Here is a 115,343-nt window from a genome sequence, read left to right as displayed (position 1 = left end):
AGAGTTCTTTTTGCAAAAAAAAATCTTAATATATCTCTTTAATTTATGTATCACTTTTATATAATTTTCCAATTACAATCCACAAAAACACATCCATAATCATTTCCGCTATAGAGATTAAAATCTGAACCCGTTTCAACAATTTCGAAAGAAAGACAATCTTGTTTATAATCTATAACCTCTAAATTAGGAATATGTAGACCAAAAGTAAGATTAAATTGATTTGGCACTAAAAATTGTTCTGGTATTTTAACTTCAAATTCATATAAACCCGCTGATTTTATCCTTTCTCCTAGTTTTATTTCTGATGTAAAAATAACTCTTCCTTTTATATCGACCAATCTGAATCCTAAATGTGCTTTTAAATGCGACTCATCTATTTTCACTTCTATTTTAATAAAAATACTTTCATCAAAACCAAATTCAGTACGTAAATCTTTTTTATCATCTACTAATGAGAGTTTTCTAAAACCAGATCCTTTAGATGTATCATTAATGTATTGATTAACATATCCTCCATATTGATTTGACTTCAAATAATAATCTATACCTTCATTTGTATTACCCTCAAAAACCATAATTCCATTTTCCATCATTATAGTTTTGGTACACAATTGTTTAATTGCTGCCATATTATGACTTACAAACAAAACAGTTCTTCCTTCTCCTTTAGAAATATCCTGCATTTTGCCTATGGCTTTCTTTTGAAACTCAGCATCACCTACTGCCAAAACTTCATCAATTACCAAGATTTCGGGCTCTAAAAAAGCAGCTACGGCAAAAGCCAAACGTACAGTCATACCACTACTGTATCGTTTTACAGGAGTATCAACATAGCGTTGGCATCCAGAGAACTCAATAATTTCATCGAGCTTTGAGGCGATTTCTTTTTTTGTCATTCCTAAAATGGCTCCGTTTAAGAAAATATTTTCACGCCCGGTCATTTCTCCATTAAAACCGGTACCAACTTCTAAAAGTGAAGCAATACGGCCACGCGATTTGATACTTCCTGTAGTTGGAGCTGTTACCTTAGATAAAATTTTTAAAAGCGTGGATTTTCCTGCTCCGTTTTTACCAATAATGCCGAGAACTTCTCCGCGTTCAACTTCAAAATTAATATCCTGCAGAGCCCAGACATAATCAGAAGTTCCTTTAGTAGAACGATCATTTGTATCACCAATTTTTAAATATGGATCGTCTTTACCACGTATCTGGTGCCACCAACGGTTTACATCATGGCTTAAAGTTCCTGTACCTACTTGTCCTAAACGGTATTGCTTAGAAATGTTTTCGGCTTTTAATATTATATCCTTTTTCAATTATAAATTGTAAATTATGAATTGTAAATTATTTGAAACACTAATTATCAATAATGATTTCTTAAACAGTGTCAATAAAACTTTTCTCTGTTTTATTAAAAATTAAAAGCCCCACAAAAAAGACGGCGATGGTAACTAATAAAGTATAGCCTAATCCTAAAATTGAAATTTCTCCGGTATTTAACAACATATAACGAGAGGTCTCGATAATATATGCTAATGGGTTATATTTTACCAACCAGCCAAATTTAGGTAATTTATCTTTTATCAGCTCCATAGGATACATTACTGCAGATAAATACATTAATAACTGAACACCGAAAGTAACCAAATTACTTAAATCACGATACTTGGTAACCATAGAGGAGATTAGCATTCCTAATCCTAATCCTAAAATACCCATAACAGCTATTAAAATCGGAAAAAATAAAATAGTCGTATTCAATATCAAATTATACCCCTGAAAGTAATAAAAAATATAAAATACTATAAAGATCAGAAATTGAATTCCGAATTTAATTAAATTAGAAATTACGACCGAGAGTGGTGTAATGATTCTGGGGAAATAAACTTTTCCAAAAATATTGGCATTTGCTTTAAAAGTATCAGATGTACCTGTAAGGCAGGCAGTAAAATAATTCCAAACCGTAATTCCTGCTAAATTAAATAAAAATGAAGGTATTTCACCTGTTTTAATTCCGGCAACATTATTAAAAATTATAGTAAACGTGACTGATGTAAATAAAGGCTGAATCAAATACCAAAGTGGCCCTAAAACTGTTTGTTTGTAAACCGTTATAACATCTCGTTTCACAAACAGAAATAATAAATCCCTGTATTGCCATATTTCTTTAAAATTTAAAGAAAAGAAATTGTTTTTCGGTGTTATTTCAAACAGCCAGTCTTTATTATTTTGAGTATTATTATTCATTTTGTTAATTAACAGGATTTTTACCTAATCAGAAAAAGATTAAAAAGCAAAAAAGGCGTTTTATAAAACACCTTTTATGTATACAATAAGATTATTATAATCAAACATTTATTTATCTAAAACTTCAAAAGCAGAATTCATACTTTTAAATTCAGGAACAATTTTTTTCATTTTACCCACTATGTCATCATTACTATAAAAATTCGCAATCGCTATGAGTTCTTCAATTTCAGTATGCAAATTTTCATATTCATCCTGTATTTCCTGAGCAATCATAATTTTATTGTGATACGTAGGCAAGGTTTTAGAAGTGTCGTTCAATAACTCTTCATATAATTTTTCACCTGGCCTAAGCCCCACAATTTTTATTTTTATTTCTTTATCAGGAATAAAGCCGGCTAACTTAATCATCTTTTTGGCTAAGTCAATAATCCTGACCGGTTTTCCCATGTCAAAGATATATATTTCTCCTCCATTTCCCATTGCTCCAGCTTCTAAAACCAACTGACAAGCCTCCGGAATAGTCATAAAGTAACGAATGATGTCCTGATGGGTTATAGTGACAGGACCTCCCTCTGCTATTTGCTTTGTAAATAATGGTACTACAGAACCATTAGAACCTAAAACATTTCCAAAACGGGTTGTAATAAATTTTGTAACACCTTCCTCTTTTTCTTTTTTGTTTTTCAAAAACAAAGACTGAACATATTTCTCGGCAATACGTTTGCTGGCTCCCATAACATTGCTTGGATTTACCGCTTTATCAGTAGAAACCATTACAAATTTCTTAACGTTATACTTACAAGATAAATCGGCTAAATTTTTTGTACCCTTAACATTTGTAAGGATTGCCTGCGAAGGATTGTCTTCCATTAAAGGAACGTGTTTATAAGCCGCTGCATGAAAAACTACCTGTGGCCTAAAATCAGAAAATATTTTTTCTAACGCTTTTTTACTTTTGACATCGGCAATAACAGCTTTTATAATAGTTTGAGAACCCAATGCCAGAGTTTCTAAACATAAATTATGTAATGGTGTTTCTGCGTGATCTAAAATCACAATAGTTTTTGGATTAAATCCTAAGACCTGTCTTACAATCTCACTTCCAATTGAACCTGCAGCACCTGTGATAAGTATAACCTTATCCTTTAATTGTTTGGATATTAATTTACTGTCTAATACTATTGGCTTTCTCTCTAGTAAATCCTCAATCTGAATATTCTTTACCTTTTGAGAAATTTCTTTTTGATTTTCCCAATCTGAAATTAAAGGAACAGCATATACTTTATAATTAAACTCTAAACATTGGTCAACAATAATTAATTGCTCTTCCTTAGACAAACTTTTATCTGCAATAATAACAGCTTCAGCCGCTACCGACCTCATTAAAGCCGGTAATTTTTTCTTTTGAATCAGTATAGGTAAATCCAGCATTCGTTTAGAAGCATTTTGATTGTTTTTATCCACAAAACCAACGATCTTAAACCTTGAAGGAGTTTCAAATTTTAATGCGTTTGCAACTGAAATTGCATTGGCATCCGTACCATAAATAACTGTCCGTATTAATTTAGAATCTGTTTTTTCTGAAAAATAGATTTCAAAAGTCTGTTTTACAACTACTCTGTATAAGAATAATCCACAAAAAGAAAGTACTAAGTTTATAAAAAGTCCTGTATTTAAAAATGCCTTATAGCCTGAATATAACTCAAAAACTAAATTGAAAATCAAAAAGAAAATCAAAACTGACATTTGAGAAAACAACAGCTTTATTGCATCAATGTAGGAAGAGTGCCTGATGATTCCTGAATATGTCCTAAACAACCAGAAAAAAAATACATTTACAAAAATAAGACTTGATACAAAATAAAAAAAGTTTGATGTTATAATATAGCCTAATGCTGTTCCCTCAAACAACATATAAGTCAATGTAAAGGAAAACACAAGAACCATTATATCAATAGCAACGATAATCCATCTTGGCAAATAACTAAGATTATTCAGATTTGCTTTAAGATTTCTGGGTGAAAAAATGTTATGCAGCAAAGCAGACATTTTGGTTGGTTTATCTGTATTCAAATTCTTTTTTATTTAGTATTGAAACCTCAGCATAGTTACAAAAGTAATGATTAAAGATTTCAAAAAAATATTTCTTTCTCAAATTAAATTCTCGCTCCCTTTCTTTTTTGTTTTAAAAATTCTATTAGATAAGCCCCGTATCCTGATTTAACTAAAGGTAACGCAAGCTGTTCAAACTGTTGATCTGAAATAAAGCCTTGCCTCCATGCAATTTCTTCAATGCACCCAACTTTTAAGCCCTGCCTTTCTTCCAAAACCTGAACAAATTGTCCTGCCTGCATTAAACTATTAAAAGTCCCGGTATCTAACCAGGCTGTTCCCCTGCTTAAAATTCCAACTTTTAGAGAATCTCTTTCTAAATAAACTTTATTTACATCTGTAATTTCATATTCTCCCCTTCCACTTGGCTGAATATTTTTGGCTATTTCTACAACTGAATTATCATAAAAATATAAGCCCGGAACAGCATAGCTGGATTTTGGCTCTTCTGGTTTTTCTTCAATAGAAATAGCTTTTAGGTTTTCATCAAATTCAACGACCCCATAACGTTCCGGGTCAGAAACGTGATAAGCAAATACTACCCCTCCCTTTGGTTTCGTATTTGATTTTAAAAGTTCCTGCATGTTAGACCCAAAAAATATGTTGTCTCCCAATATCAATGCAACATCATCATTTCCAATAAATTCTTCTCCAATGACAAAGGCCTGAGCCAAACCATTGGGAATAGGTTGTTCTGCATAGCTAAATTTACATCCCAAACTAGATCCATCTCCTAATAATTTTTTAAAATTTGGCAGATCATGTGGCGTAGAAATAATCAATATTTCGTTTATTCCGGACATCATCAAGGTTGACAATGGGTAATAAATCATTGGCTTATCATATACGGGCATCATTTGCTTACTCATAGCAAGAGTCAAAGGATGTAATCGTGTTCCTGAACCGCCTGCTAATATAATTCCTTTCATAATATAAATTTAGATTTAAGATTTCATTATGGATCTCTTAAATTATTATACAAACAATTTCTTTAAGCTTTCTTTATAATCAGGCACAACTAAATTATAAATTGTTTTTATTTTTTTCTTATCTAATAATGAAAATTCAGGGCGTTTGGCAGGAGTTGGATATAATACTGACGGAATTCCTTCCACAGTGCAACTATACCCTCCAAATTCTTTTATGCTTAACGCAAATTCATACCAACTTATTTCCCCTTCATTTGAATAATTATAGATTCCCGGTATCCAATTTGGAGACTCTAAAATATCCAACATGGCTTGAGCTAAATCAGCTGCATAAGTTGGAGAACCAATTTGATCGTTAACTACATTAATTGATTCTTTTTCCTGCATCAGTCGCTGCATGGTTTTTACAAAATTATTGCCAAATTTACTATAAACCCATGATGTCCTTATTATAATTGAATTAGGGTTTTCATTCAGACAAGCTACTTCACCAGCACGTTTGCTGGCTCCGTAAACATTGACCGGATTTGTTTCTGCTTCTTCACTCAAGGCAACTGAAGAAGATCCGTCAAATACATAATCTGTTGAAATATGTATTAATTTTACATCATTATCCTGGGCGTATTTTGCTATCAGTTCTACAGCCGAGTAATTTACAATGTATGCACTTTCTTTTTCTGATTCTGCTTTATCAACCGCTGTATAAGCACCACAATTTAAGATTATATCAGGGGCTATCTGAATTAATTGTCTTTTTAATGTACTCAAATCATTTAAAGTAGCCTGAGTTCTGTCTGCAAAAAACCATTCATACTGTGAATATTTTGACGACAAAACTAAAAGTTCAGATCCTAATTGACCATTTGCCCCTGTTACTAATACCTTCTTCATTAAAATAAGCTATTACAGTTTTCTATAAAAGGCAAAATTTGATCTTTATCCGATACAATTGCATCCTCCGGATTCATTCCCCAATCAATATTTAAGGATGGGTCGTCAAATTTAATTCCACCCTCAAAACCTTTATTATAAAACTGATCACATTTATATATTACTGTAGCAGTTTCACTAATAACCGAAAAACCATGGGCAAACCCCTGAGGAACTAACAATTGTTTTTTATTTTCTGCAGAAAGTAAAATGCTAAATGATTTTCCATAAGTTGGGGAGTCTTTTCTTAAATCTACAGCAACATCAATAATTTCGCCTTCTAAAACACGAATTAATTTCGTTTGTGCAAAAGGTGGATTTTGATAATGCAACCCCCTTAAAGTTCCTTTTCTCGAAAAAGATTGATTATCCTGAACAAAATCAATATCTATTCCTAATTTCTCAAATTTAGTTTTACTATAACATTCAAAAAAATAACCTCTTTCATCTTCAAAAACTGTTGGTTCAATAACAACTAAATCCTGTATAAACGTATTTTCAATTTTCATTTTAAAATGTAACTCTTTTTTATTTTTCGTTATTAAAAAAAGTATAAATTACTTCCTTAATTCTATTTTTATCTTCGATTGTAAGTCCAGATCCTGAAGGCATGCATAATCCTTTTTCAAATAAATCTTCGGCAATATCTTTGCCATAATAAGGGTATTGCTTAAAAACAGGCTGTAAATGCATTGGCTTCCAAATTGGGCGGCATTCAATGTTTTTACTTTCAAAAGCGAGTCTTAAACTTTCCCTACTTATATTTTTTTTTGCATTTTTCTCAACTAAAATGGTACTTAACCAATAATTAGAAAACAAGTCATTGTTAACCGTTTGTAGCAACTTTACCTCTTCAATATCTTTAAAAACCTCCTTATAAAAATGATTCATTCTTCTTCGTGAATCGATATTTTCATCCAGTTTTTTTATTTGTCCAAGTCCAATACCGGCACAGATGTTACTCATTCTGTAATTATATCCTATTTCACTATGCTGATAATGAACAGCTTCATCTTTAGCCTGAGTTGCATAAAAAATAGCTTTCTCTTTTGATTCTTTTGAATTCGAAATTAGTACTCCTCCACTAGAAGTAGTAATAATTTTATTTCCATTAAATGAAAAAACTCCAAAAGTACCAAAGGTACCACATTTTTTTCCCTTGTAAGAACTTCCAAGAGCTTCAGCACTATCTTCAATTACCGGAATTTTATATTTTTCTGCGATAGCATGAATTTCATCTACCTTATATGGATTGCCATAAACATGCACAGCTATAATAGCTTTAGGTTTTGTGCCTTTTTTTATTCTATCCTTAATGGCTATTTCAAGATGTTCAGGACAAATATTCCATGTTTCCGGTTCGCTATCCACAAAAACAGGAATAGCTCCCTGATATAAAATTGGATTAGCTGATGCTGAGAATGTAAGGCTTTGACAAATAACTTCGTCCCCGGTTTTTACCCCTAATAAAATTAATGCCAGATGAATAGCCGATGTTCCGGAATTCAAAGCTGTAACATATGATTCGTCTTTAAGATAATCCTCCAGAATCTTCTCAAAATCATTTACATTGGGACCACCACAGGTAATCCAATGATCATCAAGTGCTTTTTGAATATAATTTTGTTCAAAACCACTTGGTTGTGATACGGATAAATAGATTCTTTTATTATTCATCAATTTTCCAATAATCTGAAGCATACCGAACATCATCATCTTTACTATTTGCTAAAGGCAAAGTTGAAAATGATATTAATTTTGCATTTGTTTCTAAAGATTGAATTGCATTTGCATAACCGGCAGGAATATGTACGATTTTGCTTTCTGAAGCATTCATAGTTATGGTTTCAATATTTAAATCTTTTGACGGGTTTTCCCAATTATCAATTTTTACAAAATGAATTTTAAAAGATCCGCTTATACAATAAAAATTTTTAGCGTCTACTTTATGACCCTGCCAGGCACGAATTGGATTTTCATCAGCATTAGTGATAACATAAAATCTTTCGATATCCTTAAAACTAAAATCGTTTACATAGGAAATGGTTCCGCGAGAATCTGAGAAATTGCCTCCTTCAATTATTTCAGGATTCATGACTTAATTTTAAATTACTTTTTTTCAACAAATAAAATTTCGAACTATAAATCAAGGTTAAAGAACTTATAATAATTAGAAATAGTAATACCTCCGGAATTTTTTGATATAACAGAATCACTACAGAAGACACAATTATCTGAGCCAAAGCATAATAAAGAGCAACTAATCTATGCTGAATTTTAAATTCGTTACTCAAAATTTGATATAAGTGTAAACGATGCGCTTCAAAAATATTTTGTTTCAGATATAAACGATGCAAAATAGTACAAATTCCATCGGCTCCATAAACTGCTAAAAACAAAATCCAAATTACCGAATTGGTTGCCAAAATAAGTTTCATGACCAAATAAATAATCCAAAAAGCAATCGCTATGCTGCCAACATCTCCTGCAAAACACTTTGCTTTTTTTCGATAATTAAAGAAAAGGAAAACCAAGCTTGCAATCATTGCATACTTTATAAAATTACTGTCTGTAAACAATTGAATGTTTTTATTTACATATAACAATGAACTCATAACCACCAATGTGTATAACCCTGTAATACCATTAATGCCATCCATAAAATTATATATATTTATAAAGCCTATAAAAGATATGTAAGCCAGTATAATCAGATAAAAAGAAAAATTGTCAAAAATTCCTAAGTCATAAAAAACTAATGTGATGGCCAAAAAGTGAATAGAAATTCGAATTTTATTAGACAAACTCCGAATATCATCCCAAAAACTTACCAAGCTAACTAATGTGATTCCTGTAAAGAAAAAATAGTTGCTTTGTATATACTGAACGAAATAAATCAAAGCTGAAAACCAAAAAATAATTCCTCCTCCGCGCAATGTAATTTCGGTATGGGAACTTCTTTGGTTGGGCTTATCAATAATATTAAAACGATCTGCTATTTTAAAATATAGCAGCATCAAAATTATTAAAAGAAAGCTTAGTATTGTGTATTGCATTTGTTTGATTTTTAAAAATCATTTAATCAATTAAAATTAGCACCAAAACTTTTTAGAGTTATTTTAATTTTCTAAATGAATCAAAAGTAGTCATCAATCCATTCTCAGAAGAAACTGACAAAGATTTACCTAAAGCAGTTACTATTTTTTTATTACTTACTACATAATTCTCCGTTAACTTTTGTAAACGTTCTGAATTTAATGGTAAATTTGTAAGATCCCCAAATTTAGCAACTAACTTTATGAAGGAAGAATTAATCTTCCAAATTTTAGGCTTTTTTTTAAGACTTATTCCTAATATTTCGATTAATTGATTTGTCGATAATGATTTATCATCTGCTACTTGATAAATACCTGAAGGAACTGAAACATTATTTAATAATTCATCAATAACAAAACATAAATTTTCAATACTTAAAAAAGATCGCTGATTATCAAAAGATCCTAAAGGCCAAGGTAAACCTTTTGAAACCAATTGATACAATAAATTTAAATTACCTTTATTCTGTGGACCATGAATCATACATGGTCTTAAAACATAAACACGCTTCCCAATCGGGATCGTTTTACTTAAAATATATTCTTCAGCCTGATGTTTAGAAATACCATAATCTGTACTAGGTTTTGGAATAACGTCTTCTGTTAGAATTCCAGTTACAGCATCAGCAACTGCTTTTACACTACTCATGAAAATAAAAACTTTAGTCTTAGACTCCAAAAAAGCATCAAATAACTGTTTTGTCAGTTCAAAATTAGCTTCATAATATTCTGTTGAACTAGATACTTTTTTTAAATCATGTGCTTTCCCTGCAAGATGAATTATTGCCTCTGCATTGATTTCAATATACTGATTCGGTAAATATCGAACACTTAGTGTTTCTATTTCATGTGAAATTACCAAGTATTTTTGAAGATTAAATCCTACAAAACCTGAAGCACCTGTAATTATTATTTTCATTTTTTCAAAAATCCAATAATTTTCCACACAAATCGAATTTTAATTTTATATGGACTAAATTGTATATTATTCATATATAAGGCTTTTTGAATTTCCTTAGTTATTAACCTATAAGAATCTGATCCTGAACTACTCACCCCCCCAAAAAGCATGGCTGTGGTAGTAATTCCTGAATATTTCCAAGTAATATTGTTTTTAAGAAAAAAACGGGTAATTAATTCATAATCTCCTCCTATTTTAAAACCAGACTCATAAAATCCAAACTTGTTAAACAATTCTCTTTTAAAAAAAACAGAAGGGTGGGGAGGCATAAATCCAATTTTTAGCTTTTCTGGATTCCAATATTTAGAAGAATATATCCTTACAACTTTACCATTCTCTTTGTATTGAACAATATTACCAACAGAAGCCTCTATATTATTTTTTTTATGAAAATTGACAATATCTTGTATTATGGTATTTGATGCAAATACATCATCAGAATTTAAAATGCCTATTAAATCACCTGTTGCCATTTCAATTCCTTTATTCATCGCGTCATAAAGCCCCTTGTCTGGTTCTGAAATCCACTTTGATATTTTATCCTCATGTTTTTGAATAATTTCTAAAGTATTATCTTTTGAATTTCCATCAATAATAATATACTCTATAGTCTGACATGTCTGGCTAGCTACAGAAAGAATCGTTTTTTCAATTGTAGTTGAACTATTATAGCAGACTGTAATTATTGATATTATCATTTAGAATCCCTTGCTAAAATTAATGCATCATTAAGAATATCACCATATTTATTTTGAATTACTTCAAAAGAAAAATTTTTAACAATATGCTTTCTTCCGTTCTGTCCTAATTGTAAGCGTTCTAGTGCATCCTTTTTAAACATAATTTCAATTTTAAGAGCTAAATCATTTGCATCATATTTTTTCGCCAATAGTCCGGTAACCCCATCTTTGACTATATCTCTTAACCCTGAGCAATCAAAACAAATTACCGGGGTCTCACATGCCAAAGCTTCTGCAGCTACCTGCCCAAACGACTCAACCAAAGAAGGAACAATAACACAATCAACATTCGAATAAAGCGTTACTAACTGTTGAGGTTTATTGATATGTCCTATAGAAAATGTTTCAAATCCGTTTTTAATTGAGGCTTCTTCCTTTTTACCACCAAATGTTAGTATTTTAATTTTTTTTGATTTCTCTTTATCAATTGAATTTCTTAAAATATTCATAGCTTCTTCAAGCAATTTAGAACCTTTATAATAATTGTTTATACCTACAATTGCCCCAAAACAGATTATAAACTCATCTTTTCCAAACTCAAATTGAGTCCTATCTATATCAAAGAATCTTTTCTCATCCTTCATTGGTCTAAAAAGTTTTGTATCAATAGGATTAGGTAGTAAACGAACATCAGCATTTTTTAAAATCAAACTTTTTTTTGCTCGTTCTAACATCCAATTGGACGGAACAGTAAAAATCAGATCTCTTCTTTTTGAAAGCTTATTAAATTTGATTTTCCATATGATATAATTCCAATTAAATCCATTCCATTCCTTTTTAAAAAATTTATAACCATTAATGAAATAAAAAAAATTATCATTAACATCATAACAATGTTCCGCTCCACAGTATAACCACTCGTCATGCAGCGTAATAATGGCACCTTTAGGAATCTTATTAAAATCAAATATACTCAAAGTATCGTTATTAATCCAATGTATATGATGTAGTGCCTCCGTATCTTTAAATGCCTTTAAAACTGAATTACATGAAAATAAATTTAAAGAATGCTTTATTGGATTATTGTCAACTAAAAACTTACTTAAAAAAAAAGAAATCAATCTTTTAAAAAATTGAAAACTTGACGCATTATCCTGACTAATACCTAATACTGGTTCAAATTTTAATTTTTTTGCTAAAATTTTGAACTTATCAGCCGCAAAGCCAGCTCCTCCTCGCTTAAATGTAAAAGAATATAAATACAACTCCATGTGAAAGATTCTAAAAAATTAATAATTTTTATTCAATTAATTCTAAATCTTCATTTTTATAAATAAATAAGGCTACAAGAAATAAAACAAACTCGGCGAAAAATACCCTACACCTCATACAAAAAACTCTACAAAGATTGCATAAATAAAACCAATGAGAACTGGTAAAATCTTGAGAAAGAATAATCCTTGTTAACCTATCTAAGTAATTTTTTAATTTAATATTATTAAACTTTCCATGAAATTTTAGAGCTACATATTCTTCTTCAATTAAAACATTAAACCGTTCTTTTAGGAATCTTATGTTAATTTCATTTGAAATTGCCACACCATGTACGCTTTTTGGTAGCAATTCTCCTGTGAAAAATATTTTTTTCAAAATTTAAAAAATTCTTTATTATTAACAAAGTTGATTGAACAACTCAACCCATCTTTGCATGATGGGCTCTTTTGAGTATTCCTTAACACTTTCCAATGCCTGCTTACCCATTTTTAAGCGGAGGTCTTTATCTTCAATTAAAAAGGAAATTTTTTCTGCCAAATGTATTATATCATTAGGATTGACCAGCAAACCGTTCTGACCATCATTTATTAATTGTCGTGGTCCATATTCACAATCAAATGAAATAATAGGTAAGCCACATGACATTGCTTCAATAAGTACCATGGGTAATCCTTCGTATCTTGAGCTCATTACATAAATTGAACTATTAATATAATGTGGGACAGTATCTGAAGTCAGTCCACACAAATTAATTTTTCCCGTTAAATTAAGTTCTTGTATTCTGTTATTTAGTTTTAGCTCCCACTCCCCAATTCCAAAAATATCCAATACCCAATCCGGATTCTTAACAGCAACAAGTTCCCAGGCGTCAATTAACATGTCATAACCTTTTTGAGCATCTAATCTTCCAACAGATATTACACGTTTGTTCAATAGTTTTGACACTGTTTTATTATCAAAAGGATTTGAATTAGGAATTTGAGTTATATTCTTATGTGTTTTTTGCCATTTTTCTTGATCTGCTTCAGTCAGAACAACTAATTTATCCAACTTTTTTGTTGCTTTTTTTAATTGACAGGTACGTATTTCTCCTAACCAACCCCATAAAAAACCTTTATGGCGAGACATTAAAAATTGTTTACGAACGTTCATACCAAAATGCATTTCAGCTACTTTTTTACATTTAACTGGTAAACCATTCAAAAAATCTATTTCCTTCCCACATAATGAAATGCAAATATTAACTTCCAGATCTCTAATTAATTGAATGAGAGTTTTCTTGTATTTTTTTAACTTTCGTTGATGTAAAAAATATTTCGTGAACAAATTTTCAGAATAATGACCATCGAAATCAATATTTAAATGAATAAGCCTTATTCTCTCATCCAGTGGGAATCGAATGTCTCTCTGTTTTTGGTCAGTTGTGACAATCGTTATTTCGTAATAAGGTAATTGAATTAAATAGTTTACTTTTTCAGAAATTACCCGCTCCATTCCACCAGCATTATACAATGAAGGAATACAATAAAGAAGTTTCATATAGAAAGTGTTTTTAGATATGCTTCAATTTGCATTTTATCCCTTTCATTAAAGTTGAAAGATTTACAATTATCAATGTAATAATCAATATGCTTTTCTATCTCTATAATGGAATTTTTTAAACTTTTCACATCAAAAGGCGAAAAAACAATTCCTGTTTTCGGTTTTAAAACCATTTCTTCCTGACAACCAACAGCATTGCTTATTAACACTGGAAGTCCAAAATATATAGCTTCCTCTATTACTAAACCCCAAGGCTCTGAAATTGAGGGAAGGATAAAAATATCATGTGTGTTATACAATCTGTTTACTTCATTATTGGGGACGAATCCAGTAAATTGGATGTTTGAATTTGCCTTTTCTTTTAAAACCTCTTCTAAAATTCCACACCCGACAATTGTAAGTGGTTTATTAATTTCATTAAAAACTTCAATAAGAAACTCCAAATTTTTTTCTGATATTAAGCGCCCCACATATATATATTTAGGGTCGTGATTGATTATTTTACTAACCTGATCTTTGTTAAATATCCCAACACCTTTGGTTTCAATTATAGTCCCTGTAAATCCTAATTCTTTAAATACAGCAGTTTGTAGTTTCCCCGATGGTAATGCAATAGAAAATCGATTAAAAAACAGCTTTTTAATAATAGCTATAATTCCGGTTACCTTACTTTCTCTAATAGAAGATTCAAATTGTAAACAATTTTTACGTTTTGGTGTCAAAAAAATAAAAATTCTTTCTTCTAAATCGTCGTATCCACCATAAATAATTTTTTTGTAATTGTATTTATCACAAATAGAATATAGCTTTTTTAAAGATTGCCACTTATTCCTTTTTTCTATCTGGATGGGAGAGAGCAATTCATAAGAAAACAAAATTTCTTCCTGAAAAAATTTGTTTATAACTACCTGATTAGTTAAAGCTATAAATACAACATGTATCTGGGCACTTTTTGCTAATTCGTTATATAAATTTATTTTATAAAAGGAAGGCACATTATTAATTATCAAAAAATCTAATGAAGTTTTCATTGAAGAATTAAGTAGTTATTTTACAATCATATTTTTCCATTATTTTTACACATTTGAATCCATGCTTTAAATTCTTCTATTTTTAGTTTATTATTAATCAAAAAAGCTATTGCATGTTTCACCCTATAAATGATTAGTAAATTTTTATAATATTTATCAATATTAGCGTCATATTTTTTAAAATAATAATTACGGGATTCAGAGCCAATCTTTAGTAAATTATAATTTACTTTTCTTCTATGCGCCAAGTGCAAAACATAAAAATCTTTAACCATTACAGTCTCTTTTCCGATAGAGATTAATCGATTCGAGATATCTGCCTCTTCATGGTACATAAAAATATTCTCATCAAATAAACCTGCTTCAAAAAAAGAAGACTTGTCAAATATTAAAAAACTTCCTGAAAAAAACACCTGGTTTATCTTATATAATCCTAATTTAATTAATTGACGCCCAAATACTAATCGAAATAAGTTACTAAACTCTGGTTTAAACACAAGATGATTTGAACCATCAATAAAACGAACTCCTATCATTCCAATATTTTTATTCGAATCTAACTTATTGATAATCTCACTAAATATAGGTTTAATTAAGCGAACATCTGGATTCATTATAATTAACCGCGATGATGTAGCAATTTTTACACCCTGATTATTACCGTGACCATATCCTTTATTTACAGAACTTTTAATTAAACTAACTTTATCTAAATATTGCAATTTAATTTTCGAAAACATTTCATCATAGTTATCACTACAATTATCAACCACTATAACTTCTAATTTATCCCCTATATCATTAAATTTAAAAATAGAATCTAAGCAATTGAAAATCAATTCTTGTGAATTGTATGTAACAATAATAATTGAAAGTTGTTTATTCATATATTATTAAAAAATATTTTATTTGACAAAAAAAGTTGAAAAACGGCTTCAGTAGCCGAACTTCCAAGCAAAAAAGTTGGCAAAATATACATATAAAAAAATGTAACCAAAATTAAAACAATAAACACTAACATTGAAAGCAATCGATTACTTAAAGATTCTTCAAAATTCAACGAATAATAATAAAATAAGAGCCAAAAAATAAGGGATGCTATAATGTAACGATGAGCCAGAACCTGAATAAGCAAACTAACAGGAAAAAAAACTATCGAATACAATGAAATTTTATAAAGAAACTGATATTTAACATCGCATTCAATTTTAAGAGAATTAGATTTTAACAATCTTTTATTTATTTTATAAACAAATAAAAACCAGAATAGCCAAATAAAATTGTTAAATAAACCACCGGAGAAAGAAGACACCAAATCCTTTTGAAAATAGCTGCCAAAATGAAACGAAAAAATAAATCCTACAAAAGAAATAAAATAGAAAGCACTTGCTAAAATTAGGCTGGATAAAATTAATTTAGGGATATATTTCTCATTATTTGTATAATAAAAATATATAAATGGAGACATTAATATTATAGCAGAATGTGAAATGAGAGCTAAAACACCAAAAACAAAAAAAACAAGCTTATTTTTTAAAACTATTAAATTATAAATAGCTATTAAAAAAAAGGAAAAAGCAACATAATATCTAATTTGATTAGAAACAGGAACAATTTGAAATATTAAATAAGTAGTGATAATTCCAAAAACATTCGAAAATGAATTTCTGCTTGCAAAATAAATAAACCCTACACCAATTAAAAAAATATGTAATTTATATACAGAAGAGTAATCATATCCCTTCTCTGAAAATATCTTAGAAATAAAATTGAATAAAAAATCACTAGACTCTGTGTGTCCCATATAGATGGCATCATACATATCCCAGTCACTATTGTAGGTAACATTATACAATAGTAAATAAAATATAATCCCTCCTAAACACAAACTGGCAAGCTTATTAATGAGAAGATATTGAAATATCTCAAACCAATAAATAAAAATTACATACAAAAATGTTATAGCAATAAAAATTATCATTTTTAATATTTCATTTTTTTAAATGATTAATTAAATCCTGAATATTTTTTTCATTTAAAGTATCACTATAACGTGCTATATTATTACTTATCTCATTTGATTCAATTGCGCCAATCTTAAGATTATGCTTCTCTAATATTTTTATAATATTTTCTTCGAACCGCATTTTAATTATTTTGGATGGATTACCTCCTATAATTGTATACGGTCCAAATGATTTTGTGACAACCGATCCTGCAGCAACGACACAACCTTGGCCTAACTTAACCCCAGATAAAATAATTGAACCTACTCCAATCCAAACATCATCCCCAATAGTTATTTTCCCTTTAGTTAAAGCTACATTCTCATTAGCACCACCAAACTTATTTTTAACTGGAAAAGTCATGAAACAATCCGTTTTATGATTTCCTCCTAATATAAATTTAACGTCTCTTGCAATAGAACAATATTTTCCTATTTGTAAGCCTTCATCTTTAGCTCCGTATGTATAAATATCAATAGGACCATATGAATGATCTCCAACGTTAACTAAATTTATTGGAAAATATTTTACAGGGAATGTTTTATTATTAGCATTTTTTAAATACCATTTGGTTTTTAAATTAACAAACTTTATTGTTTTAAAAGCCTTACCCCCTAAAGTCTTTATTAATAATGCAGTAAATAAAAAAAAACGTTTAAAATAATTCATGTTTTTTTATTAAAATGTTACAGTAAACTATTTCGAACAATCCGGCTAACGTCCAAGCAACAGCAATTGATAATATATTTTTATACAAAATCAAGCCTATTATACTAAAAGTAAAAAAATTAATAAAAGCGACAAGTTGATTTTGAGTTACAAGGTAATACTTGTTTTGAGGCACAAAAATAAAACTAATATAAGCACTGACTAACAATAGAGTTAAAACTCCAAAACTCAGAACCACAGCAATTGGATACGCATCTATCATTTTAGGCCCACCTATAACTAAAATAATAAATTTGCCAAACAATATTACTAGCAAAATCACTATTAAACCAGCAAGGGCTTCAAATTTAAATATTTTCTTAATAACTTCTTTACGGGCATCGTTTGCAATTTTAGGAAAAAGAGCTCCATTAATACTTCCAAATAATATATTAGGAATAGAAATAATTTTATAAGCCAAATCATACAAAGCAACATCAGCCATATTAAAATAAGTTCCAATCATAATAGCAATACTTTGTTGCTTTATTGCTGCACCAGCGTTACTCCAAAAAAAAGGCAAGGCATCTTTGTACCATAGTTTTAATTCTCCAAAACTAATCCAATGAATTTTAATTTTTTCATTGTATAGAATTAAATATGAAGCTGCTATCCCACCAGCAAAATTAAAAAAGGTAACAATAAATGAAAACTCTTCTATATCATTAGGACCAAGTACAAATAAAAAAATAAAGGGCAATGATAAAAATTTAAATATTAACTGAATATAAGTAACTATACGCATCTTTTGGATACCTTGAAAAAACCAAGTTGGAAATAAAATATTTACAAAAGTGTTCCCAAAAAGAATGACATATATATACCAATACTGTCGAAGAACTGGTATTAATAATATCAGTAAAGTAAAAATTAATGCAGAAAGAGTTTCTAAATAAATTTTAGCTGTAAAAACGCATGAAATGACATGACTTTTTATTGATTTATTATTTGGATTTTTTGCAATTTCTTTAACAGCAGGAAAATCAAATCCGAAACTCACAAGACTTATAAAATAGTTTATTATACTCATAGCAAATACATATTGCCCGTAACTTTCTTTTCCTAAAGTACGGATAAGATATGGGTATATTAGTAAATAAAATAATGAGTTAAGTACTTGCAGAATCGTCATAAAAAAGTAATTTTCAAAAACAACTTTGTTATTTTTAAAAATAATTTTCAGCTTTAGTATCATTTATATTTAATAATTGAACGATCCCATTTATTTATTTTTATCAATTGCTATTTATAGTTAATATCTAAAATTCGTTTCAGAACCAATCCTAGCAGCATTAACAAACCAGCTAAAAAGCCTCCAATTACAATACCTTTAGCTTTACCAAACCTGTCTTTTTTTAAAGGCAAAATAGGTCTATCAATTATCTGAATCAAAGGTGTTTCTTTACGCAGACTCACTTTGGCCAACTCACTTTGCTTAATTAATTCTGTCAAAATAGCTGTATTTGCCTGAACATCAACCTGACGGCGAGCTGAAGGCACACGCCTTACATTCAAAGCAGGATTTAAGTTAAATGTATTATCATTAGCAAGTGCAACCCCTGTAATAGCACTGTTTAATTCTCTACGTATAGAATCTGTTTGTCGAACTAAAATCCGCATATTTTCTTTAGCTTTTTTACTTTTAGTCTCAACATAAAATTTAGAAACTTCTTTAACTAAAGCTTCACAAAAAAACTTAGAAAACAACTCATTTTCAGAACTTACATTAATATTAATTATTGAGATTTTTTTATCTCTTTGAAGAACACTGAGGCTTTCTTCTGACAAAGCATCATATATACTACCTAAAATACTATCCTGTACCCGGGTAAAAGCAGTTCTCTTAATTTTAGGCAAAAACTGGAGTTTGGCTAAATTTGGTTTGTCTTTCCATTTCTCTCTCCAATCTTGATCCTGAATATATAATTCAGCTAACGAAATTTTTTTATTATTATAAGTTATATCAGTTAGTAGTGTTTTTTCAACCATAGCACGGGATTTTAATAACTCTGCCAAATTTGAACCAGTAAAAATACTACCTCCATTAACACCTAAATCAAAACCAAAAGAACTTGCCAGTCCAAGTGCACTTCCAAATCCACCACCTCCTTTTTCATCTTCCAGTGCAAAAGACAAAGTCGCTGTATAGATAGGTTTTTTAAAAACAGAATAAGTTAATCCTAAAATTGCTCCTGTAAATCCAGCTATTACAATAATTTTCCATTTTGATAAAACATAAAAAAACCATTCCTTACTGTCCTTAATTATTTCTTTCAAAGTCATTACATCTTTTGTAACTCTTTTATTTTCTTCCATAAATGTATTTCTTTTTGCCAATTACTCTTAATAGTTAATAATTAATTCAGAATCCAATAATACATAATATTACCCTATTAGCATTAATTTCCTTTAGAACAACTACTTGAACGCTGTAACAATTAGCAAAGCTAAACTTGTAATGACACTTCCAATACTTACCCATTCACCTGTTGATAATTTCTTTGTTTCCGGCTTCTCAGGTACCACAATTTGAGAATCAGGTGTAACCTTAGGATAGGATCTAAAAAACAAAAATGAACCTGTAACTGCCGCTTTTCCATTAGGATAAATGATATATGCCTTTTTCTTCCATCCTTTACTATCAACTCCTCCGACTGCATTTATGTAATATTTGAATCCTTTCCCGCTTCTATAAGGAATTTCAGAATTGAGTAGTACGTTGCCTGTAACTTTAACTCCTTCATTTAATGTTGAAATTTCTATTTCATCATTTGGAAATAAGGTTACATTAGAATAATATTTTTTATCGTTTACAATTTTTTTCCAATCCAAAGGAATTGTTGCATATTTCAACTCTTCCTTTAATTTTTTAACAAGATCATTTTTTAAAGTATCATTTTTGGATAAATTCAAATCTACTCTTTTTATATCGTCAATTTGTTCTTGTTTGATAGGTCTCTTAATTTTCATCCCCTCTAAATTAGCAACGGATGTTAGTCCTCCAGCACGCATCACTATATTATAAACAGACTCTTTTTTATTGGCTAATACATATTTTCCCGGATACGCTACTGCCCCACTAATTGTGACCATTTGTGGCTTTTCATAAACAGCCATTCTTCTAATATTAACAACGTCAAAAGGTTTTAAAACAAAGTTTTTAACTTGTTCATTATTATCAGCTGTGATTTCTAATTCAACTAATTCAATACGTTTAGGATTAGCATCATCAATTTCATCCGATTTAATCATTCTTGCAATTTCAACTCTTTTGGAAGCTGAACCTGTTAAACCTCCTACCTGAATAACCAAATCATTTAATGTTAAGTTATCAAAAAACGGATATTCACCTGGATTTTTTACTTCACCATCAATAGTAACTTTATACTCTTCTCTAAAATCCAGAATTGAGTATACGGTTACTTCGTCTTCTCTTTTTAACTCGATATCTGCATTTAAATTTCCAGACAAAGCACTTGCTAAATCTACATTTACTATTTCTGTTGTTAAATCAGATTTTAAACGAATAATTCTGGCTCTTTTGGTATAAGCATCTTCTTTAAGTCCTTCTGCCCTTGTTATTAGATCTGAAATTCTCATTCCTTCATCATATGAGTAATAATCTGGTCTAAAAACGGCTCCCTCTATTTTTATACGATTTTCAAATCGGTTTAAAATTTTAGTGATTCTGAAAACATCTCCTGATCTTGGCAAATATGATGAAAATTCACTTTCATTAATATCATGAACCTTAAATTCTTTTCCCGTTTTTTGCAAAACATTCACTGATGCAGTATAAGCAAATTCATTAAATCCTGAAGCAAAATTTAATAAATCGGTGAATTTTTCTCCTTTTTTCATCTCGAAAATCCCTGGTCTCTTTACTTCTCCTTCAACAGTAACTCTTTGCGTATAAACAGGAATTCGAATTACATCGTTTTCTTTTAAACTTACATTGTCAGACTGATCTCCTTTTACTAAAAAGCGATAAATATCTATGTTTTTATAAATTTTATTATTTCTAATCAATTCGATATTTCTGTAACTACCATTTTTCCCAGGACCTCCAGCTAAATGTAAAGCATTATATACTGTAGCTAATGATGAAATAGAATAATTACCTGGCTGTTTCCCTCCAACAATAGTAATTTTTATAGTCCTAATTCGACTCAGACTAACACTTACCTTAGACTGGCCTGATCTTACTGTACTGTAAACTTTTGCAATTGCGGCTTTAATTTTTTGAGTTGCGGCTTCAATTGATATTCCGGAAACTGGAATTTGACCAACATACTGAATCGTAATTTTTCCTTCAACACTTACAGGGATACTGGCATTATATTCCTGTACTCCATAAACACTTACCTGAAGTTCATCTCCGGGACCTAAAACGTAATTCATCGGAGTAGCAAGATTGGAGTCAGGCTCAAAATTTAAAGTTGGATTATCAAATAATTCAGAACCAAATATTAAAGCATTTGCAGAATCTTTAACTTTATTATTTACGATTTTTCCCTGAGTTCGTCCAGAATCCTTTTTATTGACAGGACTCGTTTCGGTATTTTTTTTTGTTGTAGTCGTTATTAATCCTTCATTTACCCTTACTTTTAATTTTGAAAATTCAGCGGCACTCATACCTTTGGATAAAGCCATAGGCTCAGCCTGCTCAATAGTCATATTATTACTTTGCAGTTGACTTCGTATTTTAGCAATATCGCTGTCTGACAAATAATCTACTTTTACAGTACTCAAATCACTTGATTTCATTAAATCCTGAGCATTAATCTGAAAGGTAAAAAAAGTAAAAAACAATAAAAGAAGAACGGTTACATTTTTCATATTGAATGATGTTTTGATTGATAAAAAATTCAAATCAGATTTTTTTAAGAATATTGTTTTTTATAATAATCTTTATACGAACCAGAAGTCACATTTTTCAACCATTCTTCATTGTTCAAATACCAACTAATGGTTTTTTCAAGACCTTCCTCAAAAGTTACAGAGGGTTTCCAGCCTAGTTCTTTATTAATTTTAGAAGCATCAATTGCATAACGTAAATCATGTCCTGGCCTGTCTTTTACATAAGTAATCAATTTTTGGGAAGTACCGGTATCCCTGCCTAATTTTTTATCCATTATTTCGCAGAGAAGCGTTACCAAATTTATATTCTTCCACTCATTAAAACCACCAATATTGTACGTTTCTTGGTTTTTCCCTTCATGAAAAACCAAGTCAATCGCAATGGCATGATCCTCAACAAAAAGCCAGTCCCGGGTATAGTTACCATCTCCATAAACCGGCAGTGGTTTATTATTTATAATATTATTTATAAAAAGCGGAATTAATTTTTCAGGAAAATGATATGACCCATAGTTATTAGAACAATTTGTTAAAACATATGGAAGCCCGTAAGTTTCTCCGTAAGCCCTTACAAAATGATCTGAACTTGCTTTTGATGCTGAATAAGGAGAGTTTGGAGCATATGGGGTCGTTTCTGTAAAAAGTCCTTCGGCTCCTAAAGAGCCATACACTTCGTCAGTGCTGATATGATAAAATCTTTTGCCTTCAAAATTATTTTTCCATTGATTTTTGGCAGCATTAAGTAAATTCATTGTTCCGATAACATTGGTTTTTACAAATGCCAACGGATCTTCAATTGACCTGTCAACATGTGATTCTGCTGCTAGGTGTAATACACCATCAAAATTATGAATGGAAAAAAGTTCGTTAATAAAAACTTCATCAACAATATCTCCTTTTACGAAGTTATAATTGGAATGCTTTTGAATATCCTTAATGTTTTCAAGATTCCCTGCATAAGTTAAGGCATCTAAATTGTAAATTTGATATTCAGGATATTTATTTACAAAACGTCTAACAACATGAGAACCGATAAAACCGGCACCACCAGTTATAAGAATTTTTTTCATATTATTAATTTAATAATTTTGAGTTTTGTTTTTCTAACTCACTATATATGTCTTTGACGTCTTGTGAATTTTCTTTTTGCAAAATTAAATTAGCTGTATCTGTATAAACAAAGATTGTATTTTTTAATCCTAAAAAAACGGTATGTTTATTACAGCCAATTACCATATTGCCATTTTTATCAATTGGATGACCTTTAGAAACTAAATAATCATAAACTGATTCAAACGAACCTAAATCAGACCAGGAAAATGATGCAGGAACAACTTTAATTTTCTTACTTCGCTCCATGACGGCATAATCAATACTTATCGATGGAATCTCTAAAGAGGTTTCTAAATCCAGAAAGCCTTGCTTATTTGATTCCCAAACTGTTTTGGATTTTTCGTAAACCTCAGGCTGAAATTGTTTTAATTCATCCAAAAGCACACTTGCTTTAAAACAAAACATCCCGCTATTCCATAAAAAATTCCCTTTTGCAATAAAATCTTTAGCAGTTGTCTCATTTGGTTTTTCCCTAAATGAAAGCACTTTATCCCCTTTTGATTCAATATAACCATAACCCGTTTCTGGTTTGGTTGGAATGATTCCAAAAGTTACTATAAATCCTTCTTTAGCTTTTAATATTGCCTGGCTTATCGCATTATTATAATCTTCAATTTTATCGATAATATGATCCGATGGCGTAACAATTAATATATCATCAGGATTTGAAGCAAATGCTGCAAATGCAATTGCTGCTGCTGTATTTCTTGGAGTTGCCTCAACAATATTTATATATGCCGTTTGGGATTTATTCATAACATTGCCGCTCAAATGATGATTGTCAACATTCCCTACAACCATTACTTTATCTGCTAAATGACTATTGCGGTCAACAGTCATTTCAAATAAAGATTTCTCTTCAAATATTTCTAAATATTGCTTAGGCTGGCTTTTGCGCGAAAGGGGCCATAATCTGCTACCAACCCCGCCGGTTAAAATAACATGTGTAATTGCATTGTTTGCTTCCATATCTTTTTAAATAAAAAAAGAAGTTTAGAAACTATAATCTGTTATCAGCTATAGCTCCTAATACTCCCTTTACATCATATATTAAACTATTTGTTTTTTGAATTTCCGGAAAATCCAACTTTAAAAATTCAGCATGTGCAACTCCTAAAACTATAGCGTCAAATTTTTCATTTGGAAGAACATCTATAGTTGATAATCCGTATTCTTTTTTAACCTCTTCAATATTTGCTAATGGATCATAAATGGTAACCGAAATGCCATATTCTTTTAAAGCTCTTATAACATCTACAATTTTTGTGTTTCGGACATCCGGACAGTTTTCTTTAAAAGTAATTCCAAGCATTAAAAGTTCTGCATGATTTACCGAAATCCCCTTTTTAATCATTAATTTCACTACCTGAGAGGCTATGTACTCCCCCATGCTATCATTTAAACGGCGACCTGCCAGAATTATTTCAGGATGATACCCAAATTCTTGCGCTCTTTGGGCTAAGTAGTATGGATCTACACCTATGCAATGCCCTCCTACCAATCCTGGTTTAAAAGGAAGAAAATTCCATTTTGTAGCGGCTGCAGCCAGTACCTCTTGTGTGTCAATATCCATCAAATTGAATATTTTTGCGAGTTCATTTACAAAAGCGATATTAATATCCCGCTGTGAATTTTCAATTACTTTAGCAGCTTCTGCAATTTTTATCGTTGGTGCTAAATATGTTCCCGCTGTAATAACCGATTTATAAAGCTCATCAACTTTTAATCCTGTTTCATAAGTTGATCCTGAAGTAATTTTTAAAATTTTCTCTACAGTATGCTCTTTATCGCCTGGATTAATTCTTTCAGGGGAATATCCTGCAAAGAAATCTACGTTGAATTTCAATCCAGATATTTTTTCCAGAACAGGAACACATTGTTCTTCAGTTACACCCGGATATACTGTTGACTCATAAATCACAACATCTCCTGCTTTCAGCATCTTACCGACAGTTTCACTGGCCTTGTAAAGAGGCGTTAAATCCGGGCGATTATTTTTATCTACCGGAGTCGGAACTGTAATAATAAAATAATTACATTCTGCAATATTTTTTATATCTGATGTACAATAAAGTCCCTTTGTTCCATTTAACGTTTCTTTTAAAACATTTTGCAAAACAGCATCTTCAACTTCTAATGTTGTATCAATACCATTTTTTAAACTTGTTATCCTGGATTCATTAATATCAAAGCCTACTACCTCATATTTTGTAGCAAATAAACGAGCCAAAGGCAGACCTACATAACCTAACCCAATAACGGCTATCTTTAGCTCATTTTTCATATTTTTCCTTAATTTCGTTTATCACATGGCACGGCTTCGCCATTCAAAGTCACGTAAATGACATGAATATCGAAGAATTCAATTTCAGCAAATATAGCACAATAAGTCAATTTTTTCAACCCTTAAAAAAGCTTATAATCATTCAAATAAATAAATAATTTAAAAACCTATAAGTCAACAAACAAAAGAAAAAAACTTCAAAAAAAAAGCAAAAAATCACTAAATCTTAGTAATTTTTTGCTTTTTCAACTTTTGCCTCCTTTATTATATAAGAATCATCAGACATCTTTTTTGTATTTCATTTTCAAGATGCATCCTAATGATTCTAAAACCAAAATATAATGAGTATTTGTCACTTCCTGAATAACTGCATTTTGACTACTAAAAATACCTGATTCTAATTTTATTTTATCACCCTTTTTATAAGACACTATTGAAATATCAGAAACACTTTTATCTGAAAGACATTTTTTAATGGTTATAATTTCTTCGTTTCGAACAATTGCTGCTTTTCCTAACCAAAACAAATACCGGATTACTCCCGCAACCTGAAAAACCAAATTTCTATCTGTTTCTGACAATTGAACAAAAACGTAAGAATTAAAAAGAGGAACTTCAACTTTTTTCTTTCTGTCAGACCATTGCTTTATCTGAGTGATTAAAGGGCAGTAGCATACAATTCCTATTTCACTTAACTTTTCAGCTACTTTTTTTTCCCATTTAGGTTTCGTATAAACAACATACCAATTCATGTTATTTATTTTTAATTAGAGCCTATTCCATTATAAATAAAACCAATTTCTTTTAACTCTTTTCCGTTTAATATGTTCCTTCCGTCAAAAACAAAAGCAGGTTTTTGCATTGAATCATATACTTTTTGCCAATCATATTTTACGAATTCATCCCATTCTGTAAGTATAGCAATGGCATGAGAGTCTTTACAAGCTTCGTAAGGATCTTGAAATGTTAAAACCGCATCGTTATTCTGTGAAGAACTTCTGGTTTCTAAATAATCTAAATCATTTAAGATCTTTCCTCTCGACACTTTAGGATCATAGACTGAAATTTTTGCTAATTCATTAATTAAATCATCTGCAACATATATAGCGGCAGATTCTCGGGTGTCGTTTGTATCTTTTTTGAACGCCCATCCTAAGAATGTTATTTTTTTATCAGCTACGGTATTGTATAAAGTCTGAACTATTTTATTCGAAAATCTTCTTTTTTGATAATCATTCATAATAATTACCTGTTCCCAATAATCGGCAACTTCATTTAAACCGTAAGATTTTGCTATGTAAACTAAATTGAGAATATCTTTTTGGAAACAAGAGCCACCAAAACCTACAGATGCCTTTAGAAATTTAGAACCAATACGACTATCCATTCCAATCGCGCGGGCGACTTCGCTTACATCTGCACCAGTTTTCTCACACAATTCAGACATCGCATTAATTGACGAAATACGTTGTGCCAGAAATGCATTTGCTGTAAGTTTAGACAATTCAGAGGACCAAACGTTAGTTGTTAAGATTTTATCTTTAGCAACCCAATTCGCATACACATCTACTAAGGCATTAATTGCCGCTTCACCTTCCGCAGAGGAATCTCCTCCTATAAGAATTCTATCAGGATTTAATAAATCTGCAACAGCAGTTCCTTCAGCTAAAAATTCAGGATTGGAAAGAATCTGAAACTGAACCCCATTTCCTGTATTGTGTAATATACTTTTAATAGCTTCAGCGGTACGAACAGGTAAAGTTGATTTTTCAATAACTATTTTATTGCTTTTAGCAACTTTTGCAATTTGTCTGGCACACAACTCTATATATTTTAAATCAGCTGCCATTCCTTTACCTTTTCCATATGTTTTCGTAGGCGTATTTACTGAAATAAAAATAACTTCAGCATCATCTATTGCTTTTTCTACTTCAGTTGAAAAGAAAAGATTCCTTCCTCTTGCCTCAGCTACAATCTCAGCCAAACCAGGTTCATAGATTGGAATATTGTCTGTATTAGGATCATTCCAGTCTTTAATTCTTTGTTCATTCAAATCGACAACAGTTACCTGAATATGGGGACATTTTTGTGCAATTACTGCCATTGTCGGTCCTCCTACATAACCTGCTCCAATACAACAAATTTTTGTGATTTTTGTGATTTTCATATTTTCTATATTATCTTAATCTTCTATTACTTCAATTTTTTCCAATACCAATCTAACGCTTCTCTTAATCCTTCTTCCAGAGAAAATTTAGGATCATACCCTAATAACTTTTTTGCCTTATCAATACTGGCTAAAGAATGCGGAATGTCTCCAGTCCTTGTTTCGCCGTAAATAATTGATACATCTGCAATTTTTGGGTCAAATTCAGTTAAATATTTTTTTAGATATCTAATCAAATCATTCAAAGTATTTCTATCTCCAAATGCTGTATTATAAACAGTATTAATTGCTTCAGAGTTATTGGATGAAATGGCTAGAGCATTCATCTGAATTACATTATCAATATAAGTAAAATCCCTTGAATAATTCCCATCTCCATTAATGACAGGACTTTCGTAATTCATTAATTGCATTACAAATTTAGGAATCACTGCTGCATAAGCTCCTTTTGGATCTTGTTTTCTTCCGAAAACATTAAAATAGCGCAGACCTATAGTTTCCAATCCATACGTTTTACTAAAAATATCAGCATATAATTCATTTACATATTTAGTTATTGCATATGGTGATAATGGTCTTCCTATTACCTCTTCTGTCTTTGGCAATCCTTCAGAATCGCCATATGTAGAAGAACTTGCTGCATAGATAAATCGTTTTACTTTCGCATCACGGGCGGCAACCAACATGTTCAAAAAACCTGAAACATTAACATCATTAGTTGTGATCGGATCGTTTATTGAGCGCGGTACAGAACCTAAAGCTGCCTGATGCAATACATAATCTACTCCATCAACAGCTAAATAACAATCAGATATATTCCGAATATCGCCTTCAATTAGTTTAAAATTTGGATGAGTTATAAAATCGTTTAAATTATGAAGGTGTCCAGTTGAAAAATTATCCAAACAAATTACCTTTTGACCTGAATTTAAAAAATATTCACACAGGTTAGAGCCAATAAAACCAGCTCCGCCTGTTATTAAAATAGTGTATTGCCCGTTTTCTTTCATCTATTCTAGGTGATTATTTTTTCAATCTTTTAAAAATATTTTTAAAAAATCCTGCCTCCTTTTCCTCTTCATGATACCCGTTTGAATATGCCCCATACCCACCGTAATACCCATAACCATATGCTGATCCGTATTTGGCCTTGTTTTCAAAACCATTCAAAATAATACTAACATTGTTTAACTCGCCTCTTTTTACACGATTATTTAACAATGTAATCATTTCTTTTTTTGAATAATTCTGCCTCACAACATATAGTGTAACATCACTAAACTGCATCAATTCTAATGCATCTGATACGAGCCCGACTGGAGGTGTATCAAGTATTATATAATCGTATGTTTTTTTTAGTTCTTCAATAAACTCACCCATTACTTCACTTATAATTAGTTCTGAAGGATTTGGTGGTATTGGTCCTGAAAGAATAACATCAAGATATGGAATCTGAGTTTTATTTATTATTTCTGTGAGCGTTTTTTGCTTTATTAAATAATTAACAACTCCGTATTGATTGATCAGATTAAATTCATCTGCCAATCTTGGCTTCCTCAAATCCATTCCTATTATCACCGTCTTTTTCTCACTCAACGCAAAAACTGTCGCAATATTAATTGAACAGAATGTCTTTCCCTCTCCACTAATTGAAGAAGTAATCATTAATGTTTTTGCACCATCTAATTGTTTCTTTTTATATAAAAACTGCAGCGATGAACGAATACCCCTAAAGGCTTCGGATAATGCTGATTTTGGTTTCTGAAAAACTGCTAAATCTGTATTATCTTTATTAATACCTACAACTCCTATCAATGGAATTTGTGTTTGTTTATTAATATCTTCGGTATTCTGGATGGTATTATTGATAAAGAAAAGAATGAAAACGATAATTAATGGAAATAAAATTCCTAAAAATAAAGCTAACACGTAATTCACAGATGTTTTGGGGCCAATCAATCCTTCTCCTATATCTTTTGCACTATCTATAAAATGAATATCAGATAAATTAGAAGCCTTTACAATCTCTGCTTCATTTCTCTTTTGAAGAAATGTACTGTAAATATTATCACTTAAATCATACTTTCTTTTAATTTTTAATAATTCCTGTTGCTCTTCCGGCAGTTTCCTAATTGTATTCTCAGCTTGACCTATTTTATTATTTACTAAAGCTAAATCATATTGCAAAGAAGCTTTGGCTGCTGCGATGTTTTCAAGCAAAACATTTTTTACAGCCATCATTTGTTTATCAAAATCTTTAAATATTTTATCACTTTTTACAGCATAAGACATTTCAGATCTCTGAGTTGATAAAGCAATAAGTTTCGAAACGTTTGTGACAATATTTGGATCTTCAATTCCGGCAACTGATGGCGCAGGCAACTTAGAATAATCGATACTATTTTTTAAATATGCTTTTAAAGAATTGTAATATGCAATTTTACGTGTGACTGCATCTTTTTCAACATCAAAATTAAGGATCTTATCAGAAAACTTTTCTCCGCCTTCTTCTATTTCATAAATATTTTTGTCCTTTCTGAAAGATTTAAGCTCATTACCTGTTTCTTTTAACTGGGATTCCATAGCTACAAGTGTACTATCTATGAATGCTATGGTATTTGTAGCAAATTGGTTTTTACCATCTAATTGAATCTTGATTAACATTTTAACAGTCGAATTCAAATATTCTACCATTCGGGCTTTATTTGTACCCTGCATTGACAGTGTAAGAATTGAGCCAGCCTTTTGATCTGCATCAACCCCTATTCCTCGGTAACGGGAAACTGTAGCATCAAAATTATTAAATCTTATAAAATACTCTTTACCTGAATAGAAGCCAGGTTTATCATTTATTTCTAATTTCCAATTTAAAAATGGCAATATAACTTTCTCTCCAACCTTGTATTTTTTTACAAATTCAATGGGCTGAACTGCTGTATTGCTATAGCTATTATCTGAATAAGTAAATAATGAAACTGATTGATTTTGAAAAGGTATTCTGATTTCATATTCGTTTGGACTTAAAAACTTAACACTAATTAAAGTTCCGGCTAATTGAGGCTTTGTTTTATCAATATTCAGGTAAAATGGGACACTACCATAAACATCAATCATATTATATTCTCCTTTTTCAAGGTAATCTATATAATACTGTAATTTATCAACCACCAACTCATTGTGGGATCTAGATTGCAAAATAGTCGAAATACCACTTACCTGATCTGAAATACCACCCCAATTAAAAACTAAACTTGTATTAGATGTAAAAAAAGGATTACTTTCTTCTTTAATCGAAATTAAAGTTTGCATGGCATAAATCTTTTCCTTTCGAATATTAACCTGATAGGCTATAGTAAAAGAGATCAGCAAACTCAGTAGAAACAATTTCCAATAACTTAAAATTTTTAGTAAAAATCCCTTAAAATCAAAACTGGGATGATTTTCAAAAATTGAAAAATCTTTTATATCTAACATCTATGAAATAATTTTTAATTTTTCAACAATAAATAAACCGTTGTTGCCAAAGATAATAAGGTTATAATTGTTCCAATAGATTGTATTCCTGTCTGGCCCGTTCCCCACGTTTTTTGCTTTAGAGGTTTTACATAAACATAATCATTTGGCTGTAAGTAATAATAAGGCGATTTCATCACATTTACATCTGTAAGATCAATATCATTCATCAGTACCCCTGTAGGTGTCTGACGTATTATGGTCACTGCTTTTCTGTTACCAACAATTGTAATATCACCAGCATTTGCGATGGCTTCCATGATGTTTACATGCTCCTGAAATAATGTTTTAGTACCTGTACTTCCTACTTCACCGTTTATCGTGTATCTGAAACCTGATAATTTTACGGTAACAAATATATTTGCCTCTGTTTTGAAGTACTCTTCAAGTAGTTTTTTTTCAATTTTGAGACGTACCTCTTCGAGTGTATATCCAATTACATTTATTTCACCTAGAATTGGCATTCTTATATTTCCATGATCGTCAACGGTAAAGCCATTAAAATACAATTCTGATTCAGATTTACCTCCATTAGCATTTGAATTTTCTGAGGATTTAAAAATAGCAACCAATTTTGGGTCTATTGCTTTAATATCTACACTCAGAACATCATTTACTTGTAGTCTGTATGGTTTTGATTCAACTGCTGAAACCGTCGTTTCATTTCCAGCAGTTCCTTTATCCTGCAAATACACTAAATCTTTTACAGGAATACATGACGTAAAAAATACACTGATTAGTAATAATAAATAAAAACAGTTTTTTGTCATTTTTAAAATTTTATAAGCAAATATAGCTATTCCTGAAGTCTTAAGGAAATCTTAGTTAATTTGTATTAATTTAATTGTTTTTGAATGTTTTTTCAAAAGGCACTCGATTTAAAATACTCCGGCCTAATGTAACTTCATCAGCATATTCTAATTCATCCCCTACTGAAATTCCTCTTGCTATTGTAGAAATTATAATTCCAGAATCAGCAATTTGTTTATAAATATAAAAATTTGTAGTATCTCCTTCCATTGTAGAACTTAATGCAAAAATAATTTCGACAACTTTACCTGATTTTACCTTTTCGACTAAAGTTGTTATGTTTAGCTGACTCGGCCCAACTCCTTCAATTGGAGAAATCTTCCCTCCTAAAACATGATAAATCCCTTTATATTGTCCAGTGTTTTCTATAGCCATCACATCCCTGACATCTTCAACAATACAAATAGTCTGATGATTCCTTGCTAAATTGGCGCAAATTTCGCACACTCTTGTATCCGAAATATTATGACAGCTTTCGCAAAATTTTATATCCTCACGCATATTTAATAATGCCTGTGATAAAAATCTGGTTTGTTCTTTGGGCTGTTTTAATAAATGAAGTACCAGTCTCAAAGCCGTACGTTTGCCAATTCCCGGCAACTGAGACATTTCATTGACTGCTTTTTCTATTAATTTTGATGAAAATTCCATGGGAACAAAAATAATACTTTTATATGGTTTAGCAGGACTTACAATTTAAACATGTTTGCAATATCATAAAGCCATCCCGAATACATCATTCTTAGCCCAAATGGAGAAACTACATGTTTTTGTATCAGATTCACAACAAAGATATAGTATATAGCAGGAATAGCTTCAAAAACTAATATTGATTTGTAGCCAGTAAAACTAATGTACAAGCGACTTCGGCTTTAATATTATTAAGTTCCAGAAGCTGGTAAAATTCAGGATTTTCGGTTCCGGGATTAAAAACTACCCGTTTAGGCTGCGCTTCGATGATATAGTTATAGTAATCGCGCTGGCGAACGGGATTTAAATACAAAGTTACAGTGTCTATATTTTTAACCGGAATGGCTTTAGTTTGAATTTTCACCCCTGCAACTTCACCAGCATTTTGACCAATTGCCAGTACAGTATGCCCTTTTTGAGTCAGCATATTCATTGCTTTATAAGCATAACGTTCCGGTTTTGTTGTTGCACCGAGAACTAAAGTTTTTTTATTTTTCATTATTTCTGAATAAGCCACAAAAGTAATTAAAAAAGACTGAATTAGCTGCGCATTATTAATTTATAGGTTTAAAATGAAAAAACAATATACTAAGATGATATTCGGGTAAAATCTTAAATTTGATTATTTTTACCCAATCAATCTACAACATTATGGATTTATTTATTTATTTATTTGCTGCTCTTTTCTCTGTCCTAAATCCAATTGGTACTGTTCCTATTTTTGTAGGACTTACTCATGATGATTCGAATTCTGAACGCTCCAGAATTTCATTATGGACAGCCATTAATGTTTTTATTATTTTAATGGTTTCTTTTTTTATTGGACAGTATGTCCTTACTTTTTTTGGAATTAGCATTGATGCACTCAGAATAGCTGGTGGTCTTGTAATCTTAAATTCAGGATTTTCCTTGTTATCGGGAAAGATAAGCAAGAAAAGAGGAATTAATAAAAAGGTTGAACATGATGCACAGAAGAGAAATGACATTGCATTAACACCTTTAGCAATTCCCATGCTGGCGGGTCCGGGATCTATTTCATTGTTAATTGCTTTCTATCAGGAGCATCATGAGATAAAAGAAATAATAATTTCAAGTTTAGCTATTTTAACGATAGCAATTACCATTTTTATCATCTTAAAAAGTGCACATTATTTAGCTCGTATCCTGGGAGCTTCAGGTATTGTTGCTATTTCCAGAATAATTGGTTTCATAGTAATTGCTATAGGAATTCAATATATAGTAAGTTCCATAATCAATATCATAAAAGTGAATTTGATGTAATACAAAATAGTCCAATATACTCTTTCTTTATACTATTTTCTATGCGCAAATGGTTATGAAAGGGGATAAAATATAAATTTCATCCCTTTTATTTTAAATTATTTTTTAGTTTTTGGCAAGAAAACTTCAGCCATCATACACCTTGCACTTCCTCCGCCACAAGCTTCAATAGTATCTAAACTAGAACTTAAAATTTCACCATGACTTTCTAATTGGGTAATTTGTTTTGCCGTTAAACTTTGACGGGCCGATGCACTCATAACAATATATTTCTTATCGTTTTCACCTTTTACTTCCAACATATTACCAGCAAAATTATTTACTTGTGCTTCGGTAATTAAAATAATATCTTTTTTATCAGCTTTTAAACTTTCCAGAACCATTTTGCGCTCCTTTTTGTCATCAATACTGTCTGCACAAATAACAGCAAAAGTCTCACCAATACACATCATCACGTTTGTATGATAAATCAATTTGCGCTCACCATCAACAGTTTGAAAGGTTTCAAAAATCACCGGAGCATAATCAAAATCTTCGCAGAATTCGATAAATAATTCTTCATCAGCACGAGGTGATAAAGCGCAATATGCTTTATTGTTTCCCCTGTCTAAAATCAGACTTCCAGTTCCTTCAAGAAAAATGCCATCCTCTTCTGCAGAAGTATAATCCATTATATTGGCAATCTCAAAACCTTTTTCTTCAAGAACATCTAGAATATCTTCACGACGTTCCTGACGACGATTTTCTGCAAACATAGGATACAAGGCCACATCTCCATTTTCATGGAATGATATCCAGTTATTAGGGAAAACACTATCTGGTGTATCTGTTTCTAAAGTATCTTCTATAACGGTAACGTCTATCCCAACTGCTCTCAATTTCTCTACAAATGCATCAAACTCCTGTTGTGCTTTTGTATTCACTGTACTTGGCAAAAGCCCGTCCAAAACTTTTTGATAATAATTATTTACAGCCGTCTGTTCATTCATTCTGAAAGCAACCGGACGAATCATTACAATTGAGCTTGTACTTTGTTTCATATTTTAAAAAATAAAATTAATCTCTAATTAAAGGCAAAGTTGAACATCTCAACAAACCTTCCTGTTTTGCAATTTCAGCATAAGGAATCTCTTCAACTATAAAACCATTAGCACGCAGCCAATTATTTAATCGTGTAAAATTCTTCTCTGAAATCACAATATTTTCATCAATTGAGAATACATTTGAAAACATATTATACATTTCGTTTCTTTCGATATGAAATAGATTTTCCTTTCCAAAAAGATTAACCAGATACATGTAATCAGCTTCTTCACGAAAACCTCTTTTATAAATAATTCCCTTGTTTTTTCCCACGGGCTGAAAACAACAATCTAAGTGAAGGGCATTGTCACGGGCTTCGATTTTGGACTTAACCAAATCAAACTCTTTAACAATTTTATTCGGAAACAAATTTTTAATATAGTTTACTCCTTGTATATTGGTCCTTGCTGTTATGTAATCTTTATAATCACTTCCTTTATAAGTTCCTATAAAAATATGATCATTCCATAACATTACATCTCCACCTTCAATATGAACTTCTTCTGGCGGACGAACTACTTTTAATGGATCAATCTTATTTACCACATATTGAATTGCATCAAGTTCTCGTTCTCTATCTGGCAAAATATTTGATTTTATAAAAACATCATCAATTACAAAACCAATATCCCTGGCAAAAATTTGATTGTAATTTTCTATCATTTCCGGACGATAAACTTTTACATCATATTTTTGAAAAACGGCATTAAAAGCATCCATTTCAGCAACCATATCCTTTTCTACAGGATAAGTTCCTGCTTTAATATGTTCCAATGATTTAGGGTCATAAGCTTCGTCAATTGATGGCGTTGGCCCATTGTGAACGGCAGAACCCAAAACTACAGCACGCAATCTTGAAGTTTCGTTCTTGATATTTAATTGCAACATAAAAGTTAGATTTTGTTGCAAATATAAAAAAAGCTTCACAGTTAAGTGAAGCTTTCATTTTATTTATTTGATTTAAAATCTCTCAATGGATGTCCAGTATAAATTTGTCTTGGTCTTCCAATTGGTTCTTTGTTTTCACGCATTTCTTTCCATTGTGCAATCCAGCCAGGCAATCTACCAATTGCAAACATTACTGTAAACATATCGGTTGGAATCCCTAATGCTCTGTAAATAATCCCCGAATAGAAATCAACATTTGGATATAAGTTTCTTGATTTGAAATATTCATCTTCAAGAGCAGCTGATTCTAATTTTTTTGCAATTTCCAAAATTGGATCTTCAACACCTAAAGTTTCCAAAACTTCTTTAGCTGCCTTTTTAATGATTTTAGCTCTTGGATCAAAGTTTTTATAAACTCTGTGGCCAAATCCCATTAACCTGAATGGGTCATTTTTATCTTTTGCTTTCGCTAAAAATTTATCAGTATCTCCACCATCTTTATTGATATCCTCCAACATCTCAAGTACTGCTTGATTTGCTCCTCCATGAAGTGGCCCCCAAAGAGCAGAAACTCCAGCAGAAATTGAAGCATACAAGCCAGCGTGAGATGAACCCACCATTCTTACCGTAGAAGTTGAGCAGTTTTGCTCATGATCAGCATGCAAAATAAACAATTTATCTAATGCATCTATAACAACAGGGCTTGCTTTGTAAGGACCTGTAGGCAATTGAAACATTAACTGCATAAAGTTTTCAACATAACCTTTTGTATTATCATAGTAATTTAAAGGATACCCCATTGATTTTCTATATGTCCATGTAGCAATTACAAGAAATTTAGACATCATTTTACAAATAGCCTCATACATTTCTTTGTCATTATCCACATTTACAGCTTTTGGATTAAATGCTGTAAGTGCACTTGTCAAAGCAGACAAAACTCCCATTGGATGTGCTGTTTTTGGAAACCCATCGATAATATTTTTCATTTCTTCGTTTACCAAAGAATGTTTTTTAATATCAATTTCAAATTGCTCTAATTCTTTGGCAGTTGGTAACTCCCCAAAAATTAAAAGATAAGAAGTTTCTAAAAAGCTGGCCTTTTCAGCTAACTCTTCAATTGAATACCCCCTATAACGCAGAATTCCTAGTTCTCCATCCAGAAAAGTAATTTCACTTTTACAAGATCCTGAGTTTTTATAACCCGGATCAATCGTAATAATACCAGTTAAATCACGTAATTTGTTAATATCGATAGCTGATTCATTTTCACTTCCAGTTATTACCGGAAGTTCAATTTTTTTACCATCTACTTCTAATGTAGCTATTTTTGACATAATATATCGGAAATAATTCTTTAAAATAATAATTTATCAAATCTAAGGAATTTAAGACTAATTAAAAAAGGAATAATGCCATCAATTTGTTAAAACTCCAAAAAAAAACCATCCGTTAAACGAATGGTTTAATTCTACAATATAACTCTTACAATTATTTAATCTTAAAAGCATTTAGCCCTGGAAAATAAGCAGTACTTCCTAATTCTTCTTCAATTCTTAATAACTGATTGTATTTTGCCATACGATCAGAGCGGGAAGCAGAACCTGTCTTAATCTGACCACAGTTTAAAGCTACAGCTAAATCAGCAATTGTATTATCTTCTGTTTCACCAGAACGATGAGACATTACTGAAGTATACCCCGCATTTTTAGCCATATTTACAGCAGCAATAGTTTCAGTTAAGGTACCAATTTGATTAACCTTCACTAAAATAGAATTTGCTATTCCCTTTTTAATCCCAGTAGATAAACGCTCGACATTTGTAACAAACAAATCATCTCCAACCAACTGAACTTTGTCTCCAATTTTCTCTGTAAGTAACTTCCAACCATCCCAATCATCTTCATACATTCCATCTTCAATAGAAATAATAGGATATTTTGAAGCTAATTCAGCCAAGTAAGAAGCCTGCTCCTCAGAAGTCCTGATTTTTCCAGTTTCTCCTTCAAATTTTGTATAATCGTATTTACCATTTACATAAAATTCAGAAGCAGCACAGTCAAGTGCAATCATAATTTCATCACCAAAAGAATATCCTGCTTTTTCAACGGCCAATTTAATAGTATCCAAAGCATCCTCTGTACCACCTGCCAAATTTGGAGCAAAACCACCTTCATCACCTACTGCAGTACTTAATCCTCTGTCATGTAATACTTTTTTCAAGCTATGAAAAATTTCAGTCCCCATTTGCATAGAATGTGTAAAAGAAGTAGCCTTCACAGGGAAAATCATAAATTCCTGAAAGGCAATCGGCGCATCAGAGTGAGACCCTCCATTGATAATATTCATCATAGGAACAGGCAATGTGTTTGCAGAAACTCCACCGACATATCTGTATAACGGCAATCCAAGTTCATTAGCAGCAGCTTTTGCAGCAGCCAAAGAAACTCCTAAAATAGCATTAGCGCCTAATTTAGATTTATTTGGCGTTCCGTCTAAATCGATCATTAGTTGATCGATAGTATTTTGCTCAAAAACAGAAGTTCCAACTAATTCTTCAGCAATAACAGTATTAACATTATTCACCGCATTCAAAACCCCTTTTCCAAGATAAGCCTTACCTCCATCACGTAATTCAACAGCTTCGTGCTCTCCAGTTGATGCTCCAGACGGAACAGCAGCTCTACCTAATACACCATTTTCAGTTACTACATCAACTTCAATAGTAGGATTCCCTCTGGAATCAAGAATTTGTCTTGCGTGAACTTTAATTATAATACTCATTATTTTTGTTTTTTATTAATAAATTATGTTTTTTTTTCGAAAGTATAAAAATATTCAATACTAAAAACGCATTCTCATTATTAAACACCTTTATTTATTAACTACATCGTTTTAGACCCTGCTAATTTTATATTCTCAACAAATTGATCAAATAAATAAGATGAATCGTGGGGTCCAGGGCTTGCCTCTGGATGGTATTGTACAGAAAAACAATTTTTGTTTTTCATTCTCATACCTGCAACTGAATCATCATTTAAATGCACATGTGTAAGTTCTAGTTCCGGATGCTCATTTAATGCTTCTCTTTTTACAGCAAAACCATGATTTTGAGAAGTAATTTCGCCTTTACCTGTTATTACATTCTTAACTGGATGGTTAATACCTCGGTGTCCACCGAACATTTTGTATGTCTGAACTCCGTTTGCCAGAGCAATAATCTGATGACCTAAACAAATTCCAAACAAAGGCCTGTCATCTGCAATGATTCTTTTTGCAACCTCAATCGCACCGTTTAGCGGATCGGGATCACCTGGACCATTTGACAAAAAATACCCGTCGGGATTAAATGCAACCAAATCTTCATAGGTAGAATCATATGGAAAAACTTTTATGTAGCAATCTCTTTTTGCAAGATTTCGCAAAATATTCTTTTTAATTCCTAAATCTAAGGCCGAAATTTTATATTTAGCACCCTCATTACCAAAAAAATATGGCTCCGTAGTTGAAACTTTTGAAGCCAACTCTAAACCTTCCATATTTGGTACATTAGCCAATTCTTTTTTCAAATCTTGAACCGAAGTACCATCCGTGCAAATAACAGCATTCATAGCACCGTTGTCACGAATATAACTCACAAGTGCTCTGGTGTCAACATCAGATATACAGATTAAATTTTGTTTGACAAAATAATCTTCCAAACTTCCTGACGCATCCTCTCTTGAATAATTAAAACTGAAATTTTTACAAACTAAACCAGCGATTTTTACGCTATCAGATTCAATTTCCAAATCATTAACACCATAGTTCCCAATATGAGCATTGGTCGCCACGATAATTTGACCAAAATAAGAAGGATCAGTAAAGATTTCCTGATATCCGGTCATCCCAGTATTAAAACAAACCTCTCCGAAAGTCTTACCGCTAATACCGATAGACTTACCATGAAAAATAGTTCCATCGCTTAGTAGTAAAATGGCACTTTGTCGTGTTGTGTATTTCATTCTTTAATTGTATTGTTTTTTATCGTCTTCTAAAACAAGCGGTAGCTCGTTTATTTGTATTAGATATCTTTTTGCAAATTTACTTTTTTAAAAGAGTGCTTCCAAGATTTTTTAAAAATTTCATTCATAAAAATAAAACCATAGAACTGAAATAAGTTAAATCTGTCCCACTTTTAAAAATCAAAAAAAAAGGATAAACTAAAAATTAGTTTATCCTTGATTTCTATAGAATCATTACTTTCATAATTATTCAGAAGCATCAGTAGTCGACTCTGATTCAGCTGCCGGAGCTTCAGGAGTTGTCTCCTCTGCTTTTTTAGCTTTACCACCACGACGGCTTTTTGCTTTTTTAACTTCTTTTTTACCACCATTGTAAAGTTCATTGAAATCTACAAGTTCAATCATTGCCATATCAGCATTATCTCCCAAACGATTTCCAACTTTAATGATACGAGTGTATCCACCTGGACGGTCACCAACTTTAGCAGCTACATCTCTGAACAAGTCAGTTACAGCATATTTGCTACGTAAGTAAGCAAAAACAATACGACGGTTATGAGTCGTATCCTCTTTTGATTTTGTAATTAAAGGCTCAACGAATTGTTTAAGCGCTTTAGCTTTAGCAACAGTAGTATTAATACGCTTGTGCTCAATAAGAGAACAAGCCATATTAGCCAACATAGCTTTTCTATGTCCAGTCTGTCTGCTTAAGTGATTGAATTTTTTTCCGTGTCTCATTGCTATTTTAAATTTAACCCCGCAAGCGGAATTGAATTATTCTTTATCTAATTTGTATTTAGCTAAATCCATTCCGAAAGTTAAATTTTTAACTGCAACAAGCTCATCAAGCTCAGTTAAAGATTTTTTACCAAAATTACGGAATTTCATTAGGTCATTTTTATTGAACGATACTAAATCACCAAGTGTATCAACTTCAGCCGCTTTCAAGCAATTTAATGCTCTCACAGATAAATCCATATCAACAAGCTTAGTTTTAAGCAATTGTCTCATATGCAATGACTCTTCATCATACGATTCTGTTTGTGCAATTTCGTCAGCCTCGAGTGTAATTCTTTCGTCAGAAAATAACATGAAGTGGTGAATTAAAACTTTAGCAGCTTCAGTAAGAGCATCTTTTGGATTAATAGAGCCATCAGTTTTAATTTCAAAAACTAATTTTTCATAATCTGTTTTTTGCTCAACACGGAAGTTTTCAATTGCATATTTTACATTTTTTACCGGAGTAAAAATAGAATCCGTAAAAATAGTACCAATTGCCGCATTTTGTTTTTTGTTCTCCTCAGCAGGAACATATCCTCTACCCTTTTCGATTGTTAAGTCGAAATTCAATTTGATTTTCGAATCTAAATTACAGATAACTAAGTCTGGATTAAGGACTTGAAAACCTGATATAAATTTTTGAAAATCACCTGCTGTCAATTGATCTTTACCAGAAACAGAAATTGTAACTGCTTCATTATCTATATCTTCAATTTGACGTTTAAAACGTACCTGTTTTAGATTAAGAATAATTTCGGTAACATCTTCAACAACACCTGAAATAGTAGAAAACTCATGATCTACACCCTCGATACGAACAGATGTAATTGCATAACCTTCTAATGCTGAAAGCAAAACTCTTCTAAGTGCATTACCAACTGTCAATCCATAACCAGGTTCTAAAGGTCTAAATTCGAATTTACCTTCAAAATCGGTTGAATCGATCATGATAACTTTATCGGGCTTTTGAAAATTAAATATTGCCATAAATTTCGACTAAGTCAATTATTATTTGTTGTACAACTCTACGATTAATTGTTCTTTAATGTTTTCTGGAATTTGAAGTCTTGCAGGTACAGAAACGAAAGTTCCTTCTTTAAGTTCATTGTTCCAAGTAATCCATTCATAAACATGACTTGAATTTGATAAAGAACGTTCGATAGCTTCTAAAGATTTAGATTTTTCACGAACCGCAACTTTATCACCAGGCTTAAGGTGGTAAGAAGGGATATTTACAACTTCACCATTTACGGTAATGTGTCTGTGAGAAACCAATTGTCTTGCACCTCTACGAGATGGAGCAATCCCCATTCTAAAAACAACATTATCTAATCTTGCTTCACATAGTTGTAAAAGAACTTCACCAGTAACACCTTTAGTAGCTGATGCTTTTTTGAATAAACCTCTGAATTGTTTTTCTAAAATTCCATAAGAATATTTAGCCTTTTGCTTTTCCATTAACTGAACAGCATACTCAGATTTTTTTCCTCTTTTTTTAGCCATCCCGTGTTGTCCAGGTGGGTAATTTCTTTTTTCGAAAGATTTATCATCTCCGAAGATTGCTTCGCCAAATTTACGAGCAATTCTAGTTTTAGGACCAGTATATCTTGCCATTTCTAAAAAAATTAAATTTAAGGTAGAGATTATGAATTCAGGTCAAATCCTTCGATAATCGTTTATTCTACCTTGTTATACTTAAATATATTATTAAACTCTACGTCTCTTTGGAGGACGACAACCGTTGTGAGGCATTGGAGTAACATCGATAATCTCTGTAACTTCAATTCCACCGTTATGAATAGAACGAATAGCAGACTCACGTCCGTTTCCTGGTCCTTTTACATAAACCTTAACTTTTTTAAGTCCTGCCTCAAGAGCTACTTTACTACAATCTTCTGCGGCCATTTGAGCTGCATACGGAGTATTCTTTTTAGAACCTCTGAAACCCATTTTACCAGCTGAAGACCAAGAAATAACTTCACCTTTCTTATTTGTTAAAGAAATAATGATATTGTTGAAAGTGGCAGAAATATGAGCTTCACCCGTTGATTCAACGATAACTTTACGTTTTTTTGCAGTTGCTTTAGCCATATTACTTATTATTTAGTTGCTTTTTTCTTGTTAGCAACAGTTTTTCTTTTACCTTTTCTTGTTCTAGAGTTGTTTTTAGTTCTTTGTCCTCGTAACGGAAGACCAGATCTATGACGGATACCTCTGTAACATCCAATATCCATTAAACGTTTGATGTTCAAAGAAACTTCAGAACGTAATTCTCCTTCAATTTTGTAAAATCCAACTGCGTCACGAATTGCTCCGATCTCGTCATCATTCCAATCTTGAACTTTTTTATCCTGGCTAACTTGAGCTTTCTCTAAAATCTCAATTGCTCTACTTCTTCCTAATCCGAAGATATACGTAAGTGCTATAACACCTCTTTTGTTTTTTGGGATATCTACCCCTGCTATTCTTGCCATAATTATCCTTGTCTTTGTTTAAATCTAGGATTCTTTTTGTTTATTACGTACAGTCTCCCTTTTCTACGCACGATAATGCACTCGGCACTTCTCTTTTTTACTGATGCTCTAACTTTCATAGTGAATATCCTTTAATATCGATAAGTAATTCTTGCTTTTGACAAATCATAAGGGCTCATTTCCAGTTTCACTTTATCACCAGGTAATAATTTGATGTAATGCATACGCATTTTTCCAGAAATATGAGCAATTACAATATGTCCATTTTCTAATTCTACACGGAACATTGCATTTGACAATGCTTCAATGATTGATCCGTCTTGTTCTATTGCTGATTGTTTTGCCATAAATATATTAAGCTACCGCTTTTCTATTTTTACCAGTCTTCATTAAACCATCATAATGTTTGTTTAACAAGTATGAATTGATCTGTTGAATAGTATCTATTGCAACTCCAACCATAATTATTAATGAGGTACCTCCAAAAAACATTGCCCAAGACTGTTGTACATCCATAACACTTACAACAATAGCTGGGAACACAGCAATTAAAGCAAGGAATAAAGATCCTGGGAAAGTTATTAAAGACATCACTTTATCAAGAAATTCTGAAGTTTCAGTTCCTGGACGAACTCCTGGAATAAAACCACCACTTCTTTTTAAATCATCGGCCATTTTATTAGTAGGTACAGTAATAGCAGTGTAAAAGAAAGTAAATACAATAATTAAAGTTGCAAATACAAAATTATACCAAAAACCGAACATATTACTAAATGCCCCAACGATAGATTGTGATGTATCAGATTTAGATAATCCAGCCACAGCAGCAGGAATAAACATGATTGCCTGAGCAAAAATGATTGGCATAACCCCAGAAGCATTAAGCTTAAGCGGAATCCATTGTCTGTTACCACCTGCTAAATCCTGCTCGTAATCTCCCGTAGTTGTACGACGAGCATACTGAACTGGAATCCTACGTACTGCCATTGTAAGCAATACACAAGAAATAATAACAAGTAACCATACAATAATTTCAATAACCAATAACATTGGACCACCGTTATTATTGGTAACTCTGGTTGTAAATTCTTGTATAAAAGCTTGTGGTAAGCGAGCTAAGATACCAACCATAATTAATAATGAAATTCCATTTCCAATACCTTTATCTGTAATTTTTTCTCCAAGCCACATAGCAAAAATAGTACCGGTAACCAAGATAATAACAGAAGAAAACAAAAACTCCGGAGAGTTAAATCCTAACAAAAAAGCATTACCAGGAAGTGTTCTGTATAAATTATAGATATAAGTTGGACCTTGAACCAATGTAATAGCAATAGTTAACCAACGTGTAATTTGATTAATTTTTTTTCTACCACTCTCCCCATCGTTTTGAAGTTTTTGCAAATATGGAATCGCAATTCCCATTAACTGAACAACAATAGACGCAGAAATATAAGGCATGATACCTAAAGCAAAAACTGAAGCTTTAGAAAAAGCACCTCCGGTGAACATGTCTAAGATGGATCCTAAACCATTTTTTGTTTGTCCCGCTAAACCAGTCAATTGAGTTGCATCAATTCCAGGAAGCGTAACGTGTGCTCCAAAACGATATACTAAAAGCAAACCTAATGTAATCAGGATTCTGTTTTTCAGTTCTTCGATTTTCCAAACATTACTTATTGATTCAATAAATTTCTTCATACAATAGAAAAATTATATTGTTACAGCTTCTCCACCAGCAGCTTCAATAGCAGCTTTTGCAGTAGCAGTAAATTTGTGAGCAGTTACTTTTAATTTTGCTTTCAATTCTCCTCTACCTAAAATCTTAACGATTTCATTTTTTGTAGCCAAACGGTTTGATACGAAATCTGTCATTGAAACAGAGTCAGTAATTACACCATTATCTACTAATAATTGAAGCGTATCTAAATTAACACCTTCGTATTCTTTACGGTTGATGTTTGTGAAACCAAACTTAGGCACACGTCTTTGAAGTGGCATTTGCCCTCCTTCAAAACCAATCTTTTTAGAATAACCAGAACGAGATTTTGCACCTTTGTGACCTCTTGCAGAAGTACCACCTTTTCCAGAACCCTCTCCTCTACCTAATCTTTTATTTTGATTGTGCGTTGACCCTTCAGCTGGCTGTAAGTTACTTAAATTCATAACAGTATTTGTTATTTAGCTTCTTCTACAGAAACTAAGTGTTTAACTTTGTTTATCATCCCAAGGATAGCAGGGTTTGAATCATGCTCTACAACTTGTCCCATTTTACGTAGACCCAAAGCTTCCAAACCTCTCTTTTGAGAAAGAGGACAGTTGATTTTGCTTCTTACTTGTTTTACTAATAATTTAGCCATAATTTCCTTGAATTAACCTTTAAAAACTTTTTCTAAAGAAACACCTCTTTGTTTTGCAACAGTATAAGCGCTTCTCATTTGTAATAAAGCATCAAAAGTTGCTTTCACTACGTTATGAGGATTTGATGATCCCTGAGATTTTGATAATACATCATGAATACCTACTGATTCCAGAACTGAACGTACAGCTCCACCAGCAATAACCCCTGTACCATGAGAAGCAGGAATTAAGAATACACGTGCACCACCAAACTTACCTTTTTGTTCGTGAGGAACAGATTGACCGTTCAAAGGAATTTTTACTAAATTTTTCTTAGCATCTTCTACTGCTTTCGCAATTGCTTCAGAAACGTCTTTAGATTTTCCTAATCCGTGACCAACTACTCCGTTTTCATCACCTACCACTACAATAGCAGAAAAACCGAAAGCTCTACCTCCTTTTGTAACTTTAGTAACACGATTTACACTTACCAGACGATCTTTAAGTTCAAGACCACTTGGTTTTACCAATTCTACATTTTTGTATTTAGACATAATATATTAGAATTTAAGTCCAGCCGCTCTTGCGCCTTCTGCTAATGATTTAATACGACCGTGATATAAATATCCACCTCTGTCAAAAGTGATGGTATCAATCCCGGCTTTTAACGCTTTTTCAGCAACTAGTTTTCCAACTGCAGCAGCTACTTCAACGTTAGTACCTTTTCCTATTTCTTTTTCTCTTGAAGATGCAGCTAAAATAGTAACTCCATTCACATCATCAATAAGTTGAGCGTAAATTTCTTTGTTACTTCTAAATACAGATAATCTTGGGTTAGCAGCAGTACCACTAATCGATTTTCTAATTCTGAATCTAATTCTCTGTCTTCTATCAGATTTTGTTAATGACATAATCTTATTTTTTAAGCTGATTTACCTGCTTTTCTTCTTAATACTTCACCTACAAATTTAACACCTTTTCCTTTGTATGGCTCAGGCTTACGGAAACCTCTGATTTTCGCAGCTACCTGACCTAAAAGTTGTTTGTCAAATGATGTTAATTTTACGATAGGGTTTTTACCTTTTTCAGATATTGTTTCTACCACTACTTCCGGAGCAACTTCTAAAACAATATTGTGAGAATATCCAAGAGCTAAATCTAATTTTTGACCTTGGTTTGAAGCTCTGTAACCAACACCAACTAATTCAAGTTCTTTTGTAAAACCTTCAGATACACCAACAATCATATTACTGATTAAAGATCTGTATAATCCATGTTTTGCTCTTTGGTCTTTATGATCAGACGATCTTTCTACTAAAGCTTGATCGCCTTCAACTGTCACAGTTACGTCCGAAAACTCCTGAGTTAGTTGACCTTTTTTTCCTTTTACTGTAATAATACCGTCTTTAACTTCTACAGTTACACCAGCAGGGATTACAATTGGGCTTTTACCTATTCTTGACATCTTATTTAGTCTTTAAAATTAGTATACGTAACAAATTACTTCACCACCTACATTTAATTGCTTAGCTTGTTTTCCTGTCATCAAACCTTTTGATGTAGAAACAATAGCAATTCCTAATCCATTAAGGATTCTTGGTAATTTGGCAGCACCTGCATATTTACGTAAACCAGGTTTACTAATTCTTTGGATATCTTTAATTACTGGCTCTTTAGTATCTTTATCATACTTCAAAGCAATTTTGATTGAACCCTGAACAGAGTTGTCCTCAAATTTGTAACTTAAGATATAACCTTGATCAAACAAGATCTTAGTTATTTCTTTTTTTAGATTAGATGCGGGAATTTCAACAACTTTGTGATTTGCAGCCACAGCGTTACGAACTCTAGTCAAATAATCTGCAATAGGATCTGTATACATATGTATTTGATTGCGATTATGGTTTTCGGGAGACACCCGCCTCCCGAACCTTTAATCAATTAAAAATTATTTTTTGGTTTGCAAAAGTAATAACTTTTTGCGAGATTACCAAGACGCCTTTTTAACACCAGGAATTAATCCATTATTAGCCATCTCACGGAAAGTTACACGTGAAATACCAAATTGACGGATATAACCTCTTGGTCTACCTGTTAATTTACAACGATTGTGTAAACGAACTGGTGAAGCATTTTTAGGCAATTTCTGTAAGCCTTCATAATCTCCAGCTTCTAATAAAGCTTTTCTTTTCTCAGCGTACTTAGCTACCGTTTTCTCTCTTTTCACCTCACGGGCTTTCATTGATTCTTTAGCCATGTCTTAATTCTTTTTAAAAGGTAATCCTAATTCTGCCAATAATGACTTTGCCTCTTTGTCTGTTTTTGCTGTAGTAACAAAAGTAATATCCATTCCTGAAATTTTGTTTACTTTGTCAATATCAATTTCTGGGAAAATGATTTGCTCCAAAACTCCAAGGTTGTAATTACCTCTACCGTCGAAACCAGTAGCTTTGATACCACTAAAATCTCTAACACGCGGTAAAGCAGAAGTAACAAGTCTGTCTAAAAACTCATACATTTTTTCACCACGTAAAGTAACTTTTGCTCCAATAGGCATCCCTTTTCTCAATTTAAATGACGCAACGTCTTTCTTTGAAATTGTAGATACTGCTTTTTGTCCAGTGATCTTTGTCAACTCATCAACTGCGTAGTCAATAAGTTTTTTATCAGATACAGCTGCACCAACTCCACGGCTCAAAACGATTTTTTCCAGTTTTGGAACTTGCATTACGTTTGTATATCCGAACTCCTCTTTAAGAGCAGAGATCACTCTACTCTTATATTCTTCTTTTAGTCTAGGTGTATATGCCATTTCTATAGTACTTGATTAGATTTTTTTGAAAATCTTACTTTCTTATCTCCCTCTACTCTAATACCAACTCTAGTTGTTTCCTTAGTTTTAGGATCAATTAGTGAAATGTTAGATATTTGTATAGAAGCTTCTTTCTTAACGATACCACCTTGAGGGTTTTTAGCACTTGGTTTTGTATGCTTTGAAACCATGTTTACACCTTCAACTATCGCTTTATTTTTCTCACGGTAAACACGTAAAACTTTACCTTCAGCACCTTTATGGTCTCCAGCAATTACTCTTACGATATCTCCTGATTTTATTTTTAGCTTTATCATCTTAAAACGAATTAAAGCACTTCTGGTGCTAATGATACAATTTTCATGAATTGTTTTTCACGAAGTTCTCTTGCTACCGGACCAAAAACACGAGTTCCTCTCATTTCTCCTGCTGCATTCAAAAGAACACATGCATTGTCATCGAAACGGATATAAGAACCATCGGCTCTTCTCACTTCTTTTTTGGTACGTACAACAACTGCAGTTGATACAGCTCCTTTTTTTACGTTTCCGTTTGGAGTTGCATCCTTAATAGATACTACAATCTTGTCACCAACAGAGGCATACCTTCTTTTGGTACCTCCTAAAACACGGATAGTTAAAACTTCTTTTGCTCCCGTATTATCTGCTACTTTTAGTCTTGATTCCTGTTGTACCATAATTATTTAGCTCTTTCTAAGATTTCAACTAATCTCCAACATTTTGTTTTACTTAAAGGACGCGTTTCGCTAATTCTTACAGTATCTCCAATGTTACAGTCGTTTGTTTCGTCGTGCGCAACATATTTCTTAGTTTTCAACACGAACTTACCGTATAATGGGTGTTTTACCTTTCTAACTTCTGCAATAACAATAGACTTATCCATTTTATTTGAAGTAACAACACCAATTCTTTCTTTTCTTAAATTTCTTTTTTCTTCCATCTTTCAGCAGAATACAATTATTGTAACTCTCTTTTAGTTAGCTCTGTAGCCAATCTTGCAACTGTTCTTCTTACACTTCTAATTTGAAGCGGATTCTCAATTGGAGAAATAGCATGTGCCATTTTTAGGTCAGCATATATCTTCTTAGTTTGACTAAGTTTTTCTTGCAACTCCGCTGCAGAAAGATCTTTTATTTCTGATTGTTTCATAATATAATATAAATTATGCTTCGAAATCTCTAGCAACGACGAACTTTGTTTTTACTGGAAGCTTTTGAGCTGCAAGACGTAATGCCTCTTTTGCAACTGATAAAGGAACTCCTCCAACTTCAAACATAATTCTTCCGGGTTTAACAACGGCAGCCCAATATTCAACGGCACCTTTTCCTTTACCCATACGTACCTCAAGAGGCTTCTTAGTAATTGGTTTGTCTGGAAATATTTTGATCCATAATTGTCCTTCTCTCTTCATGAAACGAGTTGCAGCAATACGAGCAGCTTCGATTTGACGAGACGTTAAGAACATTCCATCTTCATGTACAGATTTAATACCAAACATTCCATTAGAAAGTTCATGCCCTCTTTGAGAGTTACCTTTCATTTTACCTTTTTGCACCTTACGGTACTTTGTTCTTTTAGGCTGTAACATTTTTCTTTAGTTTAAAAATTTACTTTCTTTTACGAGCGTCTGGTTTTCCACCTTTATTAAAAGGTTTTCTATCTCCTCTTGGAGAATCGCCACCTTTACCACCACCAGTTCCAGATTGTTTTTTATCCATTCCTGCAAGTGGAGAAAGATCTCTCTTTCCATAAACTTCACCTTTCATGATCCATACTTTGATACCCATTCTACCATAAGTAGTATGAGCTTCAGCCAAAGCATAATCAATATCAGCTCTGAAAGTTGATAGAGGAATTCTACCTTCTTTGAAACCTTCTGAACGCGCCATCTCAGCACCATTCAAACGACCAGAAATCAAAACTTTGATACCTTCAGCGTTCATACGCATAGAGGCAGCAATAGCCATTTTGATTGCACGTCTGTAAGAGATACGGCTTTCGATTTGACGAGCGATGCTTGTCGCCACAAGATAAGCATCTAATTCAGGTCTTTTAATTTCAAAGATGTTGATTTGAACCTCTTTGTCAGTAACTTTCTTAAGTTCTTCTTTTAACTTGTCTACCTCTTGTCCGCCTTTTCCGATAATGATACCAGGTCTTGCAGTAGTGATAGTAACGGTTACAAGTTTCAAAGTTCTCTCGATGATTACTTTTGATACACTAGCTTTTGATAAACGAGCGTGGATATACTTTCTGATTTTGTGATCTTCGGCAAGTTTATCACCGTAATCATTTCCACCATACCAGTTTGAGTCCCACCCTCTGATGATACCAAGTCTATTTCCAATTGGATTTGTCTTTTGTCCCATGCTGCTTAAGAATTGCTTTGTGTGTTATTGATAGCTCCAAGCACGATTGTAACGTGGTTAGAACGTTTTCTTATTCTGTGTGCACGACCTTGTGGAGCTGGACGAAGTCTTTTCAACATCATTCCACCATCTACTCTGATCTCTTTAACAAATAATCCAGCCTCTTCTAAATTACCTTCACTATTTTTTTGCTCCCAGTTGTTGATTGCAGATAATAATAGTTTTTCTAATTTTCTTGAAGCTTCTTTAGAACTGAATCTTAAGATGTTAAGTGCTCTTTCTACCTTCTGACCTCTTACCAAGTCCGCTACTAAGCGCATTTTTCTAGGTGAAGTAGGGCAGTTATTCAATTTTGCGAAAGCAATAGACTTATTAGCCTCTTTTCTCGCATCTGCTGTTTCTCTTTTACGAACTCCCATTGCTTCTTATTTTTTACCTTTATTTTTTGCTCCAGCATGACCTCTAAAAGATCTAGTTGGTGAAAACTCTCCTAATTTGTGACCTACCATGTTTTCTGTTACGTAAACCGGTACAAATTGACGACCGTTATGAACTGCGATAGTTTGCCCAACAAAGTCTGGAGTAATCATGGAAGCTCTAGACCAAGTCTTTACTACTCCATTTTTTCCGCTTTCAATGTTTTCCTGAACTTTCTTGTCTAATTTATAATGAACGAAAGGTCCTTTTTTTAATGAACGTGCCATATCTTATTATTTCTTTCTACGTTCTACGATATACTTGTTACTCGGGTTTTTCTTAGAACGAGTTCTGTAACCTTTAGCTGGCAATCCGTTTCTTGAACGTGGATGCCCTCCAGAAGAACGTCCTTCACCACCTCCCATAGGGTGATCAACTGGGTTCATCGCTACCGGTCTAGTTCTAGGTCTTCTTCCTAACCATCTTGTTCTACCTGCTTTTCCAGATACTACTAATTGGTGGTCAGAATTAGAAACAGCCCCAATTGTAGCCGAACAAGTTAACAAGATCAATCTTGTTTCACCAGATGGCATTTTAATTGTTGCATATTTCCCGTCTCTTGCCATTAACTGAGCAAAAGTTCCAGCTGAACGAGCAATAACCGCTCCTTGTCCTGGACGCAACTCAATACAAGATATAACAGTTCCAAGAGGAATTCTGCTTAAAGGTAAAGTATTACCAATCTCTGGTTGAGATTCTGGACCAGAAACTAATTTCTGACCAACTTTCAATCCGTTTTGAGCGATAATATAAGTTTTCTCTCCATCAGCATAAGCTAATAAAGCGATAAATGCAGTACGATTTGGATCATATTCAATTGATTTCACAGTAGCCGGAATTCCGTCTTTAGTTCTTTTGAAATCAATAATACGATATCTCTGCTTGTGACCACCACCCGTATAACGCATGGTCATCTTTCCTTGACTATTTCTACCTCCAGAGTTTTTTATCGGCGCTATCAAAGAGCGTTCCGGCTTATCAGTTGTAATGGCGTCATAACCATTCACAACTCTAAATCGCTGACCTGGGGTAATAGGTTTTAATTTTCTTACTGACATTTTTCTATCTTAGATATTGTTGTAAAAATCAATTGTTTCTCCTTCTTGTACTTGAACAATTGCTTTTTTAATTGCATTTGTCTTTCCACTGATTAAACCACTTTTAGTGTATTTTGTAGTTCTGTCCGGTCTTACATTCATCGTATTAACTGAAACAATAGTTACTCCATAAGCAGCTTCAACAGCTTTCTTAATTTGAACTTTATTTGCTTTTTTATCAACTACGAATCCGAAGCGGTTTAAAACTTCACTTTCTTTGGTTACTTTTTCTGTTACTATAGGTCTGATAATAATGCTCATATTCCTATTATTTACTTAAATTTTCTTCAATTAACTCCAAAGAACCTTCTAAAAGCACTAAATTATTAGCGTTTAAGATTGCGTAAGTGCTTAATTCTGAGCTAGTTACGACATTTGAAGCCTTTAAATTGCGTGACGACAAATATACATTTTTATTTGACTCTCCCAACACAAATAAGGATTTTTTATTCTCTAACCCTAAAGCTTTCAAAACGTTAATGAAATTTTTAGTGTTTGGCGTTTCAAAATTAAAGTCCTCAAGAACGATAACATTCGATTCTTTTGCTTTGATTGAGAAAGCTGACTTTCTAGCCAATCTCTTCAAGCCTTTATTCAATTTAAATGAATAACTCCTTGGTCTTGGCCCAAAAATAGTTCCACCACCTTTGAACAATGGATTCTTAATACTTCCCGCTCGAGCCGTACCAGTTCCTTTTTGTTTCTTAATCTTACGCGTACTACCAGTTACTTCAGCTCTTTCTTTAGCTTTATGAGTCCCTTGTCTTTGATTAGCAAGATATTGCTTAACATCAAGATAAACTGCGTGATTGTTTGGTTCAATTGCGAATACTGAATCAGAAAGTTGAACTTTTCTTCCAGTATCTTTTCCGTTGAAATCTAATACTTTTACTTCCATTACTTCTGAATGATTACGTAAGAGTTTTTATGTCCAGGAACACATCCTTTAATAACAAGCAGGTTCTTTTCAGCAACTACTTTTAAAACTCTAAGGTTTTGTACTTTTACATTATCTCCTCCCATTCTTCCAGCCATACGCATTCCTTTGAATACTCTAGATGGATATGAAGAAGCTCCCACAGAACCTGGCGCTCTTAAACGGTTATGTTGCCCATGAGTTGCCTGACCAACACCACCAAAACCGTGACGCTTTACAACACCCTGAAAACCTTTACCTTTAGACACACCCTGTACATCTACAAATTCTCCTTCAACAAAAATAGAAACATCAATAAGATCTCCTAATTTTTGTTCAGTTGCAAAATCTTGGAATTCAACGACTTTTTTCTTAGCAACAGTTCCAGCTTTTTTAAAGTGCCCTAAAGCAGCTTTAGTGGAATGTTTCTCGTTTTTGTCATCGAAACCTAGTTGCAACGCTTCGTACCCGTCAACACCTTTGGTTCTGACTTGGGTAACAACACACGGCCCAGCCTCGATTACTGTACAAGGAATGTTTTTCCCGTTTTCGTCGAAAATGCTAGTCATGCCGATTTTTTTACCAATTAACCCAGACATAAATATTAATTATTAATTACTAAAATTCCCTTCAATTTAAAAATAACAGAAATTTTCAAACAGGGAGTGCAAAAGTAGATATTAAATTTGAATATACCAAACAGTTACAAAAATTAAATTGCTCATTATCAAAATCCAAGCTTCAAACCGACATCAAAAACAACTTTTATCACTCAATATCTTAAAAACTTATTTTAAATTTAAAAACATTTAACCTTAATGATTAATTAATAAAAGCCCAACAAAAACACCCGAATTACCCTAAAACAAAGGATCACATAAAAACTTAAAAACAAAAGCCCAACAAAAACACAGCAAACAAAACACAAAAACAGCATTTTAAAAACAAAAAAGCGAGCCATTCATGACTCGCTTTTTATATGAAAAAAAAATATAAAAAATTATACTTTTATCTCCACTTCAACTCCACTTGGCAATTCAAGTTTCATCAATGCATCAATAGTTTTAGATGAAGACGAATAAATATCAATCAATCTCTTGTATGACATTACTTCAAATTGCTCTCTCGCTTTTTTGTTAACGTGAGGAGAACGCAACACAGTGAAAAGTTTTTTGTGAGTTGGCAACGGAATTGGACCTGTTACAACTGCACCAGTAGTTTTTACCGTTTTTACGATCTTTTCAGCAGATTTATCCACCAACATGTGATCGTAAGATTTTAGTTTTATTCTAATTTTTTGACTCATTTTCTTAAGAATTAAGCGTTACCTTTTGCTTTTTTAATTACCGCTTCTGAAATATTAGAAGGCGTTTCTGCATAGTGAGAAAACTCCATTGTTGAAGTAGCTCTACCTGAAGACAATGTTCTTAATGTTGTAACATAACCAAACATTTCAGATAACGGCACATCAGCTTTGATAGTTTTAGCTCCGTTTCTGTCACCCATATCATTAACCTGACCTCTACGACGGTTCAAGTCACCTACAATATCCCCCATGTTTTCTTCTGGAGTAATTACTTCGATTTTCATGATTGGCTCCAGAATAACAGCTCCAGCAGCACGACCAGATTCTTTATAACCCATTCTTGCAGCTAACTCAAAAGACAATGCATCAGAATCCACAGGATGGAAAGATCCATCAGTTAAAGTCACTTTCAAACTATCTACAGCATATCCTGCCAATGGACCAGTTTTCATAGCTTCTCTAAATCCTTTTTCTACAGCAGGGATATATTCTTTAGGAACGTTACCACCTTTTACAGCATTAATAAACTGTAATCCAACTGGAACTTTACCATCAACTTCATCTGCAGGCTCAATTGTAAACACGATATCACCAAATTTACCACGACCTCCAGATTGTTTTTTATAAGTTTCTCTGTGTGTTGCAGATCTTGTAAATGCTTCTTTGTACTCAACCTGAGGCTCACCTTGGTTTACCTCAACTTTGAATTCACGCTTCATTCTATCAACCAAGATATCCAAGTGAAGCTCACCCATACCTGAAATAATAGTTTGACCTGAAGCTTCATCTGTTCTAACCGTAAAAGTTGGATCCTCTTCAGCCAATTTAGCCAAAGCCATACCCATTTTATCTACGTCAGCTTTAGTTTTAGGCTCAATAGCGATACCAATTACAGGATCCGGGAATTTCATAGACTCCAAGATAATTGGATTTTTTTCATCACATAATGTATCCCCTGTTTTGATATCTTTAAATCCTACAGCCGCTCCAATATCTCCAGCCTCAATAAATTCGATTGGATTTTGTTTATTAGCATGCATTTGATAGATACGAGAAATTCTCTCTTTGTTACCAGAACGAGTATTTAAAACATAAGAACCCGCATCTAAACGTCCAGAATAAGCACGAAAGAAAGCTAAACGACCTACGAATGGATCAGTAGCAATTTTAAATGCCAAAGCAGCAAACGGCTCTTTTACATCTGGTTTACGCAAGATTTTAGTTTGATCTTCTTCCAACAAATCAGCATCATCAGGATGAATACCCTCGATACCTTCTTTATCTAAAGGAGATGGTAAATATTTACAAACTGCATCTAACATAAATTGAACTCCTTTGTTTTTAAAAGAAGAACCTGCAAGCATAGGAATGATTGCCATGTCAATTGTAGCAGCTCTCAATGCATTGTTAATCTCCTCTTCAGTAATAGAGTTCTCATCCTCCATATACTTATCTAAAAGATTTTCATCGTAAGTAGCAATTTCTTCAATAAGAATAGAACGATATTGTCTAACCTCATCAACCATATCAGCAGGAATATCAACGATATCAAAAGTAGCACCCTGTGTTTCATCATGCCATACAATAGCCTGATTTTTAACTAAGTCAACAATACCTTTAAAATCAGCTTCATCACCAATAGGCAAAGTAATTGCAACCGCATTCGACTTCAACATATCTTTAACCTGTCCGCATACTCCTAAAAAGTTTGCACCCTGACGATCCATTTTATTTACGAATCCCATACGTGGAACCCTATATTGATCTGCTAATCTCCAGTTAGTTTCTGATTGCGGCTCAACACCATCAACAGCACTAAATAAAAAAACCAACCCATCAAGTACACGTAAAGAACGATTTACCTCTACAGTAAAGTCAACGTGTCCAGGAGTATCAATAATATTAAAATGGTATGGCAATGATTCTGGTAAAACCTTACCTTGTTCAGTTGGAAAGTTCCAAGTACAAGTTGTAGCTGCAGAAGTAATTGTGATACCTCTTTCCTGCTCTTGCGCCATCCAGTCCATTGTTGCAGCACCATCATGAACCTCACCAATTTTGTGTGACTTTCCAGTGTAAAAAAGAATACGCTCAGTTGTTGTTGTTTTACCAGCATCAATATGAGCAGCAATTCCGATATTTCTTGTATATTTTAAATCTCTAGCCATTTCTTACGAATTAAAATCTAAAGTGAGAGAATGCTTTGTTAGCTTCTGCCATTTTGTGAGTATCCATTCTTTTCTTAACCGCAGCACCTTCTTCTTTAGCCGCAGCTAAACATTCTGACGCCAAACGTTGTGCCATAGATTTTTCATTTCTTCTTCTGGAATAAAGTATCAACCACTTCATTGCCATAGAAATTTTTCTATCCGGACGAATCTGCATTGGAATTTGGAATGTAGCACCACCTACTCTACGACTACGCACTTCTACGTGAGGCATAACGTTTGTTAAAGCATCTTTCCAGATTTCTAATGAAGTTTTCTCATCATTTTGCTTTTTAGATTCGATGATGTCAATTGCATCATAAAATACTTTGAAAGCTGTAGATTTCTTACCGTCCCACATTAAGTTGTTTACAAAACGCGTTACCAGTTGGTCATTAAACCTTGGATCTGGTAAAAGTGGTCTTTTCTTTGCCGCTCTTTTTCTCATGTCTTTTTCTTAAAAGTTTAAATTACTTTTTTGCTTCTTTTGGGCGTTTAGCACCGTACTTAGATCTTCTTTGCGTTCTTCCTGCAACTCCTGACGTGTCAAGCGCTCCACGAACGATATGATATCTAACACCTGGTAAATCTTTTACCCTTCCACCTCGCACTAATACTATCGAGTGCTCTTGTAGATTATGTCCTTCTCCAGGGATGTAAGCATTCACCTCATTACCATTTGTCAAACGTACACGCGCAACTTTACGCATTGCAGAGTTTGGTTTTTTTGGTGTAGTAGTGTAAACACGCGTACAAACCCCTCTTCTTTGAGGACAAGAATCTAAAGCAACCGATTTACTCTTCTTAGTGATCTGAGTTCTTCCTGTTCTTACTAATTGTTGAATTGTTGGCATAATTAATACTAAAAATTATTATGTTTATTAAATCCCCGCTTTTTACGGGGTTGCAAATGTATAAAATAATTTCCACTATACAAACGTTAAACCATTAATTTTCAATAACATTATTTAACCTTAAACTTTTACAAACAAATAATAGATATTTGCAATACTTTTAATAAATCAAACAATTGCTCTTGAAACAGTTATTACAAATAATCACTTTCCTCCTAATAAGCATTTTTGGCTATGGCCAAAATTTTAATTTAAAAATTAGCGGTACAAATAAAATAGAAAACGCAATCATAGACTCATTAAATTATACTAAAAAACACTTAAACACTAAATCTGTTATTGATGAATCTATTTCAAGCATAGAAAAGCTATACAAAAAAGGGTACTTAGATGTAAAAACCGTTGAAAATCAAAATGAAAACGACTCAACTTATACATACAAACTTTCACTTGGAAGTAAAATAAAATACACCTATATATATATAGGTAGAAATAATTCATTTTTCGACTCATACAAAACAAAAAACGACACTGTAATTATCCCATATAAAGAAACTGAAAACTTCATGAATCAAATAATTATTGATGCCGAAAGACAAGGATTTGCACTAAGTAAACTAAAACTAGAAAATATCCAAACAAAGAATTCCATAATATATGCCGACTTAAATTTTAATTCCGAAAAAAAAAGAAATGTTAATTCCATTATCATAAATTACACAAATAACAATCGCAAGGATTATTTTCCGAAAGGGCACTTAAAACAACTCCATAAAACATACATCAGTAAAACATTTAACCAAAAAATAATCAAAGAACTTTATAAGGATATAAATAATTTCGGTTTTATAAATCAGACAAAATACCCAGAAATATTATTCACAAATGATTCAACAAAAATTTATGTTTATATTGAAAAAAGGAAAGCAAATACCTTTGACGGATACATAGGATTTTCTAATGATGAAAACAAAAAATTAAACCTGAATGGTTATATAGATGTGACATTGCAAAACACACTTAAAGCGGGCGAACAATTTTCCTTGTATTGGAAAAGCGATGGAAACCAGCAAAAAACCTTTAATACAAAATTAGAAATTCCATATATTTTCAAGTCACCACTTGGAATTAAAGCTCAATTAAACATATTCAAACAGGACAGCACCTTTCAAAATACAAAAACAGCAATCGACTTAGGTTATTACATCAAATATAATTCAAAATTATATTTAGGATATCAGTCAACAGAATCAAGTGATATCCAAAACACAAACAACACAACTATAAGCGATTTCAAAAACACCTTTATAACTTCAACCTTTGATTACACAAAAACAGACGCTGTTAATTATTTGTTCCCCAAAAAAGCTAATACTAGCTTAGTATTTGGTTTTGGAAAAAGAAACACAAACAACCAACCCGAAACTGCCACTTCCAGTAATCAATTTTACACAAATTTAAACTTCTCCTATAATTTTGAACTAAATGAGAAAAATTTCATTAACATAAATTTACAGAATTTTTATCTTAAGAGCGATAATTACATCGTTAATGAATTATTTCGTTTTGGCGGAATAAATTCAATAAGAGGATTTTTAGAAAATAGTTTGCAAGGAAATTTTTTTTCATCCATTCTTACAGAATACAGATATATTGTTTCTAAAAATTTATATATAAATTCAATTCTTGATTATGGAATATATCAAGACCTGACAAGAAGTATAAATAAAAACAAAATAGACAAATTAACAGGAATTGGCGCTGGAACAACGATACAAACAACAAACGGACCATTAAGGATTAACCTTACAAATAGTGTTTTAAGTGGTCAGAATTTAAAATTATATAACACTATCATAAACATATGTTATAATGTTAAATTTTGATGTTTACCGAAAAAACATTTTTATTTATTAGGATAGTTAACAAATTATTAAGAGTTTTGCGATACTAATTCAAAATATTTAAAAATGAAACTAAAGTTCAATGGATTCTTAGTACTTCTATTAGTACTAGTGGCGCAACTAACTTTTGCGCAAGAAAGAGCTGTTTCTGGCTCAGTTTCTGACAATTCAGGCATGCCATTACCAGGTGTCAGTGTATTGATTAAAGGGACTAAAGTAGGGACACAAACTGACTTTGATGGTAAATTCTCTATCAAAGCATCACCAAATCAAGTCTTGGTTTTTAGCTACATTGGGATGAAAACGCAGGAAATAACTGCAACTTCAGCTAACATCAATGTGAAATTAGCCGGAGACGCACAAGAACTTGAAGGTGTTGTTGTAACAACAGCTTTAGGTATTAAAAGAGAGAAAAAATCTCTTGGTTATGCTACTCAGGAAGTAAAAGGAGCTGATTTAACTGCTGGGCCCTCTAGTGGTAACTTCATCAATGAGCTATCTGGACAAGCTGCCGGTGTTCAAATCAAAAGAAACAACAATTTTGGAGGTTCAACAAGCATTGTTTCAAGAGGTGTTAAAAACTTAACAGGTAGTAACCAAATGTTAATAGTTATTGATGGTGTGCCTATCAACAACGTAACAACAAACTCAAATCAAGGAAGTCAATCAACTGGTAGAGGTACAACTTATGACTACGGAAACTCTGCAATGGACATCAATCCTGATGATATAGAAAACGTAAACATCTTAAAAGGTGCAGCAGCTTCTGCGCTATACGGATATCAAGCTGGTAATGGAGTTGTTATGATTACAACAAAAAAAGGTAAAGCAAAAAAAGGAATCGGTATTACTGTTTCTAGTGAATTTGTAACAGGTAAAATTGATAAATCAACTTTCCCTAAATACCAAAACAAATACGGAGCTGGTTATGGGCCTGGCTACGAAGATCCATCAGGATATTTCTTATACAGAGATATTGATGGGGACGGAACAGAAGACTTAGTAGTACCTACTTCTGAAGACGCATCATGGGGAGCTGCGTTCGATTCTAATAAAATGGTTTATAACTGGAATGCTTTTACACCATATTCGGACAGTTATGGGAAAGCGACTCCTTGGACAGCTGCGAAAAATGACCCAACAACTTTCTTCGAAACCCCAACAACTTTCAATAACTCAATCTCATTTGAAGATGGGAATGAAAAATCGAATATTGTAGTTAATTTCAACAACTATATTCAAAATGGTATTATGCCTAACAGTGAATTAAAGAAAAACAGTTTAAGTGTTAAATTAAACCATAAATTCACAGATAGATTAACTTTTTCTAGCTATGCAAACTATATCGCTAATAAAACAGTAGGTAGAAACTCAACTGGTTATAACGATAACATTATGTCTAGTTTCCGTCAATGGTGGCAAACAAACGTAGATGTAAAAGAATTAAAACAAGTTTTTGAAAGATCAGGTGGTCAAAACGTAACCTGGAACTGGTCTGATCCAGATAATTTAAAACCAATATACTGGGACAACCCTTACTTCACAAGATATAAAAACTATCAAAACGATGAAAGAAATCGTTTCAATGGTTATGCTAAACTCGATTATGTTATAACTGACTGGTTAACTGCTACTGGAAGAATATCTACAGACTCATATTCAGATTTACGTGAAGAAAGAAGAGCAGATGGATCAGTTGCTTCTGAATTTGGTATCAACAGAAACGAAGTTAGCTCTGGATATCAAAGATACAACAGGAATTATTCTGAACAAAACTATGATTTCTTCTTGACTTTCAAAAAGAACTTTAGTGAGAAATTTACATTTAATGGTATTGCTGGAGGAACTGTAAACAGAATTAGAAACACTTCTATATTAGCTTCTACTGAAGGAGGCCTAATTATCCCTGGTATTTATGCATTAACTAACTCTGTAAACTCTGTGCCTTTCCCTATTGAAAACGAAACTAATAGTGGCGTAAACAGTTATTATGCTTCTGTTTCTTTTGGCTATGATGATTTCATTTTCTTAGATGGAACATACAGAAGAGATGCTTTCTCAACATTACCTGCAAATGATAATGTTTTAGGAACAAAATCTATATCTGCAAGTTATGTATTTACAAAACACGTAAATGCTGACTGGTTAACTTTTGGAAAATTAAGAGGTAGTTACGCTGAAAGCCCACTTGGTTCTCCAACACAGGCAATTATCGATACTTATACTAAAAACGATCCATTTGATGGAAATCAAATGTATTCTGTAGCAAGTACTAAAAACAACCCGTACTTACAACCTGTTTTCTCAAAAACAGAAGAGGTTGGTTTAGAAATGCAATTTTTGAAACGTAGAATTGGTTTCGATGTAGCACTTTATAAAACAATAAGTGATAAACAAATTTTCCCTGTAGATTATGCTACATCAACTGGACACAATGCACAATATGTTAATGCTGGTAGGATCGAAAACAAAGGTATTGAGGTTCAGTTTAACTTAACTCCTGTAAAATTGAAAGATTTTACATGGGACATCTTTGTAAACTGGTCTAAAAACGAAAATAAAGTTCTTAGTTTAGCTGACGGATTAGATGTATTACAATTGGGAAGCTACCAAGGAGGTGTAACAATTAACGGAGTAGTTGGAGAGTCTTACGGTGTTATCAAAGGAACTGATTACACTTACTTGGACGGTAAAAGAGTAGTTAATGCTTCAGGTCGTTATGTTATGAATACAAGTGTAAATAACAATATTGGTAATATAACTCCAGACTGGGTTGGAGGTATCAGAAATAAATTTTCATACAAAAATCTTTCTCTTGGAATCTTAATAGATATGCAAAAAGGGGGAGATATTTTCTCTCTTGATCAATACTACGGACAAGCGACTGGTTTATATGAAGCTTCTGCCGGTCTTAACGATCTTGGATATCCCGTTAGAAATACTATCGCTAATGGTGGTGGTGTAATTTTAGACGGTGTACAGGCTGACGGAACACCAAATACTATTAGAACTGCTAGTCCACAGGCATTTGGTAGCATGGGAGGATATGCAAGAAATCCAGCTAAAGCGTTTGTTTATGATGCTTCTTTCATCAAATTAAGAGAAGTAAACATCACATATAACTTACCAACTGATTTAGTTTCAAAAATGAAACTTACTGGTATGAGTGTTAGCATAGTAGGCTCTAACCTATGGATAATAGACAAAAACCTTCCGGATGCGGATCCAGAAAGTGGATTGAGTGCTGGAAACTTATCAAATGCTTACTCAGTAGGATCATTACCAACGACTAGAAATATTGGTTGTAACCTAACATTTAAATTCTAAAACATGAAAAAGATAGCATTATTTTTAACATTTATGGCTGTGACTATATCATCATGTACAGATGATATTACAGGACTAAATGAAGATACAAAGAACCCCACTACGACCAAATCTGAATACCTTTTTACAAATGCACAAAAAGCTATGTCAGATCAAATGGTTAATACATCAGTTAACTTAAACGTGTTCAGATTATTTACTCAACAATGGACAGAAACAACCTATTTAGATGAAACTCAGTATAACATTACTACTAGAAATATCCCAAATTCACATTGGGGAATTATTTATAGAGATGTTCTAAGAGACTTTTTAGAGTGTAAAAAATTACTTGATCAAGAAACTCCCGCAACAACGAAGGAGATTGCTATCTTAAACAATAAAAAGGCAATTTTAGAAATAATGTCTGTATATAGTTATAGCGTTTTAGTTGATACTTTTGGAAACATCCCTTATAGTGAAGCTTTAGACATTATTGGTCATCCACAACCTAAATATGATGATGCACAAACAATCTATAGAGATTTAATTTCTAGGTTAACTGCCGCTTCAGCTGCAATTACAGCTTCTGAAGAAAGTTTTGGTACAGCTGATTTATATTATGAAGGAGATGCTGCTAGTTGGAAAAAATTTGCAAACTCTTTAAAATTAAGACTTGCAATCAATATGGATGACACAGATCACACCTATGCTTCAACTCAAGTTTCAGAAGCTGTAGCACAAGGAATCTTAACAAGTAATGCAGATAATGCATTAATTCATTATGTAGCTGCTGAAGCTAACAATGTAAATCCAATCTACAATGATTTAGTAGCTAGTGGTCGAAATGATTATGTTATTGGTAAAACTTTTGTTGATGCAATGAATTCTTTGAATGACCCTAGAAGACCAAAATATATGACTACGGTAGGCGGCTCATATATTGGAGGAACTATTGGAGCTACAAATAGTTATGCAAGCTATTCTCATGTGAATGCTGAAATTACAAAGAAAGATTTTCCGGGAACCCTTTTAAGTTATAGTGAAGTTGAATTTTTATTAGCAGAAGCAGCAGCAAGAGGAATTAGTGTAGGCGGTACTGCTGTTGATCACTACAATGCAGCAATTACAGCTTCTATGAAAGAATGGGGTGTTGCATCTGGTGATATTAATTCATACTTAGAACAGTCATCTGTTGAATATAATCCTGCTAACTGGAAAAAAAGCATTGGTGAACAAGCGTGGATCGCTTTATATAACAGAGGTTTTGAATCATGGACTTCTTACAGAAGATTAGATTATCCTAATTTATTACCATCACTTAACCCATATAACGATTTAACAGCTGTTCCAACAAGATATTCATACCCTGCTAGAGAACAGACCCTTAATGCAACAAATGTTGAGGCTGCAATAACAGCTATTGGAGGAGATGGTCTTACAGTTAAAATCTTCTGGGATAAATATTAATATAAAACAATACCAATGAAAAAATATATAAAACAAATATTATGCATTGCTCTATTAGCAGGTAGTTTCGCTTCTTGTGATTCTCTTGATGATGACGGAGGAGTTGACACTATCAACTTAGGTGGTGGAAACGCTGTACTAACAACAACATCAATTAGTAATTTAGACAAAAACGTCGATTTAGCAATAAAAGTTATTACTAAAGCTGGAGTTAAAGCTAATAAAATTGAGGTGTATTACAATAATAATACAGTTGCAAATGCTCCTGTGATTATTGGAGACAAAATTGCTGATGCTACTATTAATTCTGAAAGTACAGCTGCTTCATTCAATGCATCTTCATTAAAAAGCTTAGCGCCAGGTGCTGTACCATTGGTTTTTGTAAGCACATATTCTGATGGTGCCATTACAAAAGTACCTTACACACTAACAATAGTAAAAGGTATTGTTTGGAAAGTTTTAAATTCAGATGGTGATCTTGTTACTAGCACAACTAGTGGAGTATCAACTGTAACGATCGATGACTTAACTCCTGTAGAAATTAACTATGCAGTCGTTAACAAAGCAGCAACAACTGTAAATAACGTTGTTGGTGAATGGTCTAAAGATGGAGAAACTTTCTTAGCACTTCCTGGGACATTTTCAACAGTAAAACAAACAGTAGACATTGCGGCAATTCCTTACTCAACTTATGGAGGAATTGCTGATGGAGATGAAATCACTTATAGATTTACTGTAACTGCTGGAAATCAAACAGATGTAATTTCTACAACTGTTACTTTTGAAGCAGAAGATTAAGAATAAAGATTAAAAAAATTCTTTTTTGAATAAACTAAAACCACCAGCATTTCTGGTGGTTTTTTTTTATAAAAACATTATGCCTATATTTACACCATGGAAAAAGAACATCAAATATTTGGAATCAGAGCTATTATAGAAGCCATTCAGGCAGGAAAAGAAGTCGACAAAGTATTTATCCAAAAAGAAATTTCGGGTGAGTTAATGAAGGATTTAATGAAGGTAATGAAACGTGCCAACATTAATTTCTCCTACGTTCCTGTTGAAAAACTGAACCGTTTAACACCAAATAACCATCAGGGAGCTGTTGCGACGATATCTCCGATTGGATTTATCGATTTAGAACATCTGGTTGAATCAACAATTGAGTCTGGTGCAAAACCTTTGTTTTTAATTTTAGACCAAATATCTGATGCCAGAAATTTTGGTGCCATTATCAGAACGGCTGAATGCACTGGCGTAAACGGAATTATTGTTCAAAAAGCCGGATCAGCACCTGTAAATGGAGATACCGTAAAAACTTCTGCCGGAGCTGTTTTTAATGTACCTATTTGCAAAGTGGAGCATATCAAAGATGCTATTTTCTACCTTCAGGGTTCAGGAATCAAAACTATTGCTGCTACTGAAAAAACAGAACAAAATATTTATGATTTGGAATTAAATGAACCTTTAGCAATCATCATGGGATCTGAAGACAGAGGTATCAATCCTTCTGTTCTTAAAATCGTCGATGAAAAAGCAAAACTTCCCATGTTTGGTACAATCGGATCATTAAATGTTTCGGTAGCCTGCGGAGCATTCTTATATGAAACTGTTCGCCAAAGAAAATAAATAATAATCTTTTCTGAAGAATTTCAACACCTCAATTGAGGTGTTTTTTGTTAAGGTTTTGTTCTATATAAGACTAAAATAACTAGTCATCGATAAATTTTCACAAATCTTCCTCTTCTGATTTTGGCTTAGTTATAATATAATGAACTGAAACATCAGAATTGAAATAGGAAGATACCATTTGAGAATCTTCTTCAGGGATTTCAGTATTAACAAAATTACCATTGTCGTCAAAGTGCTTCATAAAAGGGTCATCACTGGGATCAAAATCAGGTTTTTGCCAATCATACACAATTGGTTTTGTATATTCGGGTGTTTTATAGAACAAAGATATTACGAAGCCTGTTATAAAACCTGCCAAGTGTCCTTCCCATGAAATATTTTGATCTACATCTGGAAAAACATACCAAATCATTCCACCATAGAGCAGAACTACAGCAAATGAAAGTGCTACTAAACGATAATATCTGGTTTGAATACCTTTAAAAAATATAAAACTCACCAAAACATAAATCAATCCACTTGCTCCAATATGATAATTTTCCCTGCCGATAAACCATGTTATAAGACCTGAAAATAAAATCCCATAACCTATTACAGCAAAAGATTGGTTTGGATAAAAAAATTGCATGGCCGCCAATAATACTAAAAGTGGAATTGAGTTATTGTATAGATGATTTAAATTTTCATGAATGAAGGGACTAAACAAAACGCCCTGCAAACCTGAGAAATCTCGTGGATAAATTCCGTTTTGATAAAAATCAAAATCAAACCGAATCTGTATCCAATAAACAATCCACAAAAAAAGGACAAAAAATACCGGAAGTCCAATAACTGCGATTGAAAATTTAAAATGGTTATCGTTCATATTTTTAACAATCAAATTAATAATTTACCATCAAAAAACTATCCAAATACCATTTACTGATAATTTGTCAGCAGAATATAAATTTCTCAAGATACAATTCATAGCCCTGATGGAAGCGACATCCTTTTTTGGCTTTTTCTGCCAAAAAAGATATAGCGGACAGCAGGAATTAGCTCCTTAAAAAATTAAAATTAAATTGAAACTCGTAATTTTGTAAAATGGAAGCACCTTTAGCAGAACGCATTCGCCCACAGCAATTAGAAGACTATATTAGTCAAAGTCATTTGGTAGGACCAAACGGATCTTTAACGCAACAAATCTCAAAAGGAATTATTCCGTCACTTATTTTCTGGGGACCACCCGGAACAGGAAAAACAACTCTTGCACAGATTATTGCCCAGGAATCTAAGCGACCATTTTATATTTTAAGTGCAATAAATTCCGGTGTAAAAGACATTCGTGATGTAATTGAAAAAGCAAAACAAAGCGGTGGATTATTCACTGCTAAAAATCCAATTCTATTTATTGATGAGATTCATCGTTTTAGCAAATCACAACAGGATTCGCTTTTAGCTGCTGTTGAAAAAGGATGGATTACATTAATTGGTGCCACTACAGAAAATCCAAGTTTTGAAGTGATTCCTGCTTTATTATCACGCTGTCAGGTTTACATACTAAATGCTTTTACAAAAACCGATTTAGAAGCGTTGTTGCATCGTGCCATGAAAACGGATGCAGAATTAGTTACAAAAAATATTACTCTAAAAGAGACCGAAGCACTCCTAAGATTATCTGGCGGAGATGGCCGAAAACTATTAAACATTTTTGAGTTGGTAGTTAACGCTTCTGATAGCAATGAAATCATTATTACAAACGATAGGGTTTTTGAACTTGTTCAGCAAAACACTGTTTTGTATGACAAAACCGGAGAACAGCATTATGACATTGTTTCTGCCTTTATAAAATCAATTCGTGGAAGCGACCCTAATGGTGCTGTTTATTGGCTCGCCCGAATGATCGAAGGCGGTGAAGATGTTAAATTTATTGCCCGAAGAATGTTGATTTTATCCAGTGAAGATATTGGAAATGCCAATCCTACAGCTTTTATCATGGCAAATAATACTTTTCAGGCTGTTTCTACTATTGGTTATCCTGAAAGTCGCATTATACTGAGTCAATGCGCTATTTATCTGGCTACTTCGCCTAAAAGTAATGCATCCTATATGGCGATTGGAAGTGCGCAGCAATTGGTAAAACAAACCGGTGATCTGCCTGTTCCGATTCATTTGCGCAATGCTCCAACAAAGCTAATGAAAGAATTAGGTTATGGTGAAGACTATAAATATTCGCATGATTATGCCAATAACTTTGCAGAACAAGAATTTTTGCCAGATGCTATAAAAGAAACGGTTCTTTATAATCCAGGTCAGAATTCAAGAGAGAATAGCAACCGTGAATTTTTAAAGAACCGTTGGAAAGATAAATATGGTTATTAAACCAAATTATATTTAAAATTTAACTGAAACTTTCTCAGAAACTAATTTATCATTTTGATAATATTCAAAAAACCACTGATTGTCTTTTGCATTCAAAGTTCCCTGAACACCATCTTTTATTGCTATGTATGAATCCGGACGGGAGGTTTTAAGCAATTTCATAACCACTTTTGGTGTTTTATCAATTAATTGATATCCATTTTCAGTTGGTTGTGCATACAATAAATTTGGATCAGAAACATCTGCAATTGGTGTAGCCACTTGCGTAGAAACTGAATTTGCAGTAACTGCCTGGACATTCACAGCAACATTTGAAGCAACACCAGAAGTTATTATTGCAGTTTTTCCACTATACTTGTAATTCAAACCATATATCGATATAAATGCCATATCTAATGATTCACGATAGGCTGCTTCATATTCTTTCTCTTTGCTTTTGCCGGTTTCAGAAGTATGAACTACTTTTCCGTAACAGTCTTTAAATTCTACAAAAAGTTTTGTTACTAAAAAAGCATTGTCTCTTTTTACATCAACATACAATAAATCACAGCGATTTGAAAATTCTGCCGGTAGCTGTTCATTTTCATAAAAAGCCTGAAAACCTGCTTTTATTAAATTTGCCTTTGTCATAGTTGACAGCCTGTATGGGTTGATCCCTTTTGCAAAATCAAAATTAATAGGCACAATAACAGCTTTATAATCATTAATTGATTGAGAAAAACCTAAAGCAGAAATAAAAAGTGTTATTAAAAAAAGTTTAATTTTCATATATGTAAAATTTATTTGTTAGCGGTAACATATCCTATTGCCAATTATTTAATAAGATTTACAACAAACTTGTTATAATGGCGATTTTAATAATTATAAATATTTTTTGAGTTCTAATAAATGATTAACTTGTTTAATATTTTCCGGAGCCTGGATTTTTTTATCATTAAAAAAAATAGCATCTAATCCTGCATTCAGGGCACCGTTAACATCAGCATCCAGACAATCACCTATCATAATACAATTTTCTTTTGAAGCATTTGCCGAATTAATTGCATAATCAAAGATAATACTATTTGGCTTTTTTACACCTGCCAGTTCTGAATTTGTAATTGTAGTAAAATAATCACGCAAAGCTGCATTGTTTATTTTCTTTTCCTGAACAGTAGCAAATCCATTTGTTATGATGTGTAATTTATACTTTGATTTTAAATAGTCTAAAATCTCAATCGTCCCATCAAAAAGATGATTATTTTCTATCAGAAATTCAATATAATCATTCGCAATCTGATCAATATCTGCATCAGAAATAACAATATTTAAGGCATCGAAAGAAAACTTTAATCTGTTGTAACGCAATTCTAAATGTGTAATTGCATCATTTTGATATAACTTCCAACAGGCCTGATTTATCGGAATATATTTTTGGATAAAATCCTGACATTTGATTTCAGGAAATTTGCTTTTAAAAATTCGGTCAAAAGCCATTTCTGAATTTCGATCAAAATCCCAAAGTGTATGGTCTAAGTCAAAAAAAATATCGGTAATATTTGTATGCATAATTTATAAAATTCCTTCATCTACAAAACTATAATATTTTGTTTCAGTAATAATCACATGATCCAAAACTTTAACATCTAAACTATCTCCTGCCATTTTTAATTTTTTGGTAATGTGTTTATCTGCATCACTTGGAATCAAAGTACCGGAAGGATGATTATGACATAAAATTAACCCTGTAGCACCAGATTCAAGTGCTAATTTAAAAACCAGACGAACATCAACAATAGTTCCGGAAATACCTCCTTTACTTAATTGAGATTTTAAAATAACTTTATTTGAATTATTCAGAAAAAGCACCCAAAATTCCTCATGAGGAAGTTCACCAATGACAGGCTGCATGATTTCAAAAACCAACTTACTGGATGTGATTTTTGTTAATTCAACTGAATCCTCTGCCCTACGTCTTCTGCCCAATTCTAATGCTGCAATAATAGTAATAGCTTTAGCCTCACCTATTCCTTTAAAATCTATCAATTGGGAAACAGACATCTTGCCTAACGAATTCAGGGTATCTACACTAGCTAAAATTCTTTTGCTTAAATCAACCGCCGATTCATTCCTACTACCGGAGCCAATCAAAATGGCAATTAATTCGGCATCACTCAAAGCATTTTTGCCTTTCAGCATTAGTTTTTCACGTGGACGGTCGTCTTCTGACCAGTTTGTAATAGGAAAATGTGCTACTTCCATTCAGGGCTATATATTAAATAATGTTCTTGCTCATACAAATACTATTTGTAAGGCCTACATAAGGTTCATAATTTTCAATTATTTCGAAACCCATTTTTTGATACAGATTAATTGCTTCCAGTTGTTTATACAAAGTTTCTAAAATCAACATCTTAAAACCTTGTTCAATTGCTTTACTTTCAACCTCCTTAATAATGTGCTGAGCTATTCCTAACCCTCTTCCTTCTGGTAAAACAAACATTCTTTTCAATTCGGCAGCAGTTTCATGATACTTTTTAAAACAGCCACAACCCACCGCTTTATCATCTAAATAAACGATAACCACATTTGGATTGAATTCAATTACGTTATTACCCCAATAATCCGTTTTTAATTCAGGATAGCGTTCCCACAAAAAAGTATCAAAGGTGTTGTATAAAAATATGAAATCAGGATTTTCGCTTGTTGTATGAACAACTTTAATTTTTTCAGGCATATAGTTTTATCAATATTTTCAAAAATAAGAAAAATCATTCATTAAAATACATTTACTATTCTGATAATCCTTAATTTTAAAACAAAAAAAATGAAATTCAACTATATCTTTTTAATCATGATTTGCCTTTTTTCTTGTAATCAAAAAGAAAACAGCAATTTAGCTATTAAAAACAACAACCCTGTCGTAAAAACTTTCGAAGAAAAACTTTCAGAAGCGGCAATATCTATAATTGACCCCTCGATAGATTATGATCCAACTTATTTTGCAATAGAATACCCAAATGGAGACATCCCGGTAAACAAAGGTGTTTGCACGGATGTTGTTATTCGCAGCTATCGAAAATTAGATATTGATTTACAAAAAGAAGTACATGAAGACATGATCGAAAATTTCTCTAAATATCCAAACTTAAAAAAGTGGGAAATGACCAAGACCGATACCAACATAGATCATCGCAGAGTTCCTAATTTAGAAGTTTTCTTTGAAAGAAAAGGAACAAAATTACCTGTTTCTGAAGATGCAAGAGATTATAAAACAGGAGAAATTGTAACCTGGATGATTAATGGAAAGTTACCTCATATTGGAATTATCACAAATAAAAAATCAGAAGACGGCAAACGAAATCTTATTGTTCATAATGTTGGTGGCGGTCAGGTTTTGGAAGACTGTTTGTTTGAGTATAAGATTGTGGGACACTTTAAATACGAAGGGGCTTCAAATTAGAGAATGTGTCAATTAGATAATTTTAAAAAAAATGCCAACTGCATAGCAATTGGCACATTATCAAATTATCTGATTAACGAATTAATTTACTCAATCAAGGTCTTAACTTCATCGAAATTCAAACCTCCATAATTACCTGAACTCATCAAAAGCAAGGCTGAATTGTCCAGATTTAAATTGAATAGATATTCTTTGAATTCAGCTGGATTGGTATAAATAATCAAATCTTCTCTATTGAAAGAATTAGCGATTTGTTCGTAAGTCACTTCTTCTAATTGTTTAATTTTTACAGCATCAGGTGAATAAAACACAACAGCAACATCAGCATACTCTAGTGCGCCCTCATACTCTTTTAAAAATTCGGCATTTAAACTGCTGTAAGTATGAAGTTCTAAACAAGCTACTAAAGTTCTGTTTGGATATTGCTCTTTTACTGCCTTTGTTGTAGCAGCTACTTTACTTGGTGAATGCGCAAAATCTTTATAGGCGACTTTTCCTTTTCCTTCTGCAATTTTTTCCAATCGTTTAGAAGCACCTTTAAAACTTGCAATCGCTTCGTAGAAATCGGCTTCATCAACACCCATATTTTGGCAGATCCATTTGGCTCCGGCAAGATTATTTAAGTTATGTGCTCCAAAAACTTCGATTGGCATATCTCCTTCTGGCGTTTTTAATAAGGTTACACCATCGCTTACCGAATATTCCGGTGTATGATAAGGTAGTTTACGAATTGGATTGGTTGCAGCCTCTGAAACACGTTTTACTTCAGAATCATTTTCATTGTAAACCAAAATACCGCCGTTTGTAATTTTAGAAATAAAAATTTCAAACTGTTCAACATAATTTTCATAAGTTGGAAACACATTAATGTGATCCCAGGCGATTCCTGAAATTAAAGCAATATTAGGCTGATACAAATGAAATTTAGGGCGACGGTCAATTGGAGAAGACAAATATTCATCTCCTTCTAAAACCATAAAATCATTTTCTTCTGTTAAATGCACCATGGTATCAAAACCTTCTAACTGTGCTCCCACCATATAATCAACCTCAATATTATGATAATGCATTACGTGCAAAATCATCGAAGTAATTGTCGTTTTTCCGTGAGAACCACCAATTACAACTCGGGTTTTATTTTTAGATTGTTCGTATAAAAATTCCGGATACGAATAAATCTTCAAGCCTAATTCCTGTGCTTTTAATAACTCAGGATTGTCTGCCTTGGCATGCATTCCTAAAATTACTGCTTCAATATCGGCAGTAATTTTTTCAGGAAACCATCCCATTTCTGCAGGAAGAATTCCTTTTTTTTCTAATCTTGATTTTGAAGGTTCAAAAATTGCATCATCGCTTCCTGTTACCTGATATCCTTTGTTATGCAACGCTAATGCTAAATTGTGCATCGCACTTCCGCCTATGGCGATGAAATGTGTTTTCATTTAAAATTTCAATTTTTAAGTTCTAAATTCTAATTGTTTTCAGAATTCAGTATTTGAGATTTGATTATTTCGAGTCGAATTTTCGTTTTAATTCATGAGCTTTTTTAGACTCTTTTAATTTGTTCAAATATAAATTATATAATTTTTGAAATGTAACTTTTGAATTGCCAATTTCATGTGCTTTTAGATAATTTTTTTCTGCCAAATCATATCTTTTGAAGTACTCCTCAATTCTTCCTTTAGACAAATAACCATCAACGGGTGATAATTTTGCCAGCTCATTAGAGTATTTCAATGCTTTCGATTCACTCCCTCCCAATATTCCGGGTAGCTGCAGATATAATTCGATTAACGCCCAACGTGCTGGCAGATGTTTAGGATTTAAATCAATCGCTTTCTCAAATGATGATTTCATGTCATCCACCATTCCAAATGCCTTTAATTTATTCACCTCCAAAGCACGCATACCCAAACATCCTCCGTATTTATAAAAATAATCCGCTTCAGTAGGTTTTAGCTGTTTTAGCTTTTTGTAGTATGAGGCTGTTTTTTCCCATTGTTTTTCTTTTGCAGATATATCTGCCAAACGCTCCAGAGTTTTAATATCATTGGGATGATGCTTTAGATTTTCTTCGAAAACAACTTCGGCTTCTTTGTTTTTTTTGGCATGAAACAACTGCTCCCCTTTTTCAAAATTGGATTGTGACCACAAAAAAAATGGTGTCAAAACGAAAAAAATCATTAGTTGTCTCATCAATCAAAAATAACAAAATATAAAATGTATTCTTTGCTTTTAGAGATAAATTAGTAATTTGTACGAAAATTATTTAATGCCTTTAAACTCACTTTATGAAAAATATACTTTTTGTTTTCCTGCTTTTTTCCGCAACACTATTTGCACAACAAAATGATAAAAAATGGGCAAAAGCGATCACTTACGAAAATGAAGGCAAAATCAAGTCTGCAAATGAAGTAGTTGCGAAAATTTATAAAAAAGCAGTTGTTAAAAAAGATGAAGTACAAATGATAAAATGCTTTTTTTATCAGTCTAAGTATATTCAGATACTTGAGGAGAATGCAAAAAATAAAATTATAACTAATCTTAAAACAGATATTAATCGTGTTTCCATTCCATCAAAAGCGATTTTGAATCTGATTTATGCAAAATACCTGAAAGATTACCTCAATTACGGCGAGCCATATGCAGTTGACAGTACCGCTGTTACAGTTGATTATGCTGCTGCAGTCGTGGATAGTGCTGCAGCACTAATTGATGAGGCTGCCGCTACAATTGATACTGCCGCTGTAGTTATTGATACTACCTATGTTTCCATAGACTCTGTAGCTGTCCCACAATCAGATTATTTACCTGCAGAAATTATATCTGAAAATGATGTGATAGCAGCTTTTGAAAAAACATTAGAAAACGAAGCAACTTTAAAAACGACTCCATTGATTAATTACAAAGCTGTTTTTGATTTTCCTGTTTTAGAAAAGTTCAAAAAAGAAAATTTATACAATTACTTACTTCAGGAAAATATTGATTTTTACACTGAACAAATACAGAGTTGGACAATTCAGGACGTTGATTTTATCAACCAAAGAAATGAACTCTTGGGTAATTCTGAATCATTTTTAAAACTTAATCTGGATTTTGTAAAAGAAGAGAATGCTAAAAAAGTTTTATCATTGTATCAAAAAAAAGAAGCAAATAATCCATCCATTGAGAATCAATTTGAACGTGCTAAATTTTGCCATAATTATTTGCTCAAATCCGATGAAAATTTCAATACCTTTTTAGATAAGCTTGAAAAAGAAACTCAGGATAAAAACCTTATTCAAAATATAAAACTGCAAAAAGCAGAAATCCTGATTGAAAAAGCTTCTAAAGAATTATATCCAAATAATAATATTGAAGCCCTTTCAATAATTGACGAAATTATAAAAATAGACGGTAATACAAATACTTCAAAACTTGCATCTTTAAAAAAACGAGAAATTCTTTCAAAAATTCTGTCTGTACAACTTCAAAAGAACAGTTATCAAAATGAAAATACCAGAGCATATATTAATTATAAAAATGTAAATCAATTTATAATTTCTTTTTACAAAATTGACTTATCTAAGAGGGACAAATTTTACCAATTGTCAGAATCCGGAAAAGACAGTCTGGTTAATTTAATCATTCAAAAACAAAGCAAAATAAGCTCGGAAAGCTATAATTTAATTGATAAAAAAGATTATTTCAATCATTCAACCGAAGTATTATTGCCAAAACTAGACACCGGGAATTATTTAGTCTATTTCGAGAGCAATTCGGATATAAAAGATCAAAAAGCGTATGGTTATGAAATGATTACAATTTCGAATATTTCAGTACTTGCTTCTAAAAAAGATCAGACTGAAACGTATCAGGTTTTAGATCGAAAAAGCGGAAAACCGCTCGAAAATATTACTGTAGAATTTTCTGGTAAGATTTCCAAAACAGATGCTAACGGACAAACATACTTTCAGGTTTCTAATAGTGATTACAATTACAAACCAATTAAATTTTCGCATGCGAATGATACTATTATTATTCATAAAAATTATATTCCGTATACGTCGAATTACAAAATCACCGGGAATGAAAAAACAAATACAAAAGTTGAATTTTATTTAGACCGTGCCATTTACAGACCTGGTCAAACTGTGTATTTTAAAGGAATTGCTTTCCAGAAAAATAAAACCAAAACAAGTATCAAGGCGAACACTTTATATAAAATTATAGTAACAGATGCCAACTATCAAAACATAAAAGAATTTGAATTAAAATCAAATGAATTTGGTTCTTTCTCAGGAGAGTTTATATTGCCAAAAACAGGAAGAACGGGTAATTATCATATTAAAGCGCAAAAACCGGATGACATACAAGAAAATGATATAGCTTCTTGGAATAATACAGTTTTTGAAAACTCTACTCATTATTTTACCGTTGAAGAATACAAACGTCCAAAATTCGAGGTAAATTTCGAGCCCAAAAAAGAAAGCTTTCAGCTTAATCAGTCAGTTAAGATAAAAGGAAATGCAACAGCTTTTGCCGGAAGCAATGTCTCTGATGCTATTGTGAAGTATACCGTAAAGAGATTTACGAGTTATTTTAGAAATTATTTTGGCAATGAAGAAAATGAAACCTTAGCTGCAGGAGAAACAAAAACTGATGCTTCAGGAAAATTTATTATTGATTTTACAGCCTTGCCTTCGAAAAACAATATAAAAGAAAAATTACCCATTTTTAATTACGTAATTGAAGCCACGATTACAGATATAAACGGCGAAACCCATTCGGCACAAACTACAGTAAAAATTGGTTATCATGATTTAATTTTAAATACCCAAATTCCTGATGAAATTGAGACCAGAAACAAAAATGAAATTACGCTAAGCAGTACGAACTTAAATGGAGAATTTTTGGCTGCCAAAGGTGAAATCAAATTATATTTTCTAAGTCCTGTTTTAAACAAATTCAAACCCAGAATTTTTGACAAGCCTGAAATTGAAATGATCTCAAAACAGGATTTTGAAAAATTATTCCCGTATGAAATTTCAAATGAGACCGCTGCAAAAGCTTCAGAAACTTTATTGTTTTCAAAAAAAATCGATACTCAAAAAGACAAAAAATTAGTTCTGGATTTTATTTCCAATTATAAATCCGGTAATTATAAAATTGTATTTTCTGCTAATGACAGTTTTAATAACCCTATTGAAACTACATCAAACTTCAGCATTAAACAAAGTAAAGACAAATTCAATCCAGGTAAATTATTTACTGCTGAACAGCTCAACACTGATGCTAAAAAAGATGGATACATCCTTGTAAAATTATCATCTGTAATTCCTGAGTTATTTATTATGGCTAATGGAAACTATGAAAGTAAAGTTTATTTTGAGGATGTAATTCATTTAAAAAACCATGAAACAACGGTCAAAATTCCATTAAAAAATGAATTTGAAAAACAATTAAAATTAGGATTCCAATCTGTTTTTGAAAATGAAACTTTCACAAATCAGATTGACATTATCCTTAAAAACAAAGAACCTAAACTGGAATGGATTGTTGAAAGTTTCAGAAGCAAAATACAACCTGGAACTGCAGAAAACTGGTCTTTCAAATTAAACGGTCTTCAAACCAAAAACGAAGCTGAAGTTTTAGCGTCTATGTATGACAGCTCTTTAGATCAATTTTCTGTAAAAAACTGGAATCTTTTAAATCTTAATCAGTACAATTCTAATTATGCTAATTTCAAAACCAAATTAGGGTTTGATAGTACTTTCACAACTGTGGAAAATCTCAATGAAATGTATCCACAAATTAATTTTAGTAATGAAGAAACAAGATTAAAATGGTTTGGCTTTGACTTTTACAACAGCAGATACACAGACCTTGGCATCACTATTACCGAATTAAAGGATAAAAAAATAGGAAGTGAAACAATTGAAGGAGATGCTGATGCCGCATTTGCACCCGAAGAATCTGTTGGAGCTGGAGCTATAAATGAAATAAGGCTTGATGCTGCAGCGTTTAAAACAAAAGTAGATCAGGTAAAATTTGTAAAACCTGTTTTTGTCAATTCAAAAGACAGCCTGAATCCGGAATATTATTTTAGATCAAGTAAAATAAAATTTATACCAGGAAAAAAAATTATCAGCGGTCTTACTAATCTGGTTATTGATGAATCCATATTATATATCATCGATGGAAAAATAGCAACTGTTGAAGAATTTAAAAAACTAAATCCAACAGATATTTTAGACATGGCGGTTGTAAAAGATGAAGAAGCAAAAGCCAGTTACGGAGTTAAAGGCGAACACGGAGTCGTTATTATCACAACAAAAAAAGCTTTAGAAGAATTAACACAAGTAAAAGCCAGAAAAAATTTATCTGAAACCGCTTTCTTTTTACCTCATTTAAAAACCGATGCTAAAGGAAATGTAAGTTTCAACTTTACTTCTCCTGAAGCTCTCACCGCCTGGAAATTGCGTTTATTGGCACATAATAAAGATGCGGTTTCCGGTTATTTAGAGAAAAGCGTCATTACACAAAAAGAATTGATGGTTTTGCCGAATTTCCCTCGTTTCCTTAGAGAAAAAGATACGATTGTAATCAGTGCCAAAATTTCAAATGTTACCGCCGAAGCAAAAACCGGAATAGCCAGTTTACAATTCTTTGACGCTGTAACCATGCAACAAATTGATGCCAAAATGCTGAATACGAATAACATTAAAAACTTTACCATTTCAGCTTATGGTAACACAACAGCAAACTGGACCATTACAATTCCTGAAGGTTTACAAGGCGTTCAATATCGAATTGTAGCCAAATCAGGTAATTTCTCTGATGGAGAAGAAAACATCCTTCCAGTCCTAACTAACAATATGCTTGTTACCGAAAGTATTCCGGTTTGGGTACGTGAAAACTCAGTAAAAGAATACACTTTTGAAAATTTAAAAAATAATACTTCAAGCACTTTAAGAAATCACCAATTCACACTGGAATATACGTCAAACCCAACCTGGATTGCCATTCAGTCATTACCTTATTTGATGGAATATGAACACGAATGTGCCGAACAGACTTTTGCCCGTTTTTATGCAAATGCACTCGCTTCTGAAATCATTTCGAGCAATCCTAAAATCGCAACTGTTTTTGAAGACTGGAGAAAAAATGGAAAACTGAATTCCAAGTTAGAAGAAAACGAAGAATTAAAATCGATTATTCTGGCAGAAACACCATGGCTGAATGATGCTGCACAAAGCGAAGAGGAAAAGAAAAAGAATCTGGCTCTTTTGTTTGATTTAGAAAAAATGAAAACATCGCAGGAAGCTACTTTTGAAAAACTAAAAAAGAAACAAAACAGCTCCGGAGGTTTTCCATGGTTTGAAGGTGGCGATGAAAGCGAATATATTACCAGACATATTTTGGCAGGTTTAGGACATTTATCAAAACTGAGTAAAGATGAAAGCAATGTTTCTAAAATGGATGAGATTGCTAAAACCGGAATTCCGTATTTAGATCAAAAGTTTTTAGAATATCATAAAACGAGAACCGTTAACTTAAGAAAAGGAGAAAAACTATTGTGGCTTAATCCGTATTCTGACTTGCATTACCTTTATACCAGAAGTTTTTATTTAGAGAAATATCCACTTTCAGATACTTTAAAAAAAGCAACTAAACTCTATTTCGAAAGAGCAAAAGTAGAATGGCTTACTTATTCAATTTATGAAAAAGGTTTGGCTACATTGACCTTAAGTCGTTTTGGAGAAAAAGAAACCGCCAGAAAAATCATCGAAAGTCTGAAAGAAACAGCTTCCAATAACGAAGATTGGGGAATGTACTGGATTGCCAATAAAGCAGGCTGGTACTGGTATCAGGCTCCAATTGAAACTCAGGCATTATTGATTGAGGCCTTCGCCGAAGTTACTCAGGACACCAAATCTGTGGATGCAATGAAAGTCTGGTTACTAAAAAATAAACAAACCAAAAACTGGCCGACAACAAAATCAACCACAGAAGCAGTTTATGCATTACTGCTGCAGGGAACCGACTGGCTTTCTGTAAAAGATAATACCGTAATAAAATTGGGAGATGAAAAAATCATGACCAAAAAATTAGCCGAAAACGAAAAAGAAGCTGCCACCGGTTATATTAAAATGAACTGGAAAGCAGATGAAGTGAAAAAAGAAATGGCTTCGGTAAAAATTGAAAACAAATCTAAAGTTCCAGGATTTGGAGGTCTTTACTGGCAGTATTTTGAAGATTTGGATAAAATAAAAAATAACTCCGGCGCGGTTTTATCTGTTGCCAAAGAATTATATCTGAAGAAAAATACTTTGAAAGGTGATGAATTAGAAAGAATCACAACTAAAAATCCTTTAAAAACAGGTGATTTGGTAACTGTCCGATTAGTTATTACTACTAAAGAAGATGTAGAATATATTCATTTGAAAGACATGCGTGCTTCTTGTTTTGAACCTGTAAATGTACTCTCACAATATCAGTACAAAGATAGATTGGGTTATTATATGAGTACCAAAGATGCTGCAACACATTTCTTTTTTAATCAAATAAACAAAGGAACTTATATTTTAGAATATGACATCAGAGTAAATAACAGCGGAGAATTCTCTAATGGAATTACAACTATTCAAAGTATGTATGCTCCTGAATTTGCAAGTCATACGAAGGGAATTAGACTAAAGGTTAATTAATAAGACTTTGTGAATCCCTAAATTAAAACTCTAAAATTAGCTACATTTGTATTAAATAGAATTATTATGGTAACAGATATTAATCAATTAGATTTTAACAAAACGTATTCTTATGCCGATTATCTTACCTGGAGATTTCAGGAAAGACTTGAAATCTTTAAAGGAAAGATTTCAAAAATGAGTCCTGCTCCAAGCACTTCTCATCAAAAAATAGCGGGAAATCTGCATGGAATTTTATGGAATAGTTTTAAAAATCGTCCTTGTAATTTATTTAATGCTCCATTTGATGTTCGACTGCTAAATAAAAAAAAATCAACAAATGACAATGAAATTTTCACTGTAGTGCAACCTGATATATGTATAATTTGTGATGAAAATAAATTAGACAAAAGAGGTGCATTCGGTGCACCAGATTTAGTAATAGAAATACTCTCACCGGGTAACTCGAAGAAGGAACTAAAATATAAATTTGATTTGTATGAAGAAGCAGGAGTTTTAGAATACTGGATTGTAAATCCCGAAGACAAAACTTTTTTAATTTATGTTCTTAGAGATAATGAATTTATCGGTTTACATCCGTTAATTGAAGAAGATAAAATAAAAAGTCCGTTATTTCCTCAATTAGACTTTATACTTGAAGAAGTATTTGCTTAAACTAAACCACTCTGCACTGAAAGTGCAGAGGTTTGTTTGACGAGGGACTGAAAGTCCCTCTTTCTATTTCATTCAAGAATGAAATTTGAATTATCATCCCCTTCTTTTCTTCTATGATGCTCTAAATATTCATTTACCATTTCATCAGTAATATTTCCTGTACTCCAAACTCCGTAACCACTTGCCCAAAAATGCTGACCCCAGTAACGGGCTTGAAGATCTGGAAATTCCATTTGCAATTTTCTTCAGGTACGTCCTTTTAAACTTTTTAGAATCGAACTAACATTCTGCTTTGGTGCATACTCGATATGCATGTGAACATGAGCTGAACTCACAACTCCTTTTAAAATTTCAATTCCTTCAGCCTCGCATATCTGTATTAAAAGTTCACGGCAACGCTTTTGAATATCTCCCTTCAAAACTTTAAACCTATACTTGGTTACCCAAACAACATGACATGTTAATCGGCTTACTGTATGCGAACTTTTTCTTACATCTGCACTCATAATCTAAAGATAAAGATTTTTTCGCATTACTAAAGTACTGCAATAAATTGCAGGGTTTTAAACCCCAATCTGAGACCAATAAAAAACCCGACAGATTTGAAATCTGTCGGGTTTAATTTTTAAAACTAAATTGAGACTATTTTGCAATCGTCAATTCGTCAATAATGTTTTTCGCTCCTGCGTATTTGTCGATAATCCAAAGTACGTAACGAATATCTACGTTGATTGTTCTTTGCAATTTAGAGTCAAAAATTACGTCTCCAGCCATCGCTTCGATGTTTCCGTCAAAAGCGATTCCGATTAATTCTCCTTTTCCATTAAGCACAGGTGAACCAGAGTTTCCTCCTGTGATATCGTTATCCGTAAGGAAATTGATTGGCATGTAACCAGCTTTATCAGCATATTGTCCGTAATCTTTTGCTTTGTTCAACTCTAACAAACGAGCCGGTAAGTCAAATTCCTGATCTCCTGCTTTATACTTTTTCACCATACTCTCCATGGTAGTATAATTGTTGATCTTAGCATCATTACGAGGATCTGCAGGCAAAGCACGAACTTTTCCGTAAGTTAATCTCAAAGTAGAGTTTGCATCCGGATATTTTACTGCATTTAATTTTGATTCTCTTAAACCTTCAACTAATACACGGTAAGCAGTAGCAAATCCGTCATCAGCTTTTGCCTGATCATCTGTTTTAGTACGATATTTTGTCAGTAAATCAGTAGAGATAATATACAAAGGATCAAGTGGAAGAGCCGCCGGTTTTGGACTTGCTAAGTATTCTAAAATTTTTTCTTTAGAAGTAAAAAAACTTGTTTCAGTTGCTTTTGCTATATCAGCAGTAAAGTCACCGTTATTAGCCGCTTTCATTTTAGCAATTTGTGGTGCCAAACCATATTCAGCTCCTTTTGCAGCATATAAATTTAATTGTGCCGTTAATACATCTTTTTCTAACGGAGCATAAAATTCACCGTAGATATCTTCAACCATCGCGTTGATTTTCGGCAGCATTTCTGCTTTTTTAGCGTCATTTTCTTTAGAGTATGCTATTAATGCATTTCCTAAATTGGCAGGTCCGGTTGCATACGCTGAAGTACGCAAAAGCTGAATCAGGTAATTATCGTGAGTCGCTTTTAAATTTGTTTCTCTGTAATAATCATTAATTGTTGGAATAACATTTTCGTACTTTTCTTTATTAGCTGGTTTACTTGCCCATTCGTAGAATTTATCTTCCTGAGCTGCTTTTATGTCTACTGTTCCTGCTTTTGTCAAGGCGTCAATCATACCCTGACGGTTTTTCCAGTAATTGGCAGTCGAAGCATACTTCGAAGCATATTGTAAACGAACAGTTGCATCCTTATCCATATACTTTTTCATTTGATCCATTCCGGTTTTAGCACCTTCAACCCAGGCAGGATAAGCATATTTTATATTTTGTTCGATTCCTCCGGCCGGCATCCAGCGGTTTGTTCTTCCCGGATAACCTAAAATCATGGCAAAATCATTTTCTTTTACACCTTTGATACTTACCGGAAGATAATGTTTTGGCTGTAAAGGCACATTGTCTTTAGAATATGCTGCAGGATTACCATCTTTGTCAGCATACACTCTGAACATTGAGAAATCTCCTGTCTGACGAGGCCATTCCCAGTTGTCTGTGTCGCCACCAAATTTACCAACACTTTCAGGAGGCGTACCCACTAAACGAACATCTGTATAATCCTGATAAACGAAATAATAATATTCATTCCCCTGAAAGAAAGGACGAACAGAAACAGTGTATTTTCCGCCTTCGTTGTTTTCTTTTTCGATCAAAGCAATTTCCTGCTGAATGATTTTATTTCTTTCGGTCTCTGTCATTGTAGGATTTACTTTTGACAAAATTCTTTTTGAAACATCGTCCATACGCACGAAGAAACGAACATATAATGATTTTGGTTTCATTTCGGCACTTTTTTCTTTTGCCCAAAAACCATCTTTCAAATAGTTCTGCTCAGCAGTTGAAAGTTCAGCGATAGCATCATAGCCACAATGGTGATTTGTTAAAACCAGTCCGCTTTTAGAAACAATTTCAGCGGTACAACCTCCATTGAACTGTACGATAGCGTCTTTTAAACTGTGATGGTTGATACTGTAAATTTCTTCCGCTGTTAATTGCAGACCCATTTTCTGCATGTCTCTATGGTTCAGTCTTTCGATAAACATCAAGAACCACATTCCTTCGTCGGCTCTTACAGGAAATGCCATAAGGCACATTGTTAAAAATAAGATTATTTTTTTCATATAATAATTGAATTAGTATTGCGAAGATACTTCATTTTCACAGTTTCATCATTCAGTTGTCATCGAAAATGTATTTTAGAGATCTAATTTTACAATTTCATTACGAATTCAATAGTACTAAAAACAAAAAATGCCCTGTATCCAGAGCATTTTTAATATAAAACTTTTGATTATATTATTCATTCAGCATTTTCCAAAGCTTGTCTTTTAAGTCTGTCAAACCTTGCTGGGCAACAGAAGAAATAAACATATAAGGAATATCCTTGAAAGAAACATCTAATTCGGCTTTCAATTCAGCTTTCAATTCGTCATCCAGCATATCACATTTTGAGATTACCAAAAGACGTTCTTTATCCAGCATTTCAGGATTGTACTTCGTTAACTCGTTTACCAGAATATCATATTCAGCTTTTATATCTGGTGTATCAACAGGTACTAAAAACAACAAAGTTGAATTACGCTCGATATGTCTCAGGAAATAATGCCCTAAACCTTTACCCTCGGCAGCACCTTCAATAATTCCGGGAATATCGGCTATTACAAAAGACTGAAAATCCCGGTAAGCAACAATTCCTAAATTTGGTTTTAAGGTTGTAAACGGGTAATCGGCAATTTTGGGTTTTGCTGAAGTCAATACAGACAACAAAGTAGATTTTCCAGCATTTGGAAACCCTACCAAACCAACATCTGCCAGAACTTTAAGTTCCAGAATTACGTCCATTTCTACACCTGGTAAACCTGGCTGAGCGTAACGTGGCGTTTGGTTGGTTGAACTTCTAAAGTGCCAGTTTCCTAATCCGCCTTTTCCTCCTTTTGAAAGGATTCTTTTTTCACCGTCTTCTGTGATTTCGAATAAAGTTTCTCCGGTTTCTTTATCTTTTACGACAGTTCCTAAAGGCACTTCGATAAATTTATCTTCGCCATCTGCACCCGTACTGCGGTCTCCTCCTCCGTCTCCACCATGTCCGGCTTTAATATGACGGGCAAATTTTAAATGAAATAATGTCCAGAGCCCTTTATTACCGACCAAATACACATGCCCGCCGCGTCCTCCATCACCACCGTCCGGTCCTCCTTTTTCAATAAATTTCTCCCTATGTAAATGCGTAGATCCTTTTCCTCCTTTTCCGGAAGAAACGTATATCTTAACGTAATCTACAAAATTTCCTTCTGTCATTGTTTTTAGTATTCAGTAGCAGTCTCCGTTTTCAGTGCAAACTGCGACCAAAAACTAAGACTGAAAACTATTTTATTTTTACTCTTTTAGTGTTTTTACCAACACCTTATCAATCTTTACGCCATCCATGTCTAGCACTTCTAGCACAAATTTTTGCCAGATTAATTTCTCACCTTCTTTTGGAATATGCGAAAGCTCGGTCATAATCATTCCGCTTACGGTGTTTACTTCGTAATCGTTTGTTAATTCATCTAACTCAAAATAGGTTAGAAAATCGTGCAGTGAATAATGGCCGTCTACCATCCAGGAACCGTCTTCTCTTTCGATTAACTGAAATTCGTCTTTGTAAAAATCTGAGGCATCTCCAACTAAAGCCTCAAGAATGTCGTTTAAGGTAATAATCCCCTGAAAAACACCATATTCATCAGAAACCAAAGCATAATGAACGCCTGTTTTTTTAAAATTTTCCAAAGCTTTATAAGCCGTTGTCTGTTCCATTAAATACGGAGCATCTGTCATTATTGCCGATAAATCGAAATGATCACTTTCTATATTGGCAAATATATTTTTAAGCGTTACAACACCAACAATGTCGTCGTAGTTATCATTATACACCGGATAAATCGTATGTAAATCCTGTAAAACTAATTCTTTGATTTTGGCATTATCAGCATTTAAAGGGAGCATGTCTACCGATTTACGGTGTGTCATTAATGAATTTACTTTTCTGTCGCCAATATGAAAAACACGCTCCACGATATCCTGTTCAATTTCCTGAACTTCTCCGCCTTCGGTTCCTTCTTTGATAATTGCTTTTATTTCTTCTTCGGTAACTTTTCCGTCAGCAGTTGGTTTTATTTGAAAAACATTCAATAAAAAATCTGTTGATGATGTAAGCAGCCAGATAAAAGGTGCGGTAATAATCGAAACTATTTTCATTGGCATGGCTACCATTTTGGCAATCGATTCCGGATAATTCAAACCGATTCTTTTCGGTAATAATTCTCCTAAAACCAAAGAGAAAAAGGTTAAAACGACCACCACAATCCCTACTGCAACTGAATGTGCGTAAGGTTTTAAAACGACAAATCCGCTTACAAAGGCTTCAACATCCATGGTAATTTTATCGCCACTGTAAATACCGGTCAAAATTCCGATTAAGGTAATTCCGATTTGTACTGTTGATAAAAATTTGTTTGGGGAATTGGCCAGATCAAGTGCTGTTTTGGCACTTTTATTCCCTTTTTTTGCTGCCGTTTCCAGTCTGTTTTTTCTTGCCGAAATCAATGCGATCTCTGACATCGAGAAAACGCCGTTTAATAGTATCAGAAAAAATATTATTAGTATTTCCATTTTTAAGTTAAAAGTTAAAAGTCAAAAGTTAAATGTTTTGAGTATTTCAAATTTCCTCCTAACATTTAACTTTTAACTTCAAAACAGATTTATTACAAATTATCTATAACTGACGTTAATCTTTCTGTAATTTCTTCAATAGTTCCGATACCGTTTACGGCATGAAATTTATTCTGCTCTTTGTAATATCCAATTAACGGAGCTGTTTTTTCATTGTATTCCTGATATCTCACACGAATTTTGTCTTCATCCTGATCATCAGCTCTACCACTTGTTTTTCCTCTTTCAAGTAAGCGTGCTACTAAAATTTCGTCATCAGCTTCTAAAGCAATTGTAGCGGTAACTTCTGAACCAATTGTTGGCAAAAATTTATCTAAAGCCTCAGCCTGATTGATTGTTCTTGGATATCCATCAAATAAAAACCCTGCTGTATCAGGATGTTTTTTCACTTCATCAATTAACATTGCAGTTGTTACTTCGCAAGGAACCAACTCTCCATTGTCCATAAAAACCCTTGCTTTTTTACCTAGTTCAGTATCATTTTTTAAATTAAAACGAAAAATATCTCCTGTTGAAAGGTGTGTTAAATTGTATTTTTCTTTTAAAAATTCTGCCTGAGTTCCTTTTCCTGCTCCCGGCTTTCCAAATAAAACGATGTTAATCATAATGTAAGTGTTACTTTACTTCCTATTTTCATGTAAGAAGTTTTAAATGAATATTTAGTTGTGTCTGTTTAAAATTATTCGGCTAATTTGTATACTTCAGTTAAATTCCTTCCTAATCCATCATAGTCTAGTCCGTAACCCACGATAAATTTATTTGGAATCCTGATTCCAACGTAATCAATTTTTATCTCTTTTTTATACACCTCTGGTTTAAAAAACAAAGTAGCTATTTTAAAACGCTTTACGTTTTGTGCTTTAAACAAGTGCTTTAATTCTTCGATTGTATTGCCTGTATCGACTATATCTTCAATGATGACAACACTTCTTCCGGAAAAATCCTGATTGATTCCTATTAACTCTTTTACTGAATTTGTGCTTTCGGTCCCTTCGTAGGAGGCCATTTTGATAAATGAAACTTCGCAGGGACTTTTGTATTTTTTCAGAAAATCGCTTACAACCATAAATGCTCCGTTCAAAACTCCGACAAAAACCGGGGTTTCATCTCCAAAATCATCTTCTACCTGTGCCACTATTTTGGTTAAAGCAAAATCAATTTCTTTAGCCGAAATAAACGGAACAAATTGTTTATCGTGAAGTTGTATCATTATTTTTACATTTAAAATAATGCACAAAGATACAGAATTACAACCAAATTGTAAGTATCAAAATAGTACTGAAAAACTTCTTTTTTGAAAATGTTAAATATCAGTTAATATGGACAAATCGTTTCTTACAACTATTTAAAAATTCACTAAATTGTTATTTTATAAACTTTTAACTCAAAAAGCACTATGAAATCCAGCATACCATTATTATCTATATCGTTATTAGCCATGATAACAGCCTGCAACGGACAGGTAAAAAAAGAAGAGAAAGAAGCTTTGGTAAAACAGCCTGCCCGTGTTGTAAAGACTGCAATTGGTTCTATCACGCTTCCTCCGCCATACGCAACAGAATCGAAATCCAAAAACAGTAAAGTGATCGGATGGCCAGAAGGAAAAACGCCAAAAGCTCCTGAAGGTTTTACGGTTACAAAATTCGCTGACGGTTTCGAAAATCCACGTTGGAGTTATATTGGTCCTAACAATGATATTTTTGTTGTTGAAAGCGGAACTAGAACGAGCAAAAACCAAATTATAATTTTACGTGACAAAGATAAAGACGGTGTTTTTGAAACCCGTGAAATCTTTTTGAAAGACTTAAACAAGCCTTTGGGAATGCTTATTCTGAAAGACTTTTTTTATGTTGCCAATACTGATGGGCTTTATCGTTATCCTTATAAAAACGCACCGTTAAAACTAGAAACCAAGGGAGAGAAAATTGTTGAACTTCCAGCGGGAGGATACAACAATCACTGGACCCGAAGTCTGCTTACCAATCCTGAAGGAACGAAAATTTATATTGGTGTAGGATCAGGAAGCAATGTTGGTGAAAACGGTATGGATAAAGAAATTCGACGCGCAGCCATTTTAGAAATCAATCCTGACGGAACCGGAGAAAAAATTTATGCTGAAGGCCTTAGAAACCCCATGGGAATGGACTGGAATCCAGCCAATAAAAAAGAACTCTGGACTGCAGTGAATGAGCGCGACGAGCTAGGCGACGATTTGGTTCCTGATTATATTACAAGTGTAAAAAGAGGTGGTTTTTATGGATGGCCGTATTCGTATTTTGGAAGTATTCCGGATCCGAGACTAAAAGGCGAGCGAAAAGACTTAGTCGAAAAAGCAATTGTTCCTGATGTTCCGGTTGGTGCACATACTGCCTCTTTGGGATTGGCTTTTTATAGGAAAAATGCTTTTCCAGCGAAATATAAAAACGGAGCTTTCGTAGGACAGCACGGTTCATGGAATCGTTCTGTAATTTCCGGTTATAAAGTGCTGTTTGTTCCTTTTAAAAATGGGAAACCATCCGGAAAACCGGAAGATTTTTTAACCGGATTTATTTCCGACGCTGATAAAGCCGAAGTTTACGGACGTCCGGTTGCAGTAACCGTTATGAATGACGGATCGCTTTTAGTAAATGATGATAGCGGAAATACGATTTGGAAAGTGACTGCGAATAAGTAAAATTCTAATTTTTTAAATTCCAAATTCAAAAACTCAAATGCTTTTAAAAAAATATTGCTTTTTTCTTCTTGCCGTAATTGTTTTCCAAAACACTTTTGCACAGGAAGAAAAAAGCAAATCTATTGATACTCTCAAAATAGAAAAACTCGAAGACGTTATCATCAGTTCCTTACATATTAATGACAGCCTGCAAAATGCTCCGGCTTCTATTGGCATTTTATCCAAAAAAGAGCTAACACAAAATAACGCTACTGATATTACGAATGTTGTAAATACGATTCCAGGTGTTTTTATGCAGTCTTCTAATTTTACGACAACCCGAATTTCGATTCGCGGGATTGGAGCGAGAACGCCTTACGGAACCAATAAAATCAGGGCTTTTTATGGCAGTATTCCGCTCACTTCCGGAAATAGCGAAACGGTGATTGATGATATCGACCTTCAAAATATCAATCAGATCGAAATTATAAAAGGCCCGCTTTCGAGTGTTTACGGCGCGGGTTTGGGCGGAGCCATTTTAATTTCACCTCAACTTTCTAAAAACGGAAATCAAAGCGCAGGAACAAGTTCGGTTTTTGGTTCTTACGGATTATTGAAAAATAGTCTGAATTTTAGTATGGACGAAAAATCAGGAAGTTTGAACATTAGTTATCATAATTTAAAAACCGATGGCTGGCGTCAAAACAGCGCCTATAATCGTGAAGGAATTACCATTGCCGGAGAATTATTCCGAACACAAAACAGTAAACTTACTTATTTCTCTAATTATACCTATCTGAAAGGTTATATTCCGAGTTCTATTAATAAAGAGTCTTACGACAATAATCCAAAGTCCGGAGCTTCAACCTGGGTTGCTTCAAGAGGATTTAAAGAATACAAATCGACTTTGGCAGGACTAGCTTATGATTTCAAAATCAATGATTATCTGAATAACTCCACTTCTGTTTTTATCAATTACAAAGACAGCAATGAACCGCGACCTTTTGATGTGTTGCGTCAATATACGTTTGCAACCGGAGCCAGAACTCAGTTTTCCGGAGCTTTCAAAATTGCAAAACTGAAAAATCAATTCATTTTTGGAATGGAATATTTTACCGATAATTATAACGGAAATACCTTTGAAAATTTATACAAACAAAATAATGGACAAGGCAGTTTGCAAGGAAATCAATTGACAGAAAGCGATCAGAAAAGACATCTTTACAATATTTTTTCACAAATCAGATCGTTGCTTTCTGAAAAATTGGAGCTTCAGTTTGGCTTAAATTATAATGAAACCCATTTTGAACTGACCAACTTTCTTCCACAAAAAACGGCAAATGAAAAATACAGTTATGATGGAATTTTTTCGCCACAGCTTTCTTTATTATTCAAACCCAATCAACAACAAACGCTCTATTTTTCAGCAAGCCGGGGGTTTTCACTGCCGGCAACCGAAGAAACTTTGACCAGCAACGGAACCATAAATACGGGCATCAAACCTGAAAACGGTTATAATTTTGAAGTTGGAGGCAAATTCTATTTTCTCAACAGAAAATTATACACAGAAATTGCTGTTTACCGAATGGAAATTAAAGATTTATTGGTTGCCAAAAGAATCGGCGATGATCAATATGAAGGCGTGAATGCCGGAAAAACATTGCATGAAGGAATTGAAATTACGTTGAAACACAATTGGCAAATCAGTTCATTTTTAAACCTGAACTCTTACATTCGAGCTTCTGTTGGAAAATATAAGTTTAAAGAATTTGTTGATAACGGAAATGATTATTCGGGAAATAAACTGACCGGAGTTCCATCCAATAAAATTAATGCCGGACTGGTTTTCAGTACCCGTTTGGGAATTTATATGAATGCGGATTATCAATTTGTGGATAAAATTCCGATGAACGATTCGAATACAGCTTTTTCAGATTCTTATAATATTGTAAACTTAAAAACAGGTTATCGTTTTGAAATTCTTCATAATCTAAGTTCTAATTTAGCTTTTGGAGTTAATAATGTGACCAACGAAAAATACGCTTCTTTAATATTACCAAATGCACTTCCTGTCGGGACTTCATCTCCAAGATATTATTATCCGGGACTTCCTGTAAATTATTACGGATCTGTTTCATTAAATTATTTATTTTAGTTTCCTGTAATTAAATAATTAAAGATGCCATCTGAATTGCAAATCAAACTGGATTACGTAAATGCTTACCGTGAAAATAGGCTCATTGCTGCACAAGATATTTTAGAAAATCCGTCTTTATTTGATGAACTAATTTCAATTTGTTTTTCTCCATCTGATAAAAACAATCATAAAGCCTGCTGGATTTTAGAATTTGTATCTTATGAAGAATTGATTTGGCTTCAGCCCCATTTGGATTTTTTCTTTTCGAATTTAAAAATTTTGAAAGATGAAAGTTCGATTCGTCCCATTGCAAAAGTCGTTCAGCTTTTAATAAAATCACATTACAATAAAGATAAAAACAGCATTTTACTTTCTGAAGAGAATCTTCAGGATTGTATCGAAGCCTCTTTTGATTGGCTGATTAATGATGTAAAAGTCGCGACAAAAGCCTATTCAATTAGAACTTTATATGTTTTAGGAAATCATTACGATTGGATTCATCCTGAACTAAAAGTTATTCTTGATAAAGATTTTGGAGATCATTCCGCAGCATACAAGGCGGTTGCTAAAGAAGTTTTGAAGAAAATAAAATAGTGTTTTTTCGCAATTCAATCCTTTGAAGTATCTTTGCAAAAACATAACGCAAAATGAATTATTTTTCTTCTGATTTTAAATTAGGAATATTAGGCGGCGGACAATTGGGCAAAATGCTTTTGTTCGACACCAGAAAATTTGACATACAAACTTACGTTTTAGATCCGAGCGACGAAGCACCGAGTAAAATTGCCTGTAATAAATTCTTCCAGGGCGATTTAATGGATTATGATACGGTTTACAATTTTGGAAAACAAGTGGATGTTTTGACTTTCGAAATTGAATTGGTCAATCTGGAAGCTTTGACGCAATTAGAAAACGAAGGCTTAAAAGTATATCCCTCTCCTAAAACCTTAAAAGGAATTCAGAATAAAGGAATCCAAAAGCAATTTTACGCAGATAATACTATTCCAACCGCACCTTTTGAACGATTTGAAAATTTAGACCATCTAAAATCTAAAATCAATGATTTAAAATTGCCTTTCGTTTGGAAATGCACCGAATTTGGTTATGACGGAAACGGTGTAAAAGTAATCCGTCAGGTTTCTGATTTAGACAGTTTACCCAATGTAGAATGTATTGCCGAAACGATGGTTCCGTTCAAAAACGAACTGGCTGTAATTGTGGTAAGAAATCCATCAGGAGAAATCAAAACGTATCCGGTTGTCGAAATGGAATTTCACCCGGAAGCTAACCAAGTAGAATACGTAATCTGTCCGGCAAGAATAGATGAAAAAGTTGCCGAAAAAGCCAGAGCAATTGCTTTACAAGTTTCGGAGAATTTTAATCACGTTGGCCTTCTGGCTGTTGAAATGTTCCAGACTCAGGACGATGAAATCTTAGTAAACGAAGTTGCTCCTCGCCCACACAATTCAGGACATTATTCTATTGAAGCAAGTTATACTTCGCAATTCGAAAACCATTTACGCGCTATTTTAGATCTTCCGTTAGGAAACACAGACAGCAAAGTGGCCGGAATCATGGTCAATTTGGTGGGAGCCGAAGGTTTTTCTGGAAACGTTATTTATGAAAACATCGAAACGATTTTAGGATGGAATGGCGTTACGCCACATATTTACGGTAAAAAACAAACGCGTCCGTTTAGAAAAATGGGTCACGTAACGATCGTAAATGAAGATATGGCTGAGGCAAGAAGAATTGCGCAGGAAGTTAAGAATACTATTCGGGTGATTAGTGCTTAGTCAATAGTGCTTAGTGATTAGTCCCTAGTAGTTAGTAAATAGTCCTTAGTCTGTTTACCTATGATTTTTTAATTAGCTTTGTAAAAATTGAATTCATGAAAATCTCAAAATTACATATCGATCAATTTAGACATCTGGAAAATCTGGATTTTGATTTTACTTATCCTGAAGATTTCCATATTGAAGAAAAAAGAGGAAAGCCTTTAGATAAAATATGTTTTATTGGGCAAAGTGCTACTGGGAAGACTGGTTTGTTGGAATTAATTTACAAAGAATCTTTGAGATTACAAAATGCAGTTAGATTTGAAGAATTAACAGAACATGTTAAACCAAGCCATAGCAATTCTGACTGTATTCCATCAGGCCTTATCAATTTTATATCAGGCACTATAAATCGTTCTTTTATAATCGGGGAAACAAATACTGAACCTGTCTTTTATGAGTTTCAAAAAGATGAAGTCCTTTCTAATTGGGAAACAGAACAATTAATTACACCTAAACAGAACGAAAATGCTTTTTATTTTAAAGCTAATCTAATTTCAGATAAAAATATTGATATTTTTACAAAAAACCCAATTGACTTATTTGAAAAATATCGAGAAAAGATTCAACTCGTTGACACAACTTTTGTCGGTCAAGAAGATTTTAATTCCTCTTTTGATGAAAATGTAGAGCCTGAAATGTGGCTTTTCTTGTTACAAGAAATTTTACGCTATCGTAAAAATTTTACTCAAAAAATGTCTGATTTTGTTCATAAAAAACCAATTACAGACATTTCTACAATCCAATTAGAATTTGATAAATGGCAAAAAGAAAACCCTAACAAAATTGAAGAATTTGCAAAAGAATTCAATCCTCTTTTGGAAAAATTAAATTTGGAAGTTGATTTGGTTAACACCGAATATTCTATCCCAATAAAGAACAAAAAAACAGAAGAAATTATCCCAATCCAAAATACTAGTACAGGAACTAAAGGATTATTACTTTCATTTTTACCTCTATTCAAATTAGAAACTAAAGATTCTATAATTTTAATTGATGAGCCTGAGAGATCATTATATCCAGATATGCAAATGGAATTAATGGATCATTATCAGAGGCTGGCACACGATGCACAATTTATTATTGCCACACATTCTCCTTTTATTGCAGCTTCATTTGAACCAGAGGAGCGGTTTATTTTATATTTCGATAATGAAGGTAAAGTTGCGGTTCGAAGAGGAAGTTCACCAATTGGAGACGATCCCAATGACATGCTTAAAAATGATTTTGGAGTAAATTATTACAACAAATATGGTGAAGAAGCTTATCAAAAATATGTTGCTCTAAAACAAGAAGTAGCTAACGAAACTGATCCAAAAAGAAAAAAAGAATTATTATTAGAAACCGTTAAACTCGGAGACACTTATAATTTCTAAATATGAGGAGAGTTCTTAAGAATGAAGATTCAGAAATTATAAAAACTAATTTGGGTTACATCGAAGGCAATTCAAATAATAATTTAAAAATTTCGAAGATTTTATATAAAGAGCAAAAAGGGTTTTGCGCTTATACAGAAGAATATTTAGGAAGAGCTGATGCAAGAGACATTGAACATTTTGATCCAACTTTAAAAGGAACAAAAGATGATTCCTATTCAAATTGGTTTTTAGTCAAACATCAATGGAATAAAGAAAAATCAACAAAATGGGAAGACTTTCAACCTGTTTTACATCCTACAAATGATAATTTTGATGATAGAATAGTTTATGATGATGGCGATTATCATGTTTCTGATTTAGATGATCAGGAAGCTATTAATTTAGTAAAACTTTTAAAACTCGACGATATCATTTTAGCAGACGAAAGGAAGAAATATATTAAAAGAAAAGCCAAAGAACTTTCAATATATGGTGAATCAGCAGAAGTCTTTTTTAAAGTCTTAATTGATGACGATATTAAACAAATATCTTATTTGAGAGCAATTGATCAAGAATTTGATATTGACATCAGAAGTCTCCTTCCTGATTTAGAATAAAACATATTAAAATTAGGTCTCAAAACAACCTGAAACTTTAAACCTGAAACAAAACAAACAAAATGAGCAAAGTAGCCATCATAATGGGAAGCATCTCAGACATGCCAGTCATGCAGGATGCCATTGACATATTAAAACAATTTAATGTAGAAGTTGAAGTAGATATTGTTTCGGCACACAGAACGCCGGAAAAATTATTCGATTTCAGTAAAAATGCACATAACCGCGGGATTTCGGTAATTATTGCCGGAGCGGGGGGTGCGGCACATTTACCAGGAATGGTGGCTTCTATGTCCCCGCTTCCAGTAATTGGAGTTCCGGTAAAATCAAGCAATTCGATTGACGGCTGGGATTCGGTTTTATCAATTCTGCAAATGCCGGGTGGAGTTCCAGTTGCGACTGTCGCACTAAATGGTGCAAAAAATGCCGGAATTTTAGCAGCACAAATTATCGGAAGCCATGACAAAAAAGTTTTGGATACGATTATTGCTTACAAAGAAGAGTTGAAAGCTGCGGTTAATAAAGCGGCTGAAGGTTTGAAGAAGTAATTTCACAGAGAGACACAAAAGTTACACAGAGAGACACAAAGATTTTTGTGCGTCTTTGTGTTTTTTTCTTTGTGAAACTTTGTGAAATAAACTTAACGAATCATTATTATTCTTTTTTGAAAGAAAAACTTAACTTTGAGAAAAAAGCAAAATGAACATTCAAACTTCTAAAATAGAATTGGCTAAAATTGTTTTAGACATTGATAATCCTGATTTGATTCAGGAAATTGTTGATTTTATTCAATCCAAAGAAAATCTTTCGGAAGAACAGAAAACTAAGATTAACGAAGCTATTTATTCTTTAGAAAACAATGAAGGGATTGATCATGATGTGGTAATGGAAGAAACCAGAAATCGCTATTCAAAATACTTTAAATAATGAATGTAATCTGGGCTCCAAAAGCTAAAAAAGACTTTTGGAACAATATCGATTATCTGGAAGCTGAATGGTCTGAAAAAGTTGCTTTTAATTTCATTGAAAAAGCAAATACCATAATTACTCTTTTACAAAATGACAATGTTTTATTTATTAAAACGAATTACAAAAGCGTCTATAAAATTGTCATTACAAAACACATTTCACTTTTTTACCGTATCGAAAACAACAATCTGGAATTACTTCGTTTTTGGAATAATTTTCAAAATCTGGAGAAATTCAAACTATGATTTCTAATTAAATTATATTTTAAAATGAGCGTATTAACACAATACTTCAACACCAAACATAATACTGCGCCTTTTTCGCAAATTAAAATCGAAGATTATTTTCCGGCTTTTCAGGAAGGAATTGCTTTGGCGAAAGCCGAAATTGATAGCATCGTAAATAATCAGGAAGCACCAACTTTTGAGAATACTATTCTGGCAATGGAATTTTCGGGTGAGATTCTGGATCGTCTTTCGAGTATTTTCTTCAATTTGAATTCGGCGGAAACGAATGACGAAATGCAGAAAATTGCTCAGGAAGTTTCGCCTTTATTAGCTGAATTCGGAAATGATATTACACTAAATGCGGAATTATTCGCCAAAATAAAAGCAGTTTACAATCAAAAGGAAAGTCTGAACCTCAACCCGGAACAAACTACGCTTTTAGACAAAAAATACAAAAGTTTCTCCAGAAACGGAGCTAATCTTGCCGAAGATAAAAAAGACCGCTTACGCGAAATAGACAAAGAATTATCGAAATTGAGTTTGCAGTTTGGCGAAAATGTTTTGGCAGAAACCAACAACTTCGAATTGCATTTAACGGATGAGAAAGATTTATCAGGTTTACCAGAAGGCACAATCGAAGCTGCTAGATTATTAGCCAAAAATCAGGAAAAAGAAGGCTGGATTTTTACTTTAGACTATCCAAGTTATGTTCCGTTTTTGACTTATGCCGACAATCGTGAACTGCGTAAAAAAATGGCAATTGCTTTTGGCGCAAAAGGTTTCCAAAAGAACGAATTCAACAATGAGGAAAATGTTCTGAAAATTGCCAAACTTCGTCATGAAAGAGCCAATTTATTAGGGTATAAAACACATGCTCATTTTGTTTTGGAAGAAAGAATGGCCGAAAGTCCAGAGAAAGTTTTTTCTTTTTTAAATGATTTATTGGCAAAAGCAAAACCTGCCGCTCAAAAAGAATTTGCTGAATTAACTGCTTTTGCGAAAGAACTAGACGGAATCGAACAATTAGAAAAATGGGACGGCGCATATTATTCTGAAAAATTAAAACAACAGCTTTTCAATTTGGATGATGAAAAACTAAAACCGTATTTTCAGTTAGAAAAAGTTTTAGAAGGTGCTTTTACCGTTGCCAAAAAATTATATGGTTTAACATTTACCGAAGTTTTTGATATCGATAAATACCACGAAGAAGTTACCACTTATGAAGTAAGAGATGCTGACAACAATTTGGTTTCGATTTTCTATGCTGATTTCTTCCCTAGAAAAGGAAAAAGAAACGGTGCGTGGATGACTTCATTCAAATCGCAATATGTAAAAGACGGCGTAAACGAAAGACCGCATATTTCGAACGTTTGTAACTTTACAAAACCAACCGAAACAAAACCTTCGTTATTAACTTTTAACGAAGTAACCACTTTATTCCACGAATTCGGGCACGGATTACACGGAATGCTGGCTAACACAACATATCCGAGTTTATCAGGAACTTCTGTCTTCTGGGACTTTGTAGAATTACCAAGTCAGATTATGGAAAACTGGTGTTATGAGCCGGAAGCTTTGGCTTTGTTTGCGAATCATTACGAAACGGGTGAAATTATTCCGATTGAATATGTTCAGAAAATTAAGGAAAGTGCCAGTTTTCAGGAAGGAATAGCGACATTGCGTCAGTTGAGTTTTGGATTGCTGGACATGGCATGGCACGGACAGGATCCAATCAATATTACCGATTTAAAAGCTTTTGAAACAGACCAATTTGCGAACACACAATTGTATCCGGATGTAAAAGAAAATGCGATGAGTACGGCGTTTTCGCATATTTTTCAGGGAGGTTATTCATCCGGATATTACAGCTACAAATGGGCTGAAGTATTGGATGCTGATGCTTTTGAATATTTTCAGGAAGAAGGCATTTTCAACACAGAAGTTGCAACAAAATTTAAAGACAATGTCCTTTCAAAAGGAGGAACAGAACATCCGATGACTTTATACAAACGTTTCAGAGGTCAGGAACCAAAACCGGAAGCTTTGTTGAAGAGAGCGGGATTATTATAGATTTGTTAGATCGTTAGACTTCTTAGATTATTAGATATTTTAAAACCGAGGTAGGAATACTTCGGTTTTCTTAGAAAACAAATCTTTCTATACTTTTGACAAAACAAGAATTAGAATGGACATCAAGGCGATAAAAAAATACATCAAAACATATAGCAATCCCAATTCAAGAAGTAATTCCAATTATGTATATCCCATAGTTACTGAATACTCTCCTGGCAAGTTTGAATTGGAATGCGAAGGCAGCTATGGCGAAGCTTACATCATAGAAATCGACATTGAAGACAATAATATAAATACCTCTTGCTCTTGTCCCTACAAAAAAACATATTCTGGTATTTGCAAACACGTAATTGCCTCTTTGCAGCTAATCATTGAAGATTATAGTCATGTGGTACCAGCAATAGCTCCGAAACAGGACAAAACATATACTCTTTTCGAAGAAATACCTGTTGCAACAACAAACAAAACTGAAAAACTCAAAGGCAACCAAGTCAAACTAACCGACGGAATTATTACCGAAAAAACTATTACTAATTTGACGGCTGCTCCCAGATACCGTGGCTACAATTATGATGATTACAAAATCACAGCAGTATCCCAAACCGAAGTAAACACTCAAACTACGGGTTGGCACTCTTCTAAACAAATATTTAAGTACAATCCCGAAACCGAAGTTTTAGAATTTGAATGTACATGTACCAAAGCAAAAAAACCATGTGAGCATACTGGTAAAGCATTACAAGAAATAGAAATGATTTTTGGAGAAAATTTCTTCGCTAAAAACTATATCGCAGAAAAAATAAAAGAATCAATTGCGAAATATGGCTTCACAACGGAGGATGATTACAATAGCATTTTTAGTTTTAAAATCACAACCAAAGGATTTGAAGTCAAACCAAAAGCCAAAAATATTACTACCGACTCCAGAGACTACTCCAAAATATTCAAGACCAAAGAAGTAGAAACTACCATAAATTTACCTTTTTCAGAAAATAAAGATAACGATTTTGGTTTAGGAGTCTATTTTGAGTTTGAGAGAAAAAAATTCCAAGAACTAATTCTTTTTCAAGCCAAATATAATAAAACCAAAACCGATTTTTCTTCCTCGATTACACGAATAAACACCTACAATTTTGAAGATGCTTTGACAATATATAGTTCAGAGGAAGAGCAAAGTTTGATTGTAAAAACGATGCAAATCAATACTGCATTGTCCAAATACAAAACTACCAAAGACGTAAATTATTTAAAAAAAGCCATAGATGCCAGTCAAAAACTTTTGGACGTTTTTCAGAGCAATTTTAGTTATACTTATGAAGGTAGTAAAAACTTAGTTTGCAAAAACTTAACCCGCTGTATCTATGACAACAAAAAGATAAAGTTATTTTTTACAATAAGTGAAACGGCCTATTTTTATACCCTAAAAGCTAAAGTTTCGCTAGACGAAAAAAACTATAATTTAGATGCCTCTGCCATACAAATATCGCCTTTATTCATTTTTGTAGATGAGGTAATTGTACCTATTAATGATGCTAAACTTTCGCTATATCTCAACCATTTTAGCGATTATGCAGAGATTAATTATCTAAAAAAAGACACACCTGATTTTTTTGAAAAGATCATACAGCCCTTATCTGAAAAATTTGAAATTCAATCGGCTATTTTCAAAAAAAGCAAAGCCGAAATCGAGGAAACAACTCTCGAAAAACATGTTTATATTACCGATTTTGAAGGCCAATATATCGTTTTTAAACCTGCAGTTCAATACCCAAATAGATTGATTCCCGTTTTTTCGAATGAAATGCTTTTCGAAGAATCAAAGAATGACACAGCCAAAAAATCCATTTTATTTCAAAAAAGAAATCAATCTTTTGAGGATAATTTCATAGAAGAATTTAGAGGTTTACATCCCGCATTTGCGGAACAGGACGAGTTCTTTTTTCTCACGCCACAACAACTAATGGAAAACTATTGGATGCTGCACGCTACCGATAGAATGCACCAACAGGAAATGAAAGTTTTTGGGGCCAAGAATTTGAAATCATTCAAATTCAACATCAACAAACCCGTTATTAAAATTGGTTTAAAATCAGATATTGACTGGTTCGATTTAGAAATTGACATTAGTTTTGGTGATCAAAAAGTGGGTTTAAAAGAACTGCAAAAAGCATTTTTAAAACGAAGCAATTATGTAGCGCTTGGAGATGGAACGCTAGGAATTCTGCCCGAAGAATGGATGAAGAAATTCTCCAACTATTTTAAAGTAGGAGAAATCAAGAAAGATGGTATCAAACTTTCAAATTATCAGTTTGGAATCATCGACGAATTGTTTGAAGAAATGGAGAAAAAACCTCCGTTTCTGATCGAATTGTTAGAAAAAAAGAAGCGTTTACAGAACATTTCTAACATAGAAGAAGTTCCGATTCCAAAAGGTATCAAAGCCAAATTAAGAGATTATCAGCACCACGGGTTAAATTGGCTTACCTTTTTGGACAAAAACCAATTGGGTGGTTGCTTGGCAGATGATATGGGATTAGGAAAAACATTGCAAGCCATCACATTTTTGCAATATTTGAAAGAGAAAGACAAAAAATGTCTGCCATCATTAATTATTGCACCCACTTCTTTGATTTTTAATTGGAAAAACGAAATTGCTAAATTTTGCCCATCACTAAAAATGCTGGCTTTTGTAGGTTCTAATCGAATGGAAAACAAAGACGATTTCTCTAAATATGATCTAATTATTTCTACTTATGGCTCATTATTGAATGATGTGGAATTTATGAAAGACTTCAAATTTAATTATATTATTCTGGACGAAAGCCAGGCTATTAAAAACCCAAATTCCAAACGATACAAAGCCGTTCGTTTATTGAATTCGTATAATCGACTAGTACTGACCGGTACGCCAATCGAAAACAACACCTTCGATTTATATGCTCAGATGAACTTTATCAATCCGGGATTATTGGGTAATATGACTCATTTTAAAACCGAATTTTCAGATGCGATTGACAAAGAAAAAAATCACGAAGCCTCGCATTTATTAAGTAAAATGATTGCTCCTTTCTTACTCCGAAGAACCAAAGAGCAAGTGGCAAAAGAACTTCCGGAGAAAACCGAAAGTATTATTTATTGTGAAATGGGCAACGAACAGCGAAAGGTTTATGATAGTTTTAAAAACAAATACCGTGATTACCTCATCAATAAAATAGACGAAAACGGAGTCGAAAATGCCCAAATGTATATTTTGGAAGGATTGACTAAATTGAGACAAATATGCAATTCGCCTGCCTTAATTTCGGACGAGGAAGATTATGGAAATCAATCTGTTAAAATGGATTTATTACTTGAAAATATCAAAGAAAAAACAGGAAATCATAAAATATTAGTTTTTTCGCAATTTGTAAAAATGCTTCAACTCATTAAAACACGATTAGACGAAGAACAAATTTATTACGAATATCTCGACGGTCAAACGACCAATAGGGAAGAAAAAGTAAATAACTTTCAGAATAATACTGATGTTCGGGTATTTTTAATTAGCCTAAAAGCCGGAGGAACCGGACTTAATTTAACCGAAGCCGATTATGTTTTCCTGGTAGATCCGTGGTGGAATCCTGCTGTCGAAAACCAAGCCATTGACCGCTGTTACCGTATTGGACAAAAGCAAAAAGTAATAGCATACCGAATGATTTGCAAAGACACTATCGAGGAAAAAATAGCGTTGCTACAAGGTAAAAAGAAAGCTGTTGCCACGAGTATTATCACTGTCGATGAGGAGAAAAAATCGTTTGATGTGGATCAGGTAAAGTCGTTTTTCTCTTAGAGCCTGTTTAAATTTTTATTATACTTTTAAAAGCAGAAACCGAAGCCGCAATACTTCAGTTTTTAAATTGAAACTATAAAGTAAATTTCACTTACATTCATAGCATTTTCTTTTAAACTTTAATCTTACAAAAAATATCATTTTGAAAAAATATTTAAAAATAACTCTTTATCTCACATTTTTTGGGTTGATTGCGATTCTTTCAGTAAATTATTATGTAACGTCGACAACCAAAAAAAATATTTATAATTCACTTCGAAGGTTTCCTAAAAATGATGTCGGAATTATTTTCGGTGCCGGAATTAAAGGAGACCAGCCGAGTAAATATTTAAAAGACAGACTTGATGCCGGGATCTTATTGTACAAATCAAAACGAATCAATAAAATTTTGCTTTCGGGAGATAACGGCAGTGAAGAATATGATGAACTAACGGTAATGAAAAATTACTGTTTTAGACACGGAGTTGATACAACTAAAATATTCATTGATTATGCCGGCTTTGATACTTACTCGACAATGTATCGTGCCCAACATATTTTCAAAATCAGAAAAGCGACTTTAATATCTCAGAAATATCATTTAAACAGGGCAATTTACATCGGACAGGGACTTGGTATAAAATGTGCAGGTTACTCTGCAAATTCAGGCGAATATAAAGGTTATAAGTATGTTTGTTTTAGGGAATATCTTTCAACTTTCAAATCCTTTTTTGATATTTTACAAAATCGTGAACCCCGTTTTTTAGGAAACCCTATCCCTATTAATGGCACTTCAAATTATTCTAAAGAGGATAAACGATAAAAAAGCACCGGAATAAAATAAAAATACTTTGGTGCTTTTTTGTTTTATTCAAAACGGTTTTATTCTTTATCATAAACTCGTTTGTTACTTTTCCAACAGTTAACTTTTTTTGTAGAACCAAAATAACTTTCAATTATTTTTGAAAGTTTAAAAACTTTTACTTACATTTGAAGTATGGAATTCAAAGAAGCAAAAAATAAGTTTGTACAAACCTGGGGAGCATTAGGTTCTCAATGGGGCATTAATAAAACCATGGCACAGATTCATGCTTTATTAATGGTTTCGAACGAAGCTGTTTCGATGGAAGACATTATGGACGAATTACAGATTTCGCGTGGCAATGCAAGCATGAACTTAAGAGCTTTAATGGATTGGGGAATTGTCTATAAAGAATACAAAGCCGGAGAAAGAAGGGAATTTTTTACTGCCGAAAAAGATTTGGATGAATTAGCAGTTAAAATTTCAAGAGAAAGAAGCAAAAGAGAAATCAAACCTGCTCTTAAAATCTTAAAAGAAGTTTCGACTATTGAGGTAAAAGATTCTGCTGAGGAAAAACACTTTGTAGACCAGACTTCTAAATTGTATGATTTTGTTTTGAAAGCCGATAATATGCTGGACAAAATGACTGAATTCAATGAAAACTGGTTGGGGAAACTGGTTATGAAAATCATGAAATAAAAAAATTTAACTCAAACTTTCATTTTTTTCTGAAAGTTTAAAATAATCAATAATTATGAAAATTTTAAACTGCATAAACATTTTTTTAGTTGGAATTTCAATTATCCTTATTGCTTTAGGTTTTATAACAAAAGAAAGCAGTGGAAATTTAATTGGTCATGGGTTAATGTTTACACCAATAATTGGTTTGTTTCAAGTTGTTTCAGGTGTATCACTTTTATTTTTCGACCCCAAAGACAACATGCTAAAATGGTATTTATCTGGTGTATGCTTATTTTTCTTTTGTTGGATATGCAACTCAAATATTATCTATATGCCTATTTTGGAATTTACTCAATTTGCCCTTCCTCCAATATTGGCAATATATTTTTCTGTATTAATTTATAAAAAAGCTAATATATGAACCTCAACATCATCGCCTACGCCATTTACCTCAGCATTACAATATTTATTATCCTGAGAGTTGGAAAAATCTGCTACAAAAACGGCAATATTTATGTCGCAGAACTGATTCCAAATCATGCTGACATCTGTCAAAAAATCAATCAGGTTTTGCTTTTGGGCTATTACCTTTTAAATATTGGTTATTGTGCCATGACATTGATTTCCTGGCAAAAAATAATATCGCTTACGCAATTAACTGAAATCATCTGTTCGAAAGCGGCTGTTATTATTTTTATTATATCAGTATTGCATTATCTCAATATTATAATTATAACAAAGTACATTCATAAACTCATTAAATAACAACTAAAATCAAATATCATGGAAACTACAAAAATTTTAATCGGTTACAGTATTTATTTACCAATAGCTTTGTTCCTTACTTACTATGTTTCTAAAACACTTTTTAAAAACGGAAAAATATTTATGCTGGACATTTTTAAAGGCCGTGAAGACATTGCCCAGGCTACAAATAAACTTTTTGAAACCGGATTTTACCTTTTAAATATTGGTTTTGCACTCATGATTCTTCAAATGAATATTAGCGAAAACAGCTATCAGGAATTGATTGAAAAATTAAGCTACAAGATTGGCGGATTTTCTATCTATCTTGGCTTTATGTTATTCTTTAATTTGTATTTCTTCTTTAGAGGAAAAAGAAAAGCTAAAGAAGCTCAGGAAGAAAGATTGGTTTTTAAAGCATAAATAAGACTCCTAAGCCTGGCAGGTTTTAAAAGCTTGTCAGGTTTGATAAATCCAAAATTTAATAAGATGACACATCAGGAAATACTCAAAAAAGTAGAATGGAAAGATTTAAAAAGTCTAAGCTTTAAAGAAATGCTGATCGAAAATAACCTGACAATTCCATGGTTTGTAATTTCTATGGTGCTGTCTTATTTTGGATATTACTTATTAGCCTTACCATTTTCAGCTTTTTTCTTTTTAACCGCATTGAGACAAGTTCATAACGGATTTCATAATTCGTTGGGTACAAATAAATTCTTAACATGGTTTACACTTTATTCAAACAGTATTTTATTAATGGTTTCAATCCATGCCGTTAAATTTAATCACATCAGACATCACAAATATTGTTTATCAGATGAAGATTACGAAGGTAAATCAGCACGAATGACTTGGTACGGAGCCATTTTATATGGTCCTGTCCATATGTTTCTAATCCATAAAATTACCTTACAGCTCGGAAACAAAAATTATATTAAAAATGTAGTTTTAGAGCTACTATCAATTGCAATAGTAACATTCTTTATTTTTAATTTCAATGTTCATTTCTTGATTTATCACATCTTAATTATGGTCTTCGCCGAATTTTTAATGGCCTTTTTCGCTGTTTGGACTGTACATCATGACACAGAAGAATCTCCTGAATACGCCAGAACACAAAGAAAAGATTGGAAAAACAAAATTACATTTAGCATGTTTTACCATTTAGAACATCATTTATTCCCCGCTGTTCCTACTATCAAACTGCCTGAGTTAGCCAGAAGAATTGACAATGTATTCCCTGATATTGAAAAAAAACAGACTTTTTAAAACATCATGAAAAAACTCATAATCGCAGCCGGAACCGGTTTTTTAGGACAGGTTTTAGTAAATCATTTCAAAGATAAATTTGATGAAATTGTAATTCTGACAAGAGGAAAATCTCAAACAATTGACAAAATTAAATATGTAAACTGGAATGCCAGAACTTTTTCCGTCTGGGAAAATGAATTAGAAAATGCAACGGTTTTAATTAATCTCGCAGGAAAATCGGTGGATTGCCGTTATACCAAAGAAAATAAAAAAGAAATTTTATTATCCCGAATTGAAAGCACCAGAATTTTAAACAAGGCGGTTTTAAATTGCAAAAATCCGCCGAAACACTGGCTGAATTCATCAACGGCAACAATCTACCGTTTTTCGTTAGACAAAGAAATGGATGAAAGAGACGGTGAAATCGGAAATGATTTTTCTATCAATGTGGCGCTTTCCTGGGAAAAAGCATTCTTCAAAACCGAAACGCCAAATACTTTAAAAACCGCTTTGCGAACTTCAATAGTATTAGGAAAAAATGGCGGTGCTTTTATTCCGTTGAAGAATTTGGCAAAGTTGGGTTTCGGAGGAAAACAAGGAAAAGGAAATCAATTTGTAAGCTGGGTTCACGAAGAAGATTTTGCAAGAGCAGTTGCTTTTATTATTGAAAAAGAAATGACCGGCGTTGTAAATGTAGTTTCACCAAAGCCAATTCGGAATGCTGATTTTATGCAGAAGCTTCGAAAAGCGATTGGTTTTCCATTCGGAATTCCTGTAAACACATTTTTACTAAAAATTGGTTCATTCATCATTCGAACAGAAGGTGAATTGGTTTTAAAAAGCAGAAATGTGATTCCGAAAAGACTTTTGGAAAATGGGTTTGAATTTAAGTTTAGAACTATTGAAACGGCTATTCAAAATTTATTGCGCTAATGACAACCATAAACCTCACAACAAAAATAAACGCATCAAAAAAAGCTGTTTTTGATGTTTCAAGAAATATCGACATTCATCAACAATCTGCCAGTAAGTCAAATGAAAAAGCAATTGCAGGCATAACTTCAGGATTGATAAATTTAAACGAAACCGTAACCTGGCGCGGAAAGCATTTTGGTTTCTATCTCACTCATAAAAGCCGAATTACAGCAATGGATTTTTATGACTATTTTGTGGATGAGATGGAAAAAGGAAAATTTAAAACCTTCAGGCACGAGCATTTTTTTGAAGAAAAAAACGGAGTCACCATAATGACAGATCAACTGCAATATGAAACTCCGTTTAGCATTATCGGAAAATTATTCGATGCTTTATTTTTAAAAAAACATCTGATTGGTTTTCTAATAGTAAGAAATAAAATGCTCAAAAAAACAGCAGAAAACCAGTAGACCAATTTTAAAATACTTATTTTAATCAATAGGAACTTTAAATTTTCCCCCAAAAAAATAGTAGTCCATCATTGATTATTTTGGTAAAGCACGAATACATTCTTAAGGCTTCAGAATACTGTTGCCTGTATTAACAATTTCTTTATTTAAAAATAGGATAAACATAATCGCTAAAAATAAAAAATGTTATGAAATAAGAAATTTGATCCACCAAACAGACATTCCTTTGCATAAAAATAAAAGTCCTTTTTGAAACTTTTATCTTCTGTCCCATAAAACTGGTGTTTTAGTAGTATTGGGATCTATATATAAATCAGCTGCTGTAACTAACAAAACCTCAACTTCCATAAAACGTTCATTATAATTTAATAGCCGTTTTAATGCTGCACATTTTTCCTGAAGAAAATCCAGCCTTTGGTTTTTGGATACATTTTGTACAATTAACATCCGAACGATTTCCTTAAAATTTTCATCAGTAGACAATTGAATCTGAAAAGTTGTGGATCCATTTGTAAGCGAAATGAATTCATCTACATCATAGTGTTGTTCTCCTATTATAAAAGATTTTGTCTCTCTGGATTTTAACTCCAAAAAAGATTTTCCCTGTATATTAACCCATCGTCCCAAATCGCCAATTGCGTATCTAAAAACAGGAAATCTTTTGCGAAAAGTATTCGTTACGGCAATGGTGCCATATCCGTTTGTATCCGGATTCAAAATTTCGACTATAATTCCGTTAATTACTGAAAATAATGATGGCTTTTCAGAAAAATTTGACCATGCCCAAATTCCTGTTTCGGCTGAACCATACATTGAATAAATTTGTTTAAAACCGAATGATTTCTGCAGAAACTGTTCGATATTAGGTCGTAGAAATTCGCCTGCGTAAAACAAATTTTGTATCTGCAGTTTTTTGTTATTTTCTTCTAAAAACTGAGCAAAACACAACAATTTTGAAGGAGTCCCTAGTATAAAATCTGGTTGAAAGTAACGAGCAGCCTGCTCCATATCCTGATAACCTGCATGTGCGCTCAATGCTAATGTAGTAGCTTGACATTTTTCTAAAATATCATCCATAATAGCGGCTGTTCGGTACATGTCTGAATAGCCAAAAATATTTAAAGCAACTGTTTTAGGAGTAAAAAAATTGTTGGCACTCAAATCGGCAGCCATGGCAAAGCGTTGATTTTGATTTTCTTGTATGTCTACCGGAAAGACCAAAGGGCTTTGAGTACTTCCGCCAGAGCGTACCAAATAAACTCCCGTCTTTTCTTCGTGAAGCTTAAACTTTGTTTTTAAAATTGGCATTAATTCTTTTTTGCTCAACATTGGAGCGTCTGCAGCAGAATCATATCCTTTATAAAATTCACTATACAAAGGATTATTTTTGGCTAATAGAAAATAATCTTGTAATACTGGGTTCTGTGTTTTTGTAGCAATACAGGCTGAATGCATAGTTGGTCGTTTTATTTATTTCCTTTTTTTGAAATAATAATAGTTTTTGATTAAAAGAGGAGCGTGATGTAAGACGAACAACGCTTTTTGCCGCCAGGACGGTAACCGCTCCATGGCATGTTCTAACCATCGTTGCGACAGCATTCCCATTAAATATTGATCGTACTGATTTGAACTTTTCTCATACCGCTTTATCGAAACCGGAATTTCAATTTCTTTCCAGTTTGTATAACTAATTCGGGACAGACTTCCTTCAATTTCTCTTACTTCGATGCATGCTTTATTTAGCAATCCTACAAGAGTTTCTTTTTTCATATTTTTGAGCACACGGTACCAAAAATCAATCCCTTCATTTAACGCAACATTCTCATTGTAGCGAATGTCATCTAAATATTTTTTTCGTATGACGACATTACTCCCTACACCCATTATAAAATCTGGTGCGCTGATCGTATGTAGCGCATTGGGTATTAGATACAATTGGTCAGACAGTAAAATCAATTCGTTTGCAAAAGATTTGATATTGGGTAAATAATAATTAGAGGGAAGCAATAAAATCCCTATTATTAAAACATCTATATTTTTTTGCTCCATAATCGACCCCGCTTCCCTTAAACTAGAAGGTGTGTAACAATCATCGGCATCCAAAAAACTGATTAGCTCTCCCGTGGCTTTTTCGATCCCTAAATTTCTTGCATTTCCCGGACCTTTATTTTTATTTAATTCAATAATTTGGATCTCGGTTTGCAAAAACTGGGGTGCAAAAAAAGATACTGAATCTTTGAGATAAACCAAGCTTTTATCTGTACTGGCATCATCTACAATTATAATTTGTGATGGTTTTTTTTCCTGAAATGCCAGTGAGCGTATGGTGTCATAAATGTAGTTTTCTTTGTTGTAAAGGGGTATAACAACTGTATGTTTCATATTTTTCTACTCTAATAATGGATAAATTAAGGCTCTCTCCTCATGCACATTCACCACCGATTCATCTGAACCACGGAACGCCCCTGTTCCATACATTTTATCCTCTTTGCACAACAACATCCCTACCAGATGAATCTGGCGATGGTTTTCGATATCAGTAAATTCTTTTTGGTCGACAAAGTGCTGAACAACATATTTGCTCCAGTTTTCCCGTATAATGACTTCCCACTGCTCCTCTGTACAATCATTTTTAACATACGCACCAATACCTCTCCCGCCACTATTCAATTTCAAAATTAAATTCTCTTTACCGTTTATAAAGGGATCACAACCCGCAGGATCTTGAATAACAAAACTGGGAATAAGGTATTTTTTTAAGAAAGAATATTCCTCCTCGCTCAGGTAATCGCTCATTATCTGAGCATCATACATTACAGCTAGAACCCGTTTATCATGAATTAAAATTAAAGTCCGGATATCATTAAAATAAGTATTTTCTTCTATTAATTTATCGAGTACCTCCGGGTTTATTTTTTTTAATTCTTCCCGATCCATTTCTAGAATAAATTGCGAAACTGGAGCTCCATTGGCAATAATCGAATTATTTGAAACGGTTAAATCCTGAGGTTTCACAGAAATTAATTCGATTCCCAGCTTTGCTAATTCCCTTTTAAGATAAAAAATCTCTGTTCCTTTTTCATCATCATGAACCACAGCTACTTTTTTATGAGGAGCGAATTGATGGTACAAATCGTCAACAATGTTCTTTAAATTTTTATCTGAATTAGTCGCTATAGCTTCATCTAAATTTATCTGATCACTCATTAATTTTAAATAATAACTAATCATCCAGCCGTTTAGCGGATATCGTGCGCCAATTTCACAAATTTTTGCCTGATCATTGATGTCATATAAAAAATCAGGGCGATAAAAACCCTGATTGTATTGTTTGTGACTGGTTTTTTTTAATAAAGCTTCTAAGTCTTTATCCAATTGATAATAGTTTCGAATTCTATCATCCTCAAGATAATTGAGAACAATTGCATTGCAGGCTTTATTTAAAATAGAACACAAGCGATTCATTTTCTGGCAGTAATCTGAAGATAATAACACCGAAGAGTTGGCAAAAGAACTTCTACTTAACCCGCTAGCCTCTTGAAAATATTTAGAAAACAGCTCATTCCAATTTTTCTGGTTTTCAGCCTGGTTTTGCTGCAACCGAATCTTTGGAATCATGAGTTGAGATTTCGCTTCTTTCTTTGTAATCGTCATTAGTAGGATAATAAATTAAAAACTAAGTTCTTCCATTTCCATGATATCCTCCATTACTGCTGACTTTTTTTCTAAATAATCTTTAATAATTGGTTCGAGATCATACGTTTCAACATCAATATTCATTGCTTTGGCATAATAAAACACAGCGCTAACGGCAAAAAAGAAATGATTTTTTTCAGTTGGACCACAGTGAACGCTTATCCATGCCAGTGTTTTTTCGCATTCCTCTTCGGAGAAATTGTAATCGTTTATTAACCACGATTTGAATTTTGGAAGTATAAACTCTACTTCGCCATGTGTATAAATTTCGTGTATCAAAGTTGTCAGTAATGCGATCATGATATCTTTATTTCGCAACGAATTTTGATCTTTCCAGGCTTTAAAATCGCAAGCACTTTGATTTAAATACCTACGCAAAAGCCAATCATCATCTGTACAAATTGTAGTTGCCATAGTGTAAAACATCTGAGAATGTAAAATTCTACCTACTACTGCCAAATCTTCATCTACAATTCTGTTTAAACTTGTGATAGCCTGCAATAGTGCTTTTTCGTCAGCAACAGGCTGCTTTTTATGCACTAGCATCGTCATACGATTGCTAATTCCTGCCACGGTCATGGCACTATTATTGGTTTGGCTCCAACTATGAAAAAACCGTTGTAAGCGTTCTTTCTCCTGAACTTTCGATGTCAATTGATTAAAACTTTTTTCGATTTTTGAAAATGCCTCCAACTGATTAGGCAAGAATTTTAATAGTTGATCTTTTAAATGTGATTCCTCCATCCCTTCAAGAACCGGAAGGATAATTGAGCTTAAATTGGTCATAATTATTTGATTTTAACAGGTTAATTAATAGGTTAATTTTGATTACCGAAGTAGCTTTATTTAAAAAAACGATCAAAAGCACTGGAAAAAGAAAGTTTTATAATTGTTCTTTTAGTAAACCTACTTCATAAAAATCAACGATAAATACAAAATGTTACAAATGCATTAATTTTGGGTATGAAATGATAATTTAATGCAATAAGAAAATGAGAACCTTAAATAAAAGTTTGCTGCTTGTTTATTTAAAAAAATATCAGCTGTCAGGTAAAAAGTCTAAAGTTGGTATTGCTTTAAAATATTCTTTTTAATAAAATTTCTTTTGAACTTATATAGTAATGCCCTTTGCCAAATTTTTTTGTGTCTGTAAACAAATACTACTTTATGGTTTACAGTACTCAGGTTATTCATGGCGTGTCTAAACCAGCGTAAACTTAGCATTCCGGCTAATTGCAAATCAAACTCATTGGTGCTTTTTACATAACGACTTACCGTTGGAGGAACCTTCAATTCATTCCAATGGGTATATTTCTTTCTTGAAAGACTTCCCTGAACTTCTGTTACCCGGATATAACTTCCGGTTAACAATCCTATTTTGGAAGTTTTATTTTCAACAACTGATTTTAAAACTCTATACCAAAAGTCGACTCCCTCATTTAACAAAGAGCCAATTTCATAACGGTGCGTACCTATACATTTACGAAAAACAACAACATTACTGCCACGCCCCATAAAAAAATAAGGTGAACTAACTGCAAACAAAGGATTAGGCAAGACATACAACTCGTTGTTTACAGGTCGAAGGTGTGCTTTTATTTTTTTGATTTCAGGATACTTTATTCCAGAGGGATGAAGTTTAATTCCAGCAACCAGAAAATGAATTTGTTCCTGGTGCATATAGTGTGCAGCAGTAGTAATAAATTCTTTTTCATAATAATCATCTGCATCCAGAAAACTGATAAGGTCGCCTGTAGCTTCTTCCAGACCTCTGTTTCTGGCATTTCCAGGTCCTGAATTGGTTTTTAATGCAATGAATTTAATTTTAGTCTTAGCAAAAGCTGCTTTATATGTTAAAAAGCAATTTTTTGCAACCATCAAACTGGCATCCGTGCTTGCATCGTCAACTATAATTATTTCGTTGGGCTTTTTGCTTTGAAAAGCGAGAGATGTAATTGCTTTTTGAATATATTTTTCTTTATTAAATAATGGAATGACCACTGTGTAACTCAACATAATCCTGAACTATTCTTTATAATTAACTGCACAATAAAAGGTATAAAACACTATCCTTAAAACTCGAAATACTGAGAAATCCACAAAAAAGGGAAATTTCTGCCTGATTATGCTTGTTCTATTTTGAACGATAGTATTTAATTTTTCTGATTACATCAATATCTTTATGATGATATTGCTCTAACCAAACCGCTTCATCAAAGAAGCTGCAACGTGACTCAGCGATTACAATAATCGATTTGGTTAATGAAATCTGATGTAACTTTTTCAACAATTCTTCATATTGAAAATCAAAAAGAGGATTATAGAGATAAAAAACATTCCCATCAGCAATGTCCGTTTTTAAAATATCACCACAAATTGCTTTAGCATTTAGCAGCTGCTCTTTTTCGATCAGACCGGCACAAACCTGATGTCGTTCTTGTAGAATTTCGATTCCTTTAAACAGTGCTTGAGGATATTTTATAGCACCGTATAAAATAATATTTCCGTAGCCCGAACCCAAATCATAAAATACTGTTTTGCTTGTTATTTGAATACGATCAAAAAGTTCGAAAAGAAAACTGGAGGAGCCATATCTGAAGGAATTGAGTCCATGTTGAATTGTAATTTCGGATAAGCTTAATCCGTTTTCAATATCCTCAGCATATTGATCAATTTCAGTTTGAATTTTTGCAAAAGCTTCCATTTATTTCATCATTAATAGTTCTAGTTTTTCTAAAGAAAGTACTGCTTTCTTCATTTTTTCGGCATATTCATCATTTGTTTTCTGAATATCAGCATTGCAAAAAGTACAGATAGTTTCCTCTTCATAAACATAATTATCGCAGCCATTACACATTTTAAGTGCTTTTGGAATTCTGGGAGATCTGTTTGAATTATCTGAAACAACTACTGGCACATCATCATTAGGTGATTGTATGGCTACTATTTCTCCTTTTTCATTTTCAACGATAATTTCAAAAAGACCAATATCAAAAGAGAGTCCGGGAGCTTCTTGCGTTTTTCTTATACGTTCGTGGAGTCCTTTCTTTTTTAACTCCAAAGCGCGATAGTGGCAAAAGGGATTATTACCTCGTTTACCAAACAAGACATGACTTGTCCATGTGCAACCTGCCAGACAAGAAGATTCGTAATAGCAGTCTTTGCAGCCTCCCCATAATTCTTCTTTATTTCTATATCGGGAAAAAACCATTTCTTCGCTATATTTCCAGATATCTTCCAGCTTCATGTCTTTTACGTTTCCACCAGTGTATTCAGTGGTTGGCAAAGACGGACAGCCTTTAATTTTGCCATCTGCTTCAATACCAATTCCGGTGTGTCCGGCGGAACATCCTGTATAATATTTTTCGTTACCCTGTCTCCAGATATGTTCGTAAGGCCCAAAATAGCCTATGTTGTTTCCTGCCTGAATTAAAACATTATTAGCCAGAGCTTTTCTGTATATTACAATAAGGTTGTCGTAAAAATCTATTAATTCATAAGGCTGCAGTATTAATTCCTCCGAATTATCAACCGCATTTCCCATTGCAACAGCCAGTTGTATCTGCCAATTTTTTACATTGTTTTCTATAAGGACATCCAGAAGTTGATCCAATTCATTTTTACTGCTTTTTGTTATTACGGTATTTACACTGGAAGGTATATTGTGTTTTTTAAGTAATTGCAGGCAGTTAATTACATGTTCAAAAGAATCCCTTCTTCCTCTTATTTTATTGTGTGTCTCGGGCATTCCATCGATAGAAACCCCAATATTTCTTATTCCGGCTTTTTTGGCATCCATAATTCGCTCTTCGGTTAGATTATATGCCCCGGACTGCATGGAACATTCAATTCCACTCTGATTTATTCTTTCTATAATTTCAAGCCAGTCTTTTCTCAAAAAAGCTTCTCCGCCAATAATGGTAATTTCTCTTGTGCCAAGACGTTTAAGGCTATCAATAACTCCAAAACATTGTTCTGTAGTCAGTTCGCCAGGTCTTACTTTTCCAGCTCTCGATCCGCAATGCGAGCATTTTAAATTACAAGCTAAAGTAATTTCCCAAACGACATGCACGGGGGTAGCCGTTGCATAATCGTCTCTTACTCTATATCGTGTTGAAGTTTTTTCCATCTTAGATCGTTATTTAAAGTTCTAATTAATTATTTAAAAAAGCGGTTTAAAAAGTCTTGCTTTACAAACCGCTTTCTAATTTAGATTACTTTTTTAGCGCTTCAATTGCGTCAAGCAATTCAAGTAATGCTGCACTTAAATCTTTTTGTTCTCTTACAGTTTGTTTAGCCTGAGTGGCTACTGCAATCATTTTTTCTAAATCGTTTGAAGCTATGGCTTCTCTAATTCCTGCTGCATAAAGCATAATTGCTCCCATAATAGTGATGTTT

General features: G+C 32.9%; 118 protein-coding genes and 1 pseudogene (1 of these 119 cut by a window edge). 29 read left to right on the top strand and 90 right to left on the bottom strand.

Annotation, left to right across the window (positions count from 1 at the left end; translation table 11 throughout):
* The 32 genes from DMB65_RS22630 to DMB65_RS05260 form a co-directional block, all read right to left on the bottom strand.
* Positions 1-54: the 5' end (the start) of an acyltransferase gene (locus DMB65_RS22630; RefSeq protein ID WP_110305707.1), read on the bottom strand. Its footprint begins 573 nt before the window's first position; 54 of the gene's 627 nt are visible here — the first part of the coding sequence; it begins with the start codon at positions 52-54; its stop codon lies off the left edge, out of view.
* Positions 55-56: 2 nt separating this feature from the next.
* The gene (locus DMB65_RS05410) at positions 57-1,319 is read right to left on the bottom strand and encodes an ABC transporter ATP-binding protein (protein WP_110305633.1); all 1,263 of its coding nucleotides are present in this window, start codon (positions 1,317-1,319) and stop codon (positions 57-59) included.
* Positions 1,320-1,380: 61 nt separating this feature from the next.
* Positions 1,381-2,250: an ABC transporter permease gene (locus tag DMB65_RS05405; protein ID WP_110305632.1), complete on the bottom strand. Its 870-nt coding sequence runs from the start codon at positions 2,248-2,250 to the stop codon at positions 1,381-1,383.
* Positions 2,251-2,358: 108 nt separating this feature from the next.
* The gene (locus DMB65_RS05400) at positions 2,359-4,326 is read right to left on the bottom strand and encodes a polysaccharide biosynthesis protein (protein ID WP_110305631.1); all 1,968 of its coding nucleotides are present in this window, start codon (positions 4,324-4,326) and stop codon (positions 2,359-2,361) included.
* A gap of 83 nt (positions 4,327-4,409) precedes the next feature.
* Complete coding sequence (rfbA, locus tag DMB65_RS05395) at positions 4,410-5,294, bottom strand: glucose-1-phosphate thymidylyltransferase RfbA (RefSeq protein ID WP_110305630.1); 885 nt, start codon at positions 5,292-5,294, stop codon at positions 4,410-4,412.
* Between the two features lie 45 nt (positions 5,295-5,339).
* Positions 5,340-6,185: a dTDP-4-dehydrorhamnose reductase gene (gene rfbD / locus DMB65_RS05390; protein ID WP_110305629.1), complete on the bottom strand. Its 846-nt coding sequence runs from the start codon at positions 6,183-6,185 to the stop codon at positions 5,340-5,342.
* A complete protein-coding gene (rfbC, locus tag DMB65_RS05385) occupies positions 6,185-6,733 on the bottom strand; it encodes a dTDP-4-dehydrorhamnose 3,5-epimerase (protein ID WP_110305628.1) in 549 nt (182 codons plus the stop codon). Before rfbC ends, rfbD begins: the two co-directional genes overlap by 1 nt.
* Positions 6,734-6,752: 19 nt before the next feature.
* On the bottom strand, positions 6,753-7,901 hold the full coding sequence (locus tag DMB65_RS05380; RefSeq protein WP_110305706.1) for a DegT/DnrJ/EryC1/StrS family aminotransferase: 1,149 nt from the start codon (positions 7,899-7,901) through the stop codon (positions 6,753-6,755).
* Positions 7,894-8,319: a WxcM-like domain-containing protein gene (locus DMB65_RS05375; protein WP_110305627.1), complete on the bottom strand. Its 426-nt coding sequence runs from the start codon at positions 8,317-8,319 to the stop codon at positions 7,894-7,896. Before DMB65_RS05375 ends, DMB65_RS05380 begins: the two co-directional genes overlap by 8 nt.
* The gene (locus DMB65_RS05370) at positions 8,309-9,280 is read right to left on the bottom strand and encodes an MraY family glycosyltransferase (RefSeq protein ID WP_110305626.1); all 972 of its coding nucleotides are present in this window, start codon (positions 9,278-9,280) and stop codon (positions 8,309-8,311) included. The genes DMB65_RS05375 and DMB65_RS05370 overlap by 11 nt, the downstream gene beginning before the upstream one ends.
* Before the next feature lie 58 nt (positions 9,281-9,338).
* On the bottom strand, positions 9,339-10,265 hold the full coding sequence (locus DMB65_RS05365) for an NAD-dependent epimerase/dehydratase family protein (protein ID WP_317048114.1): 927 nt from the start codon (positions 10,263-10,265) through the stop codon (positions 9,339-9,341).
* Positions 10,235-10,978: a glycosyltransferase family 2 protein gene (locus DMB65_RS05360; protein ID WP_110305624.1), complete on the bottom strand. Its 744-nt coding sequence runs from the start codon at positions 10,976-10,978 to the stop codon at positions 10,235-10,237. The genes DMB65_RS05365 and DMB65_RS05360 overlap by 31 nt, the downstream gene beginning before the upstream one ends.
* Complete coding sequence (locus DMB65_RS05355; protein ID WP_110305623.1) at positions 10,975-12,231, bottom strand: glycosyltransferase; 1,257 nt, start codon at positions 12,229-12,231, stop codon at positions 10,975-10,977. The genes DMB65_RS05360 and DMB65_RS05355 overlap by 4 nt, the downstream gene beginning before the upstream one ends.
* Positions 12,232-12,259: 28 nt before the next feature.
* Complete coding sequence (locus DMB65_RS05350) at positions 12,260-12,610, bottom strand: hypothetical protein (protein WP_110305622.1); 351 nt, start codon at positions 12,608-12,610, stop codon at positions 12,260-12,262.
* Positions 12,611-12,631: 21 nt separating this feature from the next.
* Positions 12,632-13,774, bottom strand: a complete 1,143-nt coding sequence (locus DMB65_RS05345) for a glycosyltransferase family 4 protein (protein ID WP_110305621.1) — start codon at positions 13,772-13,774, stop codon at positions 12,632-12,634.
* Positions 13,771-14,808, bottom strand: a complete 1,038-nt coding sequence (locus DMB65_RS05340) for a glycosyltransferase family 4 protein (protein WP_110305620.1) — start codon at positions 14,806-14,808, stop codon at positions 13,771-13,773. The genes DMB65_RS05345 and DMB65_RS05340 overlap by 4 nt, the downstream gene beginning before the upstream one ends.
* A 26-nt stretch (positions 14,809-14,834) precedes the next feature.
* On the bottom strand, positions 14,835-15,695 hold the full coding sequence (locus DMB65_RS05335; RefSeq protein WP_110305619.1) for a glycosyltransferase family 2 protein: 861 nt from the start codon (positions 15,693-15,695) through the stop codon (positions 14,835-14,837).
* Positions 15,692-16,789: an EpsG family protein gene (locus tag DMB65_RS05330; protein WP_110305618.1), complete on the bottom strand. Its 1,098-nt coding sequence runs from the start codon at positions 16,787-16,789 to the stop codon at positions 15,692-15,694. Before DMB65_RS05330 ends, DMB65_RS05335 begins: the two co-directional genes overlap by 4 nt.
* A gap of 10 nt (positions 16,790-16,799) precedes the next feature.
* A complete protein-coding gene (locus tag DMB65_RS22625) occupies positions 16,800-17,483 on the bottom strand; it encodes a CatB-related O-acetyltransferase (RefSeq protein WP_110305617.1) in 684 nt (227 codons plus the stop codon).
* Positions 17,470-18,717 (bottom strand): oligosaccharide flippase family protein, encoded by a 1,248-nt coding sequence (locus DMB65_RS05320; RefSeq protein ID WP_110305616.1) that lies wholly within the window; start codon positions 18,715-18,717, stop codon positions 17,470-17,472. The genes DMB65_RS22625 and DMB65_RS05320 overlap by 14 nt, the downstream gene beginning before the upstream one ends.
* A 47-nt stretch (positions 18,718-18,764) precedes the next feature.
* Entirely contained in the window at positions 18,765-19,838 is a 1,074-nt protein-coding gene (locus tag DMB65_RS05315) for a Wzz/FepE/Etk N-terminal domain-containing protein (RefSeq protein WP_110305705.1), read from the bottom strand.
* Between the two features lie 102 nt (positions 19,839-19,940).
* Positions 19,941-22,361, bottom strand: a complete 2,421-nt coding sequence (locus DMB65_RS05310; RefSeq protein WP_110305615.1) for an SLBB domain-containing protein — start codon at positions 22,359-22,361, stop codon at positions 19,941-19,943.
* Between the two features lie 44 nt (positions 22,362-22,405).
* Positions 22,406-23,452, bottom strand: a complete 1,047-nt coding sequence (gene rfbB / locus DMB65_RS05305) for a dTDP-glucose 4,6-dehydratase (RefSeq protein WP_110305614.1) — start codon at positions 23,450-23,452, stop codon at positions 22,406-22,408.
* Between the two features lie 4 nt (positions 23,453-23,456).
* Positions 23,457-24,464 (bottom strand): mannose-1-phosphate guanylyltransferase, encoded by a 1,008-nt coding sequence (locus tag DMB65_RS05300; protein ID WP_110305613.1) that lies wholly within the window; start codon positions 24,462-24,464, stop codon positions 23,457-23,459.
* A gap of 31 nt (positions 24,465-24,495) precedes the next feature.
* On the bottom strand, positions 24,496-25,779 hold the full coding sequence (locus DMB65_RS05295; protein WP_110305612.1) for a nucleotide sugar dehydrogenase: 1,284 nt from the start codon (positions 25,777-25,779) through the stop codon (positions 24,496-24,498).
* 278 nt (positions 25,780-26,057) lie between these two features.
* Positions 26,058-26,531 (bottom strand): UpxY family transcription antiterminator, encoded by a 474-nt coding sequence (locus DMB65_RS05290; protein WP_110305611.1) that lies wholly within the window; start codon positions 26,529-26,531, stop codon positions 26,058-26,060.
* 11 nt (positions 26,532-26,542) lie between these two features.
* Positions 26,543-27,946 (bottom strand): UDP-glucose 6-dehydrogenase, encoded by a 1,404-nt coding sequence (locus tag DMB65_RS05285; protein ID WP_110305610.1) that lies wholly within the window; start codon positions 27,944-27,946, stop codon positions 26,543-26,545.
* A gap of 26 nt (positions 27,947-27,972) precedes the next feature.
* The gene (locus tag DMB65_RS05280) at positions 27,973-28,956 is read right to left on the bottom strand and encodes an SDR family oxidoreductase (RefSeq protein WP_110305609.1); all 984 of its coding nucleotides are present in this window, start codon (positions 28,954-28,956) and stop codon (positions 27,973-27,975) included.
* Positions 28,957-28,969: 13 nt separating this feature from the next.
* Positions 28,970-31,420, bottom strand: a complete 2,451-nt coding sequence (locus DMB65_RS05275) for an exopolysaccharide transport family protein (RefSeq protein ID WP_110305608.1) — start codon at positions 31,418-31,420, stop codon at positions 28,970-28,972.
* A gap of 14 nt (positions 31,421-31,434) precedes the next feature.
* Positions 31,435-32,229, bottom strand: coding sequence for a polysaccharide biosynthesis/export family protein (locus tag DMB65_RS05270; protein ID WP_110305607.1), 795 nt, complete (start codon positions 32,227-32,229; stop codon positions 31,435-31,437).
* A 70-nt stretch (positions 32,230-32,299) separates the two neighbouring features.
* Entirely contained in the window at positions 32,300-32,920 is a 621-nt protein-coding gene (recR, locus tag DMB65_RS05265) for a recombination mediator RecR (RefSeq protein ID WP_110305606.1), read from the bottom strand.
* 172 nt (positions 32,921-33,092) lie between these two features.
* A complete protein-coding gene (locus DMB65_RS05260) occupies positions 33,093-33,458 on the bottom strand; it encodes a CoA-binding protein (protein ID WP_110305605.1) in 366 nt (121 codons plus the stop codon).
* 152 nt (positions 33,459-33,610) lie between these two features.
* Here DMB65_RS05260 and DMB65_RS05255 point away from each other — a divergent pair, with 152 nt between their 5' ends.
* The gene (locus tag DMB65_RS05255; protein ID WP_110305604.1) at positions 33,611-34,240 is read left to right on the top strand and encodes a MarC family NAAT transporter; all 630 of its coding nucleotides are present in this window, start codon (positions 33,611-33,613) and stop codon (positions 34,238-34,240) included.
* Between the two features lie 98 nt (positions 34,241-34,338).
* On the opposite strand, the gene ctlX is transcribed toward DMB65_RS05255, so the two are convergent.
* The 37 genes from ctlX to rpsL all read right to left on the bottom strand — a co-directional run bounded on the left by ctlX (position 34,339) and on the right by rpsL (position 57,867).
* Positions 34,339-35,280, bottom strand: coding sequence for a citrulline utilization hydrolase CtlX (ctlX, locus tag DMB65_RS05250; protein ID WP_110305603.1), 942 nt, complete (start codon positions 35,278-35,280; stop codon positions 34,339-34,341).
* Between the two features lie 16 nt (positions 35,281-35,296).
* Positions 35,297-36,211, bottom strand: a complete 915-nt coding sequence (locus tag DMB65_RS05245) for a dimethylarginine dimethylaminohydrolase family protein (RefSeq protein WP_110305602.1) — start codon at positions 36,209-36,211, stop codon at positions 35,297-35,299.
* A 59-nt stretch (positions 36,212-36,270) separates the two neighbouring features.
* Positions 36,271-37,548, bottom strand: a complete 1,278-nt coding sequence (locus DMB65_RS05240; protein ID WP_110305601.1) for a citrate synthase — start codon at positions 37,546-37,548, stop codon at positions 36,271-36,273.
* Between the two features lie 154 nt (positions 37,549-37,702).
* On the bottom strand, positions 37,703-38,995 hold the full coding sequence (eno, locus tag DMB65_RS05235; RefSeq protein ID WP_110305600.1) for a phosphopyruvate hydratase: 1,293 nt from the start codon (positions 38,993-38,995) through the stop codon (positions 37,703-37,705).
* Between the two features lie 101 nt (positions 38,996-39,096).
* Positions 39,097-40,215 carry a glutamine-hydrolyzing carbamoyl-phosphate synthase small subunit gene (carA, locus tag DMB65_RS05230; RefSeq protein ID WP_110305599.1) on the bottom strand — a complete coding sequence of 373 codons (1,119 nt, stop codon included), beginning with the start codon at positions 40,213-40,215 and terminating at the stop codon, positions 39,097-39,099.
* A gap of 246 nt (positions 40,216-40,461) precedes the next feature.
* The gene (gene rplQ / locus DMB65_RS05225; RefSeq protein WP_110305598.1) at positions 40,462-40,953 is read right to left on the bottom strand and encodes a 50S ribosomal protein L17; all 492 of its coding nucleotides are present in this window, start codon (positions 40,951-40,953) and stop codon (positions 40,462-40,464) included.
* Between the two features lie 36 nt (positions 40,954-40,989).
* Positions 40,990-41,982 (bottom strand): DNA-directed RNA polymerase subunit alpha, encoded by a 993-nt coding sequence (locus DMB65_RS05220; RefSeq protein WP_026109818.1) that lies wholly within the window; start codon positions 41,980-41,982, stop codon positions 40,990-40,992.
* A gap of 21 nt (positions 41,983-42,003) precedes the next feature.
* Positions 42,004-42,609 carry a 30S ribosomal protein S4 gene (gene rpsD, locus DMB65_RS05215; RefSeq protein WP_110305597.1) on the bottom strand — a complete coding sequence of 202 codons (606 nt, stop codon included), beginning with the start codon at positions 42,607-42,609 and terminating at the stop codon, positions 42,004-42,006.
* 93 nt (positions 42,610-42,702) lie between these two features.
* The gene (rpsK, locus tag DMB65_RS05210; RefSeq protein WP_007803677.1) at positions 42,703-43,086 is read right to left on the bottom strand and encodes a 30S ribosomal protein S11; all 384 of its coding nucleotides are present in this window, start codon (positions 43,084-43,086) and stop codon (positions 42,703-42,705) included.
* A gap of 8 nt (positions 43,087-43,094) precedes the next feature.
* Positions 43,095-43,469 (bottom strand): 30S ribosomal protein S13, encoded by a 375-nt coding sequence (gene rpsM, locus DMB65_RS05205; protein ID WP_031456033.1) that lies wholly within the window; start codon positions 43,467-43,469, stop codon positions 43,095-43,097.
* 2 nt (positions 43,470-43,471) lie between these two features.
* Positions 43,472-43,588 carry a type B 50S ribosomal protein L36 gene (gene ykgO / locus DMB65_RS05200; RefSeq protein ID WP_002987490.1) on the bottom strand — a complete coding sequence of 39 codons (117 nt, stop codon included), beginning with the start codon at positions 43,586-43,588 and terminating at the stop codon, positions 43,472-43,474.
* Between the two features lie 12 nt (positions 43,589-43,600).
* The gene (infA, locus tag DMB65_RS05195; protein WP_007136545.1) at positions 43,601-43,816 is read right to left on the bottom strand and encodes a translation initiation factor IF-1; all 216 of its coding nucleotides are present in this window, start codon (positions 43,814-43,816) and stop codon (positions 43,601-43,603) included.
* A gap of 7 nt (positions 43,817-43,823) precedes the next feature.
* Complete coding sequence (gene secY, locus DMB65_RS05190; RefSeq protein ID WP_110305596.1) at positions 43,824-45,170, bottom strand: preprotein translocase subunit SecY; 1,347 nt, start codon at positions 45,168-45,170, stop codon at positions 43,824-43,826.
* Between the two features lie 12 nt (positions 45,171-45,182).
* Positions 45,183-45,635 (bottom strand): 50S ribosomal protein L15, encoded by a 453-nt coding sequence (gene rplO, locus DMB65_RS05185; protein ID WP_110305595.1) that lies wholly within the window; start codon positions 45,633-45,635, stop codon positions 45,183-45,185.
* 11 nt (positions 45,636-45,646) lie between these two features.
* On the bottom strand, positions 45,647-45,829 hold the full coding sequence (gene rpmD, locus DMB65_RS05180) for a 50S ribosomal protein L30 (RefSeq protein WP_017495010.1): 183 nt from the start codon (positions 45,827-45,829) through the stop codon (positions 45,647-45,649).
* Positions 45,830-45,841: 12 nt separating this feature from the next.
* The gene (gene rpsE / locus DMB65_RS05175; protein WP_085950271.1) at positions 45,842-46,366 is read right to left on the bottom strand and encodes a 30S ribosomal protein S5; all 525 of its coding nucleotides are present in this window, start codon (positions 46,364-46,366) and stop codon (positions 45,842-45,844) included.
* A gap of 3 nt (positions 46,367-46,369) precedes the next feature.
* The gene (gene rplR / locus DMB65_RS05170) at positions 46,370-46,720 is read right to left on the bottom strand and encodes a 50S ribosomal protein L18 (protein WP_031456035.1); all 351 of its coding nucleotides are present in this window, start codon (positions 46,718-46,720) and stop codon (positions 46,370-46,372) included.
* An 11-nt stretch (positions 46,721-46,731) separates the two neighbouring features.
* Positions 46,732-47,274 (bottom strand): 50S ribosomal protein L6, encoded by a 543-nt coding sequence (gene rplF, locus DMB65_RS05165; RefSeq protein ID WP_031456036.1) that lies wholly within the window; start codon positions 47,272-47,274, stop codon positions 46,732-46,734.
* Positions 47,275-47,292: 18 nt separating this feature from the next.
* Positions 47,293-47,691 (bottom strand): 30S ribosomal protein S8, encoded by a 399-nt coding sequence (gene rpsH / locus DMB65_RS05160; protein ID WP_017495014.1) that lies wholly within the window; start codon positions 47,689-47,691, stop codon positions 47,293-47,295.
* Between the two features lie 105 nt (positions 47,692-47,796).
* A complete protein-coding gene (gene rpsN / locus DMB65_RS05155) occupies positions 47,797-48,066 on the bottom strand; it encodes a 30S ribosomal protein S14 (protein WP_031456037.1) in 270 nt (89 codons plus the stop codon).
* Between the two features lie 3 nt (positions 48,067-48,069).
* Entirely contained in the window at positions 48,070-48,621 is a 552-nt protein-coding gene (gene rplE / locus DMB65_RS05150; RefSeq protein WP_110305594.1) for a 50S ribosomal protein L5, read from the bottom strand.
* A 2-nt stretch (positions 48,622-48,623) separates the two neighbouring features.
* Entirely contained in the window at positions 48,624-48,938 is a 315-nt protein-coding gene (rplX, locus tag DMB65_RS05145) for a 50S ribosomal protein L24 (RefSeq protein ID WP_007803650.1), read from the bottom strand.
* An 11-nt stretch (positions 48,939-48,949) separates the two neighbouring features.
* Positions 48,950-49,318: a 50S ribosomal protein L14 gene (rplN, locus tag DMB65_RS05140; RefSeq protein ID WP_007803649.1), complete on the bottom strand. Its 369-nt coding sequence runs from the start codon at positions 49,316-49,318 to the stop codon at positions 48,950-48,952.
* A 2-nt stretch (positions 49,319-49,320) separates the two neighbouring features.
* On the bottom strand, positions 49,321-49,581 hold the full coding sequence (gene rpsQ / locus DMB65_RS05135; RefSeq protein ID WP_007803646.1) for a 30S ribosomal protein S17: 261 nt from the start codon (positions 49,579-49,581) through the stop codon (positions 49,321-49,323).
* A gap of 17 nt (positions 49,582-49,598) precedes the next feature.
* Positions 49,599-49,790: a 50S ribosomal protein L29 gene (gene rpmC / locus DMB65_RS05130; protein ID WP_007803639.1), complete on the bottom strand. Its 192-nt coding sequence runs from the start codon at positions 49,788-49,790 to the stop codon at positions 49,599-49,601.
* Between the two features lie 13 nt (positions 49,791-49,803).
* The gene (gene rplP, locus DMB65_RS05125; RefSeq protein ID WP_007803637.1) at positions 49,804-50,229 is read right to left on the bottom strand and encodes a 50S ribosomal protein L16; all 426 of its coding nucleotides are present in this window, start codon (positions 50,227-50,229) and stop codon (positions 49,804-49,806) included.
* Positions 50,230-50,248: 19 nt separating this feature from the next.
* Positions 50,249-51,010, bottom strand: a complete 762-nt coding sequence (rpsC, locus tag DMB65_RS05120) for a 30S ribosomal protein S3 (RefSeq protein ID WP_007803635.1) — start codon at positions 51,008-51,010, stop codon at positions 50,249-50,251.
* A 5-nt stretch (positions 51,011-51,015) separates the two neighbouring features.
* Positions 51,016-51,429 carry a 50S ribosomal protein L22 gene (rplV, locus tag DMB65_RS05115; RefSeq protein WP_007803631.1) on the bottom strand — a complete coding sequence of 138 codons (414 nt, stop codon included), beginning with the start codon at positions 51,427-51,429 and terminating at the stop codon, positions 51,016-51,018.
* 6 nt (positions 51,430-51,435) lie between these two features.
* Positions 51,436-51,714 (bottom strand): 30S ribosomal protein S19, encoded by a 279-nt coding sequence (rpsS, locus tag DMB65_RS05110; protein WP_031456039.1) that lies wholly within the window; start codon positions 51,712-51,714, stop codon positions 51,436-51,438.
* Between the two features lie 6 nt (positions 51,715-51,720).
* Positions 51,721-52,545: a 50S ribosomal protein L2 gene (gene rplB, locus DMB65_RS05105; RefSeq protein ID WP_008464287.1), complete on the bottom strand. Its 825-nt coding sequence runs from the start codon at positions 52,543-52,545 to the stop codon at positions 51,721-51,723.
* A 9-nt stretch (positions 52,546-52,554) separates the two neighbouring features.
* The gene (gene rplW / locus DMB65_RS05100) at positions 52,555-52,845 is read right to left on the bottom strand and encodes a 50S ribosomal protein L23 (RefSeq protein WP_017495018.1); all 291 of its coding nucleotides are present in this window, start codon (positions 52,843-52,845) and stop codon (positions 52,555-52,557) included.
* Positions 52,846-52,852: 7 nt separating this feature from the next.
* Entirely contained in the window at positions 52,853-53,482 is a 630-nt protein-coding gene (gene rplD / locus DMB65_RS05095) for a 50S ribosomal protein L4 (protein WP_110305593.1), read from the bottom strand.
* The gene (gene rplC, locus DMB65_RS05090; RefSeq protein ID WP_110305592.1) at positions 53,482-54,099 is read right to left on the bottom strand and encodes a 50S ribosomal protein L3; all 618 of its coding nucleotides are present in this window, start codon (positions 54,097-54,099) and stop codon (positions 53,482-53,484) included. The genes rplD and rplC overlap by 1 nt, the downstream gene beginning before the upstream one ends.
* Before the next feature lie 401 nt (positions 54,100-54,500).
* Positions 54,501-54,806, bottom strand: a complete 306-nt coding sequence (gene rpsJ / locus DMB65_RS05085; RefSeq protein ID WP_007803605.1) for a 30S ribosomal protein S10 — start codon at positions 54,804-54,806, stop codon at positions 54,501-54,503.
* Between the two features lie 11 nt (positions 54,807-54,817).
* Positions 54,818-56,974: an elongation factor G gene (fusA, locus tag DMB65_RS05080; RefSeq protein ID WP_110305591.1), complete on the bottom strand. Its 2,157-nt coding sequence runs from the start codon at positions 56,972-56,974 to the stop codon at positions 54,818-54,820.
* A 10-nt stretch (positions 56,975-56,984) separates the two neighbouring features.
* A complete protein-coding gene (gene rpsG / locus DMB65_RS05075) occupies positions 56,985-57,461 on the bottom strand; it encodes a 30S ribosomal protein S7 (RefSeq protein WP_017495022.1) in 477 nt (158 codons plus the stop codon).
* A gap of 22 nt (positions 57,462-57,483) precedes the next feature.
* Positions 57,484-57,867 (bottom strand): 30S ribosomal protein S12, encoded by a 384-nt coding sequence (gene rpsL, locus DMB65_RS05070; protein ID WP_007136570.1) that lies wholly within the window; start codon positions 57,865-57,867, stop codon positions 57,484-57,486.
* Between the two features lie 182 nt (positions 57,868-58,049).
* Between rpsL and DMB65_RS05065 the strand changes: the two genes are divergently transcribed.
* The 5 genes from DMB65_RS05065 (at position 58,050) to rlmB (ending at position 66,176) form a co-directional block, all read left to right on the top strand.
* Entirely contained in the window at positions 58,050-59,753 is a 1,704-nt protein-coding gene (locus tag DMB65_RS05065; protein ID WP_230470610.1) for a BamA/TamA family outer membrane protein, read from the top strand.
* Positions 59,754-59,837: 84 nt separating this feature from the next.
* Positions 59,838-63,098, top strand: a complete 3,261-nt coding sequence (locus tag DMB65_RS05060) for a SusC/RagA family TonB-linked outer membrane protein (RefSeq protein WP_110305589.1) — start codon at positions 59,838-59,840, stop codon at positions 63,096-63,098.
* Positions 63,099-63,131: 33 nt separating this feature from the next.
* Entirely contained in the window at positions 63,132-64,547 is a 1,416-nt protein-coding gene (locus tag DMB65_RS05055; RefSeq protein ID WP_230470609.1) for a SusD/RagB family nutrient-binding outer membrane lipoprotein, read from the top strand.
* 15 nt (positions 64,548-64,562) lie between these two features.
* Positions 64,563-65,345, top strand: coding sequence for a hypothetical protein (locus DMB65_RS05050; RefSeq protein WP_110305587.1), 783 nt, complete (start codon positions 64,563-64,565; stop codon positions 65,343-65,345).
* Between the two features lie 96 nt (positions 65,346-65,441).
* On the top strand, positions 65,442-66,176 hold the full coding sequence (rlmB, locus tag DMB65_RS05045; RefSeq protein ID WP_110305586.1) for a 23S rRNA (guanosine(2251)-2'-O)-methyltransferase RlmB: 735 nt from the start codon (positions 65,442-65,444) through the stop codon (positions 66,174-66,176).
* 100 nt (positions 66,177-66,276) lie between these two features.
* Here rlmB and DMB65_RS05040 read toward each other — a convergent pair whose 3' ends face one another.
* A complete protein-coding gene (locus DMB65_RS05040) occupies positions 66,277-67,044 on the bottom strand; it encodes a rhomboid family intramembrane serine protease (RefSeq protein ID WP_110305585.1) in 768 nt (255 codons plus the stop codon).
* Between the two features lie 218 nt (positions 67,045-67,262).
* On the opposite strand from DMB65_RS05040, the gene DMB65_RS05035 reads away from it, so the two are divergent.
* The gene (locus tag DMB65_RS05035; RefSeq protein WP_110305584.1) at positions 67,263-68,540 is read left to right on the top strand and encodes a replication-associated recombination protein A; all 1,278 of its coding nucleotides are present in this window, start codon (positions 67,263-67,265) and stop codon (positions 68,538-68,540) included.
* A gap of 12 nt (positions 68,541-68,552) precedes the next feature.
* Here the strand turns inward: DMB65_RS05035 and DMB65_RS05030 are convergent, their stop codons facing one another.
* The 4 genes from DMB65_RS05030 to DMB65_RS05015 all read right to left on the bottom strand — a co-directional run bounded on the left by DMB65_RS05030 (position 68,553) and on the right by DMB65_RS05015 (position 71,256).
* Positions 68,553-69,308 (bottom strand): hypothetical protein, encoded by a 756-nt coding sequence (locus DMB65_RS05030; RefSeq protein WP_110305583.1) that lies wholly within the window; start codon positions 69,306-69,308, stop codon positions 68,553-68,555.
* 93 nt (positions 69,309-69,401) lie between these two features.
* Positions 69,402-70,088, bottom strand: a complete 687-nt coding sequence (locus DMB65_RS05025; RefSeq protein ID WP_110305582.1) for a YjjG family noncanonical pyrimidine nucleotidase — start codon at positions 70,086-70,088, stop codon at positions 69,402-69,404.
* A 3-nt stretch (positions 70,089-70,091) separates the two neighbouring features.
* Positions 70,092-70,781 (bottom strand): RadC family protein, encoded by a 690-nt coding sequence (gene radC, locus DMB65_RS05020; protein WP_078225727.1) that lies wholly within the window; start codon positions 70,779-70,781, stop codon positions 70,092-70,094.
* Positions 70,782-70,794: 13 nt separating this feature from the next.
* Entirely contained in the window at positions 70,795-71,256 is a 462-nt protein-coding gene (locus tag DMB65_RS05015) for a GNAT family N-acetyltransferase (RefSeq protein WP_110305581.1), read from the bottom strand.
* 90 nt (positions 71,257-71,346) lie between these two features.
* Here DMB65_RS05015 and DMB65_RS05010 point away from each other — a divergent pair, with 90 nt between their 5' ends.
* Entirely contained in the window at positions 71,347-71,982 is a 636-nt protein-coding gene (locus tag DMB65_RS05010; protein ID WP_110305580.1) for a DUF1287 domain-containing protein, read from the top strand.
* An 86-nt stretch (positions 71,983-72,068) separates the two neighbouring features.
* Here DMB65_RS05010 and DMB65_RS05005 read toward each other — a convergent pair whose 3' ends face one another.
* Together DMB65_RS05005 and DMB65_RS05000 are read right to left on the bottom strand one after the other, a co-directional pair.
* Complete coding sequence (locus tag DMB65_RS05005; protein ID WP_110305579.1) at positions 72,069-73,424, bottom strand: UDP-N-acetylmuramate--L-alanine ligase; 1,356 nt, start codon at positions 73,422-73,424, stop codon at positions 72,069-72,071.
* Positions 73,425-73,488: 64 nt separating this feature from the next.
* The gene (locus tag DMB65_RS05000) at positions 73,489-74,151 is read right to left on the bottom strand and encodes a tetratricopeptide repeat protein (RefSeq protein ID WP_317048113.1); all 663 of its coding nucleotides are present in this window, start codon (positions 74,149-74,151) and stop codon (positions 73,489-73,491) included.
* Positions 74,152-74,273: 122 nt separating this feature from the next.
* Here DMB65_RS05000 and DMB65_RS04995 point away from each other — a divergent pair, with 122 nt between their 5' ends.
* Positions 74,274-80,672 (top strand): alpha-2-macroglobulin family protein, encoded by a 6,399-nt coding sequence (locus DMB65_RS04995; protein ID WP_110305577.1) that lies wholly within the window; start codon positions 74,274-74,276, stop codon positions 80,670-80,672.
* Between the two features lie 63 nt (positions 80,673-80,735).
* Positions 80,736-81,326, top strand: a complete 591-nt coding sequence (locus DMB65_RS04990; protein WP_110305576.1) for a Uma2 family endonuclease — start codon at positions 80,736-80,738, stop codon at positions 81,324-81,326.
* 68 nt (positions 81,327-81,394) lie between these two features.
* On the opposite strand, the pseudogene tnpA reads toward DMB65_RS04990, so the two are convergent.
* The 6 genes and pseudogenes from tnpA to hpt form a co-directional block, all read right to left on the bottom strand.
* Positions 81,395-81,832 (bottom strand): annotated as a pseudogene (tnpA, locus tag DMB65_RS04985) (IS200/IS605 family transposase).
* Between the two features lie 136 nt (positions 81,833-81,968).
* Positions 81,969-84,113, bottom strand: a complete 2,145-nt coding sequence (locus DMB65_RS04980; RefSeq protein ID WP_110305575.1) for a S46 family peptidase — start codon at positions 84,111-84,113, stop codon at positions 81,969-81,971.
* A 175-nt stretch (positions 84,114-84,288) separates the two neighbouring features.
* Positions 84,289-85,290 carry a GTPase ObgE gene (gene obgE, locus DMB65_RS04975; protein ID WP_110305574.1) on the bottom strand — a complete coding sequence of 334 codons (1,002 nt, stop codon included), beginning with the start codon at positions 85,288-85,290 and terminating at the stop codon, positions 84,289-84,291.
* A 78-nt stretch (positions 85,291-85,368) separates the two neighbouring features.
* The gene (locus DMB65_RS04970) at positions 85,369-86,643 is read right to left on the bottom strand and encodes a hemolysin family protein (RefSeq protein ID WP_110305573.1); all 1,275 of its coding nucleotides are present in this window, start codon (positions 86,641-86,643) and stop codon (positions 85,369-85,371) included.
* Positions 86,644-86,735: 92 nt separating this feature from the next.
* Positions 86,736-87,308 (bottom strand): adenylate kinase, encoded by a 573-nt coding sequence (locus tag DMB65_RS04965; protein WP_110305572.1) that lies wholly within the window; start codon positions 87,306-87,308, stop codon positions 86,736-86,738.
* Positions 87,309-87,382: 74 nt separating this feature from the next.
* Positions 87,383-87,913, bottom strand: coding sequence for a hypoxanthine phosphoribosyltransferase (gene hpt, locus DMB65_RS04960; RefSeq protein ID WP_110305571.1), 531 nt, complete (start codon positions 87,911-87,913; stop codon positions 87,383-87,385).
* A gap of 186 nt (positions 87,914-88,099) precedes the next feature.
* Between hpt and DMB65_RS04955 the strand changes: the two genes are divergently transcribed.
* The 19 genes from DMB65_RS04955 to DMB65_RS04865 all read left to right on the top strand — a co-directional run bounded on the left by DMB65_RS04955 (position 88,100) and on the right by DMB65_RS04865 (position 107,249).
* The gene (locus DMB65_RS04955) at positions 88,100-89,377 is read left to right on the top strand and encodes a PQQ-dependent sugar dehydrogenase (RefSeq protein WP_110305570.1); all 1,278 of its coding nucleotides are present in this window, start codon (positions 88,100-88,102) and stop codon (positions 89,375-89,377) included.
* A gap of 37 nt (positions 89,378-89,414) precedes the next feature.
* Positions 89,415-91,511, top strand: a complete 2,097-nt coding sequence (locus tag DMB65_RS04950) for a TonB-dependent receptor (RefSeq protein ID WP_110305569.1) — start codon at positions 89,415-89,417, stop codon at positions 91,509-91,511.
* A gap of 24 nt (positions 91,512-91,535) precedes the next feature.
* Entirely contained in the window at positions 91,536-92,087 is a 552-nt protein-coding gene (locus DMB65_RS04945; RefSeq protein WP_110305568.1) for a hypothetical protein, read from the top strand.
* Between the two features lie 53 nt (positions 92,088-92,140).
* Entirely contained in the window at positions 92,141-93,289 is a 1,149-nt protein-coding gene (locus tag DMB65_RS04940; protein WP_110305567.1) for a 5-(carboxyamino)imidazole ribonucleotide synthase, read from the top strand.
* Positions 93,290-93,384: 95 nt separating this feature from the next.
* Entirely contained in the window at positions 93,385-94,707 is a 1,323-nt protein-coding gene (locus DMB65_RS04935) for an AAA family ATPase (RefSeq protein WP_110305566.1), read from the top strand.
* 2 nt (positions 94,708-94,709) lie between these two features.
* Positions 94,710-95,306, top strand: a complete 597-nt coding sequence (locus DMB65_RS04930; RefSeq protein WP_110305565.1) for an HNH endonuclease domain-containing protein — start codon at positions 94,710-94,712, stop codon at positions 95,304-95,306.
* Positions 95,307-95,368: 62 nt separating this feature from the next.
* The gene (gene purE / locus DMB65_RS04925) at positions 95,369-95,854 is read left to right on the top strand and encodes a 5-(carboxyamino)imidazole ribonucleotide mutase (protein WP_110305564.1); all 486 of its coding nucleotides are present in this window, start codon (positions 95,369-95,371) and stop codon (positions 95,852-95,854) included.
* A 151-nt stretch (positions 95,855-96,005) separates the two neighbouring features.
* The gene (locus tag DMB65_RS04920; protein WP_110305563.1) at positions 96,006-96,233 is read left to right on the top strand and encodes a hypothetical protein; all 228 of its coding nucleotides are present in this window, start codon (positions 96,006-96,008) and stop codon (positions 96,231-96,233) included.
* On the top strand, positions 96,233-96,520 hold the full coding sequence (locus DMB65_RS04915; protein ID WP_110305562.1) for a type II toxin-antitoxin system RelE/ParE family toxin: 288 nt from the start codon (positions 96,233-96,235) through the stop codon (positions 96,518-96,520). Before DMB65_RS04920 ends, DMB65_RS04915 begins: the two co-directional genes overlap by 1 nt.
* 24 nt (positions 96,521-96,544) lie before the next feature.
* Entirely contained in the window at positions 96,545-98,572 is a 2,028-nt protein-coding gene (locus DMB65_RS04910; protein WP_110305561.1) for a M3 family metallopeptidase, read from the top strand.
* A gap of 115 nt (positions 98,573-98,687) precedes the next feature.
* The gene (locus DMB65_RS04905) at positions 98,688-102,404 is read left to right on the top strand and encodes a DEAD/DEAH box helicase (protein ID WP_110305560.1); all 3,717 of its coding nucleotides are present in this window, start codon (positions 98,688-98,690) and stop codon (positions 102,402-102,404) included.
* 142 nt (positions 102,405-102,546) lie between these two features.
* Entirely contained in the window at positions 102,547-103,206 is a 660-nt protein-coding gene (locus DMB65_RS04900; protein WP_110305559.1) for a SanA/YdcF family protein, read from the top strand.
* A gap of 174 nt (positions 103,207-103,380) precedes the next feature.
* Entirely contained in the window at positions 103,381-103,884 is a 504-nt protein-coding gene (locus DMB65_RS04895) for a GbsR/MarR family transcriptional regulator (RefSeq protein WP_110305558.1), read from the top strand.
* Between the two features lie 55 nt (positions 103,885-103,939).
* Entirely contained in the window at positions 103,940-104,287 is a 348-nt protein-coding gene (locus tag DMB65_RS04890; protein WP_110305557.1) for a hypothetical protein, read from the top strand.
* Complete coding sequence (locus tag DMB65_RS04885) at positions 104,284-104,631, top strand: hypothetical protein (RefSeq protein ID WP_110305556.1); 348 nt, start codon at positions 104,284-104,286, stop codon at positions 104,629-104,631. Before DMB65_RS04890 ends, DMB65_RS04885 begins: the two co-directional genes overlap by 4 nt.
* An 18-nt stretch (positions 104,632-104,649) precedes the next feature.
* Entirely contained in the window at positions 104,650-105,033 is a 384-nt protein-coding gene (locus tag DMB65_RS04880) for a hypothetical protein (RefSeq protein WP_110305555.1), read from the top strand.
* Positions 105,034-105,099: 66 nt separating this feature from the next.
* Entirely contained in the window at positions 105,100-105,882 is a 783-nt protein-coding gene (locus DMB65_RS04875) for a fatty acid desaturase family protein (protein ID WP_110305554.1), read from the top strand.
* Positions 105,883-105,888: 6 nt separating this feature from the next.
* The gene (locus DMB65_RS04870) at positions 105,889-106,797 is read left to right on the top strand and encodes a TIGR01777 family oxidoreductase (RefSeq protein WP_110305553.1); all 909 of its coding nucleotides are present in this window, start codon (positions 105,889-105,891) and stop codon (positions 106,795-106,797) included.
* Positions 106,797-107,249, top strand: coding sequence for an SRPBCC family protein (locus tag DMB65_RS04865; protein WP_110305552.1), 453 nt, complete (start codon positions 106,797-106,799; stop codon positions 107,247-107,249). Before DMB65_RS04870 ends, DMB65_RS04865 begins: the two co-directional genes overlap by 1 nt.
* Before the next feature lie 258 nt (positions 107,250-107,507).
* Here DMB65_RS04865 and DMB65_RS04860 read toward each other — a convergent pair whose 3' ends face one another.
* From DMB65_RS04860 to DMB65_RS04825, 8 genes are all read right to left on the bottom strand, one after another.
* Entirely contained in the window at positions 107,508-108,704 is a 1,197-nt protein-coding gene (locus DMB65_RS04860; protein WP_110305551.1) for a phenylacetate--CoA ligase family protein, read from the bottom strand.
* Positions 108,705-108,719: 15 nt separating this feature from the next.
* Entirely contained in the window at positions 108,720-109,631 is a 912-nt protein-coding gene (locus tag DMB65_RS04855) for a glycosyltransferase family 2 protein (protein WP_110305550.1), read from the bottom strand.
* Between the two features lie 6 nt (positions 109,632-109,637).
* A complete protein-coding gene (locus DMB65_RS04850; RefSeq protein WP_123955269.1) occupies positions 109,638-110,867 on the bottom strand; it encodes an ATP-grasp domain-containing protein in 1,230 nt (409 codons plus the stop codon).
* Between the two features lie 51 nt (positions 110,868-110,918).
* On the bottom strand, positions 110,919-111,731 hold the full coding sequence (locus tag DMB65_RS04845; protein WP_110305548.1) for a hypothetical protein: 813 nt from the start codon (positions 111,729-111,731) through the stop codon (positions 110,919-110,921).
* A gap of 273 nt (positions 111,732-112,004) precedes the next feature.
* Positions 112,005-112,961: a glycosyltransferase family 2 protein gene (locus DMB65_RS04840; RefSeq protein WP_110305547.1), complete on the bottom strand. Its 957-nt coding sequence runs from the start codon at positions 112,959-112,961 to the stop codon at positions 112,005-112,007.
* Between the two features lie 118 nt (positions 112,962-113,079).
* Positions 113,080-113,649 carry a class I SAM-dependent methyltransferase gene (locus DMB65_RS04835; protein WP_110305546.1) on the bottom strand — a complete coding sequence of 190 codons (570 nt, stop codon included), beginning with the start codon at positions 113,647-113,649 and terminating at the stop codon, positions 113,080-113,082.
* Positions 113,650-115,074: a radical SAM/SPASM domain-containing protein gene (locus tag DMB65_RS04830; RefSeq protein ID WP_110305545.1), complete on the bottom strand. Its 1,425-nt coding sequence runs from the start codon at positions 115,072-115,074 to the stop codon at positions 113,650-113,652. It abuts the gene before it with no gap.
* A gap of 85 nt (positions 115,075-115,159) precedes the next feature.
* Positions 115,160-115,330 (bottom strand): DUF1843 domain-containing protein, encoded by a 171-nt coding sequence (locus DMB65_RS04825; protein ID WP_110305544.1) that lies wholly within the window; start codon positions 115,328-115,330, stop codon positions 115,160-115,162.
* Between the last annotated feature and the right edge of the window lie 13 nt (positions 115,331-115,343).

This window comes from Flavobacterium cheongpyeongense (genome assembly GCF_003202435.1).
In the GTDB taxonomy this organism is placed as follows: Bacteria; Bacteroidota; Bacteroidia; order Flavobacteriales; family Flavobacteriaceae; genus Flavobacterium; species Flavobacterium cheongpyeongense.
This window is presented reverse-complemented; position numbering and strand designations above follow the sequence as displayed.

Coding starts and splice junctions, on each gene's coding strand:
- rfbD (WP_110305629.1), bottom strand. CDS start 6,185: ATGAAGAAGGTATTAGTAACAGGGGCAAATGGTCAATTAGGATCTGAA.
- DMB65_RS05220 (WP_026109818.1), bottom strand. CDS start 41,982: ATGGCAATATTTAATTTTCAAAAGCCCGATAAAGTTATCATGATCGAT.
- DMB65_RS05315 (WP_110305705.1), bottom strand. CDS start 19,838: ATGGAAGAAAATAAAAGAGTTACAAAAGATGTAATGACTTTGAAAGAA.
- secY (WP_110305596.1), bottom strand. CDS start 45,170: ATGAAGAAATTTATTGAATCAATAAGTAATGTTTGGAAAATCGAAGAA.
- eno (WP_110305600.1), bottom strand. CDS start 38,995: ATGAGTATTATAATTAAAGTTCACGCAAGACAAATTCTTGATTCCAGA.
- DMB65_RS04940 (WP_110305567.1), top strand. CDS start 92,141: ATGAATTATTTTTCTTCTGATTTTAAATTAGGAATATTAGGCGGCGGA.
- DMB65_RS05280 (WP_110305609.1), bottom strand. CDS start 28,956: ATGAAAGAAAACGGGCAATACACTATTTTAATAACAGGCGGAGCTGGT.
- DMB65_RS05360 (WP_110305624.1), bottom strand. CDS start 10,978: ATGATAATATCAATAATTACAGTCTGCTATAATAGTTCAACTACAATT.
- DMB65_RS05025 (WP_110305582.1), bottom strand. CDS start 70,088: ATGCATACAAATATTACCGATATTTTTTTTGACTTAGACCATACACTT.
- rplN (WP_007803649.1), bottom strand. CDS start 49,318: ATGGTACAACAGGAATCAAGACTAAAAGTAGCAGATAATACGGGAGCA.
- DMB65_RS04840 (WP_110305547.1), bottom strand. CDS start 112,961: ATGTTGAGTTACACAGTGGTCATTCCATTATTTAATAAAGAAAAATAT.
- DMB65_RS05330 (WP_110305618.1), bottom strand. CDS start 16,789: ATGATAATTTTTATTGCTATAACATTTTTGTATGTAATTTTTATTTAT.
- rfbB (WP_110305614.1), bottom strand. CDS start 23,452: ATGAAAAAAATTCTTATAACTGGTGGTGCCGGTTTTATCGGTTCTCAT.
- DMB65_RS05050 (WP_110305587.1), top strand. CDS start 64,563: ATGAAAAAATATATAAAACAAATATTATGCATTGCTCTATTAGCAGGT.
- DMB65_RS04905 (WP_110305560.1), top strand. CDS start 98,688: ATGGACATCAAGGCGATAAAAAAATACATCAAAACATATAGCAATCCC.
- DMB65_RS04835 (WP_110305546.1), bottom strand. CDS start 113,649: ATGGAAGCTTTTGCAAAAATTCAAACTGAAATTGATCAATATGCTGAG.
- rpsM (WP_031456033.1), bottom strand. CDS start 43,469: ATGGCAAGAATAGCAGGGGTAGATATCCCAAAAAACAAAAGAGGTGTT.
- DMB65_RS05290 (WP_110305611.1), bottom strand. CDS start 26,531: ATGAATTGGTATGTTGTTTATACGAAACCTAAATGGGAAAAAAAAGTA.
- DMB65_RS05345 (WP_110305621.1), bottom strand. CDS start 13,774: ATGAAACTTCTTTATTGTATTCCTTCATTGTATAATGCTGGTGGAATG.
- rplD (WP_110305593.1), bottom strand. CDS start 53,482: ATGGAAGTAAAAGTATTAGATTTCAACGGAAAAGATACTGGAAGAAAA.
- rpmD (WP_017495010.1), bottom strand. CDS start 45,829: ATGGCTAAATTATTAGTAAAACAAGTAAGAAGCAAAATCAACTGTCCT.
- DMB65_RS04965 (WP_110305572.1), bottom strand. CDS start 87,308: ATGATTAACATCGTTTTATTTGGAAAGCCGGGAGCAGGAAAAGGAACT.
- DMB65_RS05370 (WP_110305626.1), bottom strand. CDS start 9,280: ATGCAATACACAATACTAAGCTTTCTTTTAATAATTTTGATGCTGCTA.
- DMB65_RS04915 (WP_110305562.1), top strand. CDS start 96,233: ATGAATGTAATCTGGGCTCCAAAAGCTAAAAAAGACTTTTGGAACAAT.
- DMB65_RS05030 (WP_110305583.1), bottom strand. CDS start 69,308: ATGAAAATTAAACTTTTTTTAATAACACTTTTTATTTCTGCTTTAGGT.
- DMB65_RS05060 (WP_110305589.1), top strand. CDS start 59,838: ATGAAACTAAAGTTCAATGGATTCTTAGTACTTCTATTAGTACTAGTG.
- purE (WP_110305564.1), top strand. CDS start 95,369: ATGAGCAAAGTAGCCATCATAATGGGAAGCATCTCAGACATGCCAGTC.
- DMB65_RS05380 (WP_110305706.1), bottom strand. CDS start 7,901: ATGAATAATAAAAGAATCTATTTATCCGTATCACAACCAAGTGGTTTT.
- DMB65_RS04980 (WP_110305575.1), bottom strand. CDS start 84,113: ATGAAAAAAATAATCTTATTTTTAACAATGTGCCTTATGGCATTTCCT.
- rpsJ (WP_007803605.1), bottom strand. CDS start 54,806: ATGAGTCAAAAAATTAGAATAAAACTAAAATCTTACGATCACATGTTG.
- ykgO (WP_002987490.1), bottom strand. CDS start 43,588: ATGAAAGTTAGAGCATCAGTAAAAAAGAGAAGTGCCGAGTGCATTATC.
- DMB65_RS05320 (WP_110305616.1), bottom strand. CDS start 18,717: ATGATACTAAAGCTGAAAATTATTTTTAAAAATAACAAAGTTGTTTTT.
- DMB65_RS05010 (WP_110305580.1), top strand. CDS start 71,347: ATGAAATTCAACTATATCTTTTTAATCATGATTTGCCTTTTTTCTTGT.
- DMB65_RS04875 (WP_110305554.1), top strand. CDS start 105,100: ATGACACATCAGGAAATACTCAAAAAAGTAGAATGGAAAGATTTAAAA.
- rplR (WP_031456035.1), bottom strand. CDS start 46,720: ATGTCATTAACAAAATCTGATAGAAGACAGAGAATTAGATTCAGAATT.
- DMB65_RS04970 (WP_110305573.1), bottom strand. CDS start 86,643: ATGGAAATACTAATAATATTTTTTCTGATACTATTAAACGGCGTTTTC.
- DMB65_RS04920 (WP_110305563.1), top strand. CDS start 96,006: ATGAACATTCAAACTTCTAAAATAGAATTGGCTAAAATTGTTTTAGAC.
- DMB65_RS04885 (WP_110305556.1), top strand. CDS start 104,284: ATGAACCTCAACATCATCGCCTACGCCATTTACCTCAGCATTACAATA.
- recR (WP_110305606.1), bottom strand. CDS start 32,920: ATGGAATTTTCATCAAAATTAATAGAAAAAGCAGTCAATGAAATGTCT.
- rpsD (WP_110305597.1), bottom strand. CDS start 42,609: ATGGCAAGATATACTGGTCCTAAAACTAGAATTGCTCGTAAATTTGGC.
- DMB65_RS05340 (WP_110305620.1), bottom strand. CDS start 14,808: ATGAAAACTTCATTAGATTTTTTGATAATTAATAATGTGCCTTCCTTT.
- DMB65_RS05245 (WP_110305602.1), bottom strand. CDS start 36,211: ATGTTGCAATTAAATATCAAGAACGAAACTTCAAGATTGCGTGCTGTA.
- DMB65_RS04995 (WP_110305577.1), top strand. CDS start 74,274: ATGAAAAATATACTTTTTGTTTTCCTGCTTTTTTCCGCAACACTATTT.
- DMB65_RS04955 (WP_110305570.1), top strand. CDS start 88,100: ATGAAATCCAGCATACCATTATTATCTATATCGTTATTAGCCATGATA.
- DMB65_RS05300 (WP_110305613.1), bottom strand. CDS start 24,464: ATGGAAGCAAACAATGCAATTACACATGTTATTTTAACCGGCGGGGTT.
- rpsQ (WP_007803646.1), bottom strand. CDS start 49,581: ATGGAAGAAAAAAGAAATTTAAGAAAAGAAAGAATTGGTGTTGTTACT.
- carA (WP_110305599.1), bottom strand. CDS start 40,215: ATGAAATACACAACACGACAAAGTGCCATTTTACTACTAAGCGATGGA.
- rpsS (WP_031456039.1), bottom strand. CDS start 51,714: ATGGCACGTTCATTAAAAAAAGGACCTTTCGTTCATTATAAATTAGAC.
- DMB65_RS04910 (WP_110305561.1), top strand. CDS start 96,545: ATGAGCGTATTAACACAATACTTCAACACCAAACATAATACTGCGCCT.
- DMB65_RS05015 (WP_110305581.1), bottom strand. CDS start 71,256: ATGCCTGAAAAAATTAAAGTTGTTCATACAACAAGCGAAAATCCTGAT.
- DMB65_RS05270 (WP_110305607.1), bottom strand. CDS start 32,229: ATGACAAAAAACTGTTTTTATTTATTATTACTAATCAGTGTATTTTTT.
- DMB65_RS05285 (WP_110305610.1), bottom strand. CDS start 27,946: ATGAAAATCACAAAAATCACAAAAATTTGTTGTATTGGAGCAGGTTAT.
- ctlX (WP_110305603.1), bottom strand. CDS start 35,280: ATGAAACAAAGTACAAGCTCAATTGTAATGATTCGTCCGGTTGCTTTC.
- DMB65_RS04890 (WP_110305557.1), top strand. CDS start 103,940: ATGAAAATTTTAAACTGCATAAACATTTTTTTAGTTGGAATTTCAATT.
- DMB65_RS04865 (WP_110305552.1), top strand. CDS start 106,797: ATGACAACCATAAACCTCACAACAAAAATAAACGCATCAAAAAAAGCT.
- DMB65_RS05005 (WP_110305579.1), bottom strand. CDS start 73,424: ATGAAAACACATTTCATCGCCATAGGCGGAAGTGCGATGCACAATTTA.
- rlmB (WP_110305586.1), top strand. CDS start 65,442: ATGGAAAAAGAACATCAAATATTTGGAATCAGAGCTATTATAGAAGCC.
- DMB65_RS05375 (WP_110305627.1), bottom strand. CDS start 8,319: ATGAATCCTGAAATAATTGAAGGAGGCAATTTCTCAGATTCTCGCGGA.
- rpsC (WP_007803635.1), bottom strand. CDS start 51,010: ATGGGACAAAAGACAAATCCAATTGGAAATAGACTTGGTATCATCAGA.
- rplQ (WP_110305598.1), bottom strand. CDS start 40,953: ATGAGACACGGAAAAAAATTCAATCACTTAAGCAGACAGACTGGACAT.
- rplC (WP_110305592.1), bottom strand. CDS start 54,099: ATGTCTGGGTTAATTGGTAAAAAAATCGGCATGACTAGCATTTTCGAC.
- DMB65_RS04830 (WP_110305545.1), bottom strand. CDS start 115,074: ATGGAAAAAACTTCAACACGATATAGAGTAAGAGACGATTATGCAACG.
- DMB65_RS05275 (WP_110305608.1), bottom strand. CDS start 31,420: ATGTTAGATATAAAAGATTTTTCAATTTTTGAAAATCATCCCAGTTTT.
- DMB65_RS04850 (WP_123955269.1), bottom strand. CDS start 110,867: ATGATTCCAAAGATTCGGTTGCAGCAAAACCAGGCTGAAAACCAGAAA.
- rpsN (WP_031456037.1), bottom strand. CDS start 48,066: ATGGCTAAAGAATCAATGAAAGCCCGTGAGGTGAAAAGAGAGAAAACG.
- rpmC (WP_007803639.1), bottom strand. CDS start 49,790: ATGAAACAATCAGAAATAAAAGATCTTTCTGCAGCGGAGTTGCAAGAA.
- DMB65_RS05355 (WP_110305623.1), bottom strand. CDS start 12,231: ATGGAGTTGTATTTATATTCTTTTACATTTAAGCGAGGAGGAGCTGGC.
- rplP (WP_007803637.1), bottom strand. CDS start 50,229: ATGTTACAGCCTAAAAGAACAAAGTACCGTAAGGTGCAAAAAGGTAAA.
- DMB65_RS22625 (WP_110305617.1), bottom strand. CDS start 17,483: ATGAATTATTTTAAACGTTTTTTTTTATTTACTGCATTATTAATAAAG.
- DMB65_RS04895 (WP_110305558.1), top strand. CDS start 103,381: ATGGAATTCAAAGAAGCAAAAAATAAGTTTGTACAAACCTGGGGAGCA.
- rplX (WP_007803650.1), bottom strand. CDS start 48,938: ATGATAAAGCTAAAAATAAAATCAGGAGATATCGTAAGAGTAATTGCT.
- DMB65_RS04935 (WP_110305566.1), top strand. CDS start 93,385: ATGAAAATCTCAAAATTACATATCGATCAATTTAGACATCTGGAAAAT.
- DMB65_RS05295 (WP_110305612.1), bottom strand. CDS start 25,779: ATGAAAAATGAGCTAAAGATAGCCGTTATTGGGTTAGGTTATGTAGGT.
- rplF (WP_031456036.1), bottom strand. CDS start 47,274: ATGTCAAGAATAGGTAAAAGCCCAATTGTAATCCCTGCTGGTGTAACT.
- DMB65_RS04855 (WP_110305550.1), bottom strand. CDS start 109,631: ATGAAACATACAGTTGTTATACCCCTTTACAACAAAGAAAACTACATT.
- DMB65_RS05240 (WP_110305601.1), bottom strand. CDS start 37,548: ATGTCAAAAATAGCTACATTAGAAGTAGATGGTAAAAAAATTGAACTT.
- DMB65_RS04870 (WP_110305553.1), top strand. CDS start 105,889: ATGAAAAAACTCATAATCGCAGCCGGAACCGGTTTTTTAGGACAGGTT.
- DMB65_RS05260 (WP_110305605.1), bottom strand. CDS start 33,458: ATGAAAAATAAAAAAACTTTAGTTCTCGGTGCAACAACAAAACCGGAA.
- DMB65_RS05255 (WP_110305604.1), top strand. CDS start 33,611: ATGGATTTATTTATTTATTTATTTGCTGCTCTTTTCTCTGTCCTAAAT.
- rpsG (WP_017495022.1), bottom strand. CDS start 57,461: ATGAGAAAAAGAGCGGCAAAGAAAAGACCACTTTTACCAGATCCAAGG.
- rplO (WP_110305595.1), bottom strand. CDS start 45,635: ATGAATTTAAGTAACTTACAGCCAGCTGAAGGGTCAACGCACAATCAA.
- infA (WP_007136545.1), bottom strand. CDS start 43,816: ATGGCAAAACAATCAGCAATAGAACAAGACGGATCAATCATTGAAGCA.
- DMB65_RS05335 (WP_110305619.1), bottom strand. CDS start 15,695: ATGAATAAACAACTTTCAATTATTATTGTTACATACAATTCACAAGAA.
- obgE (WP_110305574.1), bottom strand. CDS start 85,290: ATGACAGAAGGAAATTTTGTAGATTACGTTAAGATATACGTTTCTTCC.
- hpt (WP_110305571.1), bottom strand. CDS start 87,913: ATGATACAACTTCACGATAAACAATTTGTTCCGTTTATTTCGGCTAAA.
- fusA (WP_110305591.1), bottom strand. CDS start 56,974: ATGGCTAGAGATTTAAAATATACAAGAAATATCGGAATTGCTGCTCAT.
- DMB65_RS05310 (WP_110305615.1), bottom strand. CDS start 22,361: ATGAAAAATGTAACCGTTCTTCTTTTATTGTTTTTTACTTTTTTTACC.
- rfbC (WP_110305628.1), bottom strand. CDS start 6,733: ATGAAAATTGAAAATACGTTTATACAGGATTTAGTTGTTATTGAACCA.
- DMB65_RS04930 (WP_110305565.1), top strand. CDS start 94,710: ATGAGGAGAGTTCTTAAGAATGAAGATTCAGAAATTATAAAAACTAAT.
- DMB65_RS04880 (WP_110305555.1), top strand. CDS start 104,650: ATGGAAACTACAAAAATTTTAATCGGTTACAGTATTTATTTACCAATA.
- rfbA (WP_110305630.1), bottom strand. CDS start 5,294: ATGAAAGGAATTATATTAGCAGGCGGTTCAGGAACACGATTACATCCT.
- radC (WP_078225727.1), bottom strand. CDS start 70,781: ATGGAAGTAGCACATTTTCCTATTACAAACTGGTCAGAAGACGACCGT.
- DMB65_RS04825 (WP_110305544.1), bottom strand. CDS start 115,330: ATGGGAGCAATTATGCTTTATGCAGCAGGAATTAGAGAAGCCATAGCT.
- DMB65_RS05055 (WP_230470609.1), top strand. CDS start 63,132: ATGGCTGTGACTATATCATCATGTACAGATGATATTACAGGACTAAAT.
- DMB65_RS05405 (WP_110305632.1), bottom strand. CDS start 2,250: ATGAATAATAATACTCAAAATAATAAAGACTGGCTGTTTGAAATAACA.
- rplE (WP_110305594.1), bottom strand. CDS start 48,621: ATGGCATATACACCTAGACTAAAAGAAGAATATAAGAGTAGAGTGATC.
- DMB65_RS04860 (WP_110305551.1), bottom strand. CDS start 108,704: ATGCATTCAGCCTGTATTGCTACAAAAACACAGAACCCAGTATTACAA.
- rpsH (WP_017495014.1), bottom strand. CDS start 47,691: ATGTATACAGATCCTATTGCAGATTATTTGACTAGAGTTCGTAACGCT.
- rplV (WP_007803631.1), bottom strand. CDS start 51,429: ATGGGAGTTCGTAAAAGAGAAACAGCAGATGCGAGAAAAGAGGCTAAT.
- DMB65_RS05040 (WP_110305585.1), bottom strand. CDS start 67,044: ATGAACGATAACCATTTTAAATTTTCAATCGCAGTTATTGGACTTCCG.
- DMB65_RS04950 (WP_110305569.1), top strand. CDS start 89,415: ATGCTTTTAAAAAAATATTGCTTTTTTCTTCTTGCCGTAATTGTTTTC.
- rpsK (WP_007803677.1), bottom strand. CDS start 43,086: ATGGCTAAAGCAACTGCAAAAAAACGTAAAGTTATCGTTGAATCAACG.
- rplW (WP_017495018.1), bottom strand. CDS start 52,845: ATGAGCATTATTATCAGACCTATAGTAACAGAAAAAGTAACCAAAGAA.
- DMB65_RS04845 (WP_110305548.1), bottom strand. CDS start 111,731: ATGACCAATTTAAGCTCAATTATCCTTCCGGTTCTTGAAGGGATGGAG.
- rplB (WP_008464287.1), bottom strand. CDS start 52,545: ATGTCAGTAAGAAAATTAAAACCTATTACCCCAGGTCAGCGATTTAGA.
- DMB65_RS04945 (WP_110305568.1), top strand. CDS start 91,536: ATGCCATCTGAATTGCAAATCAAACTGGATTACGTAAATGCTTACCGT.
- rpsL (WP_007136570.1), bottom strand. CDS start 57,867: ATGCCAACAATTCAACAATTAGTAAGAACAGGAAGAACTCAGATCACT.
- DMB65_RS05035 (WP_110305584.1), top strand. CDS start 67,263: ATGGAAGCACCTTTAGCAGAACGCATTCGCCCACAGCAATTAGAAGAC.